This window comes from Janthinobacterium sp. SUN137 (assembly GCF_030587265.1).
Classification (GTDB): Bacteria; Pseudomonadota; Gammaproteobacteria; order Burkholderiales; family Burkholderiaceae_D; genus Janthinobacterium; species Janthinobacterium kumbetense.
In genome coordinates this window covers 886824-999363 of the sequence record NZ_JAPWHZ010000003.1, presented here as the reverse complement: position 1 = coordinate 999363, position 112540 = coordinate 886824, and the positions used below count along the sequence as shown (strand labels likewise).

The following is a 112540-nucleotide window of genomic DNA, read 5'->3' as shown; positions in this document are numbered from 1 at the left end:
AGTGCGCTGGCCCAGCTGGACCCCGACAGCCTGGCGCACCTGAACCAGGGCTTGAACGCCTTGCTGGCCGTCGTCGCTCCAGACGACAGGCAGGCGGGTATGCAGCCGTTTCCGTTCACCATGTAGTCACGCGCAAGCGTGTGGCGCACCGCCCCGCTTGCCCGTATCATCGGCGCCGTCGCACCGTTGATGAAAGCATGCATTGAAGATATACACTTCCGTTTTGCTGGCCGCTGTCCTGGCCGTTTCCCCGCCCGTTTCCATGGCCCACGCCCTGGCCACCCAGGCCTTGCCTGCCGAACCGTCGCCGGCCTCCCTGTATTTTGACGGGGATTACCAGCCCGTGGCGCCCGCCGCGGCCGTGTACGAGCAGCGCGCGCCGCTGCGCCACGATGCGGCCCGCCAGGCATGGCATTGGCAGCTGCATTTCGCGCAGCCGCCGGGCAAGCTGCACATGGATGCCTGGCTGCTCGGCACCGACGTGGCGTCGCCGCGCTACACCGGCCAGCGCAGCGTGTATTTTGCCGATGGCCAGCTGGGCCTGCTGGAAGAGCGCAACGGGGAGGGCGATTTCAATGGCGTGAACGTGGAATACTATGCGGACGGGACGGTGAAGAGCCGCAAGGCGTACCGCGACGGCGAGTACGACGGCTTGCACAGCCACTTTCATGCGAATGGCCAGCTGAGGCATGCCTTGCTGTACCAGGCGGGCCAGCCCGCCGATGGCGAATTCCTGAGCTTTGACGAGCACGGCCAGGTCAGCAACCGAGCGCATTTCGCCGATGGCGTGCTGACCGGTGAAGTGACGGCGTTTCATGCGGATGGCCGGCTGGCCGAGCGGGGACCGTATCTCGATGGCCAGCGCAACGGCTTGCACCAGGCCTGGTGGCCGGACGGCCGTGAAATGTCGCGCCTCAATTTCCTGCATGGCAAGCCGCAGGGCTGGTCGCTGCTGTATTTCGCGAATGGCCAGCTGGACCAGAAAAACCTGTTCGAGGATGGCGTCATGCTGAGCACGCAAAGCTGGCGCGACGATGGCACGCCGCTGCGCCAGCGCCAGCAGGATGAACAGGGCCGCGCGCAGGGCGAGGATAGGCAGTGGCATGCGAACGGTACGCTGGCCCGGCTCGCTTCCTACCGCGATGGCGAGCCGCATGGCGCGTGGCGCGAATGGCATGCGGACGGCTCGCCCCGCCACGCCGTGGACTATGCGCGCGGGCGCAAGCAGGGCCTGGAGCGGGCCTGGGCCTGCGACGGCACGCGCACCGTCTGCGAGTGGCAGGATGGCCGCCTGTTGCGCGCCTGCCGCAATTTCTAGTGCGGTGGCGCGGGCAGCCGTTGCAGCTGCAACTGCGCCAGCGCCCCGTACAGCGGTTCGCTGAGCACGCGCGACACCGTGCTGGCCACGACGGCGCAAGCCATCAGGCTGAGCACCATGCCGTGGCCGTCGACCATTTCCATGACAATAATGAAAGCCGTCAGCGGCGCCTGCGTGGCGGCGGCCAGGAAACCCACCATGCCCAGCGCGATCAGGGCCGGCGCGTGCGGGTAGTGCAGCAGTTGCGCAATGTCATGCCCGATGCCGGCGCCGATGGCCAGGGAGGGCGCGAAGATGCCGGCCGGCACGCCCGACCACACGGTCAGCCACGTCGCCACATATTTGAAGGCAACGAAGGCGGGCGCCACGTCGGACGAGCCTTCCAGCATGGCGCGCGTGGCCACGGTGCCGCTGCCGAACGTGGCGCCATGGCTGGCGATGCCGATGGCCGCCACCAGCACACCACAGACGGCGGCGAACAGCACGGGCCGGCCTTTTCTCCACGCGGATAATTTTCCCAGCGGATTGCCGCGGGCGGACGCCAGCAGCAGCCGCGCAAACAGGCCGCCGGCCACGCCCGCGACCAGGGTCACCAGCAGACCCGGCAAGGCCAGCGCCAGGCCGATGGGGCCGGGGTGGATGATGCCGAAGTGGGTGGCGTTGCCGTGGATGGACACGGCCATCATGCCGGCCAGCACGATGCCAGCGACGATGAGGCCGCTGTTGCGCTGCTCGGGCGAGCGCGACAGTTCCTCGATGGCAAACATGACGCCCGCCAGCGGCGTATTGAAGGCGGCCGCGATGCCGGCCGCGCCGCCCGCCACCAGCAGGGAATGGGCGCTCACCTGCGAGTGGCGGGGCAGCCAGCGGCGCGCGGCCAGCATCACGCCGGCCGCGATTTGCACGGACGGTCCTTCGCGTCCCAGCGAGAGTCCTCCCAGCAAGCCGCCCGCCGTCAGGCCGATCTTCGCGGCGCTGAGTTTCAACGAGACAAACAAGGAGCGCTGTTCGGGCGCCACGGCCGGGTCCAGTGTCGCCATCACTTGCGGGATGCCGGAGCCGGCCGCGCCCATGGCGTAGCGGCGCGTCAGCCAGACGAGCAGGGCGGCGCAGGCGGGCGTCCACAGCAGGGCGAACCACCAGGCCTTGCCGTTAAAAAACAGGAACAGGTCCAGCGCTTCCTCGGCCAGCCACGTAAAGCCCACGACTACGAGACCCGCGATGGCGGCCATGCCGACGACGACGGCGCGCGACCACCACAGGCGCGGGTTGGCAAATTCATGCTTGAAGGCAGAGGGAATATCGTGCAAGTGCTTCATTGCGGCAAGTCCAGGAAGGGGCGCGCAGGGCGTCGGGAAGACTTGCCATTATAAAGATATATTTGTCCGAATGTTTTTCCTCTGCCTTATTTGTGGGCAATTGACGACAACAGCTGCGCCTCGGCCAGGAAATCGACGAGCGCCCGCACTTTCGGCGCCAGGTGCGGCCCGGACGGCCACAGCAGCCAGCAACCGTGGGCCGGATGGCCGCTGATGGCGTAATCCATCAGCACCTCGATGAGGCTGCCGTCATCGAGTGCCGGGCGGACATAAAAGTCGGGCAGCCAGGCGATGCCCAGGCCTTGCCGGGCAAAGTGCAGCCGCGCTTCCACATTGTTGCAGATCATGGATAAAGGCAAGTCCGGCGCAGCCTCGCCTTCGTCCTGGCGCAAGCGCCACTGCTCCACCTTGCCGCTGTGGCGGAAGCGGTACTGCAGGCAAGCATGTTGTTGCAGCTCAAGGGGATGCTGCGGCGTGCCGTGGCGCGCCAGGTAGGCGGGGGAAGCCACGAGGCAGGAGCGGAACTGGCCCAGCTTGCGCGCGGCCAGGCGCGAATCGCGTGGTGCGCCGATGCGGATGACGGCGTCGAAGCCATCGCCGACGACGTCGGCCAGCGCGTCGGAAAAGTCCAGCTCCAGCGCGATGGCGGGGTGCTGCGCGGCAAAATCGGCCAGTGCGGGCAGGAACACGCCGCCCAGTTCCGGCAAGCCCAGGCGCAGGCGTCCCTGCGGCGCGCGCGCTCCCGCCAGTTCTTCCTGCGCCGCCTGCATTTCCGCCAGGATGCGTTCGCTGCGCGTCAAAAACAGCTGCCCCTCGGCTGTCAGGCTCAGCTGGCGCGTGCTGCGCTGGAACAGGCGCGCGCCCAGCCGCTGCTCGAGCCGGGCCAGGCTCTTGCTGACGGCCGACGGTGAAATGCCGGCCTGGCGCGCGGCGGCGACAAAGCTGCCCGCCTGGGCCAGTTGCACGAACAGGGCCACGCCGGAGAGATTATCTGTTTCCTGGTTTTGCATGATTCATGACAGTTTGGTCAGTAGTGAAACGCATTGAAGCATATTTTTCTTTGTTGCATGGCTGCTTACCATGGGCTTTTATTTGCGGGGGGTGGCAATGAAGACGATCGGTTTCAACAAGGGCAGCGGCGTGGGCGACGAGCATGGCTTGTTCGACGTGGAGGGGCCGATGCCCGTGCCCGGCCCACGCGACGTGCTGGTGCGGGTGCGCGCCGTGGGCGTCAACCCGCTCGACACCAAGGTGCGCGCCGGGCTGGTAGAAGTGCCTGAGCGTGTCGTGACCCTGGGCTGGGACGCGGCCGGCACCGTGCATGCGGTGGGCAGCGAAGTCATCCTGTTTGCGCCGGGTCAAGCCGTGTATTACGCGGGTTCGTTCGACCGCGCGGGCGCCAATGCCGAATATCACCTGGTCGACGAGCGCATCGCGGGGGCCATGCCGGCATCGCTGGACTTTGCGCAGGCGGCCAGCGTGCCATTGGCGGCGCTGACGGCGTGGCAATTGTTGTTCGAGCGCTTTGCCATCGCGCCCGGCGATACGCAGCCGCGGGGCAGCCTGCTGGTGCTGGGCGGTGCGGGCGGCGTCGGTTCCATGCTGATCCAGCTGGCGCGCCAGCTGACGGGTTTTACGGTGATCGCCACGGCGTCGCGCGGCGACAGCATGGCGTGGTGCCGCGCCATGGGCGCCCATCACGTGATCGATCATACCTTGCCCCTGCCGGTGCAGGTGGCGGCCTTGCACGTGGCGCCCGTGCGCCACGTCGCCGCCCTGTCGCACACGGCGCAGCATGCCGCGGCGCTGGTGGCGCTGATCGCGCCGCACGGCAAGCTGGCCGTCATCGACGACCACGATGTTTTCGACGCGGCGCCGCTGAAGGGCAAGAGCATCTCGCTGCACTGGGAAATGGTGTTTACGCGGCCGTTGTTTGCTACCGACGATATGCTGGAGCAGCACCGCATTTTGCAGCGCGTGGCGCGGCTGCTGGACGACGGCGTGCTGCGCCACACGGTGCGGCAGCGCCTGTCGCCCATGGATGCGGCCACCTTGCGGCGCGCCCACGCGCTGCTGGAGCGGGGCGGGCAGCCTGGCAAGATCGTCGTCGGCGACTGAACCGGCTTGCACGCCAGGCTTACACGAACAGCTCGCGCCGCGCGCTCTGGCTGATGGCGATGGTGGCCGGGTGGCTCAGGCGCCGTTCCGTGGTGATCGCATACACTTGCTCGACGAGGCTGTCGACCCGGCCCAGCGCCACCACGGCGTATTGCTCGCAGACCTGGGGCGCGATGACGGTGGGCGCGAAGAACAGGCCGGCACCGGACTGGCCGAAGGCCTTCATCATGGCGCTGTCGTCGAACTCGCCGACGATGCGCGGGTGCAGCTTGTTGTCGCCCAGCCACTGCAGCAAGCGCCCGTAGATGGCGAAGTCTTCGCCGGGCAGCAGCAGCGGCGCGCCATCGAGGCATTGCGGAAAGCCGCCCGACAGGGTGGCGGCCAGCGCCGGCGTGCCGAACAGGGTCATGCCGCTTTCGCCCAGCAAGTGGTTAAAGCCGCGCACGCTCAAGTGGGCCGGCATGGGACGGTCCGCCATGATCAGGTCCAGCCGGTGCACGGCCAGGTCCGCCAGCAGGCTGGCCAGCCGGCCTTCGCGGCAAATGATGCGCAGCGGCTCGGCCAGTCCCAGCGCCGGCGCGACGAGGCGGCAAGCGATCAGTTTCGACACAGAATCGGCGCAGCCCACGCGGAAGGTCGTCGTCGTGGTGCGCGACTGGTCGCGCACGATTTCCAGCAATTCATCGCCCGTGCTGAAGATGCTTTCGGCATGGCTGAGGATACGCCGGCCCGTGTCCGTCAATTCCAGCTGGCGCCCGCTGCGGCGGAACAGTTCCACGCCCAGGGTGTCGGCAAACTCGCTGAGCTGGCCGGAAATCGATTGCGGCGTCAGGTGCAGCTGCTCGGCCGCGCGCGCGATGCTGCCCGTCTTGGCCACCATCCAGAAATAGCGCAAGTGCTTGAAGTTGAGTGTGGACATGGTGTTTCCCGGAAAATAAATACATCGAATTTTTCGATGTATTCTTAAATTATATTCGATTTGTTCGATGTTTATAAGAAGGCTATGATGGCTGCTCAATTCATGCAAGGAGAGTGCCATGGACTTCAGAATACAAACAGAGCATTGCGGAGGCCGCCGATGAACGGCCTGGAAAGTATTGCAACGGCACCCATGTGGGCCGGTTTCATCGCCTTTGTCCTGGTGATGCTGGCGCTGGACTTGTTCGTCTTCGGCGGCAACAAGGCGCACAAGGTGGGCGTCAAGGAAGCGGCGACGTGGTCGCTCGTGTGGGTCAGCCTGGCCCTGCTGTTCAACGGCGGACTGTGGTGGTATCTGAACGGCACGGCCGGTCCCGAGATCGCCAACCAGAAGGCGCTGGAATTTTTCTCCGGCTACCTGATCGAAAAAGCCTTGTCGGTCGATAACGTGTTCGTCTTCCTGCTGATCTTCAGCGCCTTCCAGGTGCCGATCCAGTACCAGCGCCGCGTGTTGATCTATGGCGTGCTGGGCGCGATCGTCATGCGCGCCGTGATGATCATGGCCGGTGCGTGGGTGGTGAGCGAGTTCAGCTGGGTGCTGTACCTGTTCGGCGCCTTCCTGTTGATTACAGGCATGCGCATGCTGGTGGCGGCCGATGCGGAGCCGGACGTGGCGAACAACCCCGTGCTGCGCTTTGCCCGCCGCCACTTGCGGGTGGCCGACGGCGACCACGGCGAACGTTTCTTCGTGGCAAAGGGCGGTTTGCGCTATGTCACGCCGCTGTTCCTCGTGCTGATCCTGATCGAGGTGACGGACCTGGTGTTCGCGGTCGATTCGATCCCGGCGATCTTCGCCATCACGACGGACCCGTTCATCGTCTTCACGTCGAACCTGTTCGCCATCATGGGCTTGCGCGCCCTGTACTTCCTGCTGGTGGACGTGGCTGACCGCTTCCACATGCTCAAGTATGGCCTGGCGATGGTGCTGGTGTTCATCGGCGCCAAGATGCTGATCATGCCGTGGTACCACGTGCCGGTGGAAGCGTCCCTGCTGGTGGTGGCGGTACTGATCGTGTCGAGCTGCGTAGCCAGCGTGTTCATCACCCGCAGCGACAAGAAGTAAATGTTGTACGGCGCGCCCCGCCTGGCGGTGGCGTGCCTTTTAATTGACTAATAGAAAGAGTAGAAAATCATGCGTACCTATGAAGCAAACAGTCCCCAGGCAGCGGGACGTATCCTGGCCCTGATGATGGTGGTCGACGGCAACCTGGCCAGCGCCGAGCTGCAAGCCATGCATCGCAGCAAGATCCTCGAGCATATCGACCTGGAACCGGCAGCCTTCCAGCAACTGCTGCAAGACTTGTGCGACGACATGCTGACGTCGACCGTGCATGGTGCCGTGCAGCTGGCCCATGGCGTGATCGACAGCTTGCTCGATGAAATCACGGACCCGGACTTGCGCCGCAAGCTGCTGCAAGCCATGTGGAAGATCGCCGATGCGGACGACTGGCTGGCCGATGGCGAAGCCGTCTTGCTGGCCCGCGCCAGCGCGGCATGGTCGGCGGAAACAAACTTCCGCGCGCATGCCGCTTGAGGAAAATCAAGCCGCCTTGTGCCCCATGGCAATGACGGCGGCGCCGGCCAGGGCCAGGCCCACGCCGGCGATGTCGGTCCAGGCGGGCGTGACGCCGTCCACCAGCCACAGCCAGCCCAGCGCCGTGGCGATATAGATGGCGCCATACGTGGCATACACGCGGCCGCTGGCGGCCGGATGCAGGGTCAGCAGCCAGACGAAGATCAGCAGGCTGACGGCGGCCGGCAACAGCAGCCAGGCGCTGCCCTTGTTGCTCAGCCATAGCATGGGCAGGTAGCAGCCCAGCAGTTCGGCCACGGCCGTGACGGTAAACAGCCCGAAAGTGCGGGCAAGGCTGGTCCATTCGAAGGCGTCGTTCATGCTGTTCCTGTTGTGCGGTCAGCCGCCATTGTAGACGGGCCTGCGTCAATTCAGTTGCAGCGCGACATACAGCAGCAGGCGGTCATCCGTGTCGTCCAGGTCCAGCCCCGTCAGTTCGGCGATCTTTTGCAGCCGGTAATCGAGCGTGTTGCGGTGGATGTGCAGGGCCCTGGCCGTGGCCATCGGGTGGCTGTGGTGGCGGAACCAGGCGGCCAGGGTGCGCATCAGGGTGCCCGACTTGCGGTCGTGCGCCTGCAGGCGGGCCAGGGTCTGGCGCAATTGCTCCGCCTGCCAACCGGCTTGCAGGCCTGACAGCAGCACGGGCAGGCTCAGTTCCAGGTAGGAAAAAGTAGCTTGCCCGGCATCGCGGGCGCGTCCCACGCGCGCCGTCTGCTTCGCCGATTCATACGACGCCGTGGCGCCATCGAGGCCCGGCAAGGCCACGCCCATGGACAGGGTGGCGGGCGGCGTGAGCGCCTGCTGCGCCACCTGGTGCAGTTCGAGCAGGCGCTGCCTTGCCTGCGCCGCGCGCGCCTGCTGCGGGCCGCTGGCGGGAAAGGCGTCGAGCAGCACCAGTTCGCCCGGCGAGACGACGGCCATCAGCAGGGCGGGCCAGCGCGCCGACAGGTCGGACTGCACTTGCTGCAGCTGCGTCAGCACCTGGTCCAGCCGCTCGCCCGGACCTTCTCCCGCATCGGGTATTTCCAGCACGAACATGGCGCGCGGCACGCGCAAGTCCAGCGCCAGGCGCGCCGCCCACGCGTGCATGCTGGCATCGGAAATGCCCGTGCGGTACACGAGCTGGAACACGAATTCCTCGCGGTAGCGCTTTTCGTGCTGCAACTCGCTGACCAGCCGCGCCTGCTCCAGCATCATTTCCGCCATGGCCCGCACCAGTTCGCCGAACTGGCGCACGGCGTCCGGCTCGCCCGTCAGTCCCAGCACGCCGCAAATCTCGCCGCGCACCGTCAGGGGCAGGTTGATGCCGGCCCGCGTGCCCGGCAGCCTGGCCATGTCGGCCGCGCCGATTTCCACGCTGGCGTGCCGGGCCAGCGCCAGTTGCGCGCCCGGATGCAGGTCGCCCACGCGCTGCGGGTCGCCGCTGGCCAGGATCACGCCGCGCGCATCGATCACGTTGACGCTGAAGGGAATGATGTGCATGGTGCGCCGGACGATGTCCTGCGCCAGGGGGGGATCGATGCTCGGCATGGTGTTCACCTTCTGGTTTTGTGCATTTGCATGGAATCATCGGATTCAACACTATGTTTCTTCATGCATCCGCACGATGACTGTTTCTGTGGGCGATTGTACGATGGGCTGGTCGCATCCCATAAAAAAATAGTCAGGAGACACCCATGACCACCCATCCAGGCGCCAGCCTGTCCGCCGGCGTGTCCGCGCAGGACCGCGTGCGCGAAGGCGCCTACCGCAAGGTCACCTTGCATCTGATCCCCTTCATCTTCATCTGCTATCTGTTCAATTACCTGGACCGTGTCAATGTCGGCTTTGCCAAGCTGCAAATGCTCGATGCGCTGCAATGGAGCGAAAGCGTGTACGGCCTGGGCGCCGGCATTTTCTTCATCGGCTACGTGGCCAGCGGCGTGCCCAGCAACCTGCTGCTGCACCGCCTGGGCGCGCGCAAGGTCATCGGCACCCTGATGATCGCCTGGGGCATCGCCTCGGCCTGCCTGATGTTCGTCACCACGCCGGCCGCGTTCTACTCGCTGCGCTTCATCACGGGCGTGTTCGAGGCGGGCTTCTTCCCCGGCATCGTGCTGTACTTTACGAACTGGTATCCCGCTTCGCGCCGGGGCCGCATCATGGGCCTGTTCATGTCGGCCATTCCCATTTCCGGCTTGCTGGGCAGCCCCCTGTCGGGCTGGATGATGCAATCGTTCGCGGGCCACGGCGGTCTGGCCGGCTGGCAATGGATGTTCTTGCTGCAAGGCATTCCCACCGTGCTGCTGGGCTTTCTCGTGTATGTGCTGCTGAACGACGGCATCGCCCAGGCGAAGTGGCTCAATACGGAAGAAAAGCAGCTGCTGCGCGCCGACCTCGACGAGGACGAACGCCAGCGCCGCAACAGCGCGAATACGGCCGACACCTTCGCCAGCGTGCTGCGCAACAAGCACGTGTGGATGCTGGGCCTCGTGTATTTCTGCATCCAGATGGGCGTGTACGCGATCAATTTCTGGCTGCCCACCATCGTCAAGTCGCTGGGTTTCGCCAGCCCCGTGGCCGTAGGCTGGGTCAGCGCCATTCCCTACCTGTGCGCCAGCATCTTCATGATCTGGGTGGGCCGTTCGGCCGACAAGCACAAGGAACGCCGCTGGCACTTGAGCGGCCCCCTGCTGATGGCGCTGTGCGGCTTGCTGCTGGCCACCCAGGCGCACGGCAACGTGGTCGTCGCCCTCATCGGCCTGTCGCTGGCGACCATGGGCGCGCTGTCCGGCCTGCCCATGTTCTGGCCCTTGCCGACGGCGTTTCTCGGCAGCGCGGCGGCGGCCGGCGGCCTGGCGCTGATCAATTCGCTGGGCCAGGTGGCGGGCTTCGTCAGCCCCTTCCTCGTCGGCTGGATCAAGGATGCGACGGGCGGCACCGACGTGGCTCTGTATATTCTTTCCGCAGTCATGCTGCTGGGCGCCATACTGGTGCTGCGCGTTCCCGCGCGCATCGTGAACCGTTGAACGAAGCTGCAATCGAACCGGAGGAATTGACCATGACGACCACCCCGGCGCCGCGCGCCTTGCTGCAAGCTATGTTCCAGGCCGCCATCGAAGCGGCCCAGCCATCGCACTGCATACCGCCGCATCTGCCGCCGGCGCCCAAGGGCCGTTTGATCGTCATCGGCGCCGGCAAGGCGTCGGCCGCCATGGCGCACGCCGTGGAGCAGCATTGGCCGGGGCCGCTGTCCGGGCTGGTCGTCACGCGCTACGGCTATGCCGTGCCCTGCGAACGCATCGAAATCGTGGAAGCGTCGCACCCTGTGCCGGACCAGGCCGGCATGGATGCGGCGCGCCGCATGCTCGAACTGGTCGGCAACCTGCAGGCGGACGATACGGTGCTGTGCCTGATTTCGGGCGGCGGCTCGTCCCTGCTGGCCTTGCCGCTCGATGGCATCACTTTGGCCGACAAGCAAGCCTTGAACCGCGCGCTGCTGGCGTCCGGCGCCACCATCGGCGAAATGAATTGCGTGCGCCGCCATTTGTCCGCCATCAAGGGCGGGCGCCTGGCAGCCGCCTGCCATCCGGCGCAGGTCATTACTTTGGCGATTTCCGACGTGCCTGGCGACAAGCTGGGCGACATCGCGTCCGGCCCCACGGTGGGCGACGCGACGACGTGCGAGGATGCGCTGGCCATCGTGCGCCGCTATGGCATGGACTTGCCGGACAGCATACGCGCCACCTTGGAAAGCGGGCGCGGCGAATCCGTGAAACCCGATGATCCCCGCCTGGCGCGCACGCAAACCACCCTGATCGCCACGCCGCAGATGGCGCTGGAAGCGGCGGCACAGGTGGCGCGCGCGGCCGGCGTCACCCCATATATATTAGGCGACAGCCTGGAAGGCGAGGCGAGGGACGTGGGCAAGGTGATGGCCGGCATCGCGCTGCAAACGGTGCAGCGGGGCCAGCCGTTTCCCGCCCCGTGCGTGCTGCTGTCGGGCGGCGAAACGACGGTCACCGTGCGCGGCAACGGGCGCGGCGGGCGCAACGTGGAATTCCTGCTGGCGCTGGGCATCGCGCTCGATGGACGCGAGGGCATCCACGCGCTGGCCGGCGACACGGATGGCGTCGACGGCCAGGAAGACATCGCCGGCGCGGTTCTGGCGCCCGACACCCTGCAACGGGCCTGGGCGCTGGGCATCAAGCCCCGCGACAGCCTGGACAACAACGATGGCCACGGCTTCTTCCAGGCGCTGGGAGACAGCGTGGTCACGGGCCCGACATTGACGAACGTCAATGATTTCCGGGCCATCCTGATTACCTGATTACTGGAAACTTGCCAGCACGATCTTTCCTTTTGCTGTGTTGCTTTCCAGCAGGGCATGCGCGCGTTTCAGGTTTTGCGCGTTGATCGTGCCGAAGCGCTCGGCCAGGGTCGTCCTGATGACGCCGGCGTCCACCAGTTGCGCCAGCTCTTCCAGTAGTTCATGCTGTTTGACCATGTCGGCCGTCTGGAACAGCGAACGGGTAAACATCAGTTCCCAGTGCAGCGACACGCTCTTGCCCTTGAACTTGCGCACGTCGATGTGCTCGGGGTCGTCGATCAGGGCAAACTTGCCTTGCGGCGCGATCAATTCCACGATCTGGTCGAAATGCCGGTCGGTCTGGTTCAGGCTGATCACATAGTCGACGGGCGGCAAACCCAGGCGCGTGATTTCCTGCGCCAGCGGCAGGCTGTGGTCGATCACGTGGTGCGCGCCCAGTTCCTTCACCCAGTCCGCCGTTTCCGCGCGCGAGGCCGTGCCGATGATGGTGACCCCCGTCAATTGCCGCGCCAGTTGCACCAGCACGGAGCCGACGCCGCCGGCCGCGCCGATCACCAGCAGCGACTTGCCCGTCAGGCTCTTGTCGCGGCTGATCTGCAGGCGGTCGAACAGCAATTCCCAGGCCGTAATGGCCGTCAGCGGCAGGGCGGCGGCCGGAGCGAAATCGAGGCTGGCCGGCATGTGGCCGACGATGCGCTCGTCGACCAGCTGGAATTCGCTGTTGCTGCCGGGGCGGTTGATGGCGCCCGCGTACCAGACCTTGTCGCCCACCTGGAACAGGGTGACGTCGGGGCCGACGGCCGTGACGACGCCGGCCGCATCCCAGCCCAGCACTTCCGGCTGGCCCTCTTTCGGCGCGCGGTTCTTGCGCACCTTGGTGTCGACGGGATTGACGGAAATGGCCTTGACGGCGACGAGCAGGTCGCGCCCCGTGGCGACGGGCACGGGCAGCTCGATGTCGAGCAGGGCGTCGGCATCCGTGATGGGCAGGCTGTGGTGGTAGGCGATGGCTTTCATGTGCTTCCTCGTTGAGTGGATACCGTATGATGGTGGCAATGCCGCCCTGGAAACAGGGGGCGCGTACCGAAACACTTTCAAAGGAATGCTGAAAATTGCTGCGACTCGATGACTTGCAGGTGTTTGTGCGCACGGCCGACCGGGGCAGTTTGTCGGCGGCCGCGCGCGAGATCGGCATCTCGCCCGCGCTGGCCAGCGCCGCCGTCAAGCGCCTGGAAGGCGTGTTGGGATTGCGCCTGCTGGCCCGCACGACGCGCTCGCTGAGCCTGACGCCGGAAGGCACGCAATACCTGGAACATGCGCGGGAAGCCTTGCGCCTGCTGCGCGCAGGCCACGATGCCCTGCTGGCCGGCAAGGACAGTTTCGGCGGAACCTTGAAAATTGCCATGCCCTCCGACCTGGGCCGCAATCTGATGCTGGGCTGGCTGGACGAGTTCCAGCTGCGCCATCCGACACTGCATTACCAGCTCAGCGTCAGCGACCGGGTGGCCGACATGGTGCGCCAGCAAGTCGACGTGGCCATCCGCTATGGCCAGCAAGACGATTCGAGCATGATCGCCATGCCCATCGCGCCCGCCAACGACCGGGTGCTGGTGGCGTCGCCCGCCTACCTGCGCGAATACGGCCCTTTGCTGGCGCTGGAAGAGTTGTCGCAGCGCAATTGCCTGCGCTTCGCGCTGGAAGACGGCTTGCACGACCGCTGGACTTTTTACCGCCTGCCCCAGCGCGAGCAAGTGACGGTGTCCGTGAGCGGCAACCGCAGCGCCGACGACGCCGACCTGGTGCGCCGCTGGGCCGTGGCGGGACTGGGCATCGCCTATAAGTCGCGGCTCGACGTGGCGGGCGACCTGGACGCCGGCCGCCTGCAAGCGCTGTTGCCCGACGTGGCGGGCGAGGCCACGCCCTTGCACCTGGTCTGCACGCACCGGGCGCAGGTGACGCCGCTGGTGCTGCAGTTGCGCGATTTCCTGCGCGATAAATGTGCGCAGTTATTAAAACAGCAGAATTGACCGGGGAGCGTTGCTGCGCGACGTGTTCGCCGCGTATTTCAATATCAGCGATTTTTTAAAATCACATCGCTCATGTATTGATTCAAATCGCGAAAGTCTTTTACCCGCCAGGCATATGGCGCAATCTTGACGCCATTCTCTTTCAAGGTCTTGGGAATCAGATCGCCATTCGGACGAAGGATGACCGACGATACGATCACGCCCGGATAATCCTTCAGGCGTTTTTTGAAGGCGGCGGTGGTCAGATCGGGCGTAGGCGGATTGCTTTTATTCGCCAACGGCCCCGTTCCCTTGATCTCCGCACCGTGGCACACGGCACAGCGCTGTACATACAGGGTTTTTCCATTCAGATTCTCCGCCAAGGCTGATGGCGCTTGAATGAGCGATAACGTTCCTAATGCAACGATAAATAATATTTTCATTTCTTTTTAATGTGGACGTATTGTATGGATAATGTCTGGGTCGAGAGAAAATACGCAGCTGCCATTGCAATACGCCATTCTCCCGATAACATTTTATCCGAGATGATTCATCATAATATGCCTATGCCGGCGAGAGCCTGGCTGGCAAACCATCGTGCTTGATTACAACTCGTTGCAAATGGCAATCATGCGCGGGTCAACCTGGGCGTACCCTCAAGCATTCTGCATGAAACCGCTTGAAGGACCGCCATGACCCCGCACCGACTATTGCCGACGACCTTGATTTCCCTGCTTCTGCTGGCCGGCTGCGCCGCGACCGGGCCAGGACCGGCCGCCCAGGCCGATCATCGCGCGCAGAGCAGTCCCGCGCAGACCAGTTCCGCGCAGGACGTCGCCATGCTGGAGCGGGTCAGCTGGGGCGTGAGCGGGGGCAGCGTGCGCCAGGTGCAGGACAAAGGCTGGAACGCCTGGCTGCGGACGCAGTTGCATCCAGGAAAAGCGGCCTTGCCGCCTGCCATCGCCGCGCAAATCGACGCCATGACCATCAGCCAGGTGCCGCTGGAGCAATTGGTGATTTCTATGGAGCAAAAGCGCAAGGAATCGGCCGGCGTCATGGATGACATGGCGAAGCAGCAGGCGCAAAAGGATTACCAGCAAGAACTTAACCGCCTGGCGCGCGAAGCGGCCACGCGCTCGCTGTTGCTGGACGTGTATTCGCCGAACCAGTTGCAGCAGCAGCTGAGCTGGTTTTGGCTCAACCATTTCAGCGTGCACCAGGGCAAGCACAACTTGCGCGCCATGGTGGGCGATTACGAGGCGAACGCCATCGCGCCACATGCTCTGGGGAAATTCCGTGACTTGCTGGGCGCCACCGTCCACCATCCGGCCATGCTGCGCTACCTGGACAATGAAGCCAACGCCGCCAAGCGCATCAATGAAAACTATGCGCGCGAGCTGATGGAACTGCATACGCTGGGCGTGAACGGCGGCTATAGCCAGATGGACGTGCAGGAACTGGCGCGCATCCTGACGGGCGTGGGCGTGAACCTGGGCGCGGACACACCGAAGGTGAAGCCGGCGCTGCAGTCGCAATACGTGCGCCGGGGCTTGTTCGAGTTCAACCCCAACCGCCACGATTACGGCGACAAGCAATTCCTCGGGCAAACGGTGAAGGGCAGGGGTCTGGCCGAGCTCGATGAAGCGCTGGACCGCCTGAGCCGCAGTCCCGCCACCGCGCACTTTATCAGCGGCAAGCTGGCCCAGTATTTCGTCGGCGACAACCCGCCCGCACCGCTGGTGGCGCGCATGGCGGCCACCTTCCAGCGCAGCGACGGCTTGATCGCCGACGTGCTGCAAACCATGTTCGACAGCCCCGAATTCAGGCAATCGCTGGGCAAGAAATTCAAGGACCCCATGCATTATGTCGTGTCGGCCGTGCGCCTCAGCTATGACGACAAGCCCATCCTGAATGCGGGACCCATGCTGAACTGGCTGTCGCGCATGGGCCAGCCCCTGTACGGACGCCAGACGCCCGATGGCTATCCGCTGACGGACGCTTCCTGGGCCAGTCCGGGGCAAATGACGACGCGCTTCGATATCGCCCGCACCATCGGCTCGGGCAGCGCCGGCCTGTTCAAGACGGATGGCCCGCAGCCGCAGGAAAAAGTAGCGTTCCCGCAACTGGCCAGCGCCCTGTATTACCAGTCGCTGCAGCCAGGCTTGAGCCCGGCCACGCGCCAGGCACTGGATCAGGCCGCTTCGCCGCAGGAGTGGAATACTTTTCTTCTTTCCTCGCCGGAAATGATGCACCGTTAAGTTGAAATCGGAGGATTGCCATGAATCGTCGTGACCTGTTGAAAGCCCTGGCCGCCGCACCCTTGTTCACTCACGCGGGCAGCCTGCTGGCCGCACCCGCCACGGATGCGAAGCTGCTGTTCATCTTCCTGCGCGGCGGCTATGACGCGAATAACTTGCTGGTGCCGGTCGGCAGCGATTTTTACTACGCGGCGCGGCCGAATATCGCCATCGCGAAACCGGGCGAGGAAAACGGCGCGCTGGCCTTGAACGCCGACTGGGCCTTGCATCCGGCCTTGCGCGAGAGCATTTATCCCATGTTCACGGGCGGCGAGGCGGCCTTCATCCCGTTCGCGGGCACGACGGATTTGACGCGCAGCCATTTCGAGACGCAGGATACCATCGAGCTGGGACAAGAGATCAACACGCGGCGCGACTTCCGTTCGGGTTTCCTGAACCGCCTCGTGCAGACCTTGAATGGCAGCAAGGCCGGCCCCGCCATCGCTTTCACCGACCAGCTGCCGCTGATCTTCCAGGGCGGCGTGCAAGTGCCGAACATGGCGCTGCGCTCCGTGGGCAAGTCCGGCATTGATGCGCGTCAAAGCCAGATCATCGCCGCCATGTACCGGGGCACGCCCCTGCAGCAACCCGTCAGCGCGGGCTTTGTCGTGCGCGACGACGTGACGAAGGAATTGACGGGGGAAATGCAGGCGGCCAACCGCAACGCCATCAGTACCAAGGGCTTTGAACTGGAAGCGCAGCGCATCGCCCGCTTGATGAAGGACAAGTACAACCTCGGCTTCGTCGACGTGGGCGGCTGGGATACGCACGTGGGGCAGGGCGGCGCCAGCGGCTACCTGGCGGGGCGCTTCGATGAACTGGGGCGGGGACTGGCCGCGTTTTCGCAGGAAATGGGCAGCGCCTGGCGCAATACCGTCGTCGTCGTCGTCAGCGAATTTGGCCGCACCTTCCGCGAAAACGGCAACCGCGGCACGGATCACGGCCACGGCAGCGTGTTCTGGGTGCTGGGCGGCGGGATCAAGGGCAAGCAGGTGGCGGGCGAACAAGTGGCGATTGCGCAGGCAAACCTGTTCCAGAACCGCGACATGCCCGTGCTGAATGAATACCGGGCCGTGCTGGGCGGCTTGCTGCGCCGCACCTTCGGCTTGACGCCGGCGCAACTCGACCACGTGTTTGCCGGCGTGAAACCGGCGGAACTGGGCCTCGTGTAAATCGGCGAATCTCCGTGTTACGCTACGCCTGCGCATGTGGCGCATAGCGAATACTGGCGGCCCATGGCGCCGGGCACGAATGGAGCAGCATGAACGATACCCAGCGCGACATTGTCAGCGCAGGCTTTTCCCTGGCCCTGATCGCCGTGACGGCCTTCGTCATGCAGCGTTTCTTTTTACCGCTCGTGTGGGCCGGCATCCTGTGCGTGGCCACCTGGCCTTTGTATGTGCGCGTGCGCGCGGCGCTGGGCCAGCGCACCATCGTCGCGGCAGCCGTGCTGACCCTGGCGTTTGCCTGCATCTTCATCATTCCCGTGCTGTTCGGCGTGGCGCAGGCGGCGCGCGAAGTGCCCGTGCTGGCCAATTTCGTCGTGCATGCGAATGCCGACGGCTTGCCCGTGCCGGACTGGGTGGCGCATGTCCCGCTGGCCGGCAGCGCCATTGGCGACTGGTGGCAAGCCACCCTGAGCCAGCCCCATGGCCTGGGCCACTTCTTTGCGGGCAGCGCCGTGGGCGGCTTTCATTCCGCGCGCGACATGCTCAAGGTGCTGGGCGCGGACGTGTTCCACCGCCTGGTCGATTTCGGCCTGGCGTTTTTATGCCTGTTTTTCTTTTACAAGGATGGCGAAGCGCTGACGCGCCAGATCACGGCCGTCGGCAGCCATTTTTTGCGTCCCGAACGGTGGGGCCGCTATGCGCAAAAGATCCCCACGGCCATCCGCGCCACCGTCAATGGCCTGGTGCTGGTGGGCCTGGCAGAAGGCGTGCTGATCGGTATCGCCTACGCCATCGCCGGCTTGCCGTCACCGGCCCTGTGGGCGTTTGCCACGGGCATCCTGGCCATCATCCCGTTTGGCGCGCCGCTCGCGTATGGCTGCGCGGCCGCCTTGCTGGTGTTTCAGGGCAATGTGGGCGCCGCCGTCGGCGTGGCCGCCTGGGGCACCGTGGTGCTGTTCGTTGCCGACCACTTCGTGCGCCCTGGCATGATCGGCAACGCCACCCGCTTGCCTTTTCTTGCCGTGCTGTTCGGCATCCTGGGCGGCGTGGAAACCCTGGGCCTCGTGGGCTTGTTCATCGGCCCTGTCGTGATGGTGCTGTTTGTTACCTTGTGGTACGAAGCGAATGCGACTGACCGCGTACCGCCGGCCACCATGCCTTCCAGCACAGCTGCCGATGCAGGTGCCGACGCACTTGCCGGTACAGTTGCCGAAACACCTGCCAGCCCGGCCGCGCCGGAACGCACACAGTAGTGAGGGGTCGGTCAGCGTGCTGCTGGCCGGTACTGAGGCGTTCCCGGCGTGGCCGGACGGAGCTGACTTGATAACAGGGTGCGAACACCTTGTTTTAAAGTCATTCTTAATGTGCCTTGGATAGAATAAGCAACCAACGGCGCATCAGCAGCACTTCAACATAGCCCGGCTCGATGCCCGTACCGCACTCGATCAAGGGATTGACGGTGTAGTAGCGCTTGCGGAAGTCGCGGCAGACGAGGATTTCGCGCTTGCCCATGCGGACGAGGAAAGAGCTTGGGGCGTATTCCAGGCCGAACCGTGAGCCAAAACCGCTATTCAATGTTGCCATGACAATTCCTTTGAGGGAGATGTGTTGAACGAGTCATCAGAATAGCATAACTACTGTATGAATACACAGCTACTGTATGAATAAACAGTATTTTTTTACTGGTGTGGTTTTTTTGATCAGTACCGGGAACATGAAAGAGAGATGAGTTTGCAAGAGAAAAATGACATGGGCATGACTACGGGCTGGACCACGAGACTGCGCCGCTTCGTCGAGGCGCGCCTGTCGCCCGAAGGCGAACTGGGCCTGCATATGACGGTGGGCGTGGCCCTGATGCTCGTCGCCATCGTGGTCTTCCATGAGATCGCCGAAGCCGTCATGGGCATGCAGCAAATTACCGTGATCGACTTGCAGGTGGCGCAGTGGTTCAACCAGCATGCCGTGCCGTGGATCACCAGTTGCCTGCTGGTCGTCACGCACATGCATGGCGTGATCGGCGCCATCACCCTGGCTGTCTTGCTGGGCTGGTATCTGCACCGCAAGGGCGCCAGCTACTGGCTGTTTACCCTGGTCATTACCATGCCGGGCGTCATGTTTTTGAACCTGCTGCTAAAGTACATTTTTGTGCGCGCGCGGCCCAGCTTTGACGAGCCCATCCTGCAGACGCCCCTGAGCACGTACAGCTTTCCCAGTGGTCATACGGCCACCTCGACGGCCCTGTACGGCTTGCTGGCCGCCTACCTGATTTGCCAGGCGGCGCCGGGTGCGTGGGGCAAGCGCATCGCCATCGCGCTGGGCGCCTTCCTGATGGCCTCACTCGTGGGTTTCAGCCGCATTTACCTGGGCGCGCATTACCTGAGCGATGTGCTGGCGGCCATGGCGGAAAGCTATGGCTGGCTGGCCATCTGCATCGCCGGCGTGTCGACCCTGCGCCGCCGCCGGCATATCCGGCAAACCAGATAAGGGGAAACCATCCTGAGCAAGATTGCAGTCATCATCAATGCGGGCGCCGGTTGCGGCTATGCGCCCGACTGGGCGCAGCAGCTCGAAGCGAAATTCGCCGCCGTGGGGCTCGACGCCGCCATCACCCTGGCGGCCAGCGGCGCCGACATGATCGCCACGGCCGGGCAGGCGCTGCGCGATGGCGCGCCCATCGTCGTGGCCGGTGGCGGCGACGGCACCATCAATGCCGTCGCGTCCGTCGTTGTCGGCAGCGGCACGCCGTTTGGTGTCTTGCCGCTGGGTACCCTGAACCATTTCGCCAAGGATTTGAACATTCCGCTCGAACTCGATGCGGCGATTGCCAACGTGGCGCAGGGCGTGCCGCACCAGGTCGACGTGGGTGAAGTCAATGGCCGCATCTTCCTGAACAATTCCAGCCTGGGCCTGTATCCCGACATCGTGCGCGACCGCGAAAAGCAGCAGCGCCGGCTGGGACGGGGCAAGTGGCTGGCGTTCAGCTGGGCGCTGGTGGCGGCCTTGCGCCGCTATCCCTTCCTCAGTGTGCAATTGAAACTGAAGGACGCCGTGCATGCGCGGCGCACGCCGTTTGTCTTCATCGGTAACAATGAATACCTGATGGAAGGCTTGAATATCGGCGAGCGCGAACGGCTCGATGGCGGCCAGTTGAGCCTGTACGTGGCGCAGCGTCCGGGCCGCCTGGGCTTGCTCAAGCTGGCCTTGCACGCGCTGTTCGGCAAGTTGTCGCAGGCCAAGGATTTCGACGTGCTGACGGCGACCGACCTGGAAATCGCCACGAAGCACCGGCGCCTGCGCGTGGCCACGGATGGCGAAGTGACCGTCATGAATACGCCGCTGCAGTACCGCATCCGCCCCGCCGCGCTGACGGTGCTGGTGCCTGCGCCGGCACCTTCCGGGGAGTAAGGCCATGCGTACCATCGTGCATTTGTCCGACTTGCATTTTGGCAAGGTCGACGCGGACTTGCTGGCGCCCTTGCGCGCGCTCGTCGAGCGCCTGGAGCCGGACGTGGTGGTAGTGTCGGGCGATTTGACGCAACGGGCCCGCAGCGCCCAGTTCCAGCAAGCGCGGCAGTTTCTCGACAGCTTGCCGGGGCCGCAGATCGTCGTGCCGGGCAACCATGACGTGCCTCTGTATAACGTCTTTTCCCGCTTCCTGACGCCGCTGGTGAAATACCGGCGCCATGTGACGGACGATTTGTCACCCGAATATGTGGACGAGGAAATCGCCGTGCTGGGCATCAATACGGCCCGCTCGCTGACCTTCAAGGATGGCCGCATCAGCCACGAGCAGATCGATTTCCTGCGCGAACGCCTGGGCCGTTTGCCGCCCGGTTTGACGCGCATCATCGTCACGCATCATCCATTTGACTTGCCCGAGCACTTCGACGACGATGATCTGGTCGACCGTGCGCCGCTGGCGCTGCAAATGTTTTCCGAATGCGGCGTGGATCTATTGCTGGCCGGGCACTTGCATGCGAGCGTGGCGGGCAACACGGCCGAGCGCTACAAGATCGCCGGCTACGCTGCCCTGATGGTGCAGGCGGGCACGGCCACGTCTACGCGGGGCAGGGGCGAATCGAATTCCTTCAACGTGCTGCGCGTGGAAAACAGTTGTATCCGCGTCGAGCGCTACAGCTGGAATGACGACAGCGCCGACTTTGAAAAAGTCAGCACGGAAGCGTTCGCGCGCCAGGGCGGCGTGTGGGCCAGCTTGCGGCCGCTGTAGCCAGAATTAATGGGGTAGGCGGCAACCGACATCAGGAGTGGCCGGCAAAATGGCCAGGGCTAGGCGCGTTGCCGAAGACAGTACGAATAGTACGGCGAGGCAATGCAACAACGCCCTGGACTTTTTGATGGCTACTCCGCTACAGCCAGTAATTCATGAAGCGGGCCGCCCATTCCTTCATGCGGTCGGCAATCGGCCGGGTTTCCCATTTCGCCCTGGTGATCTCTTCCGAGTCGCGCAAGTCTTCCTGGAAGGCGTTTTCCATTTCGCGGCCGAAGCTGTCGCCCAGCACGATCACGTTCAGTTCGCTGTTATGCAGGAAGCTGCGCATGTCGATGTTGGTCGAGCCGACCGTCGACCAGGCGCCGTCGATGACGGCCGTCTTGGCGTGCAGCACGGCCAGTTTCAAGTGGAAGATGCGGATGCCGCCGGCCAGCAGCTTGTCGTACAGCGCGTGTCCCGCATGGAACACGAGGCCGCTGTCGGACACGCCGGGCAGCACCACGGTCACGTCCACGCCCCGTTTCGCGGCAGCCACCAGCGCGTCGACCGTCTGCTGGTCGGGCACGAAATAGGCGGACGTGATGTGGATGGATTTTTTTGCTTCCTGGATGGCCAGGATATACGCCTTGTAGATTTCGAAGCCGCCGTCCGGCTCGCTGGCCACGACGCGCACCAGCTTGTCGCCCACTTCCGACAGGGTGGGGAAGTAATTCGCGTCCGGCAAGTCGGCCTGGTCTTGCTGGGCCCAGGTGCGGATGAACAGCCACTGGAAGGCGGCCACGGCCGGGCCTTCCACTTTCACGTGGGTATCGCGCCAGCCCACGTCGCTCTTGTCGGCGGACTTGTTCTTGGAGCGGAACAGCGAGCTTTTCGCATAGGTGTCGCTGATGTTGACGCCGCCCGTAAACGCCGTCTTGCCGTCGACGATCAGCACCTTGCGGTGGTCGCGGTTGTTGATCTTCCAGTCGTCGCCCTTGAGCTTGGCGGGATTGACGGGGTTGAAGGCCACCAGGTGCACGCCGGCCGCGCGCATGCGCTCGAAGAACGCCTGCGGCACGCCGAGGGTGCCCACGCTGTCGTAGATGACGTTGACCGTCACGCCCGCCTGCTGCTTTTCGATGAGCATGTCGGCAAACTTCAGGCCCAGCGGGTCCTGGTCGAAGATATACGTTTCCAGGTTGATGCTGTTCTTCGCTTCGCTGATGGCCTGGAACATGGCTTCCATCGTTTGCGGGCCGTCAAACAGCAGGGTCACCTTGTTGCCCTTGATCAAAGGCACGCCCGTGGCCGCCTCTTCCAGCGCGGCCTGGGCTTTCAAGTCCATGCCGGACTTCGCCCAGCGCTTGTTGAGCAGGGCGGCGCGGCTGTTGACGTTCAGCACGGCCCCCTTGCCCGTGATGACCTTGGGTTTGGCCACCGGTTCCAGGGTGGTGTTGAGGTTCTTGACATTGGGCAGCGAGGCGCATGCAGCCAGGGTCCAGCACAGCAGTAGGGCGGTGAGGCAGGGTTGCATGCGCCTGGCGGTCATTTTTGAGCCTTGGTCGTGGGTGACAGGTTTGCCGAGTCATCGGCCAATGCCAAAGGTGGCGGGTTTTTCGAGCCGAAGAAGAAGACGATGGGCGAGCGCAGGAAGCGCTTGCCCAGGATCTTCAGCAATTGCATGCCGTGCTTGAAGCGCACCTGGCGCGAACGCAGGGCCACCCACAGGGCCAGGCCGAAGCTCACCAGCAGGTTGGCCGTGCCGATGGCGAAGATGCCCGACAGCGACTTGACGGCCAGTTGCCAGCTCATGTTGTGGTCCAGGCCCACCAGCGCGGTGGCGAAGTTGGCGGCCGAGAAGGTGATGTGGCGGATATCGATCGGCAAGCCGATCAGGAAACCCAGGGTGCCGATGGAACCGAGCAGGATACCGAAATAGAAGTTACCCATCAGCCCGCCCAGGTTGTTTTCCAGGTACAAACCCAGCCGCTGCAGGCGTTCCTGGCCGATGACGCGGCCCAGGCCGCGCAATTGCGCGATGCGCTGCGCCCAGCGCGTGTACAGGGCCTGGTTGTCGTAGTAGCCGGAAATCAGGCCGGCGACGAACAGGCACACGCCGGCGATCATGGCGTAGAAGATCGCGGGGCTGCCGATGGGGTCGATATCGTGCAGCAAGCGCATGGCCTTCTCGGGCGTCACCAGGTTGTGCCCGGTGATCGCCTTGTAGCCGAGCGCGATCAGCCACGCCGTGGGGATGGCCGTGGCCAGGTTGCCCAGCACGGCCATGTTTTGCGTGCGGAACACCTTGTTGATCAATTCCGCCATGCTGTCGAGGTCGATATTCCGCCCATCCTTGCTGTGCAGGCCGGCGGCGATGCGCGACGCCGTCATGGCCGGCTGCTTGGTGGCCACCGTGAAATGCAGCAAGTGGATGAACATGAAGCCGATCGAGTAATTCATGCTGAACATGAACGCTTCGACCAGCGGCGCCGAGCGCAGGTAGGACATCAATATCTTGAACAGGGCCATGAAGCCGATGATCACGCCCGCGCCCGCGGACGAGAGGAACATGGCGCCCATCTCGCGGCGGTTTTCCGCGATGTAATGCTCGCCCGTGCGGCTGGCGTTTTCCGTCACATTGCGCGCCAGCAAGTTGATATTGTCGGAAAACAGGTCGCTGACCTTGTATTTGTGGTTATGCGCGCGTATCAGTTCCAGCGCCAGCCCGACGGCGCCCGCGCGGCGGCGGCTGACGGGTTGCGGGTGCAGCAAGTCTTGCGTGGCGTCCACCGTGATGGCGGCGATGTCCACGTTGTTCGAGGCCGGCAATTCGCCGCTCGTGTCGACGAGGAACAGCAGCTTGCGCAAGCGCTCGATGCTTTGCGCCAGCGCCACCAATAAATACGTAAGGGGAATGCTGGTGCCCTGGTACAGCGCCTTCTTGCGGATCTTGGCGATGACGGCGTCGCACTGGTCCAGCATCACCAGCAAATGGCGCGCATCCTCGATGTGCTCGAGATCGCCGTGCAGCAGATTCGTGTAGGCGTCCAGGTAGGCGTTCACTTCCGTGTTCTGCACCATGAACGGCGACTGGAACACTTCAATTTCGCTATGGAAACGCGTCAATTCCGGTTCCAGGCCCATGGCGCAGACGCGGTAGGACAGGGTGCGGATGGCGTCGAGCATGCCCGGCAACATGATATTGCCATCGCCGACGGCCAGTTCGATGTCGTCGCTGGTGAGCACGTCGAACAGTTCCAGCCAGTCCGTGGCGGGCACGTTGCTGATCCACAAATAATCGGTCTTCAGGTACAGCACCTGGTCGAGCGCGTCGTTCAGGTATTCGTCGCCGAGGGCGGGCGGCAGCATGCGGTAGGCGATGCGGCGTTTCAATTCCGTGAAAAAGCCGCTGTTCGACAGCACGCCGATATCCGTGTACAGGCTGGCGTGGCGGCGCGCGGCCAGCACGCGCAGCACGTATTCGTGCAGGGCGCGCGCTTGCGCGGGGTTACCTTTGAGAAGCTGGCGCAGGGTGCGCACGTTGGCAATCGCGGTAGCGCTGTCGTGGGGGCGCTTGGGACGCAGTGAGTTGAATAGTTCCACCAGCAAGTCGATATTGCTGGAGTTGGGGTCAATGCGTTCGAGGATAGCTAGCATGCAGAAAAAACGGGCGAGCCGCTGTCGGTAAAACCAGTAGTGTACCGCCTGCGTCAATTCTCGCAACGTTCGCCACCGAACATTGCTTTACGGCAGGGCCTGCATTTAACGCCATTTTGCCGCAAATTGCCATAATCATGGTCACTCTTGCGTGTTGTCAGTACGCGACGCGGTTTCATGGCCTAAGCTGAAGTTTCTGTTGTACAACGCACGGATGGCTGGACAAAAAGCGAGGATAAGGTAACACTAAGATCAGACACACAGCGCATGTCCTGATCAATACCGGGAAGTTTCAATTCACGTTACCGAGATATTTATCATGCAGACCTCGTATTTTGCGCTTGCTGTGATAGGGATGGGGCCGTGGATGCTTTTTGCACCGGCCCAGGCTGCCGATGGCGCAGGCAGTGCCGCATCCACTAACGTTGCCGTGTACGGCGTGCTTGACGCGGGCATCGTGGCCGAGCGGGGCTGCGCCGCCAATTGCGCCAACACCAAGGTATCCGGCGGCGTGGCGTCCGGTTCGCGCCTGGGCGTGCAGGGCCGCGAAGCGCTGGGTAATGACGTGTCCGCCGTATTTACCCTGGAAGCGGGCGTGCAGAACGACACGGGCCAGTCGGAAGAGGGCCGTTTGTTCGGCCGCCAGGCCTACGTGGGCCTCGACAGCCGCCTGGGCGCGCTGACCCTGGGGCGCCAGTACAATCCGCACTACCTGGCCCTGACCGACGTGGCCGACCCGTTCAAGGGCGGCATGGCCGGCAGCGCCGGCAACCTGGCCGGCTACAGCGTGAAACGCTACGACAATACCGTCAAGTACGTGACGCCCGCCTTGCGCGGCGTGACTGCCAGCGCCATCTACAGCTTTGGCGAGTCGCCGTACAGCAACGCCAGCAACCGCGCGTATGGCGCCACGCTCGGCTATTCGGCCGGCGCCGTGAATGTCAGCGTGTCGCACCAGCGCAAGAATAACCTCATCCTCGCTTCCGGCACCTTGCCCGCCATCGACATGTCGGCCCGCAACACCCTGATCGCGGCGAATGTCGACCTGAAAGTGGCCACCGTCTTTGCCGCCGTGGGCGTGAACAAGGGCTATGGCAGCTCGCCGTGGGACCCGAACAACGCCTACAGCGCGCTGGCCCTGTCGATGTCGTCGTCGGACAGCCGCGACACCTTGCTGGGCGTGTCCGTGCCCGTGGGAGGCTTCAAGCTGCTGGCGTCCTGGGTGCGCAAGGATGACCGCGACCTGGCCAACCGCGACGCCAGCCAGATGGCCGTCGGCCTCACGTATTCCCTGTCAAAGCGCAGCGATTTCTACGCGTCCTACGCGAAGATCCACAACAAGAACGGCGCCCGCTACACGGTGGGCAATGCCAGCGACAGCGGCCGCGGTGATGCAGCGTTCAACCTGGGTTTTCGTCACGGCTTTTGAGCTGCCGTCGTGGCCGGAGCAGGGCAGCTGGCGCCCAGCCACTTGCCGCTGCTCGTCACATTCACCTGTTCCGGCGCGCCGCGCGCGCTGGTCGTCACGGCCAGCTGCATGCTGAAAGCCTGGTCGCCCGTGAACATGACCTTGCCTTCGCCGCTCGATTTCGGGTTGGCGCAGTTGAACGATACCTGCATGCCGCCCGCGATGTCCGTGTTTTTCGACTTGCAATCGCCGGGCTGGCCCGTGGGAATCTGCTTGCGCGCCGCCATGTCCGGCGTCACGCACGCCGTCACGCGCACGGCGCCGTCGGCGCCCACGGTGGGCATGGCCATGCCGCGGCTGGCCGCCATGCTTTCCAGCTGCTTGCGTTGATCGGGAGGAAGGTTGCCCAGTTGTTGCAGCACCATGGACATGGCGTTGTCGGTGGCGGCGTCCGGCGACGCCATCTTGCTGTCGACTTGCCACAGGCCCGGCTTGATGGTGGGCGATGGCGCGGCGGCCTGGGCGCCGGCGTGGCTGCCTAAGGCGGCGCAAGCCAGCAGGGTCAGGCGTAGCAGGGATTTTTTCATCGTGGGGTCTCCGGTATGGGCAGACCCCAGCATACGGCATGGCAAGCGGGGCACGCTTGCCATTGTGTTACAAACTGTGATCGGGCTCGATGCGCCGCACGTCCACGCAGGCGATGCGGCGCTCGTCGGCTTCGACGATTTCATAACGCAAATCATCGAGTTCCAGCACTTCGCCCACGGCCGGCATGTTTTCGAAATGCGCCAGCAGGAAGCCGGCCAGCGAGTTGTATTCGCCATCTTCGCTGACCAGGGTTTCCGTCTCGAACACTTGCTCCAGGTAATGCAGGTCCGTCGCGCCATCGATGCGCCAGTGGCCGGGGCCCAGCACTTCCACGTCCGGCTGCTCGTCCTCGTCGGGGAATTCGCCGGCGATGGCTTCCAGGATGTCGATGGGCGTGAGCACGCCCTGCACGGTGCCGAACTCGTCGACCACCAGCACCAGCTGGCCGCGCGAGCGCTTTAACGTTTCCATGGCTTTCAGCACGCCGGCCGCTTCCGGCACGACGACGGCTTCGCGCATGCTGTCCGGGTCGATCTTGCCGCGCGACACCAGATCCTCGATCAGGTCCTTGCTGCGCGCGATGCCGACCACGTTGTCCAGGTCGTCATTGCAGACAGGAATCATGCTGTGCGGCGTTTCGCGCAGCAATTGCAGCATTTTCTCGCTGCTGTCGTTCAGGTTGACCCACGACACGTCGCCGCGCGGCGTCATGACGGAGCGGATCGAGCGTTCGGCCAGGGTCAGCACGCCGCTGACCATGTTGCGCTCTTCCACGCCGAAGGCGGAAACGTCGGGCAGTTCCTTGACTTCGTGCTCTTCCACGGCTTCGCGGCCCTTGCGTCCGCCCAGCAGGCTCAACACGGCTTGCGCCGTGCGGTCGCGCAGCGGGGCGTTCGACTGCAGCTTGAGGAAGTTGCGGCGCGCCAGCTGATTGAAGAATTCGATGACAATCGAGAAACCGATAGCGGCGTACAAATACCCTTTCGGAATGTGGAAGCCCAGGCCTTCGGCCACCAGCGACAGGCCGATCATCAGCAGGAAGCTCAGGCACAGCACGACGACGGTGGGGTGGGCGTTGACGAAGCGCGTCAGCACTTTCGACGCCAGCATCATGACGACGATGGAAATGACGACGGCCGCCATCATCACGTACAGGTTTTCCACCATGCCGACGGCCGTGATGACGGCGTCGAGCGAAAAGACGGCGTCGAGCACGACGATCTGCGCCACCACGAGGCCGAAGCCGGCGTAGACTTTCGGGCCCGTCTGGGCGTGCGTGACCCCTTCGAGGCGCTCGTGCAGCTCGCTGGTGGCCTTGAACAGCAGGAACAGGCCGCCGACGAGCAGGATCAGGTCGCGTCCCGAAAACGAGAATGTCAGTATGGAAAATAATGGCGTGGTCAGGGTGACCAGCCAGGAAATCAGCGAGAGCAGGCCCAGGCGCATGACGAGGGCCAGGGTCAGGCCCAGCACCCTGGCCTTGTCGCGCTGGTGCGGCGGCAATTTCTCGGCCAGGATGGCGATGAAAATCAGGTTGTCGATCCCCAGTACGATTTCCAGTACGACCAGCGTCAGCAGGCCGACCCAGATTGTCGGGTCAAATAACCATTCCATGTGTATAACCTTGTAAAGTCGATCAGTGTAAAGCGTGCCTGGTGGCTAAAGCCCCGGGCGCGTGGGTGCTGCATGCATGTCTTCAGGGGCGGACGCGCGGCGGCCGGGTGGCCAGCCGCACGTCCGCTTCGGCAAGTGCGCCCGGTCCCGCTTGCCAAATGATGGCGCAAAACGGCGCCCCCTGGCGCGAGCTCGGGTACAGCGTGATGGGGTCGTTGTCGCATTCTTCAGTATCGCAGCTGTCGCCAGGCAGGTCCGCATGGAGGCTGGCGTCAGCACAATCGATGTCGAAGGCGGGCGTGGCGGCAGCGCCGGCCGCGATTGCATGCTGGAATGGGGAAGGACTGGCGTAGGCCATGCTGGCGAACGCCTGGGGTAACGCGATGAAAACAAAAAGGCAGAGCAGGACGAGAGCTCGTCTCATATACAGGCAGATAGTTCTGGAACCATGGAGTATAACACGGGCACATAACAGCTCGATGACAGGACTTGCGTAAGTGATAAGTATGCCGTAAATTGCGAGAGCAATGATTTCCCTGGGCGGCGAAGACGCAGCGCGGGTCCATGGCAATTCTTGCGTTTGTATTCCATGGCGCCGCTTTTGCGCTTGTCTAAAACGTAGTGTTACCAGGACTCTGCCTTGAAACCCATTACCGCCCTCCTGCTTGCCGCCGGCATCCTCTCGCCTTCGTTCATCCTTGCCGCCACCCCGGTGGAAGCGGCGCCGACCCAGAAAGCCGGCAAAGCTGCGCCCAGCCGCGCCGCCGTCAAAGTCACGTCCGTCGAAGGCATCACGGAATACCGCCTGGCCAACGGCTTGCGCGTGCTGCTGTTCCCCGACGCCAGCAAGCCCACTTTGACCACCAACATCGTCTACCTGGTCGGTTCGCGCCATGAAAACTATGGCGAGACGGGCATGGCCCACTTGCTCGAGCACTTGCTGTTCAAGCCCAGCGCCAATTTCGGCGTCAAGAAGGGAACCAAGACCCCCGTCGAGATCCTGAACTCGACGGGCGCCCAGTTCAACGGCACCACCTGGTACGACCGCACCAATTACTACGCCACCTTCCCCGCCAACGACGACAACCTGCGCCAGATGCTGGCCATGGAAGCGGACCGCATGGTGAACGCGGCCATCGACCAGAACGACCTGTGGAATCCGAAGACGCAGAAGGGCGAAATGACCGTCGTGCGCAATGAGTTCGAAATGGGCGAAAGCGACCCGATCGGCGTGACGAGCGAACGCATCCAGGCCGTCGCCTACGACTGGCACAACTATGGCAAATCGACCATCGGCGCCCGTTCCGACATCGAACAGGTGAACATTCCCCGCCTGCGCGCGTTTTACCATAAATATTATCAGCCGGATAACGCCGTGCTGATGGTGGCGGGCCGCTTCGACGAAGCCAAGGTCTTGAAGCAGATCAATGAGCTGTTCGGCAAGATCCCGAAACCGACGCGCGTGATCGAGCCGACCTACACGGCCGAACCCGTGCAGGATGGCGAGCGCGCCGTGACGGTGCGCCGCAGCGGCGGCACGCAGTTCGTCGGCGCCGGCTACCACGTGGCGCCGTCCGGCAACCCGGACGCCGTCGCCATCGAGGTGCTGGGCCATGTGCTGACGGACGCGCCTGCCGGCCGCCTGCACAAGGCGCTGGTGGAAACCAAGCTGGCCAGCAAGATCGAATACAACTCCGTGAGCAACCTGGAGCCCGGTTACAACCTGTTCGGCGCGCTGGTGCCCGTCGATGGCAACCTTGATGCGGCGCAAGCTGCCATGCTGAAGGTGCTGGAAGACTTGAAATCGCAGCCGGTCACGGACGCGGAAGTGGCGCGCGTGAAACAGCAGCTGAATAAGCAGATCGAACTGGCCACCTCGAACACGGCGAGCCTGACGATCGCCCTGACGGAATCGCTGGCGGCCGGCGACTGGCGCCTGTTCTTCCTGCAGCGCGACCAGCTCGACAAGCTGACGACGGCGCAAGTGCAGGCGGCGGCCGAGAAATACCTGAAGAGCTCGAACCGCACCCTGGGCCGCTTCATCCCGACCGATGCGCCGGACCGCACCGTCGTGCCGGCCTACGCCGACGTGGCGCCGCAACTGGCCGGCTACACGGGCCGCGCCGTCGTGGCGCAGGGCGAGGCGTTCGACCCCAGCCCCGACAATATCGAAGCGCGCACCACGCGCTTCACCTTGCCGAACGGCTTGAAGGGCGCCTTGCTGCCGAAGAAAACCAAGGGCAGCACCGTCAGCGTCGTGTTGAAACTGCGGATCGGCAGCGAAGAGAGCTTGCGCGGCAAGGGGCAAGTGGGCAGTTACACGGCGAATCTGTTGTCGCGCGGCACGGACAAACTGTCGCGCCAGGAAGTGAAGGACAAGTTCGACCAGCTGGGCATGCAGGTTGCCATCACGGGCGGCGCCGAGGGCGTCACCGCCATGCTGACGGGCAAGCGCGAAAACTTGCCGGCTGCCATGGACTTGCTGGCGCAAGTGCTGCAAAAGCCGGCCTTGAACGAGACGGAATTCCTGGAATTGCAGCGCGAGCGCGTCGGCCGCGCGGAGCAGGAATTGCCTGAACCGCAACCGCTGGCCGTGAACGCCTTCCGCCGCCTGCTCGACGCCACGCCGGAAGGCCATGTGCGCCACGTGGCCACCTTGCCGGCCGAGCTGGCGCAATGGAAAGCCATCCAGGTGGCCGACGTGAAAGCCTTCCATGGCGCCTACTATGGCGCGTCGAACGCGACTTTCGCTGCCGTGGGCGACTTCGACCCGGCCGCGCTGAAGGCGCAAGTGGCCAGCCTGTACGGCAGCTGGAAGGCGCAGCAGCCGTATGTGCGCATTCTTGACACCGTCAAGCCCGTCAGCGGCGAGAAAGTCACATTGGAAACGCCGGACAAGGCGAACAGCGTGCTGTTCGCCATCCAGCCGATCCCCCTCAAGGATGATGCCGCCAGCTATCCCGCCTTGCTGATCGCCAATCACATGCTCGGCGGCGGCGCCTTGCGCAGCCGCCTGGCCGACCGCATCCGCCAGAAGGAAGGCCTGTCGTACGGCGTCGGCTCGCAAGTGAGCATTCCGTCGCGCGAACCGGCCGGTTACTGGATGGCGTATGCCATCAGTGCGCCGCAAAACACGGTCAAGGTGGAAGCGGCCCTGCGCGAGGAAATCGCCAAGGTGCTGGCCGACGGTTTCACGCAAGACGAATTGACGGAAGCGAAAAAGGGCTGGCTGCAATCGGAAGAAGTGGAGCGCACGCAGGATGCGGGCCTGGCGCGCGAACTGGCCGGCTATCTGGCGCAAGACCGCACCATGGCGTACAACAAGGACCTGGAAGCCAAAGTGGCCGCCTTGACCCTGGCGCAAGTGAACCAGGGCTTGCGCGACTACCTGAAGCCTTCGGCCGTGTCGATCGTGACGGCGGGCGACTTCGCCAAGGTGGCGAAAGAGGGTGAAAGCGGCGCCAAGGCAACGACGTCGAAATAAGCTGCTTCAAAATAAGCTGCCTTAAAAGGAAAAAACCCGTTGGCAAGTGACCTTGCCAGCGGGTTTTTTTACGATCTTGATTTTGATGTCAACATCCCGACACCGAACAAAACCGTAGCGAGCGGAAGGGAGAGGTGGCCGAGAAGCGCAACCGTACTAAAGTACGGTGAGCATCGCAAGCCGCCTATACCGACGCGCAGTAGGTTTGGTTCGGTGTTACCCCCGTGGCGCCATCTCGGCTACGTAGATTTCCACGCGGCGATTGCGTGCGCGTCCCGAGGCATCCGCATTCGAGGCGATCGGCTCGCGGGCGCCGCGGCCTTCCGTGACGACGCGGGTCGGCGAGACGCCGCGCATGGACAGGTAGTCGCGCGTGTGGGCCGCGCGTTCCACCGACAGCGGTTCATTGATGGAATCGCTGCCCGTGCTGTCCGTATGGCCGATGATGCTGACCGTCGTGTTCGGGTTTTCATTCAGGGTGGCGGCAAAGCGGTCGAGAATCGGGCGGAAGTTGCCCTTGATGTCGGCGCGGTTGGTGTCGAAGGAAATGTCGCTTGGAATTTCCATTTTCAGGCGGTTATCGGCCGTCTGCGACACTTGCACACCAGTACCCTGTGTCGCTTGTTCCATCGCGCGCTTCTGGTTTTCCATGCGGTTCGACCAGATATTGCCGACCACGGCGCCAGCTGCCGCACCCAGCAGGGCGCCGCCGGCCGTGCGGCCGCTGCTGCCGCCACCGGTGGTGCCGCCGATCAAGGCGCCCAGGCCCGCGCCGATGCCGGCGCCCGTGGCCGTGCCACGTTGCGTCGAGGACATGTCCGCGCAGCCGGTGGCGGCCAATGCGATCACCAGCATGCCGATCAGGGATTTGGCGCCAGGGCCTTTTTTGAATGTTTCTTTCATGGATTTTCTCCTTGTTTTGTTATGGGGACATACCCAAGACTACCCGTACACGTTACTGCAAAACGACGCCGCTTGCCAGTGCGCGCACACCGTACGAAAAATACGGCAAAAGGCGGCGCCCGTTTGCACGCGCGCCGCTCTTGTCAGACCCGGCCAAGGGCCTGGGCTATAAGCCGCGCCCGCTGATCAGGCGCAGCAGCACCATGATCACGGCGACCACCAGCAGGATGTGGATGAAGCCGCCAATGGTATAGGAAGTTACCAGGCCCAGCAGCCAAAGAATGATGAGTACGACGGCGATTGTATACAGCATGATGTGTCCTCCGAGAGTAATGTGTGGATGACGGCGACTGCCGTGGCCTTGCAGGCGCTGGCGCGTGGCGCCGTCATCGGTTCTTGTCATTGCGCGGCGACCGGGTCGCTGAACGCTGATGCCATGACTAAGTGTCTACTTTGTTTCCCATGCGTTCTGTACGCTGTCGTACACAAGGCTCAACTATCGGGGGCGGTCCGCGTGTTCGTCGGCCATGCCCGGCACCCACGCCAGCATGCCGGCCATGCCGACTGCGCCCGCCAGGCAGCTGACCATGCCGCCCGTGAGCAGCAGCATGACGCCGAATACGGGGCTGCCCGCCGGCGGCGCCAGGTCCAGCGCGCAAAAGCCCAGCGCGGTGGCCAGCAAGCCGCCGCCAATAAAGCCCAGCCAGATCCTGTTGCTGCCTGTCTTGTCGTCTTCCATGGCGTCTCCTTTGAAATTCCGTTGAACTTTCCTGAATGCATCATCTCGCAGGACGGCAAGCTCATCTGTACGCCAGCGAACATTGCCAAAAAGAAAACGCCCGGACTAGCCGGGCGTGTGTTTAATTTGCAACTAATCGCGGCAGCGGCGCCGCCGCGGTTCGCTTAGCCCATGGCGCGCAAGCCGCCGTTGACGACGCGCACGCGGTCGCCCTGGCGCCAGTTCGGCGCGGCGCTCTGGTGCACGGTGCGCGTCTTGCCGTTATCGAGGCGCACGACGATGTTGTAGCTGCGCGTGGCGCGCACGCTGCCTTCGATCTGGTTGCCGGCCACGGCGCCGCCAACGGCGCCCAGCACGGTGGCCAATTGCCTGCCGTGGCCGCCGCCCACCTGGTTGCCCAGCAAGCCGCCGACGACGGCGCCGCCGGCCGCACCCACGCCGCTGCCTTCGGCGCGCGTATTGACTTCATGGATGGCTTCGATCACGCCGCAATTGGCGCACACCTGCGGCGCCGGGGCGGCCGCGTATTGCGGCTGCGGCTGCGGCTGGCGCACGGGTTGCTGCTGTGGCTGCTGCTGCTGCTGCTGCTGCTGCTGCTGCTGCTGCTGCTGCGGTGGCAGGGCGGCCAGCGGCAAGGCGCCGGCAGGCTGCAGGTTCGCTGGCGGCTGGTTCGCCTGCAGGTTGGCCATCTGCTCGGCCGAGGTGCTGGCCGCCAGCGGCTGGGTATCGCCCTGGGAGGAGGGCAACCAGCCCATCAGGGCAGCCGTGCCCACGCCGCAAAACAGCAGGACGGCGACGGCGGCGGCAAGCACCAGCGGATGGAGGGATTTGGTGGTGGTAGTCATGGAAGGCTCCTTGGTTTTTTTAAAATAGTAAAAAGGGTAGTGCGTGTTCTGCGTGTTATGTGCGTCTGTTGCCAGTGTGCTGTGCCGCTTGCTTCGCTTCCGTGCGTCACCGTACATACAGGGCCGGTACTGCACCGTAGGCTAGGTAAAAATTATGTCGAGTTGTAACGACGCCGAGGAAAAGCAATGCCACCAACGACTGCCAGCATGACCCTGCCCCGCGATGCAGGCCGATCCGGCCTGGGTTCGCCCGTGGGTGCGCCAGACGCCGGCAACCGCTTGCTGGCCAGCCTGCCCGAGCACGACTTGCGGCACCTGACGGCGCTGTTCGATACCGTCACGGTCGAGGTGGGCGAGGTGCTGTACGAACCGGGCCAGCCTATCGGCCACATCTATTTCCCCGGCGATTGCCTGATCTCGCTGCTGGCCGTGGCGGAAGGGCGGATGACCCTGGAAGTGGGCTCCGTCGGTCGCGAAGGCGTGCTGGGCGCGTCCGTCGCGCTCGGTCATGATCTGGCGCAAGTACGTGCCGTGGTGCAACGTTCCGGTACGGCCAGCCGCATCGCGCGCGCGGAGTTCTGCGCCGAGTTCGCCCAGCTCGAATCCCTGCAGCGTTTGCTGTACCGCTACACGGACACCTTGCTGGCGCAAGCCATCCAGATTGCCGTGTGCAGCCGCTTCCACGTGCTCGAGGCGCGCCTGGCCCGTTCGCTGCTGATCACGCGCGACCGCCTGCAGTCGGAAAAATTTCACCTCACGCATGAATTTCTTGCCCACACCCTGGGCGTGCGGCGGGTCGGCGTGACCAAGGCGGCCAGCGCGCTGCAACAGCAAAAACTCATCACCTACAGCCGCGGCAATATCGAGATCCTCGATTCGGCGGGCCTGGAAGCCGTTTCCTGCCGCTGCTACGAGCTGGTCAAGGATAGCGGCGCCATCGGCATGGCCAACGTCTTCGTCTAATTTCCTTAGGGCAACTTTTCAATTTCATCAACGGAAGCCGGACGCAAAAAAGCGGGGCGGGCGCCTGGGCACCCACCCCGCTTTTTTGATCAACGATTACTTCGGCTTGACCTGGTTGCCGATCACGCCGCCGACGGCGGCGCCGCCGACTGCGCCGACAGCGCTGCCGCCCGTCAGCACGGAGCCGGCAACGGCGCCGATGCCGGCGCCGATGGCCGTGTTCTTATCCTGGCCGGACATGTTGGCGCAAGCCGTCAGGCTCAGCAGCAGGGCGGCAACGGAAGTGGTGGCGGCGATTTTTTTAATGATTTGCATGATAGTTCTCCTATGAATTCGGACCTCGTGGCGCCGGCATGGTATGGGCCGGTGGGATTTCGTATCGCCACGTCTTGGGTGTTTCAGGCACGATCACAGAATAGATTTGCGGCAAGGCAGGGTCTGTTCGGCAACGCACATAGGGGTGTAACAATTGTAAAAGCACACACGCCGCGCTTAACGGGCCTTGCGCACGGGCTTGCCCGGCTTGGGCGCCACCGGTTTCACGCGCGCCTGGGCCAGCAAGGCCGCGCATTCGCTATCCTCGACGGGGCCGGTGTTGACCAGCGGCAGCAGCGCCGCCACGGGCGCCACCACGGCCAGCGCCAGGGCGCCGCCAGCGCGCAGGGCCAGCACGCCCTTGTCGACGCTCACGTCGGGCTTGCTGAAAGTGCCATGCACATACAGGGGCGAGCGCAGCGAAAAGATGCGTAAGCCCTTGCTGTCCGGCCGCAGGGTGAGGTCCAGCCGTTCATCGGCCAGGTTCACCGTGCCATCGATATGCAGGATGGCGTCATCCGTGTCGACGATGAACTGGCGCGTGCGCATCAGCCCCTTGCTGACGGCGAAGTCGGCCGCCATGCAGTTCAGCTTGACCTGCTTGTCGCCTGCCAGCTTGGCCAGCACGATACTGCCGATATTCAAGCCCATTTCTTCCAGCAGCAGCTTGCTGATGCTACCCCGGTTGATCAGCGCGCGCACTTCGCCGTTCGAGCTGCCCAGCAGGGTGGCGACGGAATTGCCCGTGGCCGACAGCGACGCATCGCCATTGATTTCGCCCACGCTCGCTTGCAGGGCCGGCAGGCGGGGGAACAGTTGCTGGATGTGCAGATGGCGGGCGCTGGCCTTGAGTTCGGCCGCGATGCCGTTGGCGATGACCTTGCCGCTGCCGTCGAGCTTGATCTGCGACGTCAGGGTGCCGCCCGCCACGTTGAAGTTGAGCGGCGTCAAGGACAGCACGCCATCCGTCAGCACGACATGCGTGTCGAGCTTGCTGATCGGCAACTCGGCATCGCGCGTGATCTTCTCGGCCGTGTAGCGCACGTCGGCGTCCAGGCTGGTCCAGCGCTCCGTCTTGAAGGTTTCCACCGGCAAGACCCGGCCGGCCGGCTGCGTCGATGGCACGCCCCGTTCCTTCTTGCTGGCGCTAGAATCGGCGCCCACCAGCGGACCCAGGTCGGAAAATTGCAGCAGGCGCGAGTGGACTTCACCCGTCAGGCGCTTGCGCGGCGTGCTGGCGGAAAAGGCCAGCTTGCCGCTGATGTCGCTCGATCCCACCTTGCCGCTGAACTGGTCGTACACCCATTCGCCGCCGCGCGGCGCCAGGGTGCCCGTCAAATGGCCTTCCGTGCTGAAGTGCGGCGTTTCCGGCAGCAGCACGCCCGTCAACGGATACAGGCGCGCCATGCTGGGTCCGGATAGCTTCAGGCGCACGTCGAGCGCGGCCAAGTCCGTCGGGCGGGTCAGTGTGCCTTCGATGGCCACGCTGCTGCCGCTGGCGCGCATGTCGGCCTGGATGGGGAAAGGCGTGCCTTGCCGCTGCAGCGACAGCACGCCGCCCGCCTTGCCGCCGCCCTTGACGGTTTCGCCGCGGTAGGTGCCGGACAGTGTCCACGCGATGCCGTAGCGCGCATCGTCCGCGATGGTGTCGACATCGGCGCGCATCGCCGTCTTGCTGACGCCATCGTCCAAGGTCACGGTGCCCTTGCTGAAGACCACGCTTTGCAATTCCAGCTGCCATGGCGATGGCTGGTCCTGCTTGTCGAAGGTCCAGTTGTTCTTGCCGTCCTTGCTGCGCAGCAAGCGCACTTGCGGCATGTCAAAGCGCAATTGCGGGATGATGATTTTCTTGTCCAGCAGGGCCAGCGGATTGAGCGAGAACGCCAGCTGGCTCACGGTGGCCAGTTGCGCCTTCTCACCCGTGTCCGCCATGGCGCTCGGGTTGCCCAGGCGCACGTCCTTTGCCTGCAGGTGCGGCCAGGGCAGATAGTCGCGCCAGGTTTTTTGCCCCGTGGTGGCTGGCTGCTGCCACGTCAGCGCCAGGTCGCCCTCGATGGCGAACGGCCGCCCGAGCGCGTCGCTGGCGCGCGCATTGAGCCAGGGCTTGGCGCGGTTCCAATCCATGTTCAGCAGGACGACGGCGGCCGTGACGGGCAGGGCGATCAGCACGGCGGTACTGGCGAGGGCGATTTTTTGACGGCGGGAGAGCGGCATGAGCTGATTCTTTCTGGACAAGTAGTCACGATGCTACAGGAATCGCTCCAAAGCCGGGCCTGTTTCAGGTTTTGCTGGCGGACACGTGCGCTGGCGCACGTTGCCCATGCAAGTATTGTCGATTTCCTACCCTATGTGCGGCACCGAACGGATATGCGGGGATGCGGGGCCTATAACGTCATACATCAAACGCAGTTCCTGATTCGTTCCATGTATGACTTATATCGTTACCTCACTCTCCAGGAGAAGAAAAATGACAAACCGAGATTCCATCAAAACCCCCTTGACCGCCTTGGCTGCCTGTATCACCGCCGTCGTCCTGATGACGGGCTGTTCCAGCCTGAAAACGCCCGCCACGGCCGATGTCGCCGTGTCGCGCGCCGCCGTCGATAACGCCGCCAGCGCCGGCGCCGCCGACCTGGCTCCCGATGAAATGCGTTCGGCCCGCGAAAAAATGCGCATGGCTAACCAGGCCTTGAAAGACCGCGACTACAAGACGGCGCGCGACCTGGCCGACCAGGCGCAAGCGGACGCCAAGCTGGCGCAAAGCAAGGCCAACTCGGCCAAGGCGACATCGGCCGCCGATGAAATCAACGAGAACATCCGCGTCATGCGCGAAGAGCTCGACCGCGCCAATCAGCAAGCCCCAAAACAATAAGCAACAACAATAACAGGAACCCATCATGAAAAAAGCTACCTACACCACCATTCCCGGCCTGCTGGCCATGGCCGCCCTGGTTGCCGCCTGCAGCTCCGCACCGACCACCACCAGCCTGCTCGACCAGACGCGCGGCGACTACATGGCGGCGCAATCGAATCCGATCGTGTCGACCTATGCGCCACGCGAATTCCGCGAAGCGAGCGCGGCCCTGGAAGCGGCGAACGCGGCCGCCACGCGCCAGGAAGACAGCGAAAAAGTCGACAAGCTGGCCTACCTGGCCAAGCAAAAGATAGCCACGGCGCAAGAAGTTGCCAAGCAAAAGGCAGCGGAAGCCGATATCGCCAACGCCGGCAAGCAGCGCGACCAGTTGCGCCTCGATGCGCGCACGCAGCAGGCTGACCAGGCCACGGCCCGCGCCCAGTCGGCGCAAGCGGATGCGGAAGCGGCCAAGGCCCAGGCACAAGCGGCTGAAGCGTCGGCCCGCGATGCGCAAGCCCGCGCCGCCGGTCTGGAAGCGCAGCTGGCCGACCTGGCAGCCAAGAAAACGGAACGGGGCATGGTCATCACCCTGGGCGACGTGCTGTTTGGCACGGACAAGGCGAACTTGACGGCCGATGGCGCGAATACGGCGCGCAAGCTGGCCGACGTGCTGAAAAACAACCCGCAACGCACCGTGCTGATCGAAGGCTTTACGGATAGCACGGGCGGTTCCGCGCACAACCTGGAATTGTCGCAACGCCGCGCCGAGTCCGTGCGCAATGCGCTGCTGGAGCAAGGCATCAGCCGCGACCGCATCGCCACGAAAGGCTATGGCGCCGCTTACCCGGCCGCCGGCAACGATACGGCGGCGAACCGCCAGCTGAATCGCCGGGTGGAAATTGTCCTGTCTGAGGACAACACGGCCATTCCCGCCCGCCGCTAAAACACCAGGCCAAACCTGCTGCGCGTCGCGACTTGCGGCCTCCGATGCTCACTGTGCTATAGCACAGCTCCGCTTCTCGGCCACAATTCACTGCCGCTCGCTACGGTTTTGCCAGGTGTTTGATTTGTTAGTAGGCAGCACCGGCTGAACCTTGGCCGGTGGATACCCATGCAAGACTTGAAAGGAAACATCATGACCCAAACATCTGTTGAGATTCCAGCTGGCATCGATACGGCCGCCATCCGCGCCGCCGCGAAAAACCTGGACGATGGCGCCGTGACGGCCGGCTATCAGGGCGACCGCCAGGAGTTGATCACCCTGTTGAATGGGGCGCTGGCCACCGAACTGGTGTGTATTGCGCGCTATAAACGCCATTACTACACGGTGAGCGGACGCGACAACGGCACCATCAAGGCCGAGTTCCTGGAACATGCGCAGCAGGAGCAGGAACACGCCGACTGGCTGGCCGAGCGCATCGTGCAATTGAATGGCAAGCCAGATTTTAATCCTGCAACATTGCTTGCGCGTAGCCATGCCGAGTATGATGACTCCGAAGACGTGCAAAGCATGGTGCGTGCCAATCTGATCGCGGAACGGGTGGCGATCGAGTCGTATCGCCAGATGATCGTGAAAATCGGCGACAAAGACCCGACCACACGCCATTTGTTGATCAAAATCATGGCTGTCGAGGAAGAGCACGCCGATGATATGCGCGATCTAATGGAATAGTGTTTTTGAGTAAAGTAGGTATAGTAACTACATTCATCCACAGCTAAGGAGCTAAACCATGTTGGAAAACAATATCACCACCGTCAATAACGATGTCAAAACCCTGGTCAAGGACGCCCAGGCCCTGTTCAGCGCCGCTGCCGCCCTGACCGGCGAAAAAGCCGATGAAGTGCGCGTCAAGGGCATGAAAACCCTGGATGCTGCGCTGGCCAAAGCGCATGAAGCGCAAGCGTCGGCCATCGTTGCCACCAAGCAGATGGCTGCCCAGGCAGACGGTTATGTCAAGGAAAACCCATGGCGGACCGTGGCCGTCGCCGCTGGCGTCGGTGTGCTGGTTGGCTTCATCCTGGGCCGCAAGTAATCCACTGTCAGGAGCGATATGGACAAGTCTGCTTCGTCTCACCAGGGGCCGGGATTGATCGGCTCGGTCGCCGGCCTGGCCAAAAACGCCGTCGGACTGATGTTGTCGCGGCTGGAGCTGGCCACCATCGAACTGTCGGAAGTACGCAATCACATGCTGCAGCTGATTGTCATTTTCGCGTTGGCGACCGTGGCGGGCTTGTTTGCCATCGCTTACGGCAGCGTGCTGATCGTCTTCCTGGCCTGGGATAGCCTGGGCTGGAAGATCCTGGCGATCATGACGGTCGTGTTCGTACTGCTGGCGATCGCCCTGGTCATGTATGCGCGCGCCATGTTGCGTCAAGGAAAGCTGTCCATGCCGGCCACCATGGCGGAATTGAAGGCCGACCGCGACATGCTGATGTAAGCGGCCTTACGAGGAGAATTCATGTCGGAAAACGACAAACTGGCGGCGCAAGCCGCCCGCAAGCGCCTGCTGATCGCCCAGGGTGAAATGTACCGCGTGGGCATCGTGCATGCGCGCGCCAACGTGGGCTACGCATTGCGTCCCGAATCGATGCTGCAGGGCGTGGTCGAAACGGCCGTCGGCTTTGCCGGCCACCGCGTCGAGTCCCTGCTGGCGCCGGGCGGCATGCGTTTGCAAGGCGCCATGCCTTACGTGCTGACGGCGCTGTCCTTTATCGGACGCAAGAAGCTGGTGAAGCCGGCCCTGGTCCTCGTGGCCGTGGCCGCCGTTGCCGCCAGCTGGCTGCGCCGCAAGCGCTGAACGCCAGCCGTGTTGCACAGGAACGCCGTCATCGACGGCGTTTTTTTTTTGCCCGTACCCAACGTCCGGCACGTGCAGGCGCAATCCCTTACAATGATTCACGCCGCACCCGCGCGGCGGACAGAGGGCCATCTCGATGACGAATTCAAAGACACCGATCAATCAGTTAAATCCCTCGCGCCTGCGCATCGTGCTGGTGCTGCAAGGCGGCGGCGCACTGGGCGCCTACCAGGCTGGCGTCTACCACGCGCTGCACGAACATGGCCTGGCGCCCGACTGGGTGGTGGGCACTTCGATCGGCGCCATCAATGCCGCCATTCTTGCCGGCAACAAGCACGAAGACCGGCTCGTGCGCTTGAAACAGTTCTGGCAGCGCGTGGCGCACCGCGACAGCATCGACATGAACCTGGTATCGGACCAGCAGCGCCGCTCGAACATCTGGCTGGCCACGCTCGATACGGTGTTGCGGGGCGTGCCCGGCTTCTTCAAGCCGCGTTCGTTCAGCATGTTTCCGGCAGGAATCGCCGTCAAGCCGGAAGAGGCCAGCTTCTATGACACCAGCGAACTGGCCGGCACCCTCGAGGATCTGGTCGATTTCGATTACCTGAACCAGCCTGGCGGCATGCGCCTGACGGTCAACGCCCTGCGCGTCAAATGCGGCAGCCTCACCAGTTTCGACAGCCAGCAGCAACCCCTGACGGCGGATCATATCCGCGCCAGCGGCGCCTTGCCGCCCGGCTTTGCCGGCGTGCGCGTCGATGGCGATCTGTATTGGGATGGCGGCCTGTATTCGAACACGCCGCTGGAGACCGTGCTCGACGATACCCCCCACGTCGACACCCTCGTCTTCATGGTTGACCTGTGGAGCTCGGAAGGACCGGAACCGACCACCCTCGATGAAGTACAGACGCGGCAAAAGGATGTCACCTTCGCGTCGCGCTCGAAGCGGCATATCGCCGATTATGTCAATACGCATACCTTGCAGCGCAAATTGCGCGAACTGTACGCCGGGCTGCCCGATACCAAGCACAACCGCCAGCAGACGGAAGAGCTGGTCGCGCTCGGCTGCGACAGCACCATGCACATCGTGCGCCTGCCGTACGCAGGACGCGACTGGCACATGGCGGCCAAGGACATCAATTTTTCCAAGGGCTCCATCGAGTGGCGCTGGGAGCAGGGCTACCAGGATGGCTTGCGCGCGATCAAGGCGGCCGGCTGGCTCGCCTATGTCACGGAAGACACGCCGCTCGTGGTGCACGAACTGCCCCCTTACGAGCGCGACGCCGCCTGATCAGGCCGAGTCGCAAGAGTACGCTTCACTATTGCGGATGGGCTGCTTCGCGCAGTTTTTCCGCGTTCGCCATGTCTTGCCGGTAAGTGTCTTGCGCCTCCTTCAGGCAGGTGGCGCGCGCGGCGGACGGTTCCGAACGGCAGGCTTTCTTGGCTTCGGCCAGGGCGGCGGCGATTTCCTTGCGCAGGGTGCGCAGCTGGGCTTGCGCCGTGCTGTCTTCCTGGTACCAGCGTTGCGGGTCGCCCGGCTGCGGCGCGGCCGTCTGGGCCAGTGCCAGCGGCGCCAGGCTGCAGGCGAACAGGGTGGCCAACAGTGTGTTGTGGATAGTCATGATATTTCCTCCTTGAAATAAAAAAGGCGCCGTAGCGCCTTTTTTTACAACCTGCCCGTCAGTAATAGCAGGATCAGTATCACTACGACGAGGCCGGCGATGCCGCTGGGGCCGTAACCCCAGTTGCGGCTGTGCGGCCAGGTAGGCAGGACGCCGACCAGGGCCAGGATCAAGATGATCAGAATGATGGTGCCCATGGTATCTCCTAGTTGGTGCATGGTCCGGCGCAGGCTTGCGGGCAAGCCTGGCCAGCGGATTAATAGCGGTAGACGCGGCCGTCAACGATGCGCACGCGATTGCCGGGGCGCAAGTCATTCGCGTTGTCCTGCACCACGGTGCGGTATTCGCCGTTATCGAGGCGCACGCTGATCTGGTAGCCCTGCGCTTGCTGCCTGCGGCCTTCCACCTGGTTGCCCACGACGCCGCCGGCGACGGCGCCCGCCACGGTGGCGGCCGTGCGTCCGCCGCCCGAGCCGATGGTGTTGCCCAGCAGGGCGCCCGCGATGCCGCCCACGACGGCGCCGGCGCCGCTGGTTTGTCCGCCGCCCTGCACAAGCTGGATGGAATCGACGGTGCCGTACATGGCGGACTCAGGCTGGTTGGCTGGATAGTATGGTTGTTGTGACTGGTAAGAAGGGCCGGTGGCGCAACCGCTCAGTACGGCGGTGGCGGCGAGCATCAGTGCAGCCATGGTGGCGTTGGTTTTCATTTTATTCTCCTGACGAGGTGAGGGTGTAGTGCCATCTTAGTCATGCCCCCGTCCCCGGTCTGTACGCTGCCGCACGTACTTATTTCATGTCGAAATGGTATTTTTTGCCACGGCGATCCCGCAAAACGTTGTTATTTCTCCCTGTCTGCCTCCCGCTTTCAAAATAAATTACTTGTGTACGGCAGCGTACAGAAGAGAGGCGGCGATCCACGTAAAACGGTAGTCATGCCAAGCAGACATGCTTGCTACCACCAGGGAGAAATACATGAACAAGAATAAGCTTTTCACCGCCATCGTCGTCAGCCTGGCGTGCGCCGCCTGGGGCGGCCAGGCAGCGGCTGCCACGCCGGAAGCGAAAGCAGCTTACAAGGCGGCCAACGAGCAGGCGGGCCTCAATTACAAGCTGGCGCATGCCGAATGCGAAAAAATCACGGGCAACCCGAAGGATGTCTGCATCGCCGAAGCGAAGGCCGTGCGTGCTTATGATGAAGCCGTGGCCCAGGCGCAATACACGAATACCCTGCGTGCCTACACCAAGGCGCGCATCAAGATTGCCGATGCCAACTACGACGTCGACCTGGCGCGCTGCAATGCGCTGACGGGCAACGACAAGGATGTCTGCGTCAAGCTGGCCAAGTCCACCAAGGTGGCGGCCCTGGCCGACGCCAAGGCGGACAAGAAAGTGATCGAAGCGCGCAGCGATGCGCGCGAAGCAAAAAGAAAAGCCGAGTACAAGGTCGCGACAGAAAAATGCGATGCATTAGCCGGCGCAGCCAAGGATGACTGTATCAAGGCTGCAAAAACCCAGTTCGGTTACTGAGCTCCCTCCGGCGCGCAGTCACCAGACTGGTATAAGAAGCTCATTGTGAGCACATTGATTGACCACTCCTAAGGAAACCACCATGAAATTCACTAAATCTATCGCTACTGGCCTTTTCGTCGCTTCCCTGTTCGCCGTTGCAGGCTGCGCTTCGACCCCAACCAAGGAAGGCACGGGCGAGTACATCGACGACGCGGCCATCACCACCAAGGTGAAAGCCAGCATCTTCAACGAGCCTACCCTGAAATCGACGGAAATCAACGTTGAAACCTTCAAGGGCGTGGTTCAGCTGAGCGGCTTCGTGGCCCAGCCGTCGGATGCCGCCAAAGCAGGCGAAGTCGCCCGTGGCGTCAAGGGCGTGAAGTCGGTGAAAAACGACATCCGCGTCAAGTAATGGCCTGACCTGCCGCAGCGGCCCGCCTCACGGCTGGCCCTGCGGCCCACCACCGACCGTCGCGGGAATCGCATGCATATCCAGCCTACAGATACCCCGCCCGAGCCGGTGGCGGCCGCCTCCACCGAGCCTGCCGGGCCACTTCCCGGCGCGCCCGTGGAGAATCCGGACGCATCCCTGCGTTTGCCGCTGCATGTCAATGCGCGCGGCATGGCGCTGGGCATCATCGCCACCGTCAGCTTCATTTATGCGCTGCAGTGGGCACAGAAATTCCTCATTCCCGTCATCTTCGGCATTTTCATTGCCTACACCCTCAATCCCGTCGTTGCCTGGCTGGAAAAGCTGCGCCTGCCGCGCGCCATCGCCGCCACTGCCGTGACGGCCCTGATCCTGTTCGGCTCCATCGTCGTCGTCGAGCGCGTGCAGGGCGAATTCGAATCCATCGTGGAAGAATTGCCGGCCGCCACGCATAAACTGTCGCGCCTGATCGCCGCCAATACGGGCGGCAAGAACAGCACCTTCCAGAAGATGCAGGCCGTGGCCAATGAAATCGAGCAAGTGGCCGCCGGCGCCGAAGCGCGCCGCAACAACCGCCGCGCCGCTGCGGCCGAGGCGCCCAACTTCAAGATCATGGACTGGGTCTGGGCCGGCTCGCTGGGCCTGGTGGGCTTCCTCAGCCAGGCCACCATGGTCATCTTCCTCGTGTTTTTCCTGCTGCTGTCGGGCGATACCTTCAAGCGCAAGCTCGTCAAGCTGACGGGGCCGTCGCTGAGCCGCAAGAAAGTCACCGTGCACATCCTGGAAGACATCAATACCTCGATCCAGAACTATATGTTCATGCTGCTCGTCACGAATGGCTTGTTGGCCGTCCTGATGTGGATCGCCCTGCGCGTGATCGGCCTGGAAAACGCGGGCGCCTGGGCCATCGTGGCCGGCTTGCTGCACATCATGCCGTATTTCGGCCCCTTGCTCATCACCATCGCCACGGGCCTGGTGGCCTTTTTGCAGTTCGAATCGCTGGAAATGGTCTTGCTGGTGACGGGCACGTCGATGGCGATTGCCACCCTGGTGGGCACCTTTGTCACCACCTGGATGACGGGGCGCATCGCCCGCATGAATCCCACGGCCGTGTTCATCAGCCTGCTGTTCTGGGGCTGGCTGTGGGGCGTCTGGGGCTTGCTGCTGGGCGTGCCCATCATCGTCATCGTGAAAGTCGTGGCCGAGCGCGTGCAGGGCATGGAAGTGGTGGCCGAGCTGCTGGGTGAATAGCTTGCGGTAGCTCAAGAAAAACGGCGCCCGCGGGCGCCGTTTTGACTTGCCGCAGCCGGCTCAGGATTGGTGGCGTTTCAATATCTTGACTTGCACGTCGCCATCGTCCGTCTTCGGCATATCCTTCATGCTGCCCAGCTGCAGGGCGAACTGGCGCGTGAATTCGGCGCCCAGGAAGAAGATTTGCGCCGAGTAATATACCCACAGCAGCAGGGCCACGAGCGAACCGGCCGCGCCATAGCTGCTGGCCACGCCGCTATTGCCGATATACACGCCAATTGCATATTTCCCCAGGGAAAACATGAAGGCCGTGCCCACGGCGCCGATCACCACGTCGCGCCAGGACAGGCGCACGCGCGGCAGCATTTTATAGATGACGGCAAACAGGCTGGCGATGACGGCAAAGCCGATCAGGTTCGACAGGATGGTAAACAGCACGGCCGTGTCTTTCCACACGCCTTCCCAGAAATTGGCGAGGATGGCCATGGCCGCATTGACCACCAGCGACACCATCAGCAGGAAGGCCAGCACCAGCACCAGGCCGAAGGACAGCAAGCGCGTGCGCAGCATGTCCCAGGCGCCCGCTTCCTTCAACGGCGGCACTTGCCAGATTTCATCCAGGCTGGCTTTCAGTTCGGCAAACACGCTGGTGGCGCCGAACAGCAGCAGGGCGCTGGCGATGAGGGTGGCGATGCGGCCCTGCTCATGATTCTTCGCGCCGGCCAGCACCAGCTGGATGGCTTCGGCGCCCTGCGTGCCCAGCAAGCCCTGCAATTGCCCCATCAGCTCGCCGCGCGCGGCGGCCGGGCCATAGAAAAAGCCCGCGATGGCGATCACCAGCACAAGGATGGGGGCGATGGAAAACAGGGTGTAATAGGCGAGGGCGGCGCCCTTGCTCGAGGCGCGGTGTTCCAGCCATTCGGTGACGGAACAGACGATGACGCTGCGCATCTGCTTGCTGAACGGCGCCAGGCCGGCCAGTCTGGGATAGCGGGGGGAAATATTCATGATGGCTTTCAATGCAAAAAAGGGGCGCGAGCCCCTTTTTCTATTCACGAGTGGCGTACCACTGTTGAGCTTACTGCACGCGGCGTTCGATGGTGATCTGTTCCACTTCAACGCGGCGGTTTGGTTCCAGGCACTTGATCAGGTCGGCACGCTTCTTGTTATCGCAGGTGACGACAGGATTGGTGGAGCCCTTGCCTTCGGCCGTCAGGCGGTTGGCGGCGACACCGTGAGCGACCAGGTATTCCTTGACTGCATCAGCGCGCTGCTGCGACAGTTTCAGGTTGTACTTGGGCGAGCCGATGCGGTCGGCATAACCGCTGATGACGACGTTGTTGACGTCCGGCGCTGCGTTCAGCACGCGGGCGATTTCGTCGAGCTTGGTCTGTGTCGGACCCAGCTTGGCGCTGTCGAACGCGAACAGTTCCGTTGCCGCCATCGTCACTTTTTCAAAGCGTGGCGGCGGTGGTGGTGGCGGTGGCGGCACGACCACGACGACTTCTTCACGCACTGGCGGCGGTGGCGGTGGTGGCGGCGGTGCAGGCGGTTTGTCGAACGCGTAGTTCAGGCCCACGGTGACGTAGTAGTTGTTGGACTTGCTGCTCGGGTCGAAGGTGTTGCCACGCAGGAAGCCGTGCACATTGCGTACGTCAGCCTGGAGGGACAACTGGTCCGTGATGCTGGACTGGAAACCCAGGCCCACGCTGGCGTACGGCGAGCTCTTGCTGCGTTCGCCGAAGGCGAAGCTGGTGTCCTTGTCGCGCTGCATGCCGGCACCGACCAGCAGGAAGGGGCGGAAGGCTTTGCGCGAGAACATGTACAGGCCGTCTACGCCCAGCGTATTTTGCTGGTAGCGCTGACCGCCATCCTTGGAGCGGGCATACGTGGTGCCCAGCTGGATATCCCAGTCCGGCGAAACGGGTTTACCGAAACGCAAGCCCGCGCCATAGCCGGTTTTATCCGTGGCGAAGTCGGAATCTGGCTTGAGTGCGTTGATGCTAGGTTGAATGTACCAGGAGGGATTGATTTCCTGGGCCTGTGCGCCGAGGGCGGAGCACAGTACTGCGGCGGCGACGGCGATTTTTTTTAGATTATTCACAAGTAACTCCCAACGTTGATAAGAGATTTTCTCTACTGCATCAATGCGACAACTGCCAGACATGCTATTGCTAGAGGTAGACAACAATTCCAGGTGCGCTTTCTTGCGATAAATGCACTGCTGTTGGACTAGAGAATACGGTTGCAGGTTCAACTGGTCGGTGCGTTGGCGCACAAAGCATTGTTGTATATCAATGGTGTTGCAGATTCACGACAAAGACTTCGGTGTTGAAAAAAACTAATTCGCCTCGGGAAACTTTTGCAATCACGGCCACTTCCTGGCGCCGCGACCAGAGGCAATCGTACGACTTGTTACCAGCGTGCCACTGTATATTAGCAACAATGATGAGCTTGATAACTAATATTACATTGATGTTGTATTCCTGCCGCGTTCTGTTGCCTTGCCGGGCTTCTTCCAGGCAACTTTTACGCGCCGCAGCCAGCTCCGCCACTTTTCATCAAGGAGTCACCCGTGCCTGATCACCCCCGTGTTGTTTCCTCCCCGCTGTCTGGCAAACTGGGTTCGCTATGTCTGCTGGGCCTGCTGCTGTCGCCGGGTCTGGCCATGCCGGCCTGGGCCGATAGCGGCGTGTCCCTGTTTTCGCCCAGCGGCACGGTCAAGGCCGTGCGCCAGGTGCGGGCCCAGTTCGCCACGCCGATGGTGCCGTTCGGCGACATGGGCTTGCCCGCGCCGTTCGCCATCGATTGCGGCAAGGCCGAGCCTGCCGTCGTGGCGGGCGCGGGACGCTGGGCCGACGAGCGCAACTGGAACTACGATTTCGAGCGCGACTTGCCGGCCGGCGTGGCCTGCAGCTTCACCTTGAAAGCGGGGCTGAAGGACGTGGCGGGCCAGGTCTTGCAGGGCACTGGCGCTTACCGCTTTTCCACGGGCGGGCCGGCCATCGTCGAGGCCGTACCGTATGACGGCCAGCCGTATATCGATGAAAACCAGATCTTCGTGCTGGGCCTGGATGCCGCGCCGAACGAGGCCAGCATGGCCGCCAACGCATATTGCCGCGTCGATGGCATCAATGAAAAGATTCCCGTGCGCTTGCTCAAAGGCAAGGAACTGGAGCAGGTATTGACCCTGCGCAAGAGTTTTCTCGACCGCTACCTGACCGTGTATTTCAAGAAGCGGGGCACGCTGTGGAAGGTGGGCATGCCCGTCGCCAGCAAGGGCGCGCCGCCCCTGCCCGTCACCGTGCTGCAATGCAAGCGCAGCTTCCCTGCCAACGCCAAGGTGTCGCTCGTGTGGGGCGAGGGCATTGCCAGCGCCAGCGGCATTGCCACGGACAAGGCGCAAACCCTGCAGTTCAAGACGCGGCCCGATTTCACGGCCAAGTTCAGCTGCGAGCGCAGCAATCCCAAGGAGCAGTGCATTCCCTTCCTGCCCATGCGCGTGCAGTTTTCCGCGCCCGTGAGCGCGGCGCAAGTGCGCGCCATGACCCTGAAGGGGGGCGGCAAGACGTATGCGCCGACGATATCAAAAGACGAGGAAAAGGCGGAATTCCTGTACGGCGCCACCTTCAACGGTCCGTTTCCCGTGCAAGCCAGCTTCGTGCTGAATTTGCCGCCGAAATTGACGGATGACGCGGGCCGCGCCTTGCTCAACCGCGCGCGCTTCCCCATGACGGTGCGCACGGGCGAACAGCCGCCGCTGCTCAAGTTCCCGGCCCCGTTCGGCATCATCGAAGCGAAGGGCGACGGCTTGCTGCCCGTCACCGTGCGCAATATCGAGCCCGTGCTGTCTGGCAAGGAAATCGCCCAGCCAGCCGCCGCCACGGGCGCCACCTTGCGCGTGCCCGACAATGACGACAAGTTCGTCATCGAGTGGATGCGGCGCCTGGCCGGCAATGGCGACGGGGGAGAGTACTGGCAGCCGTACGCCCAGTATGCGGGCAACATGAGCAAATCCGTGCTGGCGGACGCGGCCGGTACGCGCCCCCTCAGCTTGCCCCGTCCGGACGGCAAGAAAACCTTTGAAGTGATCGGCATCCCGTTGCAGAAGCCGGGCTTTTACGTGGTCGAGCTGGCCAGCCCCATCCTGGGCAAAGTGCTGCTGGGCAAACCGACGACGGCCTACATCCGCACGGCCGCGCTGGTGACGAACCTGGCGGCCCACTTCAAGCATGGCGCGCAATCGTCGCTCGTGTGGGTGACGTCGCTGGACAAGGGCGCGCCTGTTGCGAAAGCGCAAGTGGCCGTACGCGACTGCGCCGGCAAGCTGCTGTGGCAAGGCGCCACGGGCGCGGACGGTGTGGCGCACATTCCCGGCGAGCTGGCCAATTCCAGCTGCAAGAACAACGGCCGCTACTTTATCAGTGCGCGCAGCGGCGGCGACATGACGTTCACCCTGTCGGACTGGGTGGGCGGCATCGAAGCCTGGCGCTTCAATTTGCCCACGGACGACACGCGCGCCGACAACACCTTGCTGGCCACGGTATTCGACCGCACCTTGCTGCGCGCCGGCGAAACCGTGCACATGAAGCATTTCATCCGCAAGCACACGGGCGAAGGCATGAGCCTGGTCGACAAGAACAATGGCCCCGGCAGCGCGACGTCCATCGTCATCACGCACCAGGGCAGCGACCAGAACTACCAATTGCCCCTGCGCTGGTCGGCCGGCGGCACGGCGGAAAGCGACTGGCTCATTCCCGCCGACGCCAAGCAGGGCGAGTACAGCGTGACGATGGCGGGCCGTCCTTCCGGCAGTTTCCGCGTAGAAGCGTTCCGCGTGCCCACCATGAAAGCCGTGCTGCAGGGACCGAAGGCCCCCGCCGTGCAGGCGAAGCAGCTGGCCCTGGATGCGCAAATCACCTATCTGGCCGGCGGCGCCGCCACGAATGCGCCCGTCAAGCTGCGCACGGTGCTGCAAGACAAGAGCGTGACGTTTGCCGACTATCCCGATTACAGCTTCAGCAATGGCGACGTGAAGGAGGGGCTCGTCAAGCAGGGCACGGGCTACGACGACGATGAGGGCGAATGGCAGGACGAAGGCCATGGCGCGGCCGGCGCGGGCGCGGCGGCCGCGCGCACGCAAAGCTTGACCCTGGACAAGGCGGGCGGCGCGCGCATCGTCATCGACCAGCTGCCGCAGCTGTCCACGCCGCGCGACCTGGTGGCGGAAATGGCCTTCCAGGATGCGAATGGCGAGACAGCCTCGGTGGCTGCGCGGGTGCCGCTGTGGCCGTCCAACTATGTGATCGGCATCAAGCCCGACGCCTGGGCCTTGAGCAAGGATGCGTTCAAGTTCACTGTGGCCGTGCTGGGCACCAATGGCAAGCCCGTGGCGAACGCCCCCGTTGCCGTGGATTTCTTCCAGCGCAACAGCTATTCGCACCGCCGGCGCCTGATCGGCGGCTTCTATGCATATGAAAACAGCAGCGAAGTGGTCAAGCTGGGCCCCGCGTGCTCGGGCAAGACGGACAACAAGGGCCTCTTGATCTGCGACGTGAAGGCGCCCGCCAGCGGCAATCTGATACTGCGCGCCCGCACGCAGGACAGTGCCGGCAATGCGGCCGTCGCCAACCGCGAAACCTGGGTGGCCGGCAGCGGCGACTGGTGGTTCAACGCCAGCGACAATGACCGTATCGACGTCTTGCCTGAAAAGAAACGCTATGAACCGGGCCAGGAAGCGAGCTTGCAAGTGCGCATGCCCTTCCGCTCGGGCACGGCCCTGATCACGGTCGAGCGCGAAGGCATCCTCGACACCTATGTGCGCCAGCTCAATGGCCGGGAACCGGTGGTGGCTATCCCTGTCAAACCGAATTACGCGCCGAATGTGTATGTATCCGTGTTTGTCGTGCGGGGCAGGGTCGATGGCGTGCAGCCGACGGCCCTGGTCGACCTGGGCAAGCCAGCCTACAAGATGGGCATCGCACCGCTGAACGTGGGTTGGCAGGCGCATGAACTGAACGTGATGGTCGTGTCCGACAAGGAGGTGTACAAGACGCGCGACAAGGCGGAAGTGTCCGTGCGCGTGCGCCGCGCCGACGGTAAAGCCTTGCCGGCCGGCGCGGAAGTGGCGCTGGCGGCCGTCGACACGGGTTTATTGGAACTGATGCCCAACGATAGCTGGAAGTTGCTCGATACCATGATGGCGCAGCGCAGCCTGCAGGTGGAAACGGCGACGGCGCAGATGCAGGTGATCGGCAAGCGCCACTTCGGCCGCAAGGCCTTCCCGGCCGGCGGTGGCGGCGGCAAGGGCGCCAGCCGCGAACTGTTCGACACCCTGCTGTTCTGGAAGGGCACCGTCAAGCTCGACGCCAAGGGCGAAGCGATGGTGCAAGTGCCGCTCAACGATTCGCTGACGGGCTTCCGCATCGTCGCCATCGCCAGTGCCGGCAAGGAATTGTTTGGCACGGGCAGCACGGACATCCGCAGCTCGCAAGACTTGATCCTGCTGTCCGGCTTGCCGACCCTCGTGCGCGAAGGCGACCAGTTGCGCGCGGGATTCACCGTGCGCAACACCTCGGCCACATCCTTGAACGTGGACCTCAACGCCACGGCGGCCGGCAAGGCCTTGCCGCGCCAGAGTGTGACCCTGGCGGCGGGCGAGGCGCGCGAAGTGGGCTGGGATTACCAGGTGCCGCTCGGCGCGGCCAGCATTGTGTGGGAGATCGGCGCGAAGGCGGGTAGCGGGTCTGGCAACACTACGGACAAGCTGAAAATCACGCAAAAAGTGGGCCAGGCCACGCCCGTGCGCACGTATCAAGCCACCTTGCAGCAGATCGACAAGCCCGTCAATATGTCCGTGCAAATGCCGGCCGGCGCCTTGCCGGGCCGGGGCGGCATCCAGACCAGCTTTGTCGCCAAACTGGGCGGCGAACTGCCCGGCGTGCGCGAGTACATGGCTGCGTATCCGTACACCTGCTTCGAGCAAAACACGTCGAAAGCCATCGCCCTGCAAGACCAGGAGGCGTGGAACAAGCTGGCCGCCAGCTTGCCCGCCTACCTGGACAGCGATGGCATGCTGAAATACTTCCCCATCATGGAGCAGGGCAGCGACAGCTTGACGGCGTATGTGCTGTCGGCAACGAGGGAGGCGGGCTATGCGATTCCCGAACAGACGAAGAACCGCATGGAAGAAGCCTTGACGGCCTTCGTGCAAGGCCGCCTCGTGCGCCGTTCCGCGCTGGACACGACCGACTTGGCCGTGCGCAAGCTGGCCGCGCTGGAAGCGCTGTCGCGTTCCAACAAGGTGCCGCCCGACGCCCTGGAGAGCATCAGCATCAACCCGAACCTGTGGCCGACGTCGGCCGTCATCGACTGGAGCTTGTTGCTGCAACGCACGCCAAGCCTGGCGCGCCGCGATGCGTTGCTGGCCGAGGCGCAGCAGATCCTGCGTTCGCGCCTGAACTTCCAGGGCACGACCATGGGCTTTTCCACGGAGCGCAAGGATAACTGGTGGTGGCTGATGGTCTCCGGCGACGTCAACGCCAACCGGCTGTTGCTGGCCGTGATGGACAATCCCGCTTGGAAAGATGACATCGGCCGCCTGGTGCGCGGCAGCATGGGCCGCCAGAAGAAGGGCCGCTGGGATACCACGGTGGCCAACGCCTGGGGCACCCTGGCGATTGCCAAGTTCTCGGCCAAGTTCGAGTCCACGCCCGTGACGGGCGCCAGCGCCGTCAAGCTGGGCGGCGATACGCAAGCGCTCGTGTGGAATGGCGCGGCGAAAGTGGGCCCCGTGCTGCAAGCGTGGCCGAAAGGCACGGACACCCTGGGTCTGGCGCACAGCGGCACGGGCAAGCCGTGGGCCACCGTGCAAAGCCTGGCCGCCATCCCGCTCAAGGCGCCCGTGTCCAGCGGTTACACGATCAAGAAAACCATTACGCCAGTGGAACAGAAGACGGCGGGTGCGTGGTCGCGCGGCGATGTCTACCGCGTGCGCCTGGACTTGTCGGCGCAGGCCGACATGAGCTGGGTGGTGGTCGACGACCCGATCCCCGCCAGCGCCACGGTGCTGGGCAATGGCTTGGGCCGCGATTCGCAGCTGCTGACGGCCGGCGAAAAATCCACGGGCTGGGTCTGGCCCACGTTCGAGGAGCGGGCCTTCGACGCCTTCCGCGCCTATTACGCCTTCGTGCCGAAGGGTAACTGGAGCGTGGAATACACGGTGCGCCTGAACAATGCCGGGGATTTCAGCCTGCCCGCCACGCGCATCGAAGCCATGTATTCGCCGGAAATGTTTGGCGAGTCGCCGAACGCGAATGTGAAGGTGGGGCAGTGAAGAGTTTGATTTTTGTCACGGGTTGCCTGCTGGCCGGCCAGGTTTTCGCCGAGGTGGTCCTGACGCCGGCCCAGGTGCAGGCCGCCTACCGCAGTTCGGAAGCGCAATTGCTGGACCGCAACGGCGCGCCCCTGCAATCCTTGCGCGTGGACATGAAGGTGCGCCGCTTGCCCTGGGTGCCGCTGGCCGATATCTCTCCCGCCGTGCAGCAAGCCGTGCTGCTGGCGGAAGACCAGCGCTTCATGCGCCACGGCGGCGTGGATGTGTCCGCGTTGGCCACGGCCGCCTGGGACAATCTGTTTTCCAAGAAACCCCGGGGCGCTTCCACCATCACCATGCAGCTGGCGGGCCAGCTGCATGCGGACTTGCAGGCATCCTCGGGCGGACGCAGCCTGCGCCAGAAGTGGGACCAGATGCGCGCGGCCCAGGCGATCGAGGATAGCTGGAGCAAGGCGCAGATTTTCGAGGCGTATCTGAACCTCGTGTCGTTCCGCGGTGAATTGCAGGGCATCGCGTCCGCCTCGTACAGCTTGTTCGGCAAGGCGCCGTCGGGCCTGAACCAGACGGATGGCATCATTTTGGCCAGCCTCGTGCGGGCGCCGAACGCGCCGCCGGCCACCGTCACGCGTCGCGCCTGTGCGCTGGCGAAGGAATGGCGCATGGACAGCAGTTGCCAGCTGATCGGCCAGCGCGTGCAGACGGCCTTGCAGCGCAACGCGCTGTATGCGGAGCTGGCGCCTGCGCCGCAAGTGGCGCAGCAACTGTTGAAACAGCCGGGCGCGCAAGTGGCCAGCACGCTCGACGGTCCCTTGCAGCGTTTCGCGCAGGAAAACCTGCGCCAGCAACTGGCATCCTTGCGCGAGCGCAATGTCAACGATGGCGCCATCATCGTGCTCGACAACCGCAGCGGAGAGATTCTCGCCTATGTCGGCAATGCGGGCGGCAGCCACGTCGATGGCGTGGCGGCCTTGCGCCAGGCTGGTTCCACCTTGAAACCATTCCTGTATGAACTGGCCATCGAGCGCCGGCTGATGACAGCCGCGTCCGTCATGGACGACTCGCCGCTCGACGTCGCCACGGCGTCCGGCATGTATGCGCCGCAAAACTATGACCGCAATTTCAAGGGCTACGTCAGCGCCCGCACCAGCCTGGCCAGTTCGCTCAATATTCCCGCCGTGCGCACGGTGCTGCTGACGGGGCAGGATGGCTTCTACAACCGTCTGAAGGACGTGGGCTTGTCCAGCCTGACGGAACCGGCCGAATACTACGGCCCTTCGCTGGCGCTGGGCTCGTCCGAAGTGACCTTGCTGGAACTGGCCAACGCCTACCGCGCGCTGGCGAATGGCGGGCTGTACAGCACGGCCAGCCTGCAGCCGGGCCAGGCTGGCAAGGACAAACGCCGCGTGATGGAAGCGGGCGCCGCCTTCATCGTGGGCGACATCCTGGCCGACCGCGCCGCGCGCAGCATGACGTTTGGTTTACGCAACGAACTGGGAACGAATTTCTGGAGCGCCGTCAAGACGGGCACGAGCAAGGACATGCGCGACAACTGGTGCATGGGCTACTCGGCGCGCTACACGGTGGGCGTGTGGGTGGGCAACTTCGACGGCAAGCCCATGTGGGACGTGTCGGGCGTGACGGGCGCCGCGCCCGTGTGGCGCGACGTGATGGATTATCTGCACAGGAACGTGCCCAGCCATGCGCCGAAAGCGCCGCCCGGCGTGCTGCAGCAAATGGTGGCGTACCAGCCCGCGCTGGAAGCGCCGCGCCGCGAATGGTTTATTGCCGGCACGGAAAGCCCCGTCATCGCCGTCGTGGGCGACACCGTGAAGCCGCCCGCCATCGTGTATCCGGCCGACGACAGCATCCTCGCCATCGACCCCGACATCCCGCCCGCCTTGCAGCGCGTGTTCTTCCAAGCCCAGGGCAGCCACGCCTTGCGCTGGGTGCTCGACGGCAAGGACCTGGGCGGCGCAGAGGAGAGCATCAGCTGGCGCCCCGTGCCCGGCAAGCACGCGCTGGCCCTCGTCGACGACGCAGGCAAGACGGTGGCGCAGGTGGCGTTCCAGGTGCGGGGGAATGCGCTGGCGCAGCTTGCCGCACAGGGTAAGTAATCAGTTCGATGGATAGTTCGCCGGGTCGATGGCTGGCGTGACGTAATGCCGCAGCACATCGCCGCCGTGCGGGTGTTTTTGCGTGCGGCGTTTTTCGTCCGATGGCGGACTGACCAGCACGATGGTCGCTTCTTCCGGATTGCGCAAATTCACCACGGCGCTGACGCCGCCGTCGCGGTAGCTGCCCATCACGCCGACAGCCATCTGTACGAACAGGGTGGCCGCGCCCGTGTTGCCCAGGCGCTGGTCTGTATCGATCCACTGCTGCGGCTTGCCGCTGTCGAGTTCCGTGCCGCCATCTTCCGCATGCTTGAGCAAGGTCTTGTGCAGCGCCACCAGCTGTGCCTGATTGCCGCCCGTGGCGGCGACCAGGCGTGCCGGGGCGGCGGGGCGCTCGGCTTCCGGCAAGCTGTGCAGGGCTTCCTGCCAGCCCGCCTGCAAGGCTTGTTCGCGCTGGTCGCGGCGCGTGAGCGGCTTGCCGTGTTCATCCGTCATCCTGACGAACGTGGGCCTGTGGATGAAGCCGAAGGTCGGCAGGCGGTCCAGTTGCGCCAACTGTTCCTTGTTGAAGGGCACAGGAAACCAGGGCGTGGGCTGCCACTCTTTCGGCGGGTGATAGGTCTTGTGCTGGAGCTTGTCGAGCATGCTGAAGCTGCCCGTGCCACGGATGTCGGGACGCTGCGCGAATTGTGCGGCGACGGGGAGCCATTCGGCGATTGAGGGCTGGCGCCGGGTGGTGGCTGCCGGGTCGCTTTCCAGACGTTCCTGGGGCACGGTGCCCATCAAGTCATAGTAGGCCAGATACAGGCGCCGCGCCACGCCGTAGGTATTCAAGTCATCGACGCTATCCTCGGGCGGTGCATCGTCGTAGGCGAACTTTCGCACGGCATCGATGCGTTCGCGCCGGGCCAGCACGAACAGGGCCGAGGCGTCGGGCATTTCGGGAATGTAGCGGCCGTCATGTGTGAGCGGCGGAGAGTTGTCCGGGCTGTACAGGTTGCGCGTTGGCATGCTGTCTTCAGAATTGAGCACGATGTAAGGCACGTCGGGATGGGCATCGAAAAAGGCGAACACGTCTTCCAGGATGCGGTCCGGATGTTCGCTCAGGCGGCGTGGACCACTGGCGAACAGATGCCAGTGCAGACCGGATGACGCGGCGCCACCGGCCAGGCCTATGGCTGGAGAGTCGGGGCTGTCCAGCATGCGCGAATTAAAGATTGGTGGCTCAGCATTGAAAACGGGGACGCCAAAATACATGGGAGTATCCCTCGCCCCATTCTCCAGTGTGTCGCCACCGCGGCCACCTGCTATTCCAGCTCTTTGCATGGCATCCCAGGTGTACTTTTCCTTGTCCTGTTCGCGGATGCTGGCATAGGCGTTTCCCTGCTGCAGCGCTTCCCACAGTTTTCCCTGCCGGTATTTGTCCAGGGTGACGCCGAGACCGATCACTTCCAGCACATATTCCCGCTTGTCCTGTTCGCTAGGCGCCGCCTGCTGCACTTGCGGCTTTGCGACGGCCACGGGCTTGGGCGAATGCAGCCAGCGAGAGCCGAGCAATGTAGCTGCCACGATGGGGGGGATCAGCAAGAACCATTGCAGGTGCTTCCATATTTTTCTGCTCATTGTGAACTCCAGCAAGAAAGGGGATGGAATGAACATTAGTAGCAGTGCCAACACGATGGCAGCTGCACCAATCGAATACTGCCAGCGTGGGAATAAATTTTTCATCTTGGAATATCGTCGCTTGATTTATGGACGACCGGAGTGATGAGCGACTCAGTGCGCCTACCGTTGACTATTTCACAAATGACGGTAGACGGCAGGCCTGCTTGCAATGCGGGCACAAAGGCTGGTAACTCTCCCGAACTGTAATAATGGGCATTACCTTCAATGATTTGCTTGCGTTGTAGAGGTTCTGCAGCCCAATAGGCTGCAAATTTTTTCATGAAATCCTCCCATCTCAGGATGGATTGTCTTATAGGATTTTTTTTGTCGTTTTGCAGCCGCCAATCCGCCACCGCACACAAATACCGGTAAAACCTCGGATCGCTGCTGGCCTTGCCCCCGCCGATGGCCACGTCATACGCCGTCACGTTGCGGTGGTTTTCCGCGTTGCCGATGATGGCGCCGTGGAAGGATTTGGGGCTGACCTCGTTCTGCCAGCGCTGGCGCGCCTCGTTCGGGGTTTCTTCGCGGTCCACGCGTAGCCTGTCGCCGCCGCCCGGGTGGCGCGAGACGCGGTCGAGCTTGCATTGGTCGCCCGCTTCCTTGCCCAGGTTCAGGGCCTTTTCCACTTGCTCGCGCTCGCCCGCGCCGAACATGCCGGCGCCGTACTCGGGAATGCGATGCTTGAGCGGCCGCGGATCGGCGATGATTTCCTGCTTGCGGATGCGCAAACCTTTCTTGCTGGTCACCGCGATGGCCGCGTCGATCGGGTCGACTTCCTCGCACGGTCCTTGCTGGTCGCGCGGCAGCCTGGCCTGGTCGGAATCCTTCGGGAATTGCCCAGGGCGGATCTCGCCGCCGTCCAGCACGGCCGCCCTGGGTACGCGAAGCGCTTCGCCATTGATCGTGCGCAAGCCTTCGCGCCTTCCCGCTGCCGTGGAAAAGACATTCCATTTGCTGGGCTTGACGGGCGGCCAGGGCGCTTCGTCATGGCTGGCGCGGTGACCCCGGTTGGCGCCCGCCACGTGGGCATGGTCATCCTCGCCTTCCACGCGCAGGGCGAAGTCGTGCGGCGGCAGGCCCACCGGCACCGGCCCGCGGTTCTTGCCGGCCGCATCGGGGCGTTGTTTGTTGGTAAATACGCGCTGGTAAAACCCTTTGCCCAGTTCCGCCAGCGGCTGGCGGCGCTGGAATTCCTTTTCCCAGTAGGTGGGGCCGTCGCCCCAGATGCTTTTGTTCGTCTTGCCCTTGGTTTTGGACAGGCCATGGCCATCGACGTGGTCGGGTATGCCTTGCCAGCCTATGCCCTGCATATTATCCAGCGCCACAGTCATGTCTTCGGGGCAAAAGTACAGATAAACCTTGCCCCGGTTGTCGCGGTCCGCTTCCGCGCGCCATGCGGCGCCCGCCATGCCATGGCAGATAGTGTGATCCTTGATGTGCGCAAAGGCGGGCGTGGCGTGCTTTTTTGCCACCACGCCCTGCACGATCTGTACGAGGGTTTGCAAGCGTGCATGCAGGGTCTGGCGGTTGTCGATGGCGTCGTACTGGCTTTCCATCGCAGCATCGCGGCCGCCGCCGAAGATGCGGCTCGCCTCCGCCGCACCGAAAAACATCGTCGTGTCTTCCACCAGGCTGTAGGGCGGATGCGTGAGGATCAGGGTGTCGGCGGGGCGCTTGCCCTCATCGAGCAGGAAGGCTTGCGCCAGCAGCGAGATCAGACAGCCCTGGCTGTGCGCGACGATGGATACCACGTCGTTGCTGTCGTAGTCGCGGATCATGGCGATCAGCGCGGCCAGGCGCTTGGCCGCCAGCACCATGTACATGCGGCCCGGCGCCGTCATCAGTGGACGCACGGGGTCGCCGCCCACATCGTAGGGTGAAAACAGCCCCTTGTTCCACATGTCGGGCAGGGTGTTGGTGGCATTGCCGAACGGACCGCCGTTCTTCGACATGTCCTTGTCCAGGCGGTTGCCGTAGCGGTCAGTGTTTTGGCCGTTGACCACTTTGCTGGCGTTGCCGCGTTCGCGAAAGCCCCAGTAAAACGGAATGACGGGGCTGTACGTCGCCTCATCAGGCTTGCGCTTGAAATACACGTCGTCCGGGTCGGCGATGGTTTCACGCTTGTCGGCCTCTTGCGGCAGGCGGTAGGCGGCTGGGGTGAAAACGTGGCCGCCGCCGTACATGCGCGCGTCGAGTCCCTGGCACAGCCCCTTTTCCACGGCACTGAAACTCGTGCCCACGTCATTGACGCCATGGATGACGATGACGTTGCCCGGCAGTTCGGGGCGGATGCGCACGATGGCTTCCTGCGTGCGGTCGCAGTGCAGCAGGGCGGTGCTCTTGCCGCTGATATACGGAAGTTTGGGATACGCCATCGCCGCTCCAGGCTGACCAGACAGGTCAGTGTAGAGGGGCGGGATGACTGATTAATTGCGTTTCCGCAAGCATTGCGGAAAAGAAGGTGTCCTTACGGTGCGCTGATGATCTTCGTCAGCGCGATGCGGTACGCGGGCTGCACGTCGCCATCCTTGTCCAGCTTGTCCGTCATGATCGCGCCATAGCCTTGCGCGTACCACACGTATTCGCCGCTTTTACCACGGCTCTTGCCGCCGACGTCGCGCAGTTCGAACTTGCAGGCGTCGGGGAAGCGGCGGCCGCCCAGTTCCAGGCGTTCCCAGCCGAGGAACGTGATCGAGAAATCGCGTTTGTCCGTGCGCGTGGAGGTGGTGATCTTGTCGGACAGGCCCGCCAGCGGGTAGTGGGTGCTCGTTTGCGTGTCCGTGAACTGCACGCGCACTTCCTGGCCGGGGCGCATGTTGGCGGGAATGGCGGACTGCGGCGTGTAGACGTTCTTGCTGCGCACGGTGCCGTCTTCGTTGTAGTGGATGGCGCCCGTCAGGAAGACCTGGCCGTCGCGGATATCCTGGTAGGACGTGGCCAGCAGCACGCCGCCGTCGAGGATCAGCTGCGTGCCCTTTTGTTTCTTGCCTTCGAACATCTCCTCGACGTTGACTTGCGCATCGCCATTGTTCTTACTGAACTTGATGCCTGTCGTCAATTCCATGCATTCGCCCACCGTGGGCGCCGCCTGTACGCTCGCGGCCGCAAATACGCTGGCCGCCGCCATTCCACACCATGCTGCTTTCATTGTCATCCTGGATATATTGCAAAGGCGCGATGATAACGTGCCTTGGAGCAATGTGGCGCAGTGCTGGAGGCAGACTTAGCGGGCTGGCGCGACTGGCGTCGCTGGCGTCGCTGGCGGCGCGGTGGCCGGTCCGCTGGCGGCCGGGGTGTCCGGCGTGGCCACGGGCTTGCCGCGCCGCGTGCGCTTGTCCGTGCGCGTCTTGGCAGGCTTGGCGTCGTGGATCGGCTTGCCTTTGTTATCGAGCTTGTCGGACTGGTCCGATTGCTGGCCAGGATCCCTGGGATTGTTGGTGTGGTTGCCCGTCTGGTTCACATTCGTCGTCGACTGGGCTTGCACCCAGGCGCCGCCGACGGTCATCAGGGTGGCGGCCAGCAAGAGAGCGGCGGTTTTCATGGCGGTATCCTGTGAGAAATGAGGTTGAGCTTGCATTCTCACACAGGAGTCCGCCTGCACGGGTAGGACGCCGCCTCATGGCTGTGTCGGCTATTTGCTTCAGATCAACGGAACTGTTCCGTCGAGATATCGAAGCGCTTGAGCTTGTCGTACAGGGTTTTCTTCGGGATATTCAGGCTGGCGGCCGCGTCGATGACGTTGCCGTTGTGGCGGCGCAAGGCTTCTTCGATGATGGAAATCTCGAAGGTGTCGACTTGTTCGGCCAAGGATGCTTCGCGGCAGCCGGCCGGGCTCAGGGTGTCGTCGAGCAGGCCAAGCACGAAGCGGTCGGCCACATTGTGCAGCTCACGCACATTGCCGGCCCAGCGCTGCGCCATCAGCGAGGCGATCAGTTCGCCGCTGACGAGGGCAGCCGGCTGGCCGTAGCGCAAGGCTGCCTGCAGCACGAAGAATTCGAACAGCAGGGGAATATCCTCGCGCCGGTTGCGCAGCGCGGGCAAGGTCAGGCTGGCCACGTTCAGGCGGTAATACAGGTCGGGCCGGAACTTGCCCTGTTCGGCCAGCACATTCAAGTCTTCCTTGGCGGCGGCAATCACGCGGAAATTGACGGAAATCAATTTGTTGGAACCGAGCCGCTCCACTTGCCGCTCCTGCAGCACGCGCAGCAGTTTCACTTGCAGGGCCAGCGGCATGCTTTCGATTTCATCGAGGAACAAGGTGCCGCCGTTGGCGTATTCGATCTTGCCGATGCGCTGGCGCTGCGCGCCCGTGAATGCCCCTTCTTCGTGGCCGAACAGTTCCGACTCGAAGATCGATTCGGGCAGGGCGCCGCAGTTGATCGCCACGAACGGGTGGTCGCGCCGCTCGCTGAAATCGTGCAGGCAGCGGGCGATGAGTTCCTTGCCGGTGCCCGTTTCGCCGAGGATGATGATGTCGGCCGATTTCGGCGCCAGGTTCAGCACCAGCTGGCGCACCTTGGCCATGGCCGCGCTGCGCCCGACGATGCGCGCCTCGATGCCGACCCGCTGTTCGAGCTGGCGGCGCAAGTTCATGTTTTCCAGCACCAAATGGCGTTTATCCAGGGCGCGGCGGCACACTTCCACCAGCAAGTCGGCGGAAAACGGTTTTTCGATGAAATCGTAGGCGCCACGGCGCATGGCGCCCACGGCCATCGACACGTCGCCGTGGCCCGTGACGAGGATGACGGGCAGGCTGGCATCCTGCGCCACGGCGATATCGAGCAGTTTCAAGCCATCCATGCCGGGCAGCTTGATATCGCTCAATAAAATGCCCGCAAATTCCGGCACCAGGTAGGGCAGTGCTTCTTCGGCCGTGGCGACGGCCGTCACTTGCAAGCCCGCCAGTTCCAGCGATTGCCGCGCGCCCTTGCGCACGACGGCGTCGTCTTCCACCAGCAGCACTTGCATGCCTTCAAAATTATTCTCATGCATCGGGTGTTTCCTCTGTCTCTTTATTCTTTTCCCCCGGGGCGCAGCTCAGGGTGATGGTAAATTGCGCGCCGCCCCCTTCCTGCGCGCTGCGGTTGCGCACGGCCAATGCGCTGCCGGCCGCGCGCAGTATGCCAGCGCTGATCGACAATCCCAAGCCCAGCCCGTGTTCCTTGGTGGTATAGAAGGGGTCGAAGATCTTGTCCAGCGAAGCGAGCGGGATGCCGGGGCCATTATCGGTGATATGCAGCACGGCGAGGTCGCCTTCGCGGCGCACCTGGAACCAGATCTGCACGGGCTCGTTTTCCGGCACGGCATCCATGGCGTTCGTGATCAGATTGGTAAACACCTGTTCCAGGCCGATGGCGTTGCACAGCACGATGATGTCGTCCTCCAGCCAGCTTTCATGCAGGGTCAGGCGCTGCGAATGCTTGCGCGTGCGGATTTGCAGCATGGTTTGCGCAAACGCCTGGCGCACGCTGACGGGTTTGCGGGCATCGTCGCTGCGCCGGGCAAAGCCTTTCAGTTGCGACGTCACGTAGCCGAGACGCTTGACGAGGTCGGAAATGGTCGACAGGTTGTCGAGCGCATCGTCGATGCGCCCGCGCGCCAGGAACACCTTGGCATTGTCGGAAAACGTCTGCAGGGCGGCCAGCGGCTGGTTCAGCTCGTGCGTGACGCCGGCCGCCATCTGGCCGATGGCCGCCAGCTTGCCGCTTTGCACCAATTCCGCCTGGGCATAGCGCAAGGTCTGTTCGGCCCGCTCGCGCTCGGCCACTTCCGCCTGCAGGCGGCCATTTGCATGCACGAGGTCGGCCGTGCGCTGCTCGACCTTGATTTCCAGCTGTTCATAGGCGCGCGCCAGCGTCTGTTGCGCATTGAGCTTGTCGGCGATGCGGCGCCGGCGCTGGCGCGCATACATCAGGGCCAGCAGCAGCAAGGCCCAGCCCAGCGCGGCGGCGATGGCCGCGTTGCGCGCCGCCTCGTCGACCTGGTCGAGCTCGGCCAGCACGGTGATCTGCCATTGCAGCGGGCCCAGAGCGCGGTTCACGGCCAGATAGTCGGCGCTGCCGGACAGGGCGGGCGTGTCGCCCGTCTGCGGACGTTCCAGCGTCATCACGCTGGCGCCGTCGGCGAACTGGCGCCGCAACCGGTGCGGCAAGATGGGCAGATTTTCCTGCAGGAACTGGCGCTGCGCGCTGATATCGTTCTTCGCGGCCGGCGACAGGGGCGCCAGGGTCTTGAACTTGAAGGCGGGCGTGGTAGCCAGGATCAGCACGCCATTGGCATCCTTGACCCAGATCTGTTCGCCGGCGCCGGGCGTGCGCCACGATTGCTCGATCCAGTCCAGGTTGACCTTGGCGGCGACGATGCCGATGATGCGCCCGTTGCGCTGCACGGGCTGCGAAATGAAATAGCCGGCCTCGAAGGTGGAGGCGCCGATGCCGTAGAAGCGGCCGATGCCGCCCGCGATCGCATCCTTGAAGTAGGGCCGGAAACCGTAGTTGACGCCCACATACGAGCTGCGGTCTTGCCAGTTGCTGGACGCCAGGGTCGTGCCCTTGTCGTCGAGCACGTAGACGGCAAAGGCGCCCGCGCGGCGGTTCATGTCGACCAGGTAGGCGTTGATCTGCGTGACCTTGTCGGCGCTGGGCTGTTCCAGCAATTGCGCTACGGCATCGCTCTGGGCCACGGCCAGGGGCAGGAATTCGTACTTGTTGAGGGCGCCGCCGATGGACGCCGCATACAGTTCCGCGCGCGAATCGAGGGTGCGGTGCAATTCATCGAGCTGGCGCTGCTTGACCCAGGTATACGACGCCCACGTCAGCACGGCCAGCGATCCCACGGCCAGCAGGGGGCCGAGCGCGGGTCTCAGGGTCCATTTGCCGAATGCCATGGTGCTCCGTGTGTCGGGTTGATGGGGCAGGCCAGACGGCACTGCCCCGGTGCTAACTAATCAGACATACTATCAGTCTGCAGTACTTGCCATGGTCTCGGCGTTATGATGGCGCTGTTGCTCTTCCATCACCATCTCGCCCAGCATGCGCTTGAGGCGGTTGAACTCCGGGTCGCTCGGGTCGCGCGGGCGGGGCAGTTCGATGGCCACGTCGCGCTTGATGGTGCCGGGACGGTAGGTCATGACGATGGTGCGGTCGGCCAGGTAGATCGATTCCTCGATCGAGTGCGTGACGAACACGATGGTGGTGCCGAAGACTTTCCAGATTTTCAGCAATTCATCTTGCAGGTTGCGCCGCGTCAAGGCGTCCAGCGCACCGAACGGTTCATCCATCAGCATGATCGGCGAATCGAGGGCCAGCACGCGGGCAATCGCCACGCGCTGGCGCATGCCGCCCGACAAGTCTTTCGGGTAGCGGGCACGGAATTCCGTCAAGCCCAGCATGCTCAGCAGCATGTCGACCCGTTCCTTGATTTCGGCTGGCGTCTTGCCGGCGATTTCCAGGCCGAAAGCGATATTGCTCTCGATGGTCATCCACGGGAACAGCGCGTACTCCTGGAACACCATGCCGCGGTCCGGGCCGGGTTCGGTGATCAGCTTGCCGCCGGCCAGGATCTGGCCCGACGTCGGCTGCGAAAAGCCGGCGATGGCGTTGAGCAGGGTCGACTTGCCGCAGCCGGACGGTCCCAGCAGGCAGATGAACTCGCCGCTGGCGATTTCCAGGTTGATATCCTTCAGGGCGATGACGTCCGCGCCGCCCGTGGTGAAGATTTTATTGACTGCATTGATATTGATCGTGGTCATGGCCGTTCCTCTCAGTGTTCCAGGCCGCGATGCCACTGCAGCAAATGATTATTCAAGGCATTCATGGCCATGTCGATGGCCAGGCCGAACAGGCCGATGGTGAACATGCCGGCGATAATCTTGTCAGACCAGAAATATTCGCGCGCTTCCAGGATGCGGAAACCGAGGCCGCTATTGACGGCGATCATTTCCGCCACGATCACGACGATGAAGGCCGTGCCCATGCCGATGCGCGCGCCCGCCAGGATGTAGGGCGTGGCGGCCGGCAGGATGACGCGGCGGAACATGGTCATCTGGCTGGCGCCCAGGTTGCGCGCGGCGCGGATGTAGATGCCGTCGACCTGGCGCACACCGGCGATGGTATTCATCAGCACGGGGAAGAAGGAGCCGATGCTGATCAGGAAGAAGGCGGGCGGGTTGCCCAGGCCGAACCATAAAATGGCCAGCGGAATGTAGGCGATGGGCGGAATCGGGCGCAGCACCTGCACCAGCGGGTCGAACAGTTTATAGATGGTCTTGTTGGTGCCCATCAGCAAGCCCAGCGGCAATGCCAGGCCGGCGCCGATGGCGAAGCCGCCCAGCACGCGCGACAGGCTGGCCCAGGCGTCATGCGGCAACTCGCCGGAGAACATCCACACCAGGTAATTGCCCGCTTCGGGCGTGTAGGCTTCCATCGGCACCAGGTATTCATACCATTTCACCAGTACGGCCACGGGCGAGGGCAGGATTTGCGGGTTGATCCAGCCGAACGTCGACATGGCTTGCCACAGCAGCAGCACGGCCACGGGCACGGCGGCACCGTGCGCGAAGCGTTTCATCATTTGAATATTCATCGTGATACTTTCAGATTAGCGTGGTGCGTAGGATTTCTTGGCTTTTTCCAGCAGGTCCAGCTTGACCCAATCCTGTGCCGCAGGCGGTTTGGCCATGCGGCCGACGCCGAATTTCACCATGTAATCGGTGGTCAGCTGCACGTGGCTTTGCGTGATGTCTTCCGTGAAGATGGCGTTGTCGATGGCGTCGCGGTAATCCTCGGTCGTGATCTGGTTCTTGAACATCGATTCGCGCACGTATTTTTCCGCCAGTTTCGGGTCGGCCAGGAAGGCGCGCGTGGCGGCGACGAAGCAATCCATGAAGCGCTGGGCCACGGCAGGTTTCTCTTTGTACATCTTTTCCGTCATCACGAGGGCGCGCACGGGCTCGCCCAGCGGCGTGTCGTAAGGCTTGATGATGGCCGCGCCGTATTTCTTGTGGATCGCCTGGGTCGAGTACGGCTCGGACTGGCTCATGACGTCGATATCCTTGGTCAGCAGCGCCTGGTTCAAGTCCGGGTAGCCCATGTACAGGATTTGCACGTCCTTGCCCGGCTTGTCGGACCAGGTCAGCTTGGCCTTGGTCAATTCGGCAAACAGCAGGATTTCCTGCGGGCCGCCGCGCGTGACGCCGACTTTCTTGCCTTTCAGGTCGGCGATGCCCTTGATGTTCAGGTCGGGACGGCCGACGATCTGCACGCCGCCCTTGGCGAAGCCGCCCACCAGGTACACGGGCAAGCCCGTGGCGCGGCCCGTGATGGCCGCTTCCAGCGCGCTGGCGGACACGTCGATTTCACCGGCGATCATGGCCGGCACGATGTCGAGGCCCTTGGCGAAGATGCGCTCTTCAATTTTCAAGTCGTATTTGGGCGCGATTTCCTTCATGTAGGCGACGGCGCCGTAATGGGCGAATTTCAGGTTGCCCAGGCGGACCAGGTCGGCTGCATGGACGGCCAGCGGGAATTGCGCGGCCAGTGCGACGGCGACGGTCAGTGCCTTGGTGTTCAGGAAGGACGAGATGCGGAAGGTGCGTGCCATGCTGTTGTCTCCAAAAGGTAGATGGTTTTATATAGTGGGTCGGGCTGCCGCTCTGACGGCGGTTATGAAAATATAAAAGCATCTTCCGTGCCAGTGGAGCGCATTTTGACGTTTATTGCAAGTGATTGTTTATAAAGGTTTAATTTGAATCTAGTGAAAATGGGAAATGGCGAGATTCCGTCTTTCCGCACGACGAGGGGAAAGGCTGTGCGGATTGCCGCATTTTCGGAGCCGCATGCCGGTGAACCTTCAGGGCGTGGCCGACTCCAATCGTAAAAAAACGCGTTGCAAACAGGCTGGCAACGCGTAACTCCCCCGTGGAGTAGGGGTGGCGCCGCGCGGGCGCCCGTCTGAGGTCGTGTGCCGGCCTCGACTGTAGGCTTTACTTCGGCGCCGTGGCCGGCGGCAGGGCGGGCGCGGTGGCGGGATCGGTCAGCGGCGCAGGCGGCGTCGTGCTGCCGGAACCCGCGTCCGGCATGGCTGGCGTGACGGGGGCAGGCATCACTTGCGGGGTGGAAGCGGGATTGGGCGCCGTTTCGGGCAGGGGCGGCTCGGCCGGTTTCTTACAGGCGGACAGGGTGACAAGCAAGGCGGCGGCCAACAGGGCGGGCATTTTCATGATGTTTCCTTTGCAAGAGTCGAAGATTCGCGATGCGGGCGGCAGGCGCCGCGCGCGAAGCTTGAATTTATTGCAATGGCGTTTCCGCTTCTGTTCGCTATTTCACTTTGCGGTACGAATGGCGGCACAGGCTCGTCATGCCGGTTTTTTAGATGTCTTTTTTAGATGCCACGAGAGAAAGAATTCAGTAGGGCAATATTTTTCACTTTCTTGCTTCTAATGTTCGTTAACGCACAGACCGCAGCCGCCGACACGGGCATTCTGTGCCCAGACGCTCAGGATTCGTGGTGTTCTGGTATAAAAATTGCCAAGAACTTAACAATCCGGGCTACCGGCAATCGTTTAAAAGGAGTATTCAAATGCATGCAATGACTCAGTCTCACGTGAAGAGCGAATTAAAGGCAGCGCACCAGGAACTTCGTAGCCCCGAAAAAGGCTCGCAAATGGTAGAACGCGCAGCACCTACCCCCCCGGAACGCATGAATCCCATTTCCATGGCACCGATCGAGCGCGTGCGTTCGACGTCGGCCACCCTGCGCCGCATCGAAAACATGCAAAAGCTGATCGGCGAATTGTCGCTGCACGAGATGCTGGCCGACGAAATCGCCTGGTTCCTCAAGTTTTCGCCATCGGGCGCCCGCAAATACATCCGCGACCTGCGCGAAGCGGGCGTGATCGAACTGGCCCGCTACATCGAAGGCACCGCCACCTACCTGGGCAAGGCAGTGTACCAGCTGACGCCAGACCCTGAGCGCGTGCGCGCCTTCCTGGCCGCCATCGTCCAGCCAAAACGCGAAGGCGCGCCACCGCGCAAGGATCGTCCAGGCTTGCGCGAGCAAAGCATGGCAGGCAGCGGCCGTCACTTCCACATCCTGGCCGATGACACGCATTACGCCATCCGCGTCAACCGTGGCCCCGTGACGCGCGATCCGCTGGTGGCCGCCCTGTTTGGTGCGCCGCAGCAGAAAGCTGCCGAGTAATAGTTACGGCGCCTGAACGGCCGCCTGGCGGCTGGCGGGCGTCGCTTGTGGTTCGTATTATCAGACGCATGTCGAAAGCCGGGTTGCGACCCGGCTTTTGGCGTTGCGCCGAACCATCCGAGGTGAGTCGATTGAACGTGGTCTGATTGAAAAGACTGCAAGCATCCCCATGTGGGCTGGACTGCTGCCCGCGCCGTGCGGGTTCACTTGAAGGAGCTTGTCCTTGTCTGCCTACGCCGTGTTCTCCTGCATTGCTCCCATTGTCCTGAAACGGGCCGCCGCATGAACCCGCTGCTGTGGATCGCCCTCGTCACGGCGGCCATCGTCTTTTCGCTGTGGTTCCCCCGCTGGCGCCTGCAGCGGGCCCTGGCCAAGCCCTTGCCGGCCGCGGGCCTGGCCGTGCTGGAAAACAATATCCCCGTCTATAAGCATATGCCGGCGCCGCTGCAGGAGCAGTTGCGCCGCCTCGTCGTGCAATTCCTGTATCAAAAGAAATTCGTCGGCTGCGGCGGCCTGGAAATCACGGACGAGATGCGCTATACGATTGCCGGCCAGGCTTGCTTGCTGCTGCTGAACCGCCAGACGCAGGTGTATCCCGAACTCGACACCATCCTCGTGTATCCGACGGAATTCATCGTCACGCGCAATGAAGTGGGGCCGGGCGGCGTGGTGACGCCGTCGGCGAATGGCTTGCTGGGCGAATCCTGGGGCGATGGCCGCGTGGTGCTGGCCTGGGACCACGTGCAGCGGGGCGCGGCAGACTGGAGCGACGGCCACAATGTCGTGCTGCATGAATTCGCCCACCAGCTCGACAGCGAATCGGGCGCCGCGAATGGCGCGCCCTACCTGCCCAGCGTGTCGAGCTACCGCAGCTGGGCCACCGTGCTGTCGCGCGACTTCGACAACCTGCGCCACGACGCCATGTACCAGCAGCAAAGCGTGATGGACCATTACGGCGCCACCAATCCCGCCGAATTCTTTGCCGTGGCCACGGAAACCTTCTTTGAAAAGCCGTACCAGATGGCGGAACACCATGAAGAACTGTATGCGCAATTCTTGCAGTACTACAAGGTCGACCCGCGCGACTGGATGGCGCCGCCCGTGGAACCCGAACACATGACCTCGCCATTCCCCAATTACGCCCCGCACTGGTAAGCGGAAACGTCAGCCCAGCAGCCGCTGTTTCAGCGCGGGATAGCTGCTGCGCGACACGGGGATGCCCGTGCTCGTCTGCGTGTCGAGCGCGTATTTGCCGCCCGCGCCGATCTGCAGCCGCTTGATGCCCAGGCTGTTGACGATGTAGGAGCGGTGCACGCGCAGGAAGTGGGGCGGCAGCAGGGCCATGAGCTTGTCGATAGGCAAGTCGTGAAAGCACTGCTCGCCGCTGCACAGCACGATATTGCTGTAGTGGCCATCGGCTTGCACGTGGTCGATGTCGGCCATGGCGATCCATTCCAGTGCCCCCCGTTTCTTGACGGCCAGCGAGGCCGCTTCCGTGTGCCGCCCCGTATAGCGTTGCAGCGCCTTGTGCAGGCGTTCGCGGCTGAAAGGCTTGGCGACGAAATCGAGCACGCCGAATTCGAAGGCCGTGATCGAGCGTTCCGCGTGGGCCGAGACGATGATGGTCTGGAAGCGCGCATCGGCGGCCAGACGCAGCAAATCATAGCCGTCCGCGCCATGCAGGTTCAAATCCAGCAGTAGCAGGTCGATCTGCCCCTGCGCCAGGGCGGCCAGCGCTTGCGGCACATTGTCATGCAGTACGAGATTGCGGAGGCGCGCGCCGAAATGCGCGCGCACTTCGCGTTCGAGGCCTTGCGCGATCAGCGGTTCATCTTCCAGTATCAACACATTCATGGCGCCGCCGGCAAGGTAAAGGTGAGGCGCCAGCCTGCCGGATGCTGTGCGCAGGCATAGTTGGCCGCATCGCCGAACACGGCGTGCAGGCTGGCGCGGATGTACTGTTCGCCCACGCCGCTGCCTGCATGGGGGCGCGCCTCGCCTTCGGGCAGCAGCAAGGTAAGTATTTGCGTTTGCGCATGTTGTGCGATGCGCAGGATAAAGGCCGCGCCGTGGCGGTAGCGGTTGTGGCTGAACGCATTTTCCAGTGCCGTCAGCAACAGGGCGGGCGGCACGGTGATGCCGGCCGCCTCGCCGTCGAGCTGCAGGCTGCACGGCTGCTGCAGCCGCGTGCCCATGATGCTCAGGTAATTCTCGCACAGGGCCAGTTCCTGCGTCAGGGCAATGCTGGGCTGCTGCGCGAATTCGTTGAGCATGCGCAATTCGGCCCCCAGCGCTTCGATGAAGGTTTCGGCCGCCTGCGGCGATTGCGCGTTGAGTTCGCTGATCAGGCTGAGGGAATTCATCAGGAAGTGCGGTTGCATGCTTTTGCGCAAGAGCTGGTTTTCCAGCTGCTGGGCGCGCGCCGCCTTGCTGCGTTCGCGCAATAGCTGCGCCAGCAATTGCGCGCATACAGGCAGCAGCAGGAAGCACACGACGAGGGCGAAGCCGCCTTCGGCAAACTGGCTGCCCGTCAGCAGGAACAGGGCGCACGACGCCAGCGCGATCAAGGTGCCGCCGCGGCTGCCCGGCAGGCGGCGCCACAGGGCGCCCAGGTTGAGCGCCAGGCTCGCCGCCAGGCCCGTCAGAAACATCAGCCAGCAGCGCGCGTCGAAATGCGTGGGCAGCGCGCCGGCCAGCGCGATGCCCGCCAGCAGGACCGCCGCCGCCAGCGGCCAGCGGGGCAGGCGGTAAGCCGTATAAAAATACAGGGGCAGCAAGGCGGAAAACAGCCAGGTCAGGGCGCTGACGGCGTACAGGCGCGGCATGTGCGAGGGATAGGCATAGCCGGCAAAGCTGCGCCACAGTTCCGCCACCAGCAGCAGCGCCGCCGCCAGGCACAGCGCCGCAAACATGGCCCAGTGCCGCTGCCGCTGGTACAGTACCGTCAAGGCGAGAAACAGCAGGGCGACGGCGCCCAGCGCCCCGGCCAGCAGCAGTGGCGGCAACCGGTACCAGGCCAGCGCCGCGCGGTAATCGTGCCGGTCGACCAGGTACAGCGCATAGAATGGCGATGCCAGGTGGGCCGGCGCCTGCTGCGTCGACAGCAGCAGGCGCAGGTGGTGTGTGCCCATGGCCAATTGCTGCGGCCTCAGGTGGAGGGCGAAATCGACGTCGCCCGCGCGTTCCCCGCTGGCCTGGCGAGCCGGCTGGCCATTGCTGCCGATCAAGACCCCATCGAGCCACAGCTCGCTGGCAGCCAGCGCCGACAGCACCAGCAATTGCGTCGACGACGGCGTGGCGGCCAGGGCGACATCGCGCTCGACGCACAGCAGCTGGCCCGGCCGGACCAGCTGCTGCAGCGAGGCGGGCGCGGAAGGCGTGTTGCCGCAGGTGCGCCAGCCGTCGTCCAGCGAGAGCGGATGCATGGCGCAGGCGAAAGAGGGCAAGGCCAGGCAGCACAGCAGCAGGTAGCGGAAGAGGGAGGGCATGGCGGGCATTGTAGCTGCTCATGTGCTACTCCTTTGCAACATTTTCATCGACGCCGGTGCCGTTCGTGCGGGCCACGTGCATTTCGTGCACGGCCCGCCAACGGCGTGTGGAAGACACTTACCATGCATCAGCGCCGTGCTGTGCACACGGCCCTCACCATGGAATCATGACTATGCAAAGCAGCAAATACTACGGTTTCGCCGGCGCGCTGGCGCTGTTCTGCGGCGTGGCGCAGGCCGCCTCCGCCCCATCCTCTGTTTCACCCGCTGCTCCTTCCGCCGCGCTGGCCGCGCGCCTGGCCGATTTCGACGGCTGGGCGGCCCGGCGCATGGGCGCGGAGCGCATTCCGGGCGTCACCGTCGGTTTCAGCCAGGGCGACGTGGAATGGGTAAAAGGCTACGGCTATGCGGACCTGGAAAACCACGTGCCGGCCACGGCCCAGTCCAGCTACCGGTTGGCGTCCGTCACCAAGCCCATGACGGCGGTGGCCATTTTGCAACTGGTCGAACAGGGCAAGATCGACCTGGATGCGCCCGTGCAAACCTATGTGCCGTATTTTCCCGTCAAGCCGTTTCCCGTGACGGTGCGCCAGCTGCTGGGCCACCTGGGCGGCATCGACGCCTACCGCGACAGCAGGGTGGAACAGCATTTCAAGGAGCACAAGGATACGCGCCAGTCCATCGCCGTCTTCGAGCAGTTCGACCTGATCGGCGAACCGGGCACGCGCTTCCGCTACACCAGCTATGGCTACAACTTGCTGGGCGCCGTCATCGAGAGCGCCTCAGGCGAAAGCTATGGCGGCTACATGCGGCGCCACGTGTGGGGGCCGCTGGGCATGGACGCCACCGTGATGGACGACCCGGACGCCGTGATCGCGCACCGCGTGCGCGGCTACCGGCTGGCCGGCAAGGAGTTGAAAAATTCGGAATTCGTCGACATCAGCAGCCGCTTTTCGGCCGGCGGCACGCGCGCCAGCGTGCCTGACATGCTGGCCTTCGGCCGGGGCGTTCACGCAGGCAAGATCCTGTCGGCGGCCAGCGTGGCCGCCATGGTGCAGCCGATGGCCACGCGCGCGGGCCGCTTGACGAATTACGGCATGGGCTGGGAAATCCTGCCGACGGGCGGGCGCTACGCCATCGCCCACAGCGGCCAGCAGCCGGAAACCGTTACCTACCTGTACAGCTTTCCTTCGCGCAAGCTCACCATCGCCGTCGCCGCCAATCTCGAGCGCGTCAATCCCGAGGCCTTCGTGCAGCGCCTGTTCGAAGTCGTCACGGGTGAACCGTGGCAGCTGAACACGTATATCGCCGACGCGGGCGCGCAGCGCGCCTACCAGGTGGCGCAAGGCCTGTTCGAGGAGGGCCGGGCCTACGCCGAACGCACGGATCAGGCGTATGCCGATGCGGCCGCCACGCGCGCAGCCTTCACGCACATCAACCGCCAGGCGCTGGCGCCCGACGCCCAGGCGGCGCGCGCCTACATCGAGGCGGCCCGCCATCCCGCGGGCGGCCGCGTGTTTCTCGTGGCCGGCGCCAGCATGGCCGGGGCCTTGCGCGCATCGGGCGTCGACCTGAATACCTACTCGCGCGGCGGCGCGCTGGCGTTTGCGCGCGACTATATCCGCTTGTCGCAAGATGCAAAGGCCGGCACCGTGCCCCGTTTCGATCCCGCCTTCGAGCAAGCCATCGTGGCCCTGGCCGCCAGCTGGGACCGCACGGCCGCCATCGCCTGGCCGGCCGCACCCGCCTCGGCATCCATCGCCGCCCTGGATAGCCGGTTGCGCACGGCCTTCCGCGGCCAGCGCGCCTATCCCGATTTCGTGCCCGAACTGCTTGATCTGGCGCAAGCGTCGGCCGCGCGCGGCGAGGCGGACGCGGCGCTGGCGGCCAGCCGTCTGGCCGTGGAACTGTATCCGCTCAGCGACCGCGCGCATGCGCTGCACGGCTTGACCTTGTTGCGCGCCGGAAAGACGGAACCCGCCCTCGCGGCCCTGCGCCTGGCGCTGGCCCGCGACCCGCTGGGCGCGGCCAGTCCGGCGGCGCTGAACGGGGAAGCGTACCGCTTGAAAGGCAGCGGCGCCGTGGCGCAAGGCATGGCCGTGCTGCAGGCGGCCGCCAGCCTGCATCCGCGCGACGCGAATCTGCAGGACAGCCTGGCCGAGTTTTATGTGGAACAAGGCTTGCGCCCGCAGGCGGTCGAGGCGTACAGGCAGGCGCTGCAGCTCGACCCCCGCTATCCGGGCGCCGTGGGGGCCAGGGCGGCGATCATCCGACTCGGCGGCGAGACGAAGGCGCTGGCGCCTTAGTTGATGTCTTCGTTGATGCCTTAGATGAATTCTTCATAAGCAAGGGTGAAAAGATTCCTTTTTGGAAATAAGAGCGCTGCGGTCTAATGGCGGCATTCATTGTCCACCAGAGGAATTCCATGCAGACCCGTCTTCATTTCGCCGCGCTTCTTTTTACCTCCATCGCCTTCACGCAGGTGGCGCAAGCGGACCAGCTGGCCGCCATCAAGGCGAAGGGCGAGCTGGTCTGCGGCACCCTGGGCACGGACGAGCCGAACAGTTTTATCGACGCCAAGTCGCGCCAGCTGGTCGGCTATGAAGTGGACCTGTGCCGCGCCATCGCCCAGGGCCTGGGCGTCAAGCCGGTGATCAAGCAGCTGGCCGTGGCTGCCCGCATTCCGGAACTGCAGCAGGGCCGCATCGATATCCTGACGGCATCCTTGACGCACAACAAGGAACGCGAAGCGCTGGTGGATTTTTCCCTGTCCACGTTTTACACGGGCCAGCGCGTGCTGGTGAAAAAAAGCAGCAATATCACGACGGTTGCTGGCCTGGCCGGCAAGAAAGTGCTGACCGTCAAGGGCGGCACGCAGGAACCGAATATTCGCAAGGCCGTGCCCGGCGTGGACGTGGTGACGTTCGAGACGGCGGGCCAGGCCTATCTCGGCTTGCAGCAAGGCAAGGGCGTTGGCTATGTCGACGATGAAGTCTCGCTGCTCAACAACTACGCCAAGCTGGGCGCTGCGCAAAAGGATTACATTGTGCTGCCGCAAAACATCAGCCAGGAAGTGTTTGCCTTCGGCATCCGCAAGGGCGAGACGGGCGTGAAAACCGCCGTCGACAAGGTGCTGCGGGAGCTGGAAAAGTCGGGCGAGGCGGAAAAACTGTTCTTCAAATGGTATGGCCCGACGAGCAATGTGAAATTCCAGAAACGCACATTTAAAATTGAATCGGACAAGATCGACGCCTGAACCTTGCCTGACTCTTCCGCATGTTTGATCTGAACTTTTTGCTGGCCGGCGACTACCGCGACTGGTTGCTGTCCGGTTTGCTGCTGTCATTGCGCCTGATGGGCATCACCTTGCTGTTGTCGCTGCCGCTGGCGTGCGGCGTGGCCATGCTGCGCCTGGCGCCATCGCGCCTGCTCAACGGGCTGGGCGCCGCGTATGTCGAGCTGATCCGCAACGTGCCCTTGCTGGCCCACTTCCTGTTCTGGTATTTCGGCGCGCCCGAACTGTTGCCCGACGCCTGGAAGGAGCGCTTGTATGCCGGCAATATCGAAGCCGTCAGTGCCGTCACGGCCCTGACTTTATATACGGCCGCCTACATGGCGGAAGACATCCGCAGCGGCATCCGCGCCATTCCTGCCCAGCAATTCGAGGCGGGCCGGGCGCTGGGTTTCGGCTTTCTCGCCACCATGCGCCTGTGCATCGTGCCGCAAGCCTTGCGCCTGGCCGCGCCGCCGCTGCTGTCGCAAACCCTGAACCTGTGGCAAAACACCAGCATCGCCACCGTCATCGGCGTGGCCGAGCTGATGTACCAGACGCAGCGCGTGGAAGCGGCCTCGTTCCGCAGCGTGGAAGCGTTCGTCTTTGCCAGCGCGGCCTATCTGGCCGTTTCCCTGCTGATCGCGGGCCTGGCGGCCTTGCTGCAAAAGAAGGTGTCCTGATGCTGGAACTGATCCACGATTACTGGCTGTATTTCCTCGTCGGTCGCTATCCCGAGGGGCCGCTGGGCGGCCTGGCGCTGACGGTGCTGCTGGCCAGCCTGGCGCTGGTGCTCAGCCTGCCGTTCGGCTTGCTGCTGGGGCTGGCGCGCCTGAGTCCCTGGCGCCTGCTGCGCTGGCCCGTCGCCGCGCTGATCCACGTGGTACGGGGCATCCCCTTGCTGCTCGTCATCTTCTGGGCGTATTTCTTCCTGCCCAGCATCACCGGCCATGAAAGCGGGCAATTCGGCACCATGCTGGCGGCCCTCGTCATCTTCGACGGCATTTATCTGGCGGAAATCGTGCGCGCCGGCGTGCAAGCCGTGCCGCGCGGACAGGTGGAGGCGGCCCGTTCGCTGGGCTTGAACTATCTGGACAGCATGCGCACGGTGGTGCTGCCGCAGGCGCTGCGCCACATGCTGCCGTCCCTGGTCAACCAGTTCGTCTCGACCATCAAGGAAACCTCGCTGGGATACATCATCGGCCTGGCCGAAGTGTCGTTCATCGCCTCGCAAGTCAATGGCCTGGTGCTGACGAAACCCGTGCAAGTGTATTTCTTGTTGGGCATGACGTACTTTGTTTTATGTTTCAGCCTGTCGCGCGCCGCCTTCTGGCTCGAGCGGCGCCAGGCGCGACTCTTGAAAGCGGCTGCATGATTACCTTTGACAACGTCAACAAATACTATGGCGAGTATCACGCCTTGAGCGGCATCAATGAACACGTCGCCAAGGGCGAAGTGCTGGTCGTGTGCGGGCCGTCCGGTTCCGGCAAGTCCACCCTGATCCGCACTATCAACCGGCTGGAACCGATCGCCTCGGGCCGCATCACGGTGGCGGGCCAGGACATCCACGCGCCGGGGCTGGACGTGAACGCCTTCCGTTCGCATATCGGTTTTGTCTTCCAGCAATTCAACCTGTTTCCGCACCTTTCCGTGCTGGACAATTGCGCGCTGGCGCCGCAGCGCTTGCGCGGCCTGAGCCGCAAGGAAGCGGAAGAGCGGGCGCTGGCCCTGCTGGAACGGGTGGGCCTCGCGCACAAGGCGCGCGCCATGCCGGCGGCCCTGTCGGGCGGGCAGCAGCAGCGCGTGGCGATTGCCCGCGCGCTGGCCATGCAGCCGCCGCTGATCCTGTTCGATGAACCGACCAGCGCGCTGGACCCGGAAATGGTGGGCGAAGTGCTGCAAGTGATGCGCGACCTGGCGCAGGGCGGCATGACGATGGTGTGCGTGACGCATGAAATGGGCTTTGCGCGCGAAGTGGCGGACCGCGTCTGGTTCATGGATCACGGGCAAGTGCTGGAACGGGCCGCGCCCGAGGATTTCTTTGCGCGGCCTCAACATGCGCGCGCGCAACAATTCCTGTCGGATATCCGCAGCCCCTTCAGCGCGTCTGCTTGAGTGAGCATATGATTGGGCATGGGAGTAAGCGGCTGTGTGCGTAAGCGAACGGTATCCTGGCGTTGTCTGGCGCACGCTATCGAGGCGGCGCATGGTGCGCCAGCAGCCGACGAGGAGGGCCGTATCATGTCACGCATCATCGCAGGTCATTTTCAGTTGCAGGAGCAGATCGACGTCGCGCGCGCCGCGCTGAACCAGGCGGGCTTTTCCGACAGCCGCATCAGCGCCTTCTTTGTCAACCAGCCGGGGCAGCATGATCTGCACGCGCTGGGCGGCGACCGCGACATGTCGCCGGGCGCGAAGGAAACGCCGGAGGGCGTGGTGGAAGGCGTGGCCGTCGGGGCCGCCTTGGGCGCGGGCATCGGCGCGGCCACCGCCCTGGCGACAGGGCCGCTGGGGCCGGTCGTCGGGGCGCTGGTGGGCGCCCACGTGGGCTCGCTCTACAGTTTCAACAAGATGAAGGAAGCGGGCGAAGCCGAGAAGAATGGCGAAGACAACGGTGAAAACCGCCGCCAGCCACGCCATCCGGGCATGCTGATCGCCGTCGCGCTGGGCGGCCTCGACGAGCGCGAACGGGCGCTCGAGGCGCTGCACCGGCTGGGCGCCGAGCATATCGAGGAAGCGGAAGGCACGATCGCCAATGGCGACTGGCATGATTTCGATCCGCTCAGCATTCCCGTGCTGGTGGCGTGAATTGGCGCTTCTGTGGCGCAAGATGCATAAATTCCGCGCTGCATGAAATTTAGGTATGATCCTTGTTAGTATGAGTAATTATTGGTAAACAATGCCGACAGGGATAGTTTCCGCGCGCCCGAAGTGACACTGGACCAAGGTGACTGCCCGTAGTACTTGCCTCGCATGCTAACGAGTATGGATAGGAGGGCGCGTCATGACACAGGCATGGTTCATTCTGACACGGGCCGATGGGCGCGACATCTGCGCGCCCTCGCCGGCACAGCTGGCCGATGCGCTGGCCGAGGTGTACCGCGGCGGCGCCGTCACGCCGGACGGCAGCCCGGCCGCCGTCCTGTTGCGCTTTGGCTACGACGATGGCTTGATGTATCAGGTCGAGGTCGCTAGCGGAGGCGAAGTCACTTTCGAGGAATGGTCGGACCGCGATTGTGAAATCGCCCTGGCCACGCCGCGCCACATGTCGGCGCTGCCGCAGGACGCGGCCCTGCAGCTGTGGCAGTGGCTGGCGCAGCGCCAGGTGGCGAAGATCCGCAGCCAGCCCTGGCAGGGCGGCTAGTCCTGCCATCAGTCCGCCCGCCTAGTGCGCCATCAGCACGGGGATCGTCATGCTTTGCAAGATCGTGCGCGTGACGCCGCCCAGGATGGTTTCGCGCAGGCGCGAATGGCCATACGCTCCCATCACCAGCAAGTCGGCCGACAGGTCGGCCGCCTGCGACAGCAGCGCTTCGCCGATATCGCCGCGCCGCACGCCACCGCCATCGAGCAAATGCAGCCGCGCTTCCACGCCGTGGCGCGCCAGGTAGTGCGTCAGTTCGGCGCCCGGCTGTTCGCCGTGCTCGGCGGCGTGCACCTGGGCGTCGAAGATGGCCACGTGGACTTGTCCGGCGCGCTGCAGCAGGGGCAGGGCGGCGCTCACGGCGCGGCTCGCTTCCTTGCTGGCGTTCCAGGAAATGAGCACATTGCGCGCGGCCGCCGGCGGCGCCAGCCGGGGCAGCGGCGGCGCATACGGCACGATCAGCACGGGGCGCCCCGAATGCAGCAGCACATAGGCGGGAAAGTCGCGCATCACGGACGGCGATTTATCGCTGGCATTGTATTGACTGATGACAACCAGGTCCGCATAGCGGGCCAGCAGGCTGATGCCGCCCGCCGCCTCGTCGTCGAGCACGCGCTGTTCGAACGAAGCGACGCCGGCCGCGCGCACCTGCGCCTCGAAACCGTCGAGGGCGCGCGTCGCCCGCTCGCGCAGAAAATTGAGGTGCAAGCTCAGGTTCGGGTCCGCATCGAGGTCGGGCTGGTTCTGGTACAGCAGGCGCGACACGCCCGTCAGCGCCACGCCCGTCAGGTGGCCGCCGCACGCCTGGGCGATGCTGGCCGCCGCGTCGATGCGGGCGGCGCGCCCGGCGCTGTCGTCGATGTGGAGCAATACGGTCTTGTATGTCATGGCCTGTCCTCTCGCTGTGCAGTAGTGGCCATTCTGGCACAGTCCCGGGTGCCGGCCGCGCACGACTGCGGCCGGTGCTTGTTGCCTCAGCTCATGGCGATGATGATGATGTCGGCGTCGCAGTTGCGGTAATGAATCACGATGACGATGACGCGCCGCAATTGCGCCGCCTTTTGCGCCACCTCCAGCATGGCGCGGCTGGCGCGGTTCTTCATCGTCACCTGCACTTGCGAGGCATCGCTGACGGGAATGCCCATGGCTTTCAGCGCCGCTTTCGGATTGGCCATCAAGGCCAGCGCATGCTGTGGATCGAGCTCCGCCTGATGCACGGATTCCACGTCGCTCATGCCGGGATTGATATCGTTGAACAAGTCCCTCAATGCTTCTGTGTCGTCCTGGATTTCCATCGCGTTCTCCCTGTGAATCCTACCGTCAAGCAAGGTTTGCACGACCTGCCTGTCGAGGTGCCATCACCTCTTTGAGGAGTATAATTTTGATAATTGTCTCTGCATGGATGCAGCGCAGACGGACGCTGCAATACGCAGGCTCAGCCTTTGATCTGGCGCAATGCCCGCTTCAAAAGTGCCACCTACACTTGATCCCACGCAGAACAACCATAACAAGCGGGGAGAGACAGCAATGAAGGAACAAAAGGTAGCACTGGTCACGGGCGGCATGGGCGGCCTGGGCACGGCCTTGTGCCGGCGCCTGCATGCGGCGGGCTTTGCCGTCGTGGCCGCGCATACGCCGGGCAATGCGCGGGTGGGCAGCTGGCTCGACGAACAACAGGCGCAGCAGTATTATTTCCACCCGCTGGCCCTCGACGTGAGCGATTTCGATGCCTGCAGCGATGCCGTGGCAAGCGTGCTGGCAAAGTTCGGTCGGATCGACGTGCTGGTCAACAACGCCGGCATCACGCGCGACCAGAGCATGCGCAAGATGGAATTGCCGCACTGGGCCGAGGTCATGCGCACCAATCTCGACAGCCTGTTCAACATGAGCAAGCAAGTGCTCGAACCGATGCTGGCCAACCGCTGGGGCCGCATCATCAATATCTCGTCCGTCAATGGCCAGAAGGGCGCGTTTGGCCAGTGCAACTATGCGGCCGCCAAGGCGGGCGTGCACGGCTTCAGCAAGGCGCTGGCGCTGGAAGTGGCGCGCCACGGCATCACCGTCAACACGGTCTCGCCCGGCTACCTGCGCACGCAGATGGTGACTGCCGTGCCGGCCGACATCCTGGAAACGAAGATCCTGCCGCAGATTCCCCTGGGCCGCCTGGGCGAGCCGGACGAGGTGGCGGCCCTGGTGGCTTACCTGGCGTCCGACGAGGCGGCCTTCGTCACGGGCGCGAATATCGCCATCAATGGCGGGCAGCACATGACTTAGGCAAGCTGGCAGCTTGCAGGAGGGCAATGGCAGTAGAGGAGACCCGTCCACCCAGCCCGCGCACAGAAGCTGGCGGGGGACGCAAGGCAGCAGCAAGGAAGGAAAGCAGGGGGCAGGGCAGCGATGCCTTGCCCTTTGTCATGCAGCAACGGCTGGTGACATGCCGCGCCGCTGCCCGGCCTAGCGCTGGGCTTTTTCCAGCCGCGTCTGGCAATCGATGCACAGGCGTGCTTCGGGGCGCGCATTCAGGCGCGACAGGCCGATGGCTTCGCCGCAGTTGTCGCACAGGCCGTAGCTGCCGTCGGCAAACTTGGCCAGCGCGTGCTTGATGATGGCCAGCTGCGCCACGTTGTGTTCGGCCGCTTCGCTGACGAGGGCGTTCAAGGTGCGCACGCTGGCGTTGTCGGCCGGCGAGGCTTCGATTTCATTGAGCAGCGAGGCGCGCGCGTCCGCTTCGGCCGCTTCATTCTCGATTTGTTCCAGCAACGCCAGCTTGCGTTGCTCCAGCACGCCCTGCAGGCGCTGCAGCTGGTCTTGCGGCAATCCATTCATGGCCATCACCCGTTAAGAGTCTGTCCTATATGGTAGTCCAGGATGGGCGACTCTGCTTGCGCTACCACCCGCGCCGCGTTTGACGCGGCGCAGGCTGGCAGCGGCCGTTCTATGCTGGTTCTTTCAGGCAGTTGATCATCCAGGCGACGCCGAACTGGTCTTTCAGCATGCCGAAGCGCTTGGCCCAGAATGTTTCCGCCAGGGGCATCTGGATGGTGCCGTCGCGCGCCAGCGCGTCGAAGGCCCGTTCCGCCTCTTCCGGCGTGTCGACGGTCAGGCAGATCGCGCTGCCGCTCATGCCCTTGGCGCCCTCGTCGCAGCCGCCGTCCGAGCCCATCAGCATGGTTGGCCCCAGCTGCACGGAGCCGTGCATGATCTTGTCGTACCAGTCTTCCTTGACTTGCTCCTGGGCCGGCGAGCCCCGATACGGCATCAGGCACAGGTCGCTGCCATGCAGGTGCTGGCGGTAGTATTCCAGCGCTTGCGCGCAGTTTCCATCGAATTGCAAATACGGTTCGATACGCATGTTGGTCTCCTCTGGTCATCGTCCCGCAGGCACGATTGCCAGGCGGGGACGTCCCAGTATAGGCGCTTGCCAGCCGATTTCAATCAGTCCGGCGCCATCTCTTGCAGCCGCTCACGCACCTTGCCCAGGGCGCCGAGGATGCGCTCGGGATTGCCGGCGAGGACGGCGCTGCCCAGGTGCAACAAGCTCGTCGCCAGGCTGATCCAGTGCCGCACGTCGTCGTTGCGGGCGATGCGCAGGCGCACCGTGTCGAGCAGGCCGCTGAGCTGGCGCTGCGCCGTTTCCAGTCCCGCCACCGTGTGCCCGGCCGCATCGGCATACAGCTGGTTGGCTTGCTGGCGCAAGGCCACTTCCAGGGCGAAGACGGCTTGCGCCTGGCTCAGACTGATGCCGTTTCCCCCCTGGCTGGCGCGCTTGCGGATGGCGCGCATGACGGCGCCGTGCAAGGTGACGGCCGCCTGCGACAGGCTGTCGGCCAATTGCTCGACGCGCATGGCGCTGCTGAGAGCCGCTTCGCGGCGTTCGCTGCCTACCGATCCGTCCATCTTGCCTCCGTGGTGGTGAGGGCGGCGGCAAGCTGGGCGTGTTCGCGCCCCAGTGCCGCCAGTTGCCGGCGCGCAAGGGTATGGCGCAGGCCCGCCAGGCGGTATTCCTCGGTTTTGCTTTGCTGCATGTTTTTCGCCAGCACGGCCAGCAGGCGCTGCTGCGGCGTGTCCGCATACGCGATTTCCACGTCGAGCAAGCCGAGCACCATGTCGCGCTCGTTATCGCCGCTCTTGTCGTACAGCGCCAGCAAGCTGTCGAGCGCGGCCAGCAGGGCTTGCAGCGGCGCATCGCCTTCGTGCAGCACTTGCGCCAGGTGCGCCTGCTGGCCGGCCGCGCCGCCCAGGCGCGATAGTTGCTGCAGCAACAAGGTGTAGGCGCTGACATGGCGGTCGTCGATGCCGCTGCCCGGCCAGGCGCGGATGGCGGCGCCGGCGCCGGCCAGTTCGGACTGCACGTCATACGCATCGGCATCGGCTAGCCGGCCCAGCGCCTGCAGGTACAGGCGCACGGCCTGCGCCAAACGCGCCACGTCCGCCTGTGCGGCGCGGCGCTGCGCATCGAGCAGGCGCTCGCGCGCGTCTTCGGCCGGCGACAGATAGGGGCGGGCGCGCTGGTAAGTGTCCACGTGGCGCTGCGCCAGTTCGTTGAAGGCGGTCAAGGCATCGGCGCCGGCAGCCAGGGCGCGCACTTGCGCCAGCTCGGGGCGCGCAGTGGCGCAGCCGCACAGCGCGGCAGCCAGGAAGAGGCTCAGGTACAGCTTCAGGCAAAGGGCGCGGCGATGGCGGGCGGGCAGGGTGGACACGGCACCTCTCGACAGGAAATACTGTATGGAAAGGTATTGTCGTGCCGGCTTGCGCGGGCCGCCTTGTGCGGGCGCAAGCGCGCTGCGATCAGGCGCCCAGCGTGCCCGCTGTGCCCGTCAATTGCTCGCGCCAGCCCAGTCCCGCGACGGTATCGCTGGCGGGGCGGTATTCGCAGCCGACCCAGCCTGCGTAGCCGACCTGGTCCAGCAGTTTGAACAGGTGGCGGTAGTTGATCTCGCCCGTGCCCGGTTCGTGGCGGCCCGGCGTGTCGGCGATCTGGATGTGGCGGATCAGGGGCAGCAGGGCGCGGATGGTGTTGCTCAGTTCACCTTCCATGCGCTGCATGTGATAAATGTCGTATTGCAGGAAGACATTGCCGCGCTGGCAGTCGGCGATGATGTCGGCCGCCTGCTGGCTATGGTTCAGGAAGTAACCGGGCATGTCGTAGCGGTTGATGGGCTCGATCAGCACGTTGATGCCATGCGGACGGCAGGCGTCGGCCGCATATTGCAGGTTGGCAATCAGGCTTTGCCGCGCCCGCTCCAGGCTCATGCCGGGCGGCACGATGCCGGCCATGCAGTGCAATTGCTTCGCCCCCAGCGCCAGCGCGTAATTGAGCGCCAGTTGCACGTTGCCGCGGAATTCTTCGCCGCGGCGCGGATCGCAGGCGATGCCCCGCTCGCCGTGTTCCCAGTCGCCGGGCGGAAAGTTGAAGAGGGCCAGATGCAGCTGGTGGCGTTCCAGCCGCATGGCGATCTGCCGCGCCTCGACGGCATAGGGGAAAAGAAATTCGACGGCATCGAAGCCCGCTTCCCTGGCGGCGGCAAAGCGGTCCAGGAAGGGCAGTTCGGTAAACATCATGCTGAGGTTGGCAGCGAAGTTCGGCATGGCAGCACGCAGGTGAGGATGATGGGCACTATCCTAGCCCAAATCGGCAAATGGTGGCGTGCATAAAAAAACCGTCCCGGAAGCAAGTCCTGGAACGGTCTTATTGTATTTTTAATACGGGAAAACGGGGCCTGAAAGCGTAGCGAGCGGGAGTGATATTGCGTCGAGTCGCGCAGCCGTACAAGAGTACGGCGAGCAACGCAAACGCCATAGCGCCCCGCGCAGTAGCTTTAAGGCCGCGTTTTAACGGCCGCGGCCGCCGGAGCGATGGTTCGCCGCCGAACGCGGCGCATTGCCCGAACGGTTGCCGCCGCCACCGCCGCCCGATGGGCCGGCGCTGCGTGGCTTGGCGCCGCTGCCGCCCGTTTTCACGCGCACCACGGTGCCCGCTGGCGCGCGGCTGTTGTTGCGGTGACCGCCGGTGCCGCTGCGCAATTGCACAGGCTGGGCGCGGGCGTTCAGGTCCGGCTCGAAGCCTTCGATGACTTCGCGCGGCAGGGTTTGCTTGATCAGCTTTTCGATGTCTTTCAACATTTCGTGCTCATCTACGCAAACCAGCGACACGGCTTCGCCCTTGGCGCCGGCACGGCCCGTGCGGCCGATACGATGCACATAGTCTTCCGGAATGTTCGGCAAGTCGTAGTTGACGACGTGCGGCAACTGGTCGATATCGATACCGCGCGCGGCGATGTCGGTGGCGACCAGCACTTGCAGGGTGCCATCCTTGAACTCGGACAGCGCGCGCGTGCGTGCCGACTGGCTCTTGTTGCCGTGGATGGCCAGGGCGCCGATGCCGTCCGCGCCCAGTTGCTCGACCAGTTTATTCGCGCCATGCTTGGTGCGCGTAAATACCAGCACTTGCGTCCAGTTGTTCGACTTGATCAGGTAGGACAGCATCGGGTGCTTCTTGTCGCGGTCGACGGGATGGATCTTTTGCTTGATCACTTCCACGGTCGAATTGCGGCGCGCCACTTCGATCATGGCCGGCTTGTTCAGCAAGCCGTCCGCCAGGGCCTTGATCTCTTCCGAGAACGTGGCCGAGAACAGCAGGTTCTGGCGTTTTGGCGGCAGCACGGCCAGCACTTTCTTGATGTCGCGGATGAAACCCATGTCCAGCATGCGGTCGGCTTCGTCCAGGATCAGGATTTCCACTTTCGACAGGTCGACGGTGCCCTGGCCCATATGGTCCAGCAAGCGGCCCGGCGTGGCGACGAGGATGTCGACGCCATGTTTCAGTTGCTTGATCTGCGGGTTGATGCCGACGCCGCCGAAGATCACGGCCGAGTTCAATTTCGTGTACTTGCTGTAGGCGCGCACGCTTTCCTCGACCTGCGCGGCGAGTTCGCGCGTCGGTGCCAGGATCAGGGCGCGGATCGGGCGCGTCGAGGTGTTGCTGGTGATGGCCGCGCCATTGGCGTCGGTCGACAGGCGGTGCAGCACGGGCAGGGTGAAGCCGGCCGTCTTGCCGGTACCGGTTTGTGCGCCGGCCAGCAAGTCGCCGCCAGCCAGCACGGCGGGAATCGCCTGCGACTGAATCGGGGTCGGCACGGTGTAGCCGTGTTCGGTAACGGCACGTACGATAGCGTCGGACAATCCGAGGGAGGAAAAGGACATGGTAACTTTATTGTGAGATCGGCCTGTCGCCATCGTGGGGCGCCAGTCGCAGGCAATCAGATTAGGGGTCGAAAGACAGCGGCAAGGGGACTGGTCATATGTGCCGCACACGCGAAGTATAACAGCATGGCAAAAACGCGCCTGTTTTGTTTCAGGTTTGCAATGCCGCAAGTAAAGAAAAATGCGGCAAGGGCGCGCTGCCCTGGCGTAAATCTGGGTAGAATTCCCGCCTGCACCCCTTGCGCGGGGGGATCGCCGCGCTGCCGGGGTTCTTGTTCCTGGAGGAATACCATGCGCATTGCCGACCTTCGCATCGCCACCCGCCTGTACGGCGGCTTCGGCGCCATTGTCTTGCTGCTGGCCGTCCTGGTCGCAGTGGCCACCTTGAATTTCTCGAAACTGGCCGACGCCAACGCCATCAATACCCACACCTACCAGGTGCTCGGTGAAAATGACGCCATCCTGGAAAGCCTGATCAATATGGAAACGGGGCAGCGCGGCTACGTGATCACGGGCGCGGAGGCGTCGCTGGAACCCTACGCCGTGGGCAAGACTTCGTTTCGCAGCCACCTCGACAAGACGCGCGCCTTGACCAGCGACAATCCTGTCCAGCAGCAACGCCTGGCGAAACTCGATGCTGCCCAGCAAGCCTGGCTGGCCGGCGCGCTCGACCCCGTGATCGCGCTGCGGCGCGCCGTGGCGCAGGGCACGGCCGCCATCGAGCCCGTGCTGGCGCTGGAAAAAGAGGGCCGGGGCAAGCAGGGCATGGACGCCATGCGCGCGTTGCTGAAGGAAGTGGGCGACGCGGAAACGGCGCTGCTGGCGCAGCGTTCGCAGGCGCTGGCGGGCTTGCAGGCGCAGACGCGCTGGGTCTTGCTGGGCGGCGGCGCGGTGGCCATGTTGCTGGCCGGCATGATCGCCATGTGGCTGGCCAGGAATATCAGCCGGCCCCTGCGCTCGGCCATCGAGGTGGCCAGGCAGGTGGCGCAAGGCGACTTGACGGTGCCGGTGGCGGTGGGCTCGAAGGATGAGACGGGCGAGCTGATGCAGGCCTTGCAGGACATGACGGCCAGCCTGCTGCGCATCGTCACCGAGGTGCGCAGCGGCACGCAAACCATCGCCACGGCCTCGCGCCAGATCGCTTCGGGCAACCTCGACCTGTCGGCGCGCACGGAACAGCAAGCCAGTTCGCTGGAAGAGACGGCGTCGTCGATGGAAGAACTGACGGGCACGGTCCAGCAGAATGCGCAGAACGCCCACGAAGCCAATGGACTGGCCGCGTCGGCCGAGTCCGTGGCAGGCAAGGGCGGCGCGGTGGTGGCGCAGGTGGTCGACACCATGGGCTCGATCAACGATTCCTCGCGCAAGATCGTCGACATCATCGGCGTGATCGACGGCATCGCCTTCCAGACGAATATCCTGGCCTTGAACGCGGCCGTGGAAGCGGCCCGGGCGGGCGAGCAGGGGCGCGGCTTTGCCGTCGTCGCCACGGAAGTGCGCAACCTGGCACAACGCTCGGCCAGTGCCGCCAGGGAAATCAAGGCCCTCATCAACGATTCCGTGGCACAGGTGGAGAGCGGCGCGCGCCTGGTCGACGAGGCGGGCCGCACGATGCACGAGATCGTCGACAGCGTGCACAAGGTCAGCAGCATCGTCGGGCATATCTCGGCCGCCAGCGACGAGCAGCGCTCCGGCATTGAGCAAGTCAACCGGGCCATCGGCCAGATGGACCAGGTGACGCAGCAAAATGCTGCGCTGGTGGAAGAGGCGGCCGCGGCGGCCGAAGCCATGCAGGAGCAGGCGGCCCGCCTGGCCGACGCCGTGGCCGTGTTCAAGGCGGCGCAGGCGGCCGCCACGCCGGCGCTGGCGTCCCGTCCCGCCGCGCGCCGTCCAGTGCCGCTCAAGGCGGCGCGCGCCGCCGTCCGCCTGCCCGCCAAGGGGGCGCAGCCCCATGCGCCGCAAGTTTCAGCCAGGAAACAGCGTCCGGAGGACGATGCGTGGGACGAGTTCTAGGGCGAGCGCCGCAAGCCTAGTCGTCGACCTCCGCGACGGCGTAGTCCACGCCCTGCGCATCGAGCCAGGCGCGCACGGCGTCCAGGCCGTGCCACGGTTCCGGGCGCAGGTACTGGCATACATACAGGCCGGCCTCCGTCAGCCTGGCGTCCGTGCCGGGCATGCCGTCGGCCGCCTGCGGCAGCGCCGCCAGCAGTTGTTCGATGTGCTGGCGCTGGCCGGCCGTCAGGCTGGCCGCGATCCTGAATTCAAATCCCATGTTTTCCTCCGTGCGATTGGTTGCGGTGCGCTTATTTTATATCATCGAAAAAATCGAATATAGCTTGGCATTCTTTCCGTTTTTGTTTTCCTTTTTGTGCGTGCATACTGCCTATCACTGACACGCAACATGGCAGCGCAAGAAGGAAAGCGCAAGATTGTGCGGGCCGGATACCACTACTTTGATATTCAATTATTTTCACTGAGGAAAACATCATGCCTATCGCTACCGCCCAAGCCGCCCAAAAACTGCTGACCCCGAACGACCACGCCCTGATCATGATCGACCACCAGTCGCAGATGGCGTTCGCCACGCGCTCCATCGACCTGGCCTTGCTGCGCAACAATGCGGCCCTCGTCGCCAAGGCTGCGGCGGAATTCAAGGTGCCGACGATCCTGACGACGGTGGCGGCCAAATCGTTCTCCGGCCCCATCTTCGACGAAATCCAGTCCGTCTTCCCGGAACAGGCGCCCATCGACCGCACCAGCATGAATACCTGGGAAGATGCGCGCATCGCCGACAAGGTGAATGGCTACGGCAAGGGCAAGATCGTGCTGGCCGGCCTGTGGACGTCCGTGTGCATCGTCGGCCCCGCGCTGTCGGCGCTGGAGCAGGGCTTTGACGTGTACGTGATCGCCGACGCCAGCGGCGACGTCTCCGACGAAGCCCATGCGATGGCCATGCAGCGCATGATACAGGCGGGCGCGCAGCCGATGACGTCCGTGCAATACTTGCTGGAACTGCAGCGCGACTGGGCACGTGGCGAGACCTACAACGAGACGGTGGCGACGGCCGTGGCGCACGGCGGCGGCTATGGCCTGGGCTTGATCTACGCCAAATCCATGTTCAATGCCAGCGAAGGCCATTGAGATTTTATTGATATCGCGCCACCGCCGCCCGCCGGCGGGGGCGTATCCTTCACCTGAATCGGGAGTTCCCATGCATGCACACACGATCTTGCTCAATGGCCGTTTCCACACGGTCGACAGGGCGCAGCCGCTGGCGTCCGCCGTCGCCATCGCCGATGGCAAATTTCTCGCCGTGGGCGACGTCGAGGACGTGATGCGTCATCGCGGCCCCGCCACGCAGGTGATCGACCTGGCTGGCCGCACCGTCATTCCCGGCCTGAACGACTCGCATTTGCACCTGATCCGCGGCGGCTTGAACTACAACCTGGAATTGCGCTGGGAAGGGGTACCCTCGCTGGCCGACGCCTTGCGCATGCTCAAGGAACAGGCGCTGCGCACGCCGAACCCGCAATGGGTGCGCGTGGTGGGCGGCTGGACGGAATTCCAGTTCGCGGAAAAGCGCATGCCGACCCTGGACGAGATCAACGCGGCTGCGCCCGACACGCCCGTCTTCATCCTGCACCTGTACGACCGCGCCCTGCTGAACCGCGCCGCCCTGCGCGCCGTCGGCTACGACAAGAATACGCCGAACCCGCCCGGCGGCGAAATCGTGCGCGACGCTGCCGGCAACCCGACCGGCTTGCTGATCGCCCGGCCGAACGCCATGATCTTATATGCGACCCTGGCGAAAGGCCCGACCCTGCCGCGCGAATTGCAAGTCAATTCCACGCGCCAGTTCATGCGCGAACTCAATCGTCTGGGCATCACCAGCGCCATCGATGCAGGCGGCGGCTTCCAGAATTATCCCGAGGATTACGCCGTCGTCGACGAGCTGGCGCAAAAAGAGCAGCTGACCATCCGCATCGCCTACAACCTGTTCACGCAGAACAAGGGCGCGGAATTGCAGGACTTCCAGAAGTGGACGGGCATGGTCAAGCCGGGCGACGGCACGGACTTTTACCGCCACAACGGCGCCGGAGAGATGCTGGTGTTTTCCGCCGCCGACTTCGAGGATTTCCTCGAACCGCGCCCGGAGCTGGCGGCCGGCATGGAAGACGAGCTGGAAAAGGTCGTGCGCCACCTGGTCGAGCAGCGCTGGCCGTTCCGCCTGCACGCTACCTATGACGAATCGATCGGCCGCATGCTCGACGTGTTTGAAAAGGTCAACCGCGACACGCCGTTCGGCGGCTTGCACTGGCTGTTCGACCACGCGGAAACCATCAGCCCGAAAAATATCGACCGGGTCAAGGCGCTCGGCGGCGGCCTGGCCATCCAGCACCGCATGGCTTTCCAGGGCGAGTACTTCGTCGAGCGCTATGGCGCCGAGGCGGCGAAGGCCACGCCGCCCGTGCAGCGCATGCTGGACGCGGGCGTGCCCGTGGGCGGCGGCACGGACGCCACGCGCGTGGCCAGCTACAACCCGTGGACGGCGCTGTACTGGCTCGTCTCGGGGCGCACCGTGGGCGGCCTGGCCCTGACGGATGCGGCGGGGCGCCTGTCGCGCGACACGGCGCTGGAACTGTGGACGGCGGGCAGCGCCTGGTTTTCCAGCGAGCAAGGCAAGAAGGGGCGCATCCGCGAGGGCATGCTGGCCGACCTGTCCGTGCTGTCGGCCGATTATTTCACGGTGCCGGAAGAGGCGATCAAGTCCATCGAATCCGTGCTGACCATGGTGGGTGGCAAGGTCGTCTACGGCCAGGCGGAATTCACGACCCTGGCGCCGCCCCCGATTCCCGTGCTGCCCGAATGGTCGCCCGTGCGTGCGGTGCCGGGCCATTACCGGCCCGTGGCCAGGCCGGCGCAGGCGGCCATGCCGCACCAGTGCGCGGGCGCCTGCGGCGTGCACGCCCACGCCCACGACCGGGCGCGCAAGTCGGCCGTGCCGATCAGCGATTTTTCCGGCTTCTGGGGCACGCTGGGTTGCAGCTGCTTCGCCTTCTAGGAGCGGAAATGAGCATGTACTACAAGAAAGTCATCCTGGGCCTGCTGCTGGCCTTTGTCGTGGGATTCGTCTGCCAGCTGGCGCACATCCCCGTGCCGGCGCCGCCCGTGCTGGGCGCCGCGCTGCTGGTGTTCCTGACCAGTTGCGGCTACTGGCTCACGGGCCTGTATTTGCAGCGCCGTGAAACGCAAGGGGAGGCGCCATGAACGTCATGCTGGCAGGATCGGTACTGGGCTTGCTGGTGGGCGCCGTGTGCCGCTGGTTCGACCTGCCGTCGCCCACGCCGCCCACGCCCACCGGCGCGGCGATGGTGGTGGCCATGACCCTGGGTTTTGTCGTGGCGGGGCAGTGGCAGGGTTAGGCGCTTATTTGGACAGGCGCAGAATGGCCGAGGCGAGCCGGGTGAAGCAGGGACTCAGGTCGCTGTCGCTGGCCGCATAGCAATACAGGCCCACGGGTTCGGCCGGCTTGCGGCAAGCCGCTTTTGCATCGGTGGTATTGGCCAGGCAGCGCAGCAAGTCTTCGCCCAGCTCGTTGTCCGGCCCTTCCTTGGTTTTCAGCGATGCGCCCATGCCCAGGGTAAAGACGAAAATGCCTTCCTGGCGCGCCTTGGCCGCCATCGCTTCGACCAGGTTGCGCGAGGCGCGGTGCACATTCGTCCATTGCGCCTGCGCCGTGGCGGTGGAAGCGGTCACGACGCGGGGCGAGTTGGTGACGATGGGAAACTCACGCAGCGCCGCGTCATTCGTCGCGTTATACCATGCGGGAAGCGCGGTGATCTGGCTGGCGGCGCAATCGCCGTACTGGAGCGAGTCGCTCACTTTCATCCTGTACAGGCCCGCCAATGCCGGGTTTTGCAGTTTCGGAAAGGTGGCGAGGCCGCCTGCGTCGTTGCATTTGTTGTCCTTGTTGGGGAAGTACGAGGAAAACGCCGCCGGCGAACCGTCGGAGAAAAACACGATGACGCGCAGGCTGGAGCGGTCGACCTGCGCGATGTCGTTCAGCTGCTTGCGCGCCTGGAACATGCCGGCGGACGAGTTGGTGCCGCCGACAAAGGCGAATTGATCGATCTTTCCACCTTTCATGGTCATGCCGCCGCGGTCGAAACCGCGGTCGATCTGCCTGATCGGGACGTCGATTTGCGCTTCCGAGGCGAAGTGCAGCAAGCCGACCCGGTCGACCGTGGCGTTGAACTTGTTCAGGAAGGACTTGCCCGCCGCCCGCACGGCGTCCGCATTGTGTTCCAGCGAACGCGACGTATCCATCACCAGCACCATGTCCAGGTCCTTGCGGATGGTTTGCGCGCTGGCGGCCACCTCCAGGGTCTTGAAGCCGAGTACGCCCATCAGCGAGACGGGCAGCGAGGCGCTGGCCGAGACGTCGATGGTGACGGTACCCTTGTCGAACGTGACGTCGACGGGATGGAGGGTCGGCGTCGACAGCAGGAAGTGGTCCGGATAATTGACGTCAAAAAAATCCTTTGCCGACTGGCGCGCCCTGGTCCGCTGTTCCTCTTCCGAGTTGCCCGCAGTGACGCCGCGCGCCGCCGCCAGGCTGGCCGAGTCGACGGCCGCGTTGAGCTTGGCCTTGACGAAGTAGCCGAGGGCCGAATCGATGGCCAGGCCCACGGAGGCGATCAGGACGACGGCCGACAGCGCCACCATGACCAGGACTTGCCCGCCTTGCCGCTTGTGTGGAATGCGCATCAGAATACCGTCATCGAAGTCAGGTTGGGCGCCAGCACGGGCGTCGTGCTGTTGCCAAATTTCAATGTGCCGAACAGCATATCGAAATTGTAGAAAGTTTCCACGGCGTAAATCAGTTCGCCATCGGCCAGCTGGTTCTGCATCAATGACACCGTGGGGGCGTATTCGTCCTTGGCGATGCCGGTGCACGTGCCATCGCGCCAGCTGCCGCATTGCCACACCTGGCTGGCGGGCAGGTAGCCGCTGGCCTTCGCGCCGGCGTCCCAGCGGTATTGTTCCAGCACGATATTGCGCAAGCCGCTCTGCGCCGTGTAACCCATGATCTTGGTGATGTAGATCATGCCGCGCCCGTGCATGTCCAGCGGCGGCGTGCTGGCGGCCAGCGCATTCATGATGCCCTGGCTGGAGCCGCTCAGGTCGGACGTGGCGCGCGCGGACAGGTTGGCGCCTTCGCGGCTGATATTGAGCAGGATGGTCTTGGCCTGGATGGCGCGCGACAGGTCGGCCAGCATGAACAGCAGCAAGGCCAGCAAGGGCAGCACGATGGCAAATTCGATGGCGGCGATGCCGCGCGCGGCGCGGCGCGGAAAACGGGGAGCGGGCGCGCGCATCACAGGCCGCCAAAGCTTTCATTGCGCATGGTGGCCGCCACGACGAAATGCGCCTGGCCGTCGCGGAACAGGGCACGGATCATGGGCGTGGCAAACGCCCAGCGGCAATCGACGGAAATGACGACGATATCGCCGGCCTGGCCGAACATGGCGGCGCCTACCGCATCGCTGCCGTTGACGGAGATCACGGGGCTGACCTTGTCATACATGCCCATGGAGCTGTCGCGTATTTTTTGCATGACGGCGTGGTAGCGCTGCTGGTTGGCGCTGTCGGGGTCGAGGTCCTTGGCCCCCGTGACGGCATAGCGCGCGCCTTCGCGCACCGCGTGCTGCATGGTCATATTGGCAAAATAAGCCATGCTCAATTCAATGATGCCGATTATCAGCATGAGAAAGACCGGTGTTATCAGGGCCAATTCGACCAGGGTGGCGCCAGCCTGTCCGCTTTGCTTGCGGAATATGCGGGAATCGGCCTGTTTTAAGCGCATGGGAATAATCCGGTTAAGTTCCGCGATGACGAATGTCGGGCGGATGGCATTGCGCCATTTGACTGGCAATTATTCTATATCGATTTTCAAGGGCGTGTCCGCCATTTAAATTATTACAGGTCAAGATAATCGCAATTAACTGCGTTATTTCAAACGTGCCGGCCCCGTCGCTACAGGGCCGGGAGTAATATGCGCGGGTATGAAAACAGGCCTGGTGTCAGGATTGTCCTGCGTGCAGGCAAGGACTTGTTTTGCAAGGTGATGCAACAAAAATGCTGCAATGTAAGCAACAGCAGCGGTGGCAGCAGCGATGGCGCGCCCGTGGCGCACCCGCCCTGGCCACGCTGCCCATCCATCGGTTCACGCCCGGCATGCGGCGACCGCTGCCCTGGGGCACGCGCCGCGTTGGCGCGTGCCGGCCCAAGGCCTCTTCCTTTGTGCCCCCATGACTTCTTTCCCCCGCGTGCGGCAGCAGAAGGCGCGCGCGGACGAGGCAGGCAAGCCGATTCGGATCAACAGCATTCCCCGATGGGAGTGGGCTACAAGTAAAGAGGTAAAGCATGTCAACAAACAATGTCATACGCGTCATGCTGGTGTCGGACCACAAGACCTGGCTGTGGGGCCTGGAGCAGTTGCTCGCCGGCGCCCAGCCGGCGATGCAGGTGGTGGCCAGCTCCACCGAGATCGACAGCGCGCTGCTGCTGGCGCGCACCCTGTGTCCCGACGTCATCGTGCTCGACGCCGATCTGGGCTGCGGCGGCGCCTGCGCCATCGATTATCTGCCACAGCTGCTGGGCAATGGCGTGTCGCGCGCATTGCTGTTCAGCGGCACGCAGGACCAGGCCGCCTGCGGGCGCGCCGTGCGCAGCGGCGCGCGCGCCGTGGTGGGCAAGGAAACGCCCGTCAAGCAAATGGTCGACGCCATCGCCCGCCTGCATCACGGCGAATTGTGCCTGGACCCGGCGCTGCTCGACAGCATGCTGGGCGTGCTGAACAAGCCGGAAGCGGCGCCCGACCCGGAAGAGCAGCGCATCGCCAGGCTGACGCTGAAGGAGCGCAAGATCGTGGCCATGATGGTGGAAGGAAATGGCGCGCTGAACCGTGCGATCGCCCAGCGCGCTTTTATCTCGGAGCAAACCTTGCGTAATCATTTGACATCGATCTACAGCAAGCTCGATGTCACCAACCGCCTGGAATTATATGTGTATGCCACCCGCAACCGGCTGGCCGAACCCGTCCATGCGGAGTGACAGTACATATGTCCTGATTATAGACAAAAAATTAAGATGGTTTGTACTGCGCATAAAATGACTTTTCTCTGATTCGATTTAATGTTTGTTTATATAAAATACACGCATCAGAAATTGGCAAATAAAAACAAAGAGAATGTTTTTATTTTCAGACTGTATTTTCAGTTTTTATCATGTTTAAAACTTGACCTGAAAGGGAATAATATGAATTTCATTAAAAACTTTATCGCCGAAGAAGATGGCGTGACGGCCATCGAATATGCGCTGATCGCTGCGCTGGTAGCTGCGGCGCTGGTCACGGCCGTCGGCTATTTCACCACCGGCCTCGATGGCGCCTTCAAGGCGATCGGCACCAAGCTGACGGGCGCGGCGATCTAAGGCGCCTGCCCACCGCGCTGCACCCCGACAGGCCGGCTGCCCCTGCGCACCGGCCTGTCGACTTCCCGCCCAACGATGCGCATGCCGTCATGCCATCGGCTTGCATCAGGTACACGATGGACCCTCATTCTTTCTGGACGTTCAGCCCCGCCTTAGTCTTGTGGGGGCTGCTTGCCGCGGCTGTCTGGCATGACGTGCGCCGCCGGCGCATTCCCAACCGGCTGGTGTTTTCCGGCGCCTTGCTTGGGGTGCTGCTCAACAGCGTGGCCTGGCCCGGAGCGGCGCCGGCCGGGCCGTGGCTGGCGCTGGGCGGCCTGGCCGTCGGCCTGGGCTTGCTGCTGCCCATGCATGCGATGAAGGCGCTGGGCGCGGGCGACGTCAAGCTGATGGCGATGGTGGGGGCTTTTCTTGGCCCGCGCCCCGCCGTGTTTGCCGTGCTGTGCAGCCTGCTGGCGGGCGGCGTGCTGGCGCTGGCCGTCGCCCTGTGCCAGGGCACGCTGCGCCAGGCGATGAGCAATGCCCGGCAATTGCTGCTGCAAGGCTGGCTGCGCGCCGCCGCAGGCGAAGTGCCGCGGGTCGATGCGCCCGCCGTGCCGGGCGGCAAACTGCCGTACGCGATCGCCATTGCCGCCGGCACCGCCATCTGGCTGGCCCTGGCGGCCGGCGGCTATGCATGATGTGCTTGTCCGGAAACCCAAGTTTTACCAAGAGGAAAAATCATGAGAAATAGCCGCGTTGCGATCGTGCTGCTGCTGGCGCTGCTGATGGCGGGGGGCGCCGTGCTGGCGGCGGCCCGCTGGATGTCGGGACAAGGCGCGCCGGCCAGCCAGACGGTGATGGTCGCGCTGGTCGATATCGGCGTGGGCGCGAAGGTGACGCCGGCCATGCTGCGCGGCATGGACTGGCCGGCGGGCGCCATGCCGCCGGGGGCGTTTGGCGAGGCCGGCGCGCTGGACGGGCGCATCACGCGCACGGCCGTCAGCAAGGGTGAGCCTGTGCTGGAAAGCAAGCTTGCGCCGCCCGGCGCCACGGGCGGCCTGTCGGCCATCGTGGCTGCCGGCAAGCGCGCCATGACCGTGCGCGTCAACGACGTGGTGGGCGTGGCCGGTTTCGCCCTGCCGGGCAATTTCGTCGACATTCTCGTGCATACGCAGGATGACCGCGCCAGGCCGGCGGGCGGCGGGCCGCTGGCCATTTCCAAGATCGTGCTGGAACGCATCCTGGTGCTGGCCGTGGCGCAAGAGTCCGGCCGCGACGACAACAAGCCCAAGGTGGTCAATGCCGTGACCCTGGAGCTGACGCCGGAGCAGGTGGAAAAGCTGGACCTGGCGCGCAGCGTGGGCAGTCTGTCGCTGGTGCTGCGCAACCAGGTCGATCCGGCGCCCGTCACCACGGGCGGCGCCACCAAGGAGTCGCTGCTGGAACTGAAGGCGCCGGCGGCCGCGCCGGTGCGCGCGGCGCGGCGCCAGGCGGCCCCCCCACGCGCTCCCGCGCGCGACAGCATCACCGTCATCAAGGGCATGGATACGAGCGTCCAGCAATTTTAAAAATCAGCAGGCAAGCGAGCAAGGATGATCGATGAACAAATTTCGTAAGCACGCCGCGAGTGCGGGCATGCGCCTGGCCCTGACGCTGGGCGGCGCGGCGGCAAGCCTGGCCTGGCCAAGCGGCGCCAGCGCGGCGGCGCCGGCCAGGCAGGCCGTCATGTCGCCCGTCGCGGCGCCGGCCATGTCGCTGGGCGCCGATATCGCCCGCCTGGGCGCGCCCGTGCGCATCGCCGTGGGCAAGTCCACCTTGCGCAGCCTGAGCCTGCCGGTGTCGCAGATCGCCGTCAACGATCCGCGGGTGGCCGGCGCCAGGATGCTGGGCTCGTCCAGCCAGCTGTTCGTCTGGGGCCTGGCCCCGGGCAGCACCAACCTGATCCTGTGGGACCGGCAGCAGCGCCCCGTGATCGTCGATATCGAAGTCGAGATCGACGTCGAGGGCTTGCAGGCGCAGCTGGCCTATGTCTTCCCTGGCGAGCGCGCCGTCAAGGCCGGCGCGGCCGGCGGCAGCATCGTGCTGTCGGGGCAGGTGAGCGACAGCGTCAAGGCCAGCCAGATCCTGGACATGGCGCAAGCCTATGCGCAGCGCGGCGCGGGCGAAGCGGCCGCGCCGGCCGACGGCGCCGCCAGCGCGGCCAGCGGCGTCAAGGTCATCAACATGCTGACGATCGCGGCGCCGCAACAGGTCATGCTGGAAGTGAAAATCGCCGAAGTGTCGAAGACCCTGGTCGACCAGCTGGGCGCCAGCGTGGGCATCAGCGGCACGCGCGGCAACTGGAGCTACGGCTTGCTGTCGAACCTGCTCAGCGGCAACCCCAGCCAGCTGGGCGCCGTGCACGGCAAGAATGGCAACGGGCTGACGCTCGACGCGCAAAAGCGCGACGGCCTGGTGAAGGTGCTGGCCGAACCGAACATCATGGCCATCAGTGGCCAGGAAGCCAGTTTCCTGGCGGGCGGCAAGATTTTCATTCCGGTTGCGCAAGACAGCACCACCAACAAGATCACGCTGGAGGAAAAGGAATTCGGCATTGCCGTCAAGTTCACGCCCACCGTGCTGGAAGGCGGGCGCATCAACCTGAAGGTGGCGCCGGAAGTATCGGAGCTGAACCGCGAAGGCATCGGCATCACCACCGGCGGGGGCGCTGCCGCCAATGCCGTGTTGCCGGCCTTTACCACGCGGCGCACCACCACCACGGTGCAGCTGTTCGACGGCCAGAGTTTTGCCGTGGGCGGTTTGATCAAGAACAATGTGACGACCAATATCAAGGCCTTGCCCTTCCTGGGCGAGATCCCCGTGCTGGGCGCGCTGTTCCGCAGCAGCGATTTCCAGACGGACCGTACCGAGCTGGTGTTCATCATCACGCCGCACCTCGTCAAGCCGCTCGACGGCACGCTCGACGGCGATATCGTCTTGCCGACCGACGCCTATGTGGCGCCCAGCCGCAGCGAGTTCTTCTTGCAAGGAAAAATGGAAGGCGCTGGCGCGCCACGGCCACGGCAGGAAGCGGCCACACAGACGGCGCCCGCCGGCCCGGACACTCACTAGGAGCACATCATGCAGCATTCCCTTTCCCTTTTCCTATCTGTGCTGCTGGCCGCCCTGGCCGCCAGCGGCTGCGCCGCCACGCCGAACCTGGACCGCCAGTTCGGCCGCAGCGTCGAGCAGCTGCGCCTGCGGCAAGTGCTGTCGCCGCAGGCGGGCGCGAACCGCGATCCCGTGGCCGGCATGGACGGCAAGGCCGCCCAGGCCGCCTACGCGGCGTACCAGAAAAGCTTTGCCGCGCCCGCGCCGCAAGGGGCCGCCTTCACCATCGGCGTCGGGGCGCGCCAGTGAAGCTGGCACCGTCACCACAGAACCAGCAAGGCATATCGTGAAAATCGCCATCCATTCCACGGATCAAAAAACCCTGTCCGAACTGGGGCGGCTGCTGCGCAGCCGCAACCGGCTCGACGAGATCAACGCGGGCGGCGAAACACTGGAACCGCTGCAGGCGGCGCAATCGCTGCCCGACGTGCTGATCTTCGACCGCCCGTCGAACGACGGCGCCGACCTGGCCGCCATCGAGCGCCTCAGCAACCAGCATCCGCGCATGGCCTTCATCGTGCTGTGCCACCAGCAGGCGCCTGAATTCCTGCTGCAGGCCATGCGTGCAGGCGTGCGCGACGTGCTGCCGTTTCCCGCCGCGCCGGCCAGCCTGTATGCGGCGCTCGAACGCATCGAGGAAAAGCTGGAGCGGCGCGAGCATGGCAACGGCAAGGTGCTGGCCTTCATCTCGTGCAAGGGCGGCAGCGGCGCCACCTTCATCGCCAGCAACCTCGGTTATGCGCTGGCCGCCGGCGGCCAGCAGCGCGTTGCCCTGATCGACATGAACCTGCATTTTGGCGACGCCTCGCTCTTCGTGTCCGAGAACAAGCCGCTGGCCACGCTGTCCGACGTCACGCGCGACATCCACCGGCTCGACGCCTCGTTCCTGGCATCGAGCATGCTGCACATCCTGCCCAACTACAGCGTGCTGGCCGCGCCCGAGGATCCGGCGCACGCCAGCGAAGTGGCGCCCGAGCACATCGACGCCGTCATCCGGCAAGCCAGGCGCCAGTACGATTTCATCGTGCTCGACGTGGGCCGCAACCTCGACGCCGTCAGCGTGCGCGCGCTGGACCACGCCGACATGATCTTCCCCGTCCTGCAGGCGACCTTGCCGTATATCCGCGACGGCAAGCGCCTGCTGGGCATGTTCCGCTCGCTCGAATACGCGAAGGACAAGGTGCATATCATCGTCAACCGCCACGACAAGGGCGGCGAAATCCGCCTGCGCGACCTGGAAGCGGCGTACGGCACGGCGGTCTACCGCACGGTGCCGAATCACTACGCCTCGGCCGCCGCCTCGGTCAACCAGGGCGTGCCTATCCTGCAGCTCGACAAGGCCAGCCCGATCACCCGCTCGCTGCAGGAGTTCGCCGCCAGCCTGGCCGGCGGCGCGGCCAGCACGGCGCGCCAGGGCTGGCTCGGCCGCGTCCTGCGGCGCGCTTGATCCAGGCGCTTGATCCCCATCCCAGAACAGGAGCACTTCATGGCTACTTCCCCCATCGCCGCCTTGTCCATCCGCGAACGGCTCGGCAGCGCCAAGATCGCCGCGCTCGCGCCGCAACGCATGGCCGTCATCGACAACCACGGCTACCGCGACCTCAAGCTGCGCATCCATGGGCTGCTGCTCGAACGGGTCGACCTGGAAAGCATGCAGCGCCTGTCGCAGGAGCGCATCCGCGAAGAATTGCGCGGCCTGGTCGAGCGCCTGCTGGACGAAGAGGCGGTGGTCATCAACGACGCCGAGCGCCGTAGCCTGACGCGCGACATCCAGCACGAGATGCTGGGTTTCGGGCCGCTCGAAACGCTGCTCGCCGATGCCAGCGTGTCGGACATCCTGGTCAACGGCCACAAGCAGGTGTATGTGGAGCGCGGCGGCCGCCTGGAGCTGACCGACGTCTGCTTCGACGACGATGCCCATCTGATGAAGATCATCGACAAGATCGTCTCGCGCGTGGGCCGGCGCATCGATGAATCGAGCCCCATGGTCGACGCGCGCCTGCCCGACGGTTCGCGCGTCAACGCCATCATCCCGCCGCTGGCCATCGACGGCCCCGTGATGTCGATCCGGCGGTTTTCCGTCGATCCCCTGCGCCTGGCCGACCTGGTCGCCTACCACAGCATGACGGCCGAGATGGCCGAGGTGCTGCAGGGCCTGGGCAAGGCGAAGATGAATATCCTCATTTCCGGCGGCACGGGCAGCGGCAAGACCACCATGCTCAACGTGATTTCCGGCTTTATCGGCCAGACGGAGCGCATCGTCACGGTGGAAGACGCGGCCGAGCTGCAATTGCAGCAGCCGCACGTGGTGCGCCTGGAAACGCGGCCCGCGAATATCGAAGGCAAGGGGGAGGTGAGCCAGCGCGCGCTGGTGCGCAACGCGCTGCGCATGCGCCCCGACCGCATCATCCTGGGCGAAGTGCGCGGCGCCGAGGCGCTCGACATGCTGGGCGCGATGAACACGGGCCACGAAGGCTCGATGGCCACCATCCACGCCAATACGCCGCGCGACGCCATCACGCGGCTGGAAAACATGATCAGCATGGCGGCGGCCAACCTGCCCAGCAAGGCCATCCGGCAACAGATCAGCTCGGCCGTGTCGGTGGTGGTGCAAGTGTCGCGCCTGATCGACGGCAAGCGCAAGGTGACGTCGATCCAGGAAATCACGGGCATGGAAGGGGAAGTCATCACGATGCAGGAAATCTTCAGCTTCCGGCAGACGGGCGTGGCCGAGGGCGGCGCGGTGGTCGGGCATTTCTCGGCCAGCGGCATCCGCCCGCGCTTCCTCGATCGCCTGAACAGCTTTGGCATCGGCGTGTCGGCCGCCCTGTTCGAACCCACCGCGGCGGGGCGCTGACCGGCCATGCTTTCCTACCTTGTCTATCTGTTCCTTTTCCTGGCCGTGCTGCTGCTGGTGGCTGGCGCCTGGCTGGCGTGGCAAGCGGCGCGGGGAGCGGGCGCGGCGCGGGTGGCGCGGCGCCTGCAAGCCATGTACACGGCCAGCGATGGCGAACAGGCGCTGTCGATCACCAAGCAGCGCCCGCTGAGCGCCCATGCCTTGCTGCAAGGCGTGCTGGAAGGCTTGCCCGGCGCGCGGCGCCTCGACCAGCTGCTGCTGCAGGCGGGCATGCGCTGGTTCGTGGCCACTTTTCTGGGCTATTGCCTGCTGGGCGGGACGGCCGGCCTGCTGCTGGCCGGTGCGCTGCCGCTGCCATGGTATGTGCGCCTGGGCCTGGCCGCGGGCGGCGCCGCGCTGCCGTATCTGCTGGTGCGCCGCTCCAGGAGCAAGCGGCTGGTGCGCATCGAGCAGCAACTGCCGGACGCGCTCGACCTGATGAGCCGCGCCATGCGCGCCGGCCATGCCTTTCCCACCGCGCTGAAAATGGTGGGCGAGGAAATGACGGGGCCGCTGGCCGACGAGTTCCGCGCCGTGTTCGACGAAGTCAGTTTCGGCGTCGCGATGGCCGATGCGCTGGGCAACCTGGCCGCGCGCGTGCCCAGCACGGATTTGCGCTATTTCGTCATCGCCGTGCTGATCCAGCGCGAAACGGGCGGCAACCTGACTGAATTGCTGAGCAGCATCAGCGCCATCATCCGCGACCGCCTGAAATTGCTGGGCCAGGTGCGCGTGCTGTCGGCCGAAGGGCGCATGTCGGCCTGGGTCCTGGGTTTGCTGCCGTTCGGCGCGGCGCTGATGATGCATTTGATGAATCCGCAGTTTATTGCCGTGCTGTACACGGATGGGGGCGGGCGCAAGATGGTTGGAGTATCGCTGGGCTTGCTGATGCTGGGCGTGATCTGCATCAGAAGAATTATCAATATCCGGGTGTAAGATGAAAGAACAGACACGATGAGCACGATGAGTACGGCGCAGCTGGCCTTGCTGGGCCTGCTGTTCCTGATTGTTTTCGCGCTGGCCTTGCTGGTGTTGCGCCTGTGCACGGGCAGTGCCGTGCAGGAGCGGCTGCAGGCGCTGGGCGATGCGGGCGCCGGCGGCGACAGCGGGCGCCATGCGAGGCGGCGCTGGCTGGCGCACGCCGTCAGCCTGACGCGCCCGCTGGCCAGGCTGTCGCTGCCGGACGAGGGCTGGGAAAGTTCGCCCATCCGCAGCCGCTTCGTCCATGCGGGCTGGCGCAGCCAGGCCGCGCCCGCGCTGTTTTACGCGGCCAAGACAGGCTTGTTCGTGGGCTTGCCGCTGCTGGCATATTTTCTGCTGCGCCAGGGCGGGCACAATATGCTGCTGTGGCTGGTCGCGGCGGCCGCCCTCGGTTACTACCTGCCCAATGCCTGGCTGTCGCACTGCCTGAAACAGCGTCAGCGCGAAGTGTTCGAAACCTTTCCCGATGCGCTGGACCTGATGACGGTGTGTGTCGAAGCGGGACTGGCGATGGATGCGGCGCTGGCGCGCGTGGCGCAGGAAATCGGTCTGAAAAGCGCGGTCCTGGCCGAAGAGCTGCAACTGGTGACGCTGGAATTGCGCGCCGGCAGCGCCAAGGACAAGGCCTTGCGCAACCTGGCCCTGCGCACGGGAGTGGAGGATGTGGACGCGCTGGTGACCCTGCTGATCCAGGCCGAGCGTTTCGGCACGAGCATCGCCGCGTCGCTGCGGGTGCAGTCCGACCAGCTGCGCACCAAGCGGCGCCAGCGGGCCGAGGAAACGGCGGCCAGGATCGCCCTCAAGCTGCTGTTTCCGTTGATCTTTTTCATCTTCCCCTCGCTGATGGTCGTGCTGATGGGGCCGGCGTTCCTGCAGATTTACCGCGTGCTGCTGCCGGCCATGCGGGGCAGCTGAAGAGGGGCCGGGGCGAAAAAAAAGCTGCCGGAGTCGCCTCCTGCAGCTTTTGTTACATCAGCGCGGGCCCGGCAATCAGGCGAATGGCGTCAGCAGGGTGATCATCTGGCCAAAGATTTTCGGGCTGGCGGCGATGACGTCGCCCTTGTACAGGTAGTCCGATTCGCCGGAAAATTCACCGACGATGCCGCCCGATTCCGTGATCATCAGGGCGCCGGCGGCGATATCCCAAGGCTTCAAGCCTTTTTCGTAGAAGCCGTCCAGGCGGCCGCAAGCGACGTAAGCCAGGTCCAGCGCGGCCGAGCCGGCGCGGCGCACGCCCTGGCTGCGTTCGCCCATGATCGCGTACATCTTCAGGTATTCGTCCAGCGCGCGGGCGCTGCCGGCCACGTAGCCGGTGCCCAGCAGGGCGTTCGAGATGCGGTCCAGCTTGGTGACGCGGATGCGTTTTTCGTTCAGGTAGGCGCCGGCGCCCTTGGTGGCCGTGAACAGGTCGTTGCGGACCGGGTCATAGATGACGGCTTGCGTGACGACGCCGCGATGCGCGAGGGCGATCGAAATGCAGTATTGCGGGAAGCCGTGGATAAAGTTGGTGGTGCCATCGATCGGGTCGATGATCCACTGATATTCATTCTCGTCGTGCGAGTTGGCGGAAGCTCCCGATTCCTCAGCCAGGAACGCGTGGTCCGGGTAGGCTTTGGACAGCACCTCGATGATGGCTTGTTCGGCCGCCTGGTCGACGTCGGTGACGAAATCGTTATGTTGTTTTTCCGTGACGACGACGCGGTCGAGGTCAAAAGAGGCGCGATTGATGACGGCGGCGCCGCGGCGGGCGGCTTTGATCGCCGTGTTGAGCATTGGGTGCATGTGAGCTTCCGTTAAAAGCACGCGACCGCCCAGCGTCGCCTTTCGGCGCCGGTACGATAGAGTGCAAGAATGAATTAAAGAGCGGAGCGGTGCCGAAGTGGTTAAAATCCCGGCCTGGAGTCAGCGTTTTGTGACTCCGTTTCCCGAAATTTCCTGTATCGATACCGCGCAATAGCGCTATTTTAAATGAATCTGCCCGAAATCAACACGTCTCTTTTCAAACGCCTGCGATTTATTCTTGTCGAAACTAGTCGATCCGGCAACATTGGCGCCGTCGCGCGGGCCATGAAAACGATGGGTTTTTCCGATCTGGTGCTGGTCAATCCCCGCTTTCCCGACGCCTTGACGGATGCGGAAGCGGTGGCTTTCGCCAGCGGCGCGCAGGATATCCTGGCGGGCGCGCGCATCGTCGGCTCCATCGCCGAGGCGCTCGAAGGCTGCAATTACGCGGCGGCCGTCTCGGCCCGGCTGCGCGAATTTTCGCCGCCCGTCACGGCGCCGCGCGCCATCGCCGCGCAGCTGGCGGCCAGCGACGACTTGCACGCGGCCGTCATCTTCGGCAACGAGCGCTTCGGCTTGCCCAACGAGATCGTCGAGCAGTGCAATGTGCTGATCAACATTCCCGCCAATCCCGAGTATTCCTCGCTGAACCTGTCGCAGGCGGCGCAAGTCGTCGCCTACGAATGCCGCGTGGCGGCCCTCGGCGATGGGCAAATCGCCAGTCCCGTCGGTTTTCACGGCGACGCGGCCAGCCTGGCGCAGGTCGACGGCATGTATGCGCACCTGGAACAGGCGCTGGTGGCCATCGATTTCCTCGACGCCGACAACCCGAAAAAACTCATGCCAAGGCTGAAACGCCTGTTTTCGCGCACGGGGCTGGAAACGGAAGAAGTCAATATCCTGCGCGGCATCGCGCGGCATATCCTGGCGGTGGCGAAAAAAGGCCCATGATAGAAACCCGGCTGCTGCGCCAGTTCATCGCCGTCGCCGAGGAACTCAATTTCCGCCGCGCGGCCGAACGGCTGCACATGGCGCAGCCGCCGTTGTCGCAGGCGATATTGCGGCTGGAAGAAGCGCTCGGCTATCCCGTATTCGAGCGCACCAACCGCAAGGTCAGCCTGACGCCGGCCGGCACGGCTTTCCTGGCCACGGCCCGCCAGGTGCTGGCCAGCCTGGAAGAGGGCGTGGCCGCCACGCGCCGCGTGGCGCAGGGCATCGAGGGCCACTTGCGCCTCAGTTTCATCCACATCACGCCCTACGCCCACGTGTTGACGGCCTTGCGGGCCTTCCGCGCCGCCTCGCCCGCCGTGCAATTCACCTTGCGCGAAGCGTCGACGCAGCAGCAGGTCGAGTGGCTGGAAAAAGGCGAGGTCGATATCGCCCTGCTGCGCGCGCCGGGGCGCAGCACGCCGGGACTGCGCTTCGAGCGCCTGTCCGGCGAAGACATCGTCGTTGCGCTGCCGTTGAACCACCGCTGCGCGGGCCAGGCGCGGGTGGACCTGGCGGATCTGGCCGCTGACGATTTCGTCGCCTCGCCGCGCGAACTGGGCCAGGGTTTCCACGACCAGCTGGCCAGCCTGTGCCTGCATGCGGGCTTCGTGCCGCAGGTGGCGCAGCAGGCGCGCCGTTTGCAGACGGTGCTGGGACTGGTGGCGGCCGGTTTTGGTGCGGCCCTGCTGCCGGCCAGCTTGGCGGCGTCCATGCCGGCGGGCGTCGTCATGCTGCCGCTGGCAAGCAGCGCGCCCGCGCCGCTGCGCCAGCTCGACTTGTACATGGCGTGGGACCCGCAGCGCACATCCCCCGTGCGCGAGCGGTTGCTGGCGCAATTGCGGCACTTTTCCCCGCAGTGAGACTCTGAACGTCTCGTTTCAAGATGAATAAGATATTTTACAGATGGTGATCGCGGGGCCAGCATGGCGTTTTGATTGTCAGGAACTGCCATGTCCACCATGTCCTCGCGCACAGCGCTGCCGTCCGCCGCGCTGCCATTCTCCATCTATCTGCTTTCCCTGTGCAGCTTTGCCTTCGGCTTGTGCGAATTCATCGCCGCCGGCCTGCTGACGCCCATGGCGCGCGACCTGCACGCCAGCGTGGCGGCGGCCGGCGGCGCCATCGCCGCATATGCGCTGGGCGCGGCCATCGGCGCGCCCGTGCTGACGGCCCTGCTGGCGCGCCGGCCCGTGCGCCAGGTGCTGGTGGCCACCATGCTCGTGCTGGCGGCCGGCAGCGTGGCCATGGCGGCCGCGCCGGCGCTGGGCGCGCTGCTGGGGGTGCGCTTTGCCGTCGGCCTCGCGCATGGCGTGTTCATGGCCATCGCCTCGCATGCGGCCACCAGCCTGGTCGACCCGTCGCGCGCGGGCCGGGCGCTGTCCATCGTCTGGCTGGGCCTGACCCTGGCGCTGGCGGGCGGCGTGCCGCTGGGGACGTGGCTGGGCGCCGTCGCGTCGTGGCGCTGGGTATTTGCGGTGATCGGCGTGCTGGCCCTGTGCGGCGGTGCGGGCTTGCGCCTGGCCATGCCGGCCGCGCGCCAGCAGGCCGCCGCCGTATCGGCCCTGGCCAGCCTGCGCGCCATCCTGCAACCGCCCCTGCTGCTGGCGGCTGGCGTGGCGGCGCTGGTCAGCGTAGCCACCTTCAGTTTTTTCACGTATGTCTCGCCCTTCCTGCTGCAGCTGGGCGGGCTCGATGCGGGCTGGCTGGGCGCCGCCATGCTGTGCTTTGGCGCGTGCGCCATCGGCGGCAACCTGCTGGGCGGCTGGTGCGCGGACCGCCCCCACGCGCTGCGCGCCACCATGCTGGCCTTGGCCGCGCTGGCGCTCAATCTGCTGGCCTTTTATCTGCTGCGCGCCTGGCCCCTGGCCATGCTGGCCCTGTGCGGCACTTTGGGCTTGCTGTTCTTTGCCCTCGTCACCCTGTCGACCATGGGTTTGCTGCGCCTGGCGCGGCGGCATTGCCCGGGCAGCGACGCCGTGGCGGCGGGCTTGAATATCGCCGCCTTCAATGCGGGCACGGCGCTTGGCGGCGCGCTGGGCGGTGCGCTGATCGTCGCCTGCGGCTTGCCCAGCATCGCCATCGGCGGCGCGCTGGCCGCGCTGCTGGCCATGCTGCTGCTGTGGTTTCAGTCGCAAAAACTAGACTCTCCGCTCTAGTTTTTGCGTTTAAACGCCCACTGCCTTTGGCGTACACTGGCCTGCAAAAGGCGGTATAAAACAAGGGGAGACATGGCAATGCAACGCAGATCGTTTCTGAAACTGGGTGTGCTCGGCGCCTGCGCGCTGGCCGCCGGCGGCGCCGCGTACCGGCTCGTGCGCGGACCGTCGCCCCCTGGCCGCTTCGTGCTCGATGGCGCGGCGCGCGCGGCGCTGGCCGCCATCGTGCCGGCCATGCTGGGCAGCGCGCTGCTGCGGGAAGCCCCCGCGCGGGCCGCGGCGCTCGATGGCGCCATCGCCGGCGTGGACACGGCCATCCGCGGCTTGCCCCTGGCGGCGCAGCAGGAAGTGCAGGATTTGTTCGGCCTGCTGGCGCTGGCGCCCGCGCGGCGCTTCGTCGCTGGCGTCAAAGATGGCTGGCGCGAAGCCGACCCCGCCCAGGTGGCGGCCTTCCTGCAATCGTGGCGCACGCACCGCCTGGCCACCCTGCAGACGGCCTACCTGGCCCTGCACGACCTGATCCTCGGCGCCTGGTATGCCGATGCCGCCCACTGGGCCGCCATCGGCTATCCGGGACCGCTGCCCGAACTGAGCGCATAAGGCATCCATGAGCACATCCCCCATACCCGATCCCATCGCCATCGGCGTGGCTAGCGGCTGGAACGTCACCGACGCCAGCACCCTGGCCGCCGACCGCAGCTTCGAGGCCGATGTCGTCGTCATCGGCAGCGGCGCCGGCGGCGGCGTGACGGCGGAAATCCTCGCGCTGGCCGGCCTGAAGGTCTTGATCGTCGAGGAGGGCGGCTTGAAGTCTTCGCGCGACTTCAAGATGCGCGAAGCGGACGCCTATCCCGCGCTGTATCAGGAATCGGCCGCGCGCAAGACGCGCGACAAGGCCATCAACATTTTGCAGGGGCGCACCGTGGGCGGTTCGACCACCGTCAACTGGACGTCGAGCTTCCGCACGCCGCCCGGCACCCTCGATTACTGGCGCAAGCATTTTGGCTTGTCCGGCTATGCCGTGGACGCCATGGCGCCGTGGTTCGCCATGATGGAGAAACGCCTGCATGTGAGTGACTGGGCCGCGCCGCCGAATGAAAACAACGACTTGTTGCGGCGTGGCGCCGCGGCGCTGGGCATCCCCACGGCCGCCATCCGGCGCAACGTGAACGGCTGCTGGAACCTCGGTTACTGCGGCATGGGTTGCCCCACCAACGCCAAGCAATCGATGCTGGTGACGACGATCCCCTCGGCGCTGGCGCTGGGCGCGGGCTTGCTCGTGCATGCGCGCGCGGAACGCTTCAGCTTCAAGGGCGAGCGCATCGACAGCCTGCAGGTGACGGCGCTCGATGCTGCCGGGCAGGCGCCCACGGGCGTGCGTCTGACGCTGCGCGCCAGGCACTTCGTGCTGGCCGGCGGGGCCATCAATTCGCCCGCGCTGCTGCTGCGTTCACAGGCGCCCGATCCGCACGGCTTGCTGGGGCGGCGCACCTTCTTGCATCCGACGGTGATTTCGGCGGGCTTGTTCAAGCAGCGCGTCGACGCCTATGCGGGCGCGCCGCAGACGATTTATTCCGACCATTTCCTGCACACGGCGTCCATCGATGGCCCCATCGGCTACAAGCTCGAAGCGCCGCCCCTGCATCCGCTGCTGATGGCCACCACCATGGGCGGCTTCGGCGACGAGCATGCGCGCACCATGCGCGACTTCCCCCATGCACACGCCTTGCTGGCGCTGCTGCGCGACGGCTTTCACCATGAAGCGGCGGGTGGCAGCGTATCGATCGACAGCTTCGGCGCGCCCGTGCTCGACTATCCGCTCACGCCCTTCATCTGGGATGGCGTGCGGCGCGCGCTGCTGTCGATGGCGGAAATCCAGTTCGCGGCCGGCGCGCGGAGCGTGTATCCCGTGCACGAGCTGGCCAGCCATTACACCAGCTGGGCGCAGGCGAAACAGGCCATCGGCGCCTTGCCGATGAAGGCGCTGCTGGCGCGCGTGGTGTCGGCCCACGTGATGGGCGGCTGCGCCATGTCGGACGATGCGCGCCTGGGCGTGACGGGCGCCGACGGCCGCTACCACGGCGTGCGCAACCTGTCCGTGCACGATGGCTCGCTGTTTCCCACCTCGATAGGCGCCAATCCGCAATTGACGCTGTATGCGCTGGCCGCGCGCCTGGCCAGCGGCCTGGCGCGGGAACTGACGGGCAAGCCCGCGCCCGTTCCCGTCGCGGTCACGGCATGATCGCGCGCATCCTCAGGTGGCTGATGCTGCTGCAGGTGCTGGCCGTGCTGGCGGTGGCGTACCTGGCCGTGCATGCCTGGGGCGTCGCCTCGCCGGTGCTGGCCTTGCTGCTGGCGGGCGCTATGCTGCTGGCCGTGCGCGCGTTGGTCGTGGCGCGCAATTTCTGGCAGAGCCGGCGGATGGGCAGCCCCGTGCCGCCGGAGCATCAGTTGGGCGTGCGGGGCGCCGCGCGGCTGTTCCTGGGCGAGTTGCGCGCCACCCTGTGGACGTCGTCGTGGGGCATGCTGCGTCCGCGCCTGCATGCGGCCGACACCGTCGCTGGCCAGGGCTTGCCGGTGCTGCTGATCCACGGCTATGTGTGTAACCGCGGCTACTGGGCGCAGCTGAGCCGGCAGCTGGCGCGGGCCGGCATCGTGCACGACGGCGTCGACCTGGAACCGATAGGCGCCGATATCGAGGAGTTCGTGCCGCAGGTCGAGCAAGCCATCGCGGCGCTGTGCGCCCGCACGGGCAGCGACCGCGCCATCATCGTCGCCCACAGCATGGGCGGCCTGGTGGCGCGCGCCTGGCTGCGCCATTACGGCGCGGCCCGCGTGGCGCGCATCATTACCATCGGCACGCCGCACCACGGCACGGCGCTGGCCAATGTGGCGGCGGGCGCCAATGCGCGCCAGATGAGCCGTATCCATGGCGCGCCCAGCGGCTGGCTGGCGCAGCTGGCCGCCAGCGAGACGCCGGAAACGCGCGCCATGATCACCTCGATTTACTCGCACCACGATAATATTGTCGCGCCGCAATCTTCCGCGCATTTGCCCGGCGCGCGCAATCTTGCCTTCGGCGGCATCGGCCACGTGGCGCTGGCCAGCGATGCGCGCGTGCTGCGTCAGCTGTTGGCGGAAATTACTATCAAGACCGAAGTCGCCCAGCCCCCATCTTCCCCCCGTTTTGCCTGAATCCTGTTGTGTTTTATCTGCATGGCAAGACTGTCTCTTTTGACTCTGCTGTTGCCCGTGTTTAACAGCGTCACGGGCAGAAAATGCTGTTTTCCACTGGCGTACTGTATTAAGCTAACGTCAGAAGACGGCTGGCGGAAATTTGTTCCCGAGGCCGCTTGCGAAGCTCTGCTGGTACCCTGCGCACAGATATTTTTCTGGATGTATGGCAAGATGTTATAGGATTGTTATGTTAGCCGCGCATGCGGAAAGTTGAACGCAGGCGGAAAATGAGTCCATGCAGTTTTTATTGGGGGCGCTAATTGTCCGCACGTATCCTGATTATTGAAGATAACGCCACCAATATGGAATTGATGGTGTATTTGCTGCGCGCCTTCGGGTACACGCCGCTGGCAGCCTATGACGGCGAAGAGGGCGTGCGCATGGCGCGTAGCGAATTGCCGGACTTGATCATTTGCGACGTGCATTTGCCCAAGCTCGACGGCTACGGCGTGGTGGCGGAGCTGAAGAAGGACCCGCGGCTGCGCGCGATCCCGGCCCTGGCCGTGACGGCGCTGGCCATGGTGGGCGACCGCGAACGCCTGCTCGAGGCGGGCTTCAATGGCTACATCGGCAAGCCGATCGAGCCTGACCTTTTCGTTGCGGAGCTGGAGTCTTTTTTACCCGGGGCGCCGTCGACGCCAGTTAAAAACGACATAGCCACCATCCTGATCGTCGATGATCATGTGCTGAACCGCGAGTTCCTGACCGCGCTGCTGGGTTACGGCGGCCACCGCCTGCTGGAAGCGGCGAATGGCGCCGACGCGCTGGAAATCCTGCGCACCGAGCGGCCCGACCTGATCATTTCCGACATCCTCATGCCGAACATGGACGGCTACGAATTCGTCACGCGCGTGCATGCCGACCCCGCGCTGACCGACGTGCCCATCATCTTCTATACGGCCACTTACCGCGAGCAGGAAGCGATCCTGCTGGCGCAGGCGTGCGGCGTGCGC

General features: G+C 64.2%; 110 protein-coding genes (2 of these 110 only partly in view). 61 read left to right on the top strand and 49 right to left on the bottom strand.

The genetic code is table 11. The features are described from left to right. Window positions 1-126, top strand: partial view of a MarR family winged helix-turn-helix transcriptional regulator gene (locus O3298_RS19440; RefSeq protein WP_099664914.1) — the 3' portion only. 369 nt of this gene lie to the left of the window's left edge; only the last 126 of its 495 coding nucleotides appear in the window; its start codon lies beyond the left edge, outside the window; the stop codon is at window positions 124-126. Window positions 127-202: 76 nt separating this feature from the next. Continuing rightward, entirely contained in the window at window positions 203-1318 is a 1116-nt protein-coding gene (locus tag O3298_RS19435; RefSeq protein WP_305060292.1) for a toxin-antitoxin system YwqK family antitoxin, read from the top strand. On the opposite strand, the gene O3298_RS19430 is transcribed toward O3298_RS19435, so the two are convergent. Together O3298_RS19430 and O3298_RS19425 are read right to left on the bottom strand one after the other, a co-directional pair. Then, window positions 1315-2637 carry a chloride channel protein gene (locus tag O3298_RS19430; RefSeq protein WP_251350804.1) on the bottom strand — a complete coding sequence of 441 codons (1323 nt, stop codon included), beginning with the start codon at window positions 2635-2637 and terminating at the stop codon, window positions 1315-1317. The two genes, O3298_RS19435 and O3298_RS19430, sit on opposite strands and share 4 nt — an antisense overlap. An 86-nt stretch (window positions 2638-2723) precedes the next feature. Further along, window positions 2724-3647: a LysR family transcriptional regulator gene (locus O3298_RS19425; RefSeq protein ID WP_305060291.1), complete on the bottom strand. Its 924-nt coding sequence runs from the start codon at window positions 3645-3647 to the stop codon at window positions 2724-2726. Window positions 3648-3744: 97 nt separating this feature from the next. Between O3298_RS19425 and O3298_RS19420 the strand changes: the two genes are divergently transcribed. Beyond that, window positions 3745-4755 (top strand): zinc-binding alcohol dehydrogenase family protein, encoded by a 1011-nt coding sequence (locus O3298_RS19420; protein ID WP_305060290.1) that lies wholly within the window; start codon window positions 3745-3747, stop codon window positions 4753-4755. A gap of 19 nt (window positions 4756-4774) precedes the next feature. Here O3298_RS19420 and nhaR read toward each other — a convergent pair whose 3' ends face one another. Then, on the bottom strand, window positions 4775-5674 hold the full coding sequence (nhaR, locus tag O3298_RS19415; RefSeq protein WP_305060289.1) for a transcriptional activator NhaR: 900 nt from the start codon (window positions 5672-5674) through the stop codon (window positions 4775-4777). Window positions 5675-5833: 159 nt separating this feature from the next. Here nhaR and O3298_RS19410 point away from each other — a divergent pair, with 159 nt between their 5' ends. Continuing rightward, the gene (locus O3298_RS19410) at window positions 5834-6796 is read left to right on the top strand and encodes a TerC family protein (protein WP_305060288.1); all 963 of its coding nucleotides are present in this window, start codon (window positions 5834-5836) and stop codon (window positions 6794-6796) included. A 69-nt stretch (window positions 6797-6865) separates the two neighbouring features. After that, a complete protein-coding gene (locus tag O3298_RS19405) occupies window positions 6866-7267 on the top strand; it encodes a TerB family tellurite resistance protein (protein ID WP_077401482.1) in 402 nt (133 codons plus the stop codon). Between the two features lie 6 nt (window positions 7268-7273). On the opposite strand, the gene O3298_RS19400 is transcribed toward O3298_RS19405, so the two are convergent. Both O3298_RS19400 and O3298_RS19395 read right to left on the bottom strand, forming a co-directional pair. After that, window positions 7274-7627, bottom strand: a complete 354-nt coding sequence (locus O3298_RS19400; protein ID WP_099664910.1) for a YnfA family protein — start codon at window positions 7625-7627, stop codon at window positions 7274-7276. A gap of 45 nt (window positions 7628-7672) precedes the next feature. Next, window positions 7673-8836, bottom strand: coding sequence for a sugar diacid recognition domain-containing protein (locus O3298_RS19395; RefSeq protein ID WP_305060287.1), 1164 nt, complete (start codon window positions 8834-8836; stop codon window positions 7673-7675). Between the two features lie 146 nt (window positions 8837-8982). Between O3298_RS19395 and O3298_RS19390 the strand changes: the two genes are divergently transcribed. Together O3298_RS19390 and O3298_RS19385 are read left to right on the top strand one after the other, a co-directional pair. Next, window positions 8983-10314, top strand: coding sequence for an MFS transporter (locus tag O3298_RS19390; protein ID WP_305060286.1), 1332 nt, complete (start codon window positions 8983-8985; stop codon window positions 10312-10314). A 32-nt stretch (window positions 10315-10346) separates the two neighbouring features. Continuing rightward, a complete protein-coding gene (locus O3298_RS19385; protein WP_305060285.1) occupies window positions 10347-11615 on the top strand; it encodes a glycerate kinase in 1269 nt (422 codons plus the stop codon). Here O3298_RS19385 and O3298_RS19380 read toward each other — a convergent pair whose 3' ends face one another. Continuing rightward, on the bottom strand, window positions 11616-12632 hold the full coding sequence (locus O3298_RS19380; RefSeq protein ID WP_305060284.1) for a zinc-binding alcohol dehydrogenase family protein: 1017 nt from the start codon (window positions 12630-12632) through the stop codon (window positions 11616-11618). It lies immediately after the preceding gene. A 95-nt stretch (window positions 12633-12727) separates the two neighbouring features. On the opposite strand from O3298_RS19380, the gene O3298_RS19375 reads away from it, so the two are divergent. After that, window positions 12728-13642 carry a LysR family transcriptional regulator gene (locus O3298_RS19375; protein WP_305060283.1) on the top strand — a complete coding sequence of 305 codons (915 nt, stop codon included), beginning with the start codon at window positions 12728-12730 and terminating at the stop codon, window positions 13640-13642. A gap of 44 nt (window positions 13643-13686) precedes the next feature. On the opposite strand, the gene O3298_RS19370 is transcribed toward O3298_RS19375, so the two are convergent. Further along, on the bottom strand, window positions 13687-14064 hold the full coding sequence (locus O3298_RS19370; protein WP_305060282.1) for a cytochrome c: 378 nt from the start codon (window positions 14062-14064) through the stop codon (window positions 13687-13689). Between the two features lie 249 nt (window positions 14065-14313). Between O3298_RS19370 and O3298_RS19365 the strand changes: the two genes are divergently transcribed. The 3 genes from O3298_RS19365 to O3298_RS19355 all read left to right on the top strand — a co-directional run bounded on the left by O3298_RS19365 (window position 14314) and on the right by O3298_RS19355 (window position 18340). Further along, window positions 14314-15879: a DUF1800 domain-containing protein gene (locus O3298_RS19365; RefSeq protein WP_305060281.1), complete on the top strand. Its 1566-nt coding sequence runs from the start codon at window positions 14314-14316 to the stop codon at window positions 15877-15879. Between the two features lie 20 nt (window positions 15880-15899). Next, entirely contained in the window at window positions 15900-17090 is a 1191-nt protein-coding gene (locus O3298_RS19360; RefSeq protein ID WP_305060280.1) for a DUF1501 domain-containing protein, read from the top strand. A gap of 89 nt (window positions 17091-17179) precedes the next feature. Further along, a complete protein-coding gene (locus O3298_RS19355) occupies window positions 17180-18340 on the top strand; it encodes an AI-2E family transporter (RefSeq protein WP_305060279.1) in 1161 nt (386 codons plus the stop codon). 106 nt (window positions 18341-18446) lie between these two features. Here the strand turns inward: O3298_RS19355 and O3298_RS19350 are convergent, their stop codons facing one another. Beyond that, window positions 18447-18671, bottom strand: coding sequence for a hypothetical protein (locus O3298_RS19350; protein ID WP_010396348.1), 225 nt, complete (start codon window positions 18669-18671; stop codon window positions 18447-18449). 165 nt (window positions 18672-18836) lie between these two features. Between O3298_RS19350 and O3298_RS19345 the strand changes: the two genes are divergently transcribed. Genes O3298_RS19345 through O3298_RS19335 form a run of 3 tightly spaced genes read left to right on the top strand, consistent with a single transcriptional unit; the run spans window position 18837 to window position 21315 of the window. Then, entirely contained in the window at window positions 18837-19571 is a 735-nt protein-coding gene (locus O3298_RS19345; protein WP_305060278.1) for a phosphatase PAP2 family protein, read from the top strand. Window positions 19572-19583: 12 nt separating this feature from the next. Further along, window positions 19584-20492 carry a diacylglycerol kinase family protein gene (locus tag O3298_RS19340; RefSeq protein WP_289899372.1) on the top strand — a complete coding sequence of 303 codons (909 nt, stop codon included), beginning with the start codon at window positions 19584-19586 and terminating at the stop codon, window positions 20490-20492. A gap of 4 nt (window positions 20493-20496) precedes the next feature. Next, the gene (locus O3298_RS19335; RefSeq protein WP_305060277.1) at window positions 20497-21315 is read left to right on the top strand and encodes a metallophosphoesterase; all 819 of its coding nucleotides are present in this window, start codon (window positions 20497-20499) and stop codon (window positions 21313-21315) included. Window positions 21316-21454: 139 nt separating this feature from the next. Here the strand turns inward: O3298_RS19335 and cls are convergent, their stop codons facing one another. Together cls and O3298_RS19325 are read right to left on the bottom strand one after the other, a co-directional pair. Then, window positions 21455-22831, bottom strand: coding sequence for a cardiolipin synthase (gene cls / locus O3298_RS19330; RefSeq protein ID WP_369811612.1), 1377 nt, complete (start codon window positions 22829-22831; stop codon window positions 21455-21457). Between the two features lie 11 nt (window positions 22832-22842). Further along, window positions 22843-24954, bottom strand: a complete 2112-nt coding sequence (locus O3298_RS19325; protein WP_251350788.1) for a site-specific recombinase — start codon at window positions 24952-24954, stop codon at window positions 22843-22845. A gap of 367 nt (window positions 24955-25321) precedes the next feature. Between O3298_RS19325 and O3298_RS19320 the strand changes: the two genes are divergently transcribed. Then, complete coding sequence (locus O3298_RS19320; RefSeq protein ID WP_305053493.1) at window positions 25322-26383, top strand: porin; 1062 nt, start codon at window positions 25322-25324, stop codon at window positions 26381-26383. Here the strand turns inward: O3298_RS19320 and O3298_RS19315 are convergent. The 3 genes from O3298_RS19315 to O3298_RS19305 form a co-directional block, all read right to left on the bottom strand. After that, the gene (locus tag O3298_RS19315) at window positions 26371-26949 is read right to left on the bottom strand and encodes a DUF3617 domain-containing protein (protein ID WP_305060276.1); all 579 of its coding nucleotides are present in this window, start codon (window positions 26947-26949) and stop codon (window positions 26371-26373) included. The genes O3298_RS19320 and O3298_RS19315 overlap by 13 nt on opposite strands. Before the next feature lie 67 nt (window positions 26950-27016). Beyond that, entirely contained in the window at window positions 27017-28564 is a 1548-nt protein-coding gene (locus tag O3298_RS19310; RefSeq protein ID WP_289906470.1) for a TerC family protein, read from the bottom strand. A gap of 82 nt (window positions 28565-28646) precedes the next feature. Next, window positions 28647-28922, bottom strand: coding sequence for a hypothetical protein (locus O3298_RS19305; RefSeq protein WP_289912006.1), 276 nt, complete (start codon window positions 28920-28922; stop codon window positions 28647-28649). Between the two features lie 282 nt (window positions 28923-29204). Here O3298_RS19305 and O3298_RS19300 point away from each other — a divergent pair, with 282 nt between their 5' ends. Beyond that, entirely contained in the window at window positions 29205-32048 is a 2844-nt protein-coding gene (locus O3298_RS19300; RefSeq protein WP_305060275.1) for a pitrilysin family protein, read from the top strand. A 216-nt stretch (window positions 32049-32264) separates the two neighbouring features. Here O3298_RS19300 and O3298_RS19295 read toward each other — a convergent pair whose 3' ends face one another. From O3298_RS19295 to O3298_RS19280, 4 genes are all read right to left on the bottom strand, one after another. After that, entirely contained in the window at window positions 32265-32903 is a 639-nt protein-coding gene (locus tag O3298_RS19295) for an OmpA family protein (RefSeq protein WP_099668175.1), read from the bottom strand. A 214-nt stretch (window positions 32904-33117) separates the two neighbouring features. After that, entirely contained in the window at window positions 33118-33264 is a 147-nt protein-coding gene (locus O3298_RS19290) for a lmo0937 family membrane protein (protein ID WP_010396376.1), read from the bottom strand. 183 nt (window positions 33265-33447) lie between these two features. After that, the gene (locus O3298_RS19285) at window positions 33448-33690 is read right to left on the bottom strand and encodes a hypothetical protein (protein WP_099664894.1); all 243 of its coding nucleotides are present in this window, start codon (window positions 33688-33690) and stop codon (window positions 33448-33450) included. A 164-nt stretch (window positions 33691-33854) separates the two neighbouring features. After that, a complete protein-coding gene (locus tag O3298_RS19280) occupies window positions 33855-34535 on the bottom strand; it encodes a glycine zipper 2TM domain-containing protein (RefSeq protein ID WP_305060274.1) in 681 nt (226 codons plus the stop codon). Window positions 34536-34721: 186 nt separating this feature from the next. Here O3298_RS19280 and O3298_RS19275 point away from each other — a divergent pair, with 186 nt between their 5' ends. After that, window positions 34722-35498 (top strand): Crp/Fnr family transcriptional regulator, encoded by a 777-nt coding sequence (locus tag O3298_RS19275; RefSeq protein WP_099664892.1) that lies wholly within the window; start codon window positions 34722-34724, stop codon window positions 35496-35498. A 96-nt stretch (window positions 35499-35594) separates the two neighbouring features. On the opposite strand, the gene O3298_RS19270 is transcribed toward O3298_RS19275, so the two are convergent. After that, window positions 35595-35813 carry a glycine zipper 2TM domain-containing protein gene (locus O3298_RS19270; RefSeq protein ID WP_010396384.1) on the bottom strand — a complete coding sequence of 73 codons (219 nt, stop codon included), beginning with the start codon at window positions 35811-35813 and terminating at the stop codon, window positions 35595-35597. A gap of 177 nt (window positions 35814-35990) precedes the next feature. Beyond that, on the bottom strand, window positions 35991-38027 hold the full coding sequence (locus O3298_RS19265) for an AsmA family protein (RefSeq protein ID WP_305060273.1): 2037 nt from the start codon (window positions 38025-38027) through the stop codon (window positions 35991-35993). Window positions 38028-38280: 253 nt separating this feature from the next. Here O3298_RS19265 and O3298_RS19260 point away from each other — a divergent pair, with 253 nt between their 5' ends. The 7 genes from O3298_RS19260 (at window position 38281) to O3298_RS19230 (ending at window position 42756) form a co-directional block, all read left to right on the top strand. Beyond that, window positions 38281-38685 (top strand): DUF4398 domain-containing protein, encoded by a 405-nt coding sequence (locus O3298_RS19260; protein ID WP_305060272.1) that lies wholly within the window; start codon window positions 38281-38283, stop codon window positions 38683-38685. Window positions 38686-38710: 25 nt separating this feature from the next. After that, entirely contained in the window at window positions 38711-39610 is a 900-nt protein-coding gene (locus O3298_RS19255; protein ID WP_099664889.1) for an OmpA family protein, read from the top strand. 192 nt (window positions 39611-39802) lie between these two features. Then, window positions 39803-40339, top strand: a complete 537-nt coding sequence (locus O3298_RS19250; RefSeq protein WP_070224913.1) for a ferritin-like domain-containing protein — start codon at window positions 39803-39805, stop codon at window positions 40337-40339. Window positions 40340-40397: 58 nt separating this feature from the next. After that, window positions 40398-40700 (top strand): YqjD family protein, encoded by a 303-nt coding sequence (locus O3298_RS19245; RefSeq protein WP_035826246.1) that lies wholly within the window; start codon window positions 40398-40400, stop codon window positions 40698-40700. Window positions 40701-40718: 18 nt separating this feature from the next. Continuing rightward, complete coding sequence (locus O3298_RS19240; RefSeq protein WP_034758936.1) at window positions 40719-41105, top strand: phage holin family protein; 387 nt, start codon at window positions 40719-40721, stop codon at window positions 41103-41105. 21 nt (window positions 41106-41126) lie between these two features. Beyond that, window positions 41127-41465 carry a hypothetical protein gene (locus O3298_RS19235; protein WP_035826249.1) on the top strand — a complete coding sequence of 113 codons (339 nt, stop codon included), beginning with the start codon at window positions 41127-41129 and terminating at the stop codon, window positions 41463-41465. A 136-nt stretch (window positions 41466-41601) separates the two neighbouring features. Then, on the top strand, window positions 41602-42756 hold the full coding sequence (locus O3298_RS19230) for a patatin-like phospholipase family protein (protein ID WP_251350777.1): 1155 nt from the start codon (window positions 41602-41604) through the stop codon (window positions 42754-42756). Between the two features lie 28 nt (window positions 42757-42784). Here the strand turns inward: O3298_RS19230 and O3298_RS19225 are convergent, their stop codons facing one another. From O3298_RS19225 to O3298_RS19215, 3 genes are read right to left on the bottom strand one after another with little or no spacing between them, the layout of a single operon-like run. Further along, complete coding sequence (locus O3298_RS19225) at window positions 42785-43087, bottom strand: hypothetical protein (RefSeq protein ID WP_289899245.1); 303 nt, start codon at window positions 43085-43087, stop codon at window positions 42785-42787. 44 nt (window positions 43088-43131) lie between these two features. Continuing rightward, window positions 43132-43284 (bottom strand): DUF3309 family protein, encoded by a 153-nt coding sequence (locus O3298_RS19220; RefSeq protein WP_010396415.1) that lies wholly within the window; start codon window positions 43282-43284, stop codon window positions 43132-43134. Window positions 43285-43343: 59 nt separating this feature from the next. Beyond that, window positions 43344-43796, bottom strand: a complete 453-nt coding sequence (locus tag O3298_RS19215; RefSeq protein ID WP_077401560.1) for a glycine zipper 2TM domain-containing protein — start codon at window positions 43794-43796, stop codon at window positions 43344-43346. Between the two features lie 265 nt (window positions 43797-44061). Between O3298_RS19215 and O3298_RS19210 the strand changes: the two genes are divergently transcribed. The 3 genes from O3298_RS19210 to O3298_RS19200 all read left to right on the top strand — a co-directional run bounded on the left by O3298_RS19210 (window position 44062) and on the right by O3298_RS19200 (window position 46279). Then, window positions 44062-44616, top strand: coding sequence for a hypothetical protein (locus tag O3298_RS19210; protein WP_099664885.1), 555 nt, complete (start codon window positions 44062-44064; stop codon window positions 44614-44616). A gap of 82 nt (window positions 44617-44698) precedes the next feature. Continuing rightward, window positions 44699-45010, top strand: coding sequence for a BON domain-containing protein (locus O3298_RS19205; protein WP_046682432.1), 312 nt, complete (start codon window positions 44699-44701; stop codon window positions 45008-45010). Window positions 45011-45082: 72 nt separating this feature from the next. Continuing rightward, a complete protein-coding gene (locus tag O3298_RS19200) occupies window positions 45083-46279 on the top strand; it encodes an AI-2E family transporter (RefSeq protein WP_369811611.1) in 1197 nt (398 codons plus the stop codon). A gap of 60 nt (window positions 46280-46339) precedes the next feature. On the opposite strand, the gene O3298_RS19195 is transcribed toward O3298_RS19200, so the two are convergent. Both O3298_RS19195 and O3298_RS19190 read right to left on the bottom strand, forming a co-directional pair. Further along, window positions 46340-47287 carry a YihY/virulence factor BrkB family protein gene (locus tag O3298_RS19195; RefSeq protein WP_099664884.1) on the bottom strand — a complete coding sequence of 316 codons (948 nt, stop codon included), beginning with the start codon at window positions 47285-47287 and terminating at the stop codon, window positions 46340-46342. Between the two features lie 70 nt (window positions 47288-47357). After that, window positions 47358-48383, bottom strand: coding sequence for an OmpA family protein (locus O3298_RS19190; RefSeq protein WP_289899244.1), 1026 nt, complete (start codon window positions 48381-48383; stop codon window positions 47358-47360). A gap of 471 nt (window positions 48384-48854) precedes the next feature. Here O3298_RS19190 and O3298_RS19185 point away from each other — a divergent pair, with 471 nt between their 5' ends. After that, a complete protein-coding gene (locus O3298_RS19185; RefSeq protein WP_305060271.1) occupies window positions 48855-54614 on the top strand; it encodes an alpha-2-macroglobulin in 5760 nt (1919 codons plus the stop codon). Then, window positions 54611-56728, top strand: a complete 2118-nt coding sequence (gene pbpC / locus O3298_RS19180) for a penicillin-binding protein 1C (protein ID WP_369811610.1) — start codon at window positions 54611-54613, stop codon at window positions 56726-56728. Before O3298_RS19185 ends, pbpC begins: the two co-directional genes overlap by 4 nt. On the opposite strand, the gene O3298_RS19175 is transcribed toward pbpC, so the two are convergent. The 10 genes from O3298_RS19175 to O3298_RS19130 all read right to left on the bottom strand — a co-directional run bounded on the left by O3298_RS19175 (window position 56729) and on the right by O3298_RS19130 (window position 68615). Beyond that, window positions 56729-58351: a DUF2875 family protein gene (locus O3298_RS19175; RefSeq protein ID WP_305060270.1), complete on the bottom strand. Its 1623-nt coding sequence runs from the start codon at window positions 58349-58351 to the stop codon at window positions 56729-56731. A 101-nt stretch (window positions 58352-58452) separates the two neighbouring features. Then, window positions 58453-60771: a DUF3274 domain-containing protein gene (locus O3298_RS19170; RefSeq protein ID WP_305060269.1), complete on the bottom strand. Its 2319-nt coding sequence runs from the start codon at window positions 60769-60771 to the stop codon at window positions 58453-58455. 92 nt (window positions 60772-60863) lie between these two features. After that, the gene (locus tag O3298_RS19165; protein ID WP_289911994.1) at window positions 60864-61544 is read right to left on the bottom strand and encodes a hypothetical protein; all 681 of its coding nucleotides are present in this window, start codon (window positions 61542-61544) and stop codon (window positions 60864-60866) included. A 75-nt stretch (window positions 61545-61619) separates the two neighbouring features. After that, window positions 61620-61937, bottom strand: a complete 318-nt coding sequence (locus tag O3298_RS19160) for a hypothetical protein (protein ID WP_305060268.1) — start codon at window positions 61935-61937, stop codon at window positions 61620-61622. A gap of 104 nt (window positions 61938-62041) precedes the next feature. Continuing rightward, a complete protein-coding gene (locus O3298_RS19155) occupies window positions 62042-63388 on the bottom strand; it encodes a sigma-54 dependent transcriptional regulator (RefSeq protein WP_034758888.1) in 1347 nt (448 codons plus the stop codon). Further along, the gene (locus O3298_RS19150; protein WP_305060267.1) at window positions 63381-65282 is read right to left on the bottom strand and encodes an ATP-binding protein; all 1902 of its coding nucleotides are present in this window, start codon (window positions 65280-65282) and stop codon (window positions 63381-63383) included. Before O3298_RS19150 ends, O3298_RS19155 begins: the two co-directional genes overlap by 8 nt. A gap of 72 nt (window positions 65283-65354) precedes the next feature. Continuing rightward, a complete protein-coding gene (locus tag O3298_RS19145) occupies window positions 65355-66146 on the bottom strand; it encodes an ABC transporter ATP-binding protein (protein ID WP_077401587.1) in 792 nt (263 codons plus the stop codon). 11 nt (window positions 66147-66157) lie between these two features. Beyond that, window positions 66158-66967, bottom strand: a complete 810-nt coding sequence (locus O3298_RS19140) for an ABC transporter permease (protein ID WP_369811609.1) — start codon at window positions 66965-66967, stop codon at window positions 66158-66160. 27 nt (window positions 66968-66994) lie between these two features. Next, window positions 66995-67996 (bottom strand): ABC transporter substrate-binding protein, encoded by a 1002-nt coding sequence (locus O3298_RS19135; protein WP_099664875.1) that lies wholly within the window; start codon window positions 67994-67996, stop codon window positions 66995-66997. 382 nt (window positions 67997-68378) lie between these two features. Then, the gene (locus O3298_RS19130) at window positions 68379-68615 is read right to left on the bottom strand and encodes a hypothetical protein (RefSeq protein WP_289899237.1); all 237 of its coding nucleotides are present in this window, start codon (window positions 68613-68615) and stop codon (window positions 68379-68381) included. A gap of 479 nt (window positions 68616-69094) precedes the next feature. On the opposite strand from O3298_RS19130, the gene O3298_RS19125 reads away from it, so the two are divergent. Continuing rightward, window positions 69095-69595, top strand: coding sequence for a winged helix-turn-helix domain-containing protein (locus tag O3298_RS19125; RefSeq protein ID WP_010396453.1), 501 nt, complete (start codon window positions 69095-69097; stop codon window positions 69593-69595). Window positions 69596-69877: 282 nt separating this feature from the next. Further along, complete coding sequence (locus O3298_RS19120) at window positions 69878-70750, top strand: zinc-dependent peptidase (protein WP_305060265.1); 873 nt, start codon at window positions 69878-69880, stop codon at window positions 70748-70750. A gap of 9 nt (window positions 70751-70759) precedes the next feature. On the opposite strand, the gene O3298_RS19115 is transcribed toward O3298_RS19120, so the two are convergent. Both O3298_RS19115 and O3298_RS19110 read right to left on the bottom strand, forming a co-directional pair. Then, window positions 70760-71449 (bottom strand): LytTR family DNA-binding domain-containing protein, encoded by a 690-nt coding sequence (locus tag O3298_RS19115; protein WP_305060264.1) that lies wholly within the window; start codon window positions 71447-71449, stop codon window positions 70760-70762. Then, a complete protein-coding gene (locus O3298_RS19110; RefSeq protein ID WP_305060263.1) occupies window positions 71446-73083 on the bottom strand; it encodes a histidine kinase in 1638 nt (545 codons plus the stop codon). The genes O3298_RS19115 and O3298_RS19110 overlap by 4 nt, the downstream gene beginning before the upstream one ends. 173 nt (window positions 73084-73256) lie before the next feature. Here O3298_RS19110 and O3298_RS19105 point away from each other — a divergent pair, with 173 nt between their 5' ends. The 7 genes from O3298_RS19105 (at window position 73257) to O3298_RS19075 (ending at window position 79718) form a co-directional block, all read left to right on the top strand. Beyond that, a complete protein-coding gene (locus tag O3298_RS19105) occupies window positions 73257-75389 on the top strand; it encodes a serine hydrolase (RefSeq protein ID WP_305060262.1) in 2133 nt (710 codons plus the stop codon). 119 nt (window positions 75390-75508) lie between these two features. Further along, window positions 75509-76339 (top strand): transporter substrate-binding domain-containing protein, encoded by an 831-nt coding sequence (locus O3298_RS19100; protein ID WP_289911985.1) that lies wholly within the window; start codon window positions 75509-75511, stop codon window positions 76337-76339. Between the two features lie 20 nt (window positions 76340-76359). Further along, on the top strand, window positions 76360-77037 hold the full coding sequence (locus O3298_RS19095; RefSeq protein WP_305060261.1) for an amino acid ABC transporter permease: 678 nt from the start codon (window positions 76360-76362) through the stop codon (window positions 77035-77037). Continuing rightward, window positions 77037-77729 (top strand): amino acid ABC transporter permease, encoded by a 693-nt coding sequence (locus O3298_RS19090; RefSeq protein ID WP_289919148.1) that lies wholly within the window; start codon window positions 77037-77039, stop codon window positions 77727-77729. The genes O3298_RS19095 and O3298_RS19090 overlap by 1 nt, the downstream gene beginning before the upstream one ends. Next, on the top strand, window positions 77726-78469 hold the full coding sequence (locus tag O3298_RS19085) for an amino acid ABC transporter ATP-binding protein (RefSeq protein ID WP_305060260.1): 744 nt from the start codon (window positions 77726-77728) through the stop codon (window positions 78467-78469). The genes O3298_RS19090 and O3298_RS19085 overlap by 4 nt, the downstream gene beginning before the upstream one ends. Before the next feature lie 126 nt (window positions 78470-78595). Beyond that, entirely contained in the window at window positions 78596-79162 is a 567-nt protein-coding gene (locus O3298_RS19080; RefSeq protein WP_099664866.1) for a glycine zipper domain-containing protein, read from the top strand. 196 nt (window positions 79163-79358) lie between these two features. Further along, window positions 79359-79718: a hypothetical protein gene (locus O3298_RS19075; protein WP_077401630.1), complete on the top strand. Its 360-nt coding sequence runs from the start codon at window positions 79359-79361 to the stop codon at window positions 79716-79718. A 21-nt stretch (window positions 79719-79739) separates the two neighbouring features. Here the strand turns inward: O3298_RS19075 and O3298_RS19070 are convergent, their stop codons facing one another. Beyond that, window positions 79740-80606, bottom strand: a complete 867-nt coding sequence (locus tag O3298_RS19070) for a universal stress protein (RefSeq protein WP_251350762.1) — start codon at window positions 80604-80606, stop codon at window positions 79740-79742. 86 nt (window positions 80607-80692) lie between these two features. Further along, window positions 80693-81013 carry a hypothetical protein gene (locus O3298_RS19065; RefSeq protein ID WP_150130844.1) on the bottom strand — a complete coding sequence of 107 codons (321 nt, stop codon included), beginning with the start codon at window positions 81011-81013 and terminating at the stop codon, window positions 80693-80695. Between the two features lie 232 nt (window positions 81014-81245). On the opposite strand from O3298_RS19065, the gene phbB reads away from it, so the two are divergent. After that, window positions 81246-81992 (top strand): acetoacetyl-CoA reductase, encoded by a 747-nt coding sequence (phbB, locus tag O3298_RS19060; protein WP_305060259.1) that lies wholly within the window; start codon window positions 81246-81248, stop codon window positions 81990-81992. A 180-nt stretch (window positions 81993-82172) separates the two neighbouring features. Here the strand turns inward: phbB and O3298_RS19055 are convergent, their stop codons facing one another. The 6 genes from O3298_RS19055 to O3298_RS19030 all read right to left on the bottom strand — a co-directional run bounded on the left by O3298_RS19055 (window position 82173) and on the right by O3298_RS19030 (window position 86921). Beyond that, the gene (locus O3298_RS19055) at window positions 82173-82544 is read right to left on the bottom strand and encodes a TraR/DksA family transcriptional regulator (RefSeq protein ID WP_251350759.1); all 372 of its coding nucleotides are present in this window, start codon (window positions 82542-82544) and stop codon (window positions 82173-82175) included. Between the two features lie 109 nt (window positions 82545-82653). Beyond that, window positions 82654-83070, bottom strand: coding sequence for a VOC family protein (locus O3298_RS19050; protein ID WP_289899228.1), 417 nt, complete (start codon window positions 83068-83070; stop codon window positions 82654-82656). 83 nt (window positions 83071-83153) lie between these two features. Next, window positions 83154-83615 carry a hypothetical protein gene (locus O3298_RS19045; protein ID WP_099664860.1) on the bottom strand — a complete coding sequence of 154 codons (462 nt, stop codon included), beginning with the start codon at window positions 83613-83615 and terminating at the stop codon, window positions 83154-83156. After that, window positions 83600-84418 (bottom strand): hypothetical protein, encoded by an 819-nt coding sequence (locus O3298_RS19040; protein WP_305060258.1) that lies wholly within the window; start codon window positions 84416-84418, stop codon window positions 83600-83602. The genes O3298_RS19045 and O3298_RS19040 overlap by 16 nt, the downstream gene beginning before the upstream one ends. Window positions 84419-84506: 88 nt before the next feature. Beyond that, window positions 84507-85307, bottom strand: coding sequence for a 2-oxo-tetronate isomerase (otnI, locus tag O3298_RS19035; RefSeq protein ID WP_251350756.1), 801 nt, complete (start codon window positions 85305-85307; stop codon window positions 84507-84509). Window positions 85308-85550: 243 nt separating this feature from the next. Continuing rightward, window positions 85551-86921 (bottom strand): DEAD/DEAH box helicase, encoded by a 1371-nt coding sequence (locus tag O3298_RS19030; RefSeq protein WP_305060257.1) that lies wholly within the window; start codon window positions 86919-86921, stop codon window positions 85551-85553. 291 nt (window positions 86922-87212) lie between these two features. Between O3298_RS19030 and O3298_RS19025 the strand changes: the two genes are divergently transcribed. Continuing rightward, complete coding sequence (locus O3298_RS19025; RefSeq protein ID WP_305060256.1) at window positions 87213-88934, top strand: methyl-accepting chemotaxis protein; 1722 nt, start codon at window positions 87213-87215, stop codon at window positions 88932-88934. Between the two features lie 16 nt (window positions 88935-88950). Here the strand turns inward: O3298_RS19025 and O3298_RS19020 are convergent, their stop codons facing one another. Beyond that, the gene (locus O3298_RS19020; RefSeq protein WP_251350752.1) at window positions 88951-89193 is read right to left on the bottom strand and encodes a hypothetical protein; all 243 of its coding nucleotides are present in this window, start codon (window positions 89191-89193) and stop codon (window positions 88951-88953) included. A 215-nt stretch (window positions 89194-89408) separates the two neighbouring features. Between O3298_RS19020 and O3298_RS19015 the strand changes: the two genes are divergently transcribed. From O3298_RS19015 to O3298_RS19000, 4 genes are all read left to right on the top strand, one after another. Beyond that, window positions 89409-90062 (top strand): hydrolase, encoded by a 654-nt coding sequence (locus O3298_RS19015; RefSeq protein ID WP_305060255.1) that lies wholly within the window; start codon window positions 89409-89411, stop codon window positions 90060-90062. Window positions 90063-90132: 70 nt separating this feature from the next. Then, window positions 90133-91983, top strand: a complete 1851-nt coding sequence (locus O3298_RS19010; protein ID WP_305060254.1) for an amidohydrolase — start codon at window positions 90133-90135, stop codon at window positions 91981-91983. An 8-nt stretch (window positions 91984-91991) separates the two neighbouring features. Continuing rightward, window positions 91992-92189, top strand: a complete 198-nt coding sequence (locus O3298_RS19005) for a DUF1427 family protein (RefSeq protein WP_251351864.1) — start codon at window positions 91992-91994, stop codon at window positions 92187-92189. Continuing rightward, window positions 92186-92344 (top strand): XapX domain-containing protein, encoded by a 159-nt coding sequence (locus O3298_RS19000; RefSeq protein ID WP_077401676.1) that lies wholly within the window; start codon window positions 92186-92188, stop codon window positions 92342-92344. Before O3298_RS19005 ends, O3298_RS19000 begins: the two co-directional genes overlap by 4 nt. 4 nt (window positions 92345-92348) lie before the next feature. Here the strand turns inward: O3298_RS19000 and O3298_RS18995 are convergent, their stop codons facing one another. Genes O3298_RS18995 through O3298_RS18985 form a run of 3 tightly spaced genes read right to left on the bottom strand, consistent with a single transcriptional unit; the run spans window position 92349 to window position 94788 of the window. Continuing rightward, the gene (locus O3298_RS18995; protein WP_305060253.1) at window positions 92349-93689 is read right to left on the bottom strand and encodes a VWA domain-containing protein; all 1341 of its coding nucleotides are present in this window, start codon (window positions 93687-93689) and stop codon (window positions 92349-92351) included. After that, window positions 93689-94300 carry a TadE/TadG family type IV pilus assembly protein gene (locus tag O3298_RS18990; protein ID WP_289911969.1) on the bottom strand — a complete coding sequence of 204 codons (612 nt, stop codon included), beginning with the start codon at window positions 94298-94300 and terminating at the stop codon, window positions 93689-93691. Before O3298_RS18990 ends, O3298_RS18995 begins: the two co-directional genes overlap by 1 nt. After that, window positions 94300-94788, bottom strand: coding sequence for a TadE family protein (locus O3298_RS18985; RefSeq protein ID WP_099668172.1), 489 nt, complete (start codon window positions 94786-94788; stop codon window positions 94300-94302). The genes O3298_RS18990 and O3298_RS18985 overlap by 1 nt, the downstream gene beginning before the upstream one ends. 560 nt (window positions 94789-95348) lie before the next feature. Between O3298_RS18985 and O3298_RS18980 the strand changes: the two genes are divergently transcribed. The 10 genes from O3298_RS18980 to O3298_RS18935 all read left to right on the top strand — a co-directional run bounded on the left by O3298_RS18980 (window position 95349) and on the right by O3298_RS18935 (window position 104337). Further along, complete coding sequence (locus O3298_RS18980) at window positions 95349-96038, top strand: response regulator transcription factor (protein WP_257218683.1); 690 nt, start codon at window positions 95349-95351, stop codon at window positions 96036-96038. 204 nt (window positions 96039-96242) lie between these two features. Next, entirely contained in the window at window positions 96243-96416 is a 174-nt protein-coding gene (locus tag O3298_RS18975; RefSeq protein ID WP_071650303.1) for a Flp family type IVb pilin, read from the top strand. A 116-nt stretch (window positions 96417-96532) separates the two neighbouring features. Next, window positions 96533-97093 (top strand): prepilin peptidase, encoded by a 561-nt coding sequence (locus O3298_RS18970; RefSeq protein WP_305057863.1) that lies wholly within the window; start codon window positions 96533-96535, stop codon window positions 97091-97093. Between the two features lie 42 nt (window positions 97094-97135). Next, the gene (cpaB, locus tag O3298_RS18965; protein ID WP_099664843.1) at window positions 97136-97963 is read left to right on the top strand and encodes a Flp pilus assembly protein CpaB; all 828 of its coding nucleotides are present in this window, start codon (window positions 97136-97138) and stop codon (window positions 97961-97963) included. Window positions 97964-97994: 31 nt separating this feature from the next. Then, window positions 97995-99506, top strand: coding sequence for a type II and III secretion system protein family protein (locus O3298_RS18960; protein ID WP_305060252.1), 1512 nt, complete (start codon window positions 97995-97997; stop codon window positions 99504-99506). Window positions 99507-99515: 9 nt separating this feature from the next. After that, window positions 99516-99794, top strand: coding sequence for a hypothetical protein (locus O3298_RS18955; RefSeq protein WP_289899216.1), 279 nt, complete (start codon window positions 99516-99518; stop codon window positions 99792-99794). 37 nt (window positions 99795-99831) lie between these two features. Next, complete coding sequence (locus O3298_RS18950) at window positions 99832-100992, top strand: AAA family ATPase (protein WP_077401700.1); 1161 nt, start codon at window positions 99832-99834, stop codon at window positions 100990-100992. Window positions 100993-101055: 63 nt separating this feature from the next. Next, window positions 101056-102402 carry a CpaF family protein gene (locus O3298_RS18945; RefSeq protein ID WP_369811617.1) on the top strand — a complete coding sequence of 449 codons (1347 nt, stop codon included), beginning with the start codon at window positions 101056-101058 and terminating at the stop codon, window positions 102400-102402. Window positions 102403-102408: 6 nt separating this feature from the next. Beyond that, the gene (locus O3298_RS18940; protein WP_305060251.1) at window positions 102409-103377 is read left to right on the top strand and encodes a type II secretion system F family protein; all 969 of its coding nucleotides are present in this window, start codon (window positions 102409-102411) and stop codon (window positions 103375-103377) included. A gap of 18 nt (window positions 103378-103395) precedes the next feature. Continuing rightward, window positions 103396-104337: a type II secretion system F family protein gene (locus tag O3298_RS18935; protein ID WP_369811608.1), complete on the top strand. Its 942-nt coding sequence runs from the start codon at window positions 103396-103398 to the stop codon at window positions 104335-104337. A gap of 75 nt (window positions 104338-104412) precedes the next feature. Here the strand turns inward: O3298_RS18935 and O3298_RS18930 are convergent, their stop codons facing one another. Continuing rightward, window positions 104413-105195 (bottom strand): inositol monophosphatase family protein, encoded by a 783-nt coding sequence (locus tag O3298_RS18930; RefSeq protein ID WP_035826389.1) that lies wholly within the window; start codon window positions 105193-105195, stop codon window positions 104413-104415. A gap of 195 nt (window positions 105196-105390) precedes the next feature. Between O3298_RS18930 and O3298_RS18925 the strand changes: the two genes are divergently transcribed. From O3298_RS18925 to O3298_RS18895, 7 genes are all read left to right on the top strand, one after another. Next, entirely contained in the window at window positions 105391-106155 is a 765-nt protein-coding gene (locus O3298_RS18925; protein ID WP_305060250.1) for an RNA methyltransferase, read from the top strand. Continuing rightward, complete coding sequence (locus tag O3298_RS18920) at window positions 106152-107054, top strand: LysR substrate-binding domain-containing protein (protein ID WP_305060249.1); 903 nt, start codon at window positions 106152-106154, stop codon at window positions 107052-107054. The genes O3298_RS18925 and O3298_RS18920 overlap by 4 nt, the downstream gene beginning before the upstream one ends. Window positions 107055-107144: 90 nt before the next feature. Further along, on the top strand, window positions 107145-108350 hold the full coding sequence (locus O3298_RS18915) for an MFS transporter (protein WP_305060248.1): 1206 nt from the start codon (window positions 107145-107147) through the stop codon (window positions 108348-108350). Between the two features lie 72 nt (window positions 108351-108422). Continuing rightward, window positions 108423-108950, top strand: coding sequence for a hypothetical protein (locus O3298_RS18910; RefSeq protein WP_305060247.1), 528 nt, complete (start codon window positions 108423-108425; stop codon window positions 108948-108950). A 7-nt stretch (window positions 108951-108957) separates the two neighbouring features. Continuing rightward, entirely contained in the window at window positions 108958-110592 is a 1635-nt protein-coding gene (locus tag O3298_RS18905) for a GMC family oxidoreductase (protein WP_305060246.1), read from the top strand. Then, entirely contained in the window at window positions 110589-111545 is a 957-nt protein-coding gene (locus tag O3298_RS18900) for a triacylglycerol lipase (protein ID WP_305060245.1), read from the top strand. Before O3298_RS18905 ends, O3298_RS18900 begins: the two co-directional genes overlap by 4 nt. Before the next feature lie 302 nt (window positions 111546-111847). Beyond that, window positions 111848-112540, top strand: the beginning of a protein-coding gene (locus O3298_RS18895; protein WP_305060244.1) for an EAL domain-containing protein. 2943 nt of this gene lie beyond the right edge of the window; the window shows 693 of its 3636 coding nt (coding positions 1-693); the start codon lies at window positions 111848-111850; its stop codon lies off the right edge, out of view.

What these genes read in the sequence shown, in the direction of transcription:
- O3298_RS19220 (WP_010396415.1), bottom strand. Translation starts at nt 43,284, where the DNA reads ATGGGCACCATCATTCTGATCATCTTGATCCTGGCCCTGGTCGGCGTC.
- O3298_RS19305 (WP_289912006.1), bottom strand. Translation starts at nt 28,922, where the DNA reads ATGGCCTACGCCAGTCCTTCCCCATTCCAGCATGCAATCGCGGCCGGC.
- O3298_RS19050 (WP_289899228.1), bottom strand. Translation starts at nt 83,070, where the DNA reads ATGCGTATCGAACCGTATTTGCAATTCGATGGAAACTGCGCGCAAGCG.
- O3298_RS18920 (WP_305060249.1), top strand. Translation starts at nt 106,152, where the DNA reads ATGATAGAAACCCGGCTGCTGCGCCAGTTCATCGCCGTCGCCGAGGAA.
- O3298_RS19140 (WP_369811609.1), bottom strand. Translation starts at nt 66,967, where the DNA reads ATGATGAAACGCTTCGCGCACGGTGCCGCCGTGCCCGTGGCCGTGCTG.
- O3298_RS19210 (WP_099664885.1), top strand. Translation starts at nt 44,062, where the DNA reads ATGAACAAGAATAAGCTTTTCACCGCCATCGTCGTCAGCCTGGCGTGC.
- O3298_RS18955 (WP_289899216.1), top strand. Translation starts at nt 99,516, where the DNA reads ATGCAGCATTCCCTTTCCCTTTTCCTATCTGTGCTGCTGGCCGCCCTG.
- O3298_RS19000 (WP_077401676.1), top strand. Translation starts at nt 92,186, where the DNA reads ATGAACGTCATGCTGGCAGGATCGGTACTGGGCTTGCTGGTGGGCGCC.
- O3298_RS18940 (WP_305060251.1), top strand. Translation starts at nt 102,409, where the DNA reads ATGCTTTCCTACCTTGTCTATCTGTTCCTTTTCCTGGCCGTGCTGCTG.
- O3298_RS19420 (WP_305060290.1), top strand. Translation starts at nt 3,745, where the DNA reads ATGAAGACGATCGGTTTCAACAAGGGCAGCGGCGTGGGCGACGAGCAT.
- O3298_RS19005 (WP_251351864.1), top strand. Translation starts at nt 91,992, where the DNA reads ATGAGCATGTACTACAAGAAAGTCATCCTGGGCCTGCTGCTGGCCTTT.
- O3298_RS19345 (WP_305060278.1), top strand. Translation starts at nt 18,837, where the DNA reads ATGGGCATGACTACGGGCTGGACCACGAGACTGCGCCGCTTCGTCGAG.
- O3298_RS19105 (WP_305060262.1), top strand. Translation starts at nt 73,257, where the DNA reads ATGCAAAGCAGCAAATACTACGGTTTCGCCGGCGCGCTGGCGCTGTTC.
- O3298_RS19195 (WP_099664884.1), bottom strand. Translation starts at nt 47,287, where the DNA reads ATGAATATTTCCCCCCGCTATCCCAGACTGGCCGGCCTGGCGCCGTTC.
- O3298_RS19335 (WP_305060277.1), top strand. Translation starts at nt 20,497, where the DNA reads ATGCGTACCATCGTGCATTTGTCCGACTTGCATTTTGGCAAGGTCGAC.
- O3298_RS19150 (WP_305060267.1), bottom strand. Translation starts at nt 65,282, where the DNA reads ATGGCATTCGGCAAATGGACCCTGAGACCCGCGCTCGGCCCCCTGCTG.
- O3298_RS19170 (WP_305060269.1), bottom strand. Translation starts at nt 60,771, where the DNA reads ATGGCGTATCCCAAACTTCCGTATATCAGCGGCAAGAGCACCGCCCTG.
- O3298_RS18970 (WP_305057863.1), top strand. Translation starts at nt 96,533, where the DNA reads ATGGACCCTCATTCTTTCTGGACGTTCAGCCCCGCCTTAGTCTTGTGG.
- nhaR (WP_305060289.1), bottom strand. Translation starts at nt 5,674, where the DNA reads ATGTCCACACTCAACTTCAAGCACTTGCGCTATTTCTGGATGGTGGCC.
- O3298_RS19020 (WP_251350752.1), bottom strand. Translation starts at nt 89,193, where the DNA reads ATGGGATTTGAATTCAGGATCGCGGCCAGCCTGACGGCCGGCCAGCGC.
- O3298_RS18930 (WP_035826389.1), bottom strand. Translation starts at nt 105,195, where the DNA reads ATGCTCAACACGGCGATCAAAGCCGCCCGCCGCGGCGCCGCCGTCATC.
- O3298_RS19405 (WP_077401482.1), top strand. Translation starts at nt 6,866, where the DNA reads ATGCGTACCTATGAAGCAAACAGTCCCCAGGCAGCGGGACGTATCCTG.
- O3298_RS19015 (WP_305060255.1), top strand. Translation starts at nt 89,409, where the DNA reads ATGCCTATCGCTACCGCCCAAGCCGCCCAAAAACTGCTGACCCCGAAC.
- O3298_RS19090 (WP_289919148.1), top strand. Translation starts at nt 77,037, where the DNA reads ATGCTGGAACTGATCCACGATTACTGGCTGTATTTCCTCGTCGGTCGC.
- O3298_RS19175 (WP_305060270.1), bottom strand. Translation starts at nt 58,351, where the DNA reads ATGAGCAGAAAAATATGGAAGCACCTGCAATGGTTCTTGCTGATCCCC.
- O3298_RS19120 (WP_305060265.1), top strand. Translation starts at nt 69,878, where the DNA reads ATGAACCCGCTGCTGTGGATCGCCCTCGTCACGGCGGCCATCGTCTTT.
- O3298_RS18990 (WP_289911969.1), bottom strand. Translation starts at nt 94,300, where the DNA reads ATGCGCGCGCCCGCTCCCCGTTTTCCGCGCCGCGCCGCGCGCGGCATC.
- O3298_RS19080 (WP_099664866.1), top strand. Translation starts at nt 78,596, where the DNA reads ATGTCACGCATCATCGCAGGTCATTTTCAGTTGCAGGAGCAGATCGAC.
- O3298_RS19245 (WP_035826246.1), top strand. Translation starts at nt 40,398, where the DNA reads ATGTTGGAAAACAATATCACCACCGTCAATAACGATGTCAAAACCCTG.
- O3298_RS19125 (WP_010396453.1), top strand. Translation starts at nt 69,095, where the DNA reads ATGAATCCCATTTCCATGGCACCGATCGAGCGCGTGCGTTCGACGTCG.
- O3298_RS19155 (WP_034758888.1), bottom strand. Translation starts at nt 63,388, where the DNA reads ATGCATGAGAATAATTTTGAAGGCATGCAAGTGCTGCTGGTGGAAGAC.
- O3298_RS19025 (WP_305060256.1), top strand. Translation starts at nt 87,213, where the DNA reads ATGCGCATTGCCGACCTTCGCATCGCCACCCGCCTGTACGGCGGCTTC.
- O3298_RS19295 (WP_099668175.1), bottom strand. Translation starts at nt 32,903, where the DNA reads ATGCTGGTGATCGCATTGGCCGCCACCGGCTGCGCGGACATGTCCTCG.
- O3298_RS19135 (WP_099664875.1), bottom strand. Translation starts at nt 67,996, where the DNA reads ATGGCACGCACCTTCCGCATCTCGTCCTTCCTGAACACCAAGGCACTG.
- O3298_RS18975 (WP_071650303.1), top strand. Translation starts at nt 96,243, where the DNA reads ATGAATTTCATTAAAAACTTTATCGCCGAAGAAGATGGCGTGACGGCC.
- O3298_RS18925 (WP_305060250.1), top strand. Translation starts at nt 105,391, where the DNA reads ATGAATCTGCCCGAAATCAACACGTCTCTTTTCAAACGCCTGCGATTT.
- O3298_RS19385 (WP_305060285.1), top strand. Translation starts at nt 10,347, where the DNA reads ATGACGACCACCCCGGCGCCGCGCGCCTTGCTGCAAGCTATGTTCCAG.
- O3298_RS19070 (WP_251350762.1), bottom strand. Translation starts at nt 80,606, where the DNA reads ATGACATACAAGACCGTATTGCTCCACATCGACGACAGCGCCGGGCGC.
- O3298_RS19290 (WP_010396376.1), bottom strand. Translation starts at nt 33,264, where the DNA reads ATGCTGTATACAATCGCCGTCGTACTCATCATTCTTTGGCTGCTGGGC.
- O3298_RS18900 (WP_305060245.1), top strand. Translation starts at nt 110,589, where the DNA reads ATGATCGCGCGCATCCTCAGGTGGCTGATGCTGCTGCAGGTGCTGGCC.
- O3298_RS19275 (WP_099664892.1), top strand. Translation starts at nt 34,722, where the DNA reads ATGCCACCAACGACTGCCAGCATGACCCTGCCCCGCGATGCAGGCCGA.
- O3298_RS19010 (WP_305060254.1), top strand. Translation starts at nt 90,133, where the DNA reads ATGCATGCACACACGATCTTGCTCAATGGCCGTTTCCACACGGTCGAC.
- O3298_RS19205 (WP_046682432.1), top strand. Translation starts at nt 44,699, where the DNA reads ATGAAATTCACTAAATCTATCGCTACTGGCCTTTTCGTCGCTTCCCTG.
- O3298_RS18935 (WP_369811608.1), top strand. Translation starts at nt 103,396, where the DNA reads ATGAGCACGATGAGTACGGCGCAGCTGGCCTTGCTGGGCCTGCTGTTC.
- O3298_RS19280 (WP_305060274.1), bottom strand. Translation starts at nt 34,535, where the DNA reads ATGACTACCACCACCAAATCCCTCCATCCGCTGGTGCTTGCCGCCGCC.
- O3298_RS19270 (WP_010396384.1), bottom strand. Translation starts at nt 35,813, where the DNA reads ATGCAAATCATTAAAAAAATCGCCGCCACCACTTCCGTTGCCGCCCTG.
- O3298_RS19160 (WP_305060268.1), bottom strand. Translation starts at nt 61,937, where the DNA reads ATGAAAACCGCCGCTCTCTTGCTGGCCGCCACCCTGATGACCGTCGGC.
- otnI (WP_251350756.1), bottom strand. Translation starts at nt 85,307, where the DNA reads ATGCCGAACTTCGCTGCCAACCTCAGCATGATGTTTACCGAACTGCCC.
- O3298_RS19065 (WP_150130844.1), bottom strand. Translation starts at nt 81,013, where the DNA reads ATGGAAATCCAGGACGACACAGAAGCATTGAGGGACTTGTTCAACGAT.
- O3298_RS19360 (WP_305060280.1), top strand. Translation starts at nt 15,900, where the DNA reads ATGAATCGTCGTGACCTGTTGAAAGCCCTGGCCGCCGCACCCTTGTTC.
- phbB (WP_305060259.1), top strand. Translation starts at nt 81,246, where the DNA reads ATGAAGGAACAAAAGGTAGCACTGGTCACGGGCGGCATGGGCGGCCTG.
- O3298_RS19365 (WP_305060281.1), top strand. Translation starts at nt 14,314, where the DNA reads ATGACCCCGCACCGACTATTGCCGACGACCTTGATTTCCCTGCTTCTG.
- O3298_RS19085 (WP_305060260.1), top strand. Translation starts at nt 77,726, where the DNA reads ATGATTACCTTTGACAACGTCAACAAATACTATGGCGAGTATCACGCC.
- cls (WP_369811612.1), bottom strand. Translation starts at nt 22,831, where the DNA reads ATGCAACCCTGCCTCACCGCCCTACTGCTGTGCTGGACCCTGGCTGCA.
- O3298_RS19355 (WP_305060279.1), top strand. Translation starts at nt 17,180, where the DNA reads ATGAACGATACCCAGCGCGACATTGTCAGCGCAGGCTTTTCCCTGGCC.
- O3298_RS19325 (WP_251350788.1), bottom strand. Translation starts at nt 24,954, where the DNA reads ATGCTAGCTATCCTCGAACGCATTGACCCCAACTCCAGCAATATCGAC.
- O3298_RS18995 (WP_305060253.1), bottom strand. Translation starts at nt 93,689, where the DNA reads ATGCGCATTCCACACAAGCGGCAAGGCGGGCAAGTCCTGGTCATGGTG.
- O3298_RS18915 (WP_305060248.1), top strand. Translation starts at nt 107,145, where the DNA reads ATGTCCACCATGTCCTCGCGCACAGCGCTGCCGTCCGCCGCGCTGCCA.
- O3298_RS19370 (WP_305060282.1), bottom strand. Translation starts at nt 14,064, where the DNA reads ATGAAAATATTATTTATCGTTGCATTAGGAACGTTATCGCTCATTCAA.
- O3298_RS19225 (WP_289899245.1), bottom strand. Translation starts at nt 43,087, where the DNA reads ATGACTATCCACAACACACTGTTGGCCACCCTGTTCGCCTGCAGCCTG.
- O3298_RS19255 (WP_099664889.1), top strand. Translation starts at nt 38,711, where the DNA reads ATGAAAAAAGCTACCTACACCACCATTCCCGGCCTGCTGGCCATGGCC.
- O3298_RS19350 (WP_010396348.1), bottom strand. Translation starts at nt 18,671, where the DNA reads ATGGCAACATTGAATAGCGGTTTTGGCTCACGGTTCGGCCTGGAATAC.
- O3298_RS18980 (WP_257218683.1), top strand. Translation starts at nt 95,349, where the DNA reads ATGTCAACAAACAATGTCATACGCGTCATGCTGGTGTCGGACCACAAG.
- O3298_RS19110 (WP_305060263.1), bottom strand. Translation starts at nt 73,083, where the DNA reads ATGCCCTCCCTCTTCCGCTACCTGCTGCTGTGCTGCCTGGCCTTGCCC.
- O3298_RS19400 (WP_099664910.1), bottom strand. Translation starts at nt 7,627, where the DNA reads ATGAACGACGCCTTCGAATGGACCAGCCTTGCCCGCACTTTCGGGCTG.
- O3298_RS19425 (WP_305060291.1), bottom strand. Translation starts at nt 3,647, where the DNA reads ATGCAAAACCAGGAAACAGATAATCTCTCCGGCGTGGCCCTGTTCGTG.
- O3298_RS19260 (WP_305060272.1), top strand. Translation starts at nt 38,281, where the DNA reads ATGACAAACCGAGATTCCATCAAAACCCCCTTGACCGCCTTGGCTGCC.
- O3298_RS19395 (WP_305060287.1), bottom strand. Translation starts at nt 8,836, where the DNA reads ATGCCGAGCATCGATCCCCCCCTGGCGCAGGACATCGTCCGGCGCACC.
- O3298_RS19215 (WP_077401560.1), bottom strand. Translation starts at nt 43,796, where the DNA reads ATGAAAACCAACGCCACCATGGCTGCACTGATGCTCGCCGCCACCGCC.
- O3298_RS19165 (WP_289911994.1), bottom strand. Translation starts at nt 61,544, where the DNA reads ATGAAAGCAGCATGGTGTGGAATGGCGGCGGCCAGCGTATTTGCGGCC.
- O3298_RS19410 (WP_305060288.1), top strand. Translation starts at nt 5,834, where the DNA reads ATGAACGGCCTGGAAAGTATTGCAACGGCACCCATGTGGGCCGGTTTC.
- O3298_RS19115 (WP_305060264.1), bottom strand. Translation starts at nt 71,449, where the DNA reads ATGAATGTGTTGATACTGGAAGATGAACCGCTGATCGCGCAAGGCCTC.
- O3298_RS19100 (WP_289911985.1), top strand. Translation starts at nt 75,509, where the DNA reads ATGCAGACCCGTCTTCATTTCGCCGCGCTTCTTTTTACCTCCATCGCC.
- O3298_RS19240 (WP_034758936.1), top strand. Translation starts at nt 40,719, where the DNA reads ATGGACAAGTCTGCTTCGTCTCACCAGGGGCCGGGATTGATCGGCTCG.
- O3298_RS19130 (WP_289899237.1), bottom strand. Translation starts at nt 68,615, where the DNA reads ATGAAAATGCCCGCCCTGTTGGCCGCCGCCTTGCTTGTCACCCTGTCC.
- O3298_RS19095 (WP_305060261.1), top strand. Translation starts at nt 76,360, where the DNA reads ATGTTTGATCTGAACTTTTTGCTGGCCGGCGACTACCGCGACTGGTTG.
- O3298_RS18985 (WP_099668172.1), bottom strand. Translation starts at nt 94,788, where the DNA reads ATGCGCTTAAAACAGGCCGATTCCCGCATATTCCGCAAGCAAAGCGGA.
- O3298_RS19045 (WP_099664860.1), bottom strand. Translation starts at nt 83,615, where the DNA reads ATGGACGGATCGGTAGGCAGCGAACGCCGCGAAGCGGCTCTCAGCAGC.
- O3298_RS19055 (WP_251350759.1), bottom strand. Translation starts at nt 82,544, where the DNA reads ATGAATGGATTGCCGCAAGACCAGCTGCAGCGCCTGCAGGGCGTGCTG.
- O3298_RS18960 (WP_305060252.1), top strand. Translation starts at nt 97,995, where the DNA reads ATGAACAAATTTCGTAAGCACGCCGCGAGTGCGGGCATGCGCCTGGCC.
- O3298_RS19235 (WP_035826249.1), top strand. Translation starts at nt 41,127, where the DNA reads ATGTCGGAAAACGACAAACTGGCGGCGCAAGCCGCCCGCAAGCGCCTG.
- O3298_RS19380 (WP_305060284.1), bottom strand. Translation starts at nt 12,632, where the DNA reads ATGAAAGCCATCGCCTACCACCACAGCCTGCCCATCACGGATGCCGAC.
- O3298_RS19230 (WP_251350777.1), top strand. Translation starts at nt 41,602, where the DNA reads ATGACGAATTCAAAGACACCGATCAATCAGTTAAATCCCTCGCGCCTG.
- O3298_RS19075 (WP_077401630.1), top strand. Translation starts at nt 79,359, where the DNA reads ATGACACAGGCATGGTTCATTCTGACACGGGCCGATGGGCGCGACATC.
- O3298_RS19430 (WP_251350804.1), bottom strand. Translation starts at nt 2,637, where the DNA reads ATGAAGCACTTGCACGATATTCCCTCTGCCTTCAAGCATGAATTTGCC.
- O3298_RS19200 (WP_369811611.1), top strand. Translation starts at nt 45,083, where the DNA reads ATGCATATCCAGCCTACAGATACCCCGCCCGAGCCGGTGGCGGCCGCC.
- O3298_RS18910 (WP_305060247.1), top strand. Translation starts at nt 108,423, where the DNA reads ATGGCAATGCAACGCAGATCGTTTCTGAAACTGGGTGTGCTCGGCGCC.
- O3298_RS19320 (WP_305053493.1), top strand. Translation starts at nt 25,322, where the DNA reads ATGCTTTTTGCACCGGCCCAGGCTGCCGATGGCGCAGGCAGTGCCGCA.
- O3298_RS19250 (WP_070224913.1), top strand. Translation starts at nt 39,803, where the DNA reads ATGACCCAAACATCTGTTGAGATTCCAGCTGGCATCGATACGGCCGCC.
- cpaB (WP_099664843.1), top strand. Translation starts at nt 97,136, where the DNA reads ATGAGAAATAGCCGCGTTGCGATCGTGCTGCTGCTGGCGCTGCTGATG.
- O3298_RS19285 (WP_099664894.1), bottom strand. Translation starts at nt 33,690, where the DNA reads ATGGAAGACGACAAGACAGGCAGCAACAGGATCTGGCTGGGCTTTATT.
- O3298_RS18905 (WP_305060246.1), top strand. Translation starts at nt 108,958, where the DNA reads ATGAGCACATCCCCCATACCCGATCCCATCGCCATCGGCGTGGCTAGC.
- O3298_RS19390 (WP_305060286.1), top strand. Translation starts at nt 8,983, where the DNA reads ATGACCACCCATCCAGGCGCCAGCCTGTCCGCCGGCGTGTCCGCGCAG.
- O3298_RS19310 (WP_289906470.1), bottom strand. Translation starts at nt 28,564, where the DNA reads ATGGAATGGTTATTTGACCCGACAATCTGGGTCGGCCTGCTGACGCTG.
- O3298_RS19145 (WP_077401587.1), bottom strand. Translation starts at nt 66,146, where the DNA reads ATGACCACGATCAATATCAATGCAGTCAATAAAATCTTCACCACGGGC.
- O3298_RS19265 (WP_305060273.1), bottom strand. Translation starts at nt 38,027, where the DNA reads ATGCCGCTCTCCCGCCGTCAAAAAATCGCCCTCGCCAGTACCGCCGTG.
- O3298_RS19315 (WP_305060276.1), bottom strand. Translation starts at nt 26,949, where the DNA reads ATGAAAAAATCCCTGCTACGCCTGACCCTGCTGGCTTGCGCCGCCTTA.
- O3298_RS19030 (WP_305060257.1), bottom strand. Translation starts at nt 86,921, where the DNA reads ATGTCCTTTTCCTCCCTCGGATTGTCCGACGCTATCGTACGTGCCGTT.